97 protein-coding genes, 2 tRNA genes and 1 pseudogene (1 of these 100 running past the window's edge) are annotated in these 115,343 nt (G+C 54.8%); 45 read left to right on the forward strand and 55 right to left on the reverse strand.

Features of this window, described 5'->3' with window-relative positions; translation table 11 throughout:
• Window positions 1-216: 216 nt before the first annotated feature.
• Complete coding sequence (locus K334_RS0104335; RefSeq protein ID WP_025881475.1) at window positions 217-780, forward strand: hypothetical protein; 564 nt, start codon at window positions 217-219, stop codon at window positions 778-780.
• Window positions 781-908: 128 nt separating this feature from the next.
• Here the strand turns inward: K334_RS0104335 and K334_RS14390 are convergent, their stop codons facing one another.
• Window positions 909-1,076, reverse strand: a complete 168-nt coding sequence (locus K334_RS14390; protein WP_081658026.1) for a 4Fe-4S ferredoxin — start codon at window positions 1,074-1,076, stop codon at window positions 909-911.
• Window positions 1,077-1,282: 206 nt separating this feature from the next.
• On the opposite strand from K334_RS14390, the gene porT reads away from it, so the two are divergent.
• Entirely contained in the window at window positions 1,283-2,023 is a 741-nt protein-coding gene (gene porT, locus K334_RS0104340; RefSeq protein ID WP_025881476.1) for a type IX secretion/gliding motility protein PorT/SprT, read from the forward strand.
• A gap of 29 nt (window positions 2,024-2,052) precedes the next feature.
• On the opposite strand, the gene K334_RS0104345 is transcribed toward porT, so the two are convergent.
• The 3 genes from K334_RS0104345 to K334_RS0104360 form a co-directional block, all read right to left on the reverse strand.
• Complete coding sequence (locus K334_RS0104345; protein ID WP_021589245.1) at window positions 2,053-2,889, reverse strand: bifunctional metallophosphatase/5'-nucleotidase; 837 nt, start codon at window positions 2,887-2,889, stop codon at window positions 2,053-2,055.
• An 18-nt stretch (window positions 2,890-2,907) separates the two neighbouring features.
• Window positions 2,908-3,678 (reverse strand): 5'-nucleotidase C-terminal domain-containing protein, encoded by a 771-nt coding sequence (locus K334_RS0104350; protein ID WP_036889961.1) that lies wholly within the window; start codon window positions 3,676-3,678, stop codon window positions 2,908-2,910.
• Between the two features lie 1,200 nt (window positions 3,679-4,878).
• Window positions 4,879-5,682, reverse strand: a complete 804-nt coding sequence (locus K334_RS0104360; protein ID WP_027444572.1) for a carboxylesterase family protein — start codon at window positions 5,680-5,682, stop codon at window positions 4,879-4,881.
• A gap of 141 nt (window positions 5,683-5,823) precedes the next feature.
• On the opposite strand from K334_RS0104360, the gene K334_RS0104365 reads away from it, so the two are divergent.
• A complete protein-coding gene (locus tag K334_RS0104365) occupies window positions 5,824-6,603 on the forward strand; it encodes an ABC transporter ATP-binding protein (protein ID WP_027444573.1) in 780 nt (259 codons plus the stop codon).
• A gap of 15 nt (window positions 6,604-6,618) precedes the next feature.
• Here K334_RS0104365 and folK read toward each other — a convergent pair whose 3' ends face one another.
• Genes folK through K334_RS0104395 form a run of 6 tightly spaced genes read right to left on the reverse strand, consistent with a single transcriptional unit; the run spans window position 6,619 to window position 11,022 of the window.
• Window positions 6,619-7,029 (reverse strand): 2-amino-4-hydroxy-6-hydroxymethyldihydropteridine diphosphokinase, encoded by a 411-nt coding sequence (gene folK / locus K334_RS0104370; protein WP_025881480.1) that lies wholly within the window; start codon window positions 7,027-7,029, stop codon window positions 6,619-6,621.
• A gap of 4 nt (window positions 7,030-7,033) precedes the next feature.
• The gene (queA, locus tag K334_RS0104375) at window positions 7,034-8,218 is read right to left on the reverse strand and encodes a tRNA preQ1(34) S-adenosylmethionine ribosyltransferase-isomerase QueA (RefSeq protein ID WP_021588873.1); all 1,185 of its coding nucleotides are present in this window, start codon (window positions 8,216-8,218) and stop codon (window positions 7,034-7,036) included.
• Window position 8,219: 1 nt separating this feature from the next.
• Window positions 8,220-8,930, reverse strand: a complete 711-nt coding sequence (gene truB / locus K334_RS0104380) for a tRNA pseudouridine(55) synthase TruB (RefSeq protein WP_025881481.1) — start codon at window positions 8,928-8,930, stop codon at window positions 8,220-8,222.
• A complete protein-coding gene (locus K334_RS0104385; RefSeq protein ID WP_021589169.1) occupies window positions 8,931-9,851 on the reverse strand; it encodes an undecaprenyl-diphosphate phosphatase in 921 nt (306 codons plus the stop codon).
• On the reverse strand, window positions 9,851-10,087 hold the full coding sequence (locus tag K334_RS0104390) for a DUF3098 domain-containing protein (protein WP_021589090.1): 237 nt from the start codon (window positions 10,085-10,087) through the stop codon (window positions 9,851-9,853). The genes K334_RS0104385 and K334_RS0104390 overlap by 1 nt, the downstream gene beginning before the upstream one ends.
• 56 nt (window positions 10,088-10,143) lie before the next feature.
• The gene (locus K334_RS0104395) at window positions 10,144-11,022 is read right to left on the reverse strand and encodes a cell division protein FtsX (protein WP_021589053.1); all 879 of its coding nucleotides are present in this window, start codon (window positions 11,020-11,022) and stop codon (window positions 10,144-10,146) included.
• Window positions 11,023-11,222: 200 nt separating this feature from the next.
• Between K334_RS0104395 and K334_RS0104400 the strand changes: the two genes are divergently transcribed.
• Complete coding sequence (locus K334_RS0104400) at window positions 11,223-12,014, forward strand: radical SAM protein (RefSeq protein ID WP_027444574.1); 792 nt, start codon at window positions 11,223-11,225, stop codon at window positions 12,012-12,014.
• An 82-nt stretch (window positions 12,015-12,096) separates the two neighbouring features.
• Here the strand turns inward: K334_RS0104400 and K334_RS0104405 are convergent, their stop codons facing one another.
• The 7 genes from K334_RS0104405 to K334_RS0104435 all read right to left on the reverse strand — a co-directional run bounded on the left by K334_RS0104405 (window position 12,097) and on the right by K334_RS0104435 (window position 22,500).
• Window positions 12,097-13,065 (reverse strand): FecR family protein, encoded by a 969-nt coding sequence (locus tag K334_RS0104405; RefSeq protein ID WP_027444575.1) that lies wholly within the window; start codon window positions 13,063-13,065, stop codon window positions 12,097-12,099.
• A gap of 101 nt (window positions 13,066-13,166) precedes the next feature.
• Entirely contained in the window at window positions 13,167-13,697 is a 531-nt protein-coding gene (locus tag K334_RS0104410) for an RNA polymerase sigma-70 factor (RefSeq protein ID WP_025881483.1), read from the reverse strand.
• Between the two features lie 364 nt (window positions 13,698-14,061).
• Window positions 14,062-15,105, reverse strand: coding sequence for a BT_3987 domain-containing protein (locus K334_RS0104415; protein ID WP_025881484.1), 1,044 nt, complete (start codon window positions 15,103-15,105; stop codon window positions 14,062-14,064).
• Between the two features lie 22 nt (window positions 15,106-15,127).
• Window positions 15,128-16,312: a DUF1735 and LamG domain-containing protein gene (locus K334_RS0104420; RefSeq protein ID WP_021589051.1), complete on the reverse strand. Its 1,185-nt coding sequence runs from the start codon at window positions 16,310-16,312 to the stop codon at window positions 15,128-15,130.
• A gap of 20 nt (window positions 16,313-16,332) precedes the next feature.
• The gene (locus K334_RS0104425; RefSeq protein ID WP_021589150.1) at window positions 16,333-17,568 is read right to left on the reverse strand and encodes a glycoside hydrolase family 18; all 1,236 of its coding nucleotides are present in this window, start codon (window positions 17,566-17,568) and stop codon (window positions 16,333-16,335) included.
• Between the two features lie 23 nt (window positions 17,569-17,591).
• A complete protein-coding gene (locus tag K334_RS0104430) occupies window positions 17,592-19,169 on the reverse strand; it encodes a SusD/RagB family nutrient-binding outer membrane lipoprotein (RefSeq protein WP_021589222.1) in 1,578 nt (525 codons plus the stop codon).
• 31 nt (window positions 19,170-19,200) lie between these two features.
• A complete protein-coding gene (locus K334_RS0104435) occupies window positions 19,201-22,500 on the reverse strand; it encodes a SusC/RagA family TonB-linked outer membrane protein (RefSeq protein WP_248623502.1) in 3,300 nt (1,099 codons plus the stop codon).
• A 507-nt stretch (window positions 22,501-23,007) separates the two neighbouring features.
• Between K334_RS0104435 and ftcD the strand changes: the two genes are divergently transcribed.
• The 4 genes from ftcD (at window position 23,008) to hutI (ending at window position 29,598) form a co-directional block, all read left to right on the forward strand.
• Entirely contained in the window at window positions 23,008-24,711 is a 1,704-nt protein-coding gene (ftcD, locus tag K334_RS0104440; protein WP_027444577.1) for a glutamate formimidoyltransferase, read from the forward strand.
• 51 nt (window positions 24,712-24,762) lie between these two features.
• Entirely contained in the window at window positions 24,763-26,775 is a 2,013-nt protein-coding gene (locus K334_RS0104445) for a urocanate hydratase (RefSeq protein ID WP_025881485.1), read from the forward strand.
• Between the two features lie 37 nt (window positions 26,776-26,812).
• Window positions 26,813-28,294 carry a histidine ammonia-lyase gene (gene hutH / locus K334_RS0104450; RefSeq protein ID WP_025881486.1) on the forward strand — a complete coding sequence of 494 codons (1,482 nt, stop codon included), beginning with the start codon at window positions 26,813-26,815 and terminating at the stop codon, window positions 28,292-28,294.
• A 65-nt stretch (window positions 28,295-28,359) separates the two neighbouring features.
• Window positions 28,360-29,598, forward strand: coding sequence for an imidazolonepropionase (gene hutI, locus K334_RS0104455; RefSeq protein ID WP_027444578.1), 1,239 nt, complete (start codon window positions 28,360-28,362; stop codon window positions 29,596-29,598).
• A gap of 38 nt (window positions 29,599-29,636) precedes the next feature.
• Here hutI and K334_RS0104460 read toward each other — a convergent pair whose 3' ends face one another.
• Complete coding sequence (locus K334_RS0104460) at window positions 29,637-30,692, reverse strand: DUF4831 family protein (protein ID WP_027444579.1); 1,056 nt, start codon at window positions 30,690-30,692, stop codon at window positions 29,637-29,639.
• Between the two features lie 64 nt (window positions 30,693-30,756).
• On the reverse strand, window positions 30,757-32,274 hold the full coding sequence (locus tag K334_RS0104465; RefSeq protein ID WP_027444580.1) for a bifunctional ADP-dependent NAD(P)H-hydrate dehydratase/NAD(P)H-hydrate epimerase: 1,518 nt from the start codon (window positions 32,272-32,274) through the stop codon (window positions 30,757-30,759).
• 88 nt (window positions 32,275-32,362) lie between these two features.
• Here K334_RS0104465 and hpt point away from each other — a divergent pair, with 88 nt between their 5' ends.
• The 7 genes from hpt to K334_RS0104500 all read left to right on the forward strand — a co-directional run bounded on the left by hpt (window position 32,363) and on the right by K334_RS0104500 (window position 38,104).
• Complete coding sequence (gene hpt / locus K334_RS0104470; protein WP_021589208.1) at window positions 32,363-32,899, forward strand: hypoxanthine phosphoribosyltransferase; 537 nt, start codon at window positions 32,363-32,365, stop codon at window positions 32,897-32,899.
• A gap of 21 nt (window positions 32,900-32,920) precedes the next feature.
• Window positions 32,921-33,493: an adenylate kinase gene (locus K334_RS0104475; protein WP_025881487.1), complete on the forward strand. Its 573-nt coding sequence runs from the start codon at window positions 32,921-32,923 to the stop codon at window positions 33,491-33,493.
• A gap of 107 nt (window positions 33,494-33,600) precedes the next feature.
• Window positions 33,601-34,761, forward strand: coding sequence for a GTPase ObgE (gene obgE / locus K334_RS0104480; RefSeq protein ID WP_025881488.1), 1,161 nt, complete (start codon window positions 33,601-33,603; stop codon window positions 34,759-34,761).
• Window positions 34,754-35,533: a peptidoglycan editing factor PgeF gene (gene pgeF / locus K334_RS0104485; RefSeq protein ID WP_025881489.1), complete on the forward strand. Its 780-nt coding sequence runs from the start codon at window positions 34,754-34,756 to the stop codon at window positions 35,531-35,533. The genes obgE and pgeF overlap by 8 nt, the downstream gene beginning before the upstream one ends.
• A 30-nt stretch (window positions 35,534-35,563) precedes the next feature.
• Window positions 35,564-36,670 (forward strand): M23 family metallopeptidase, encoded by a 1,107-nt coding sequence (locus K334_RS0104490; protein WP_025881490.1) that lies wholly within the window; start codon window positions 35,564-35,566, stop codon window positions 36,668-36,670.
• Window positions 36,671-36,693: 23 nt separating this feature from the next.
• Window positions 36,694-37,875: a phosphoribosylaminoimidazolecarboxamide formyltransferase gene (locus K334_RS0104495; protein WP_025881491.1), complete on the forward strand. Its 1,182-nt coding sequence runs from the start codon at window positions 36,694-36,696 to the stop codon at window positions 37,873-37,875.
• Between the two features lie 40 nt (window positions 37,876-37,915).
• Complete coding sequence (locus K334_RS0104500) at window positions 37,916-38,104, forward strand: hypothetical protein (RefSeq protein WP_021589012.1); 189 nt, start codon at window positions 37,916-37,918, stop codon at window positions 38,102-38,104.
• A 90-nt stretch (window positions 38,105-38,194) separates the two neighbouring features.
• Here the strand turns inward: K334_RS0104500 and rplS are convergent, their stop codons facing one another.
• The 6 genes from rplS to K334_RS0104535 all read right to left on the reverse strand — a co-directional run bounded on the left by rplS (window position 38,195) and on the right by K334_RS0104535 (window position 47,209).
• Window positions 38,195-38,557 (reverse strand): 50S ribosomal protein L19, encoded by a 363-nt coding sequence (gene rplS, locus K334_RS0104505; RefSeq protein WP_021589098.1) that lies wholly within the window; start codon window positions 38,555-38,557, stop codon window positions 38,195-38,197.
• Between the two features lie 1,484 nt (window positions 38,558-40,041).
• The gene (gene lpxA / locus K334_RS0104515; protein WP_027444582.1) at window positions 40,042-40,824 is read right to left on the reverse strand and encodes an acyl-ACP--UDP-N-acetylglucosamine O-acyltransferase; all 783 of its coding nucleotides are present in this window, start codon (window positions 40,822-40,824) and stop codon (window positions 40,042-40,044) included.
• A gap of 57 nt (window positions 40,825-40,881) precedes the next feature.
• Window positions 40,882-42,282, reverse strand: coding sequence for an efflux transporter outer membrane subunit (locus tag K334_RS0104520; RefSeq protein ID WP_025881493.1), 1,401 nt, complete (start codon window positions 42,280-42,282; stop codon window positions 40,882-40,884).
• Complete coding sequence (locus K334_RS0104525; RefSeq protein ID WP_027444583.1) at window positions 42,269-45,556, reverse strand: efflux RND transporter permease subunit; 3,288 nt, start codon at window positions 45,554-45,556, stop codon at window positions 42,269-42,271. Before K334_RS0104525 ends, K334_RS0104520 begins: the two co-directional genes overlap by 14 nt.
• A 9-nt stretch (window positions 45,557-45,565) precedes the next feature.
• Window positions 45,566-46,759 carry an efflux RND transporter periplasmic adaptor subunit gene (locus K334_RS0104530; RefSeq protein ID WP_025881495.1) on the reverse strand — a complete coding sequence of 398 codons (1,194 nt, stop codon included), beginning with the start codon at window positions 46,757-46,759 and terminating at the stop codon, window positions 45,566-45,568.
• Window positions 46,760-47,136: 377 nt separating this feature from the next.
• Window positions 47,137-47,209: transfer RNA gene (locus K334_RS0104535), tRNA-Pro, on the reverse strand.
• A 216-nt stretch (window positions 47,210-47,425) separates the two neighbouring features.
• Between K334_RS0104535 and K334_RS0104540 the strand changes: the two genes are divergently transcribed.
• From K334_RS0104540 to tsaE, 7 genes are read left to right on the forward strand one after another with little or no spacing between them, the layout of a single operon-like run.
• Window positions 47,426-48,556 carry a zinc-dependent metalloproteinase lipoprotein gene (locus tag K334_RS0104540; protein WP_025881498.1) on the forward strand — a complete coding sequence of 377 codons (1,131 nt, stop codon included), beginning with the start codon at window positions 47,426-47,428 and terminating at the stop codon, window positions 48,554-48,556.
• Window positions 48,557-48,585: 29 nt separating this feature from the next.
• Window positions 48,586-49,833 (forward strand): 3-phosphoshikimate 1-carboxyvinyltransferase, encoded by a 1,248-nt coding sequence (locus tag K334_RS0104545; RefSeq protein ID WP_025881500.1) that lies wholly within the window; start codon window positions 48,586-48,588, stop codon window positions 49,831-49,833.
• A gap of 18 nt (window positions 49,834-49,851) precedes the next feature.
• Window positions 49,852-50,241: a hypothetical protein gene (locus tag K334_RS0104550; RefSeq protein WP_025881501.1), complete on the forward strand. Its 390-nt coding sequence runs from the start codon at window positions 49,852-49,854 to the stop codon at window positions 50,239-50,241.
• A gap of 38 nt (window positions 50,242-50,279) precedes the next feature.
• A complete protein-coding gene (locus K334_RS0104555; protein WP_025881503.1) occupies window positions 50,280-51,098 on the forward strand; it encodes a metal ABC transporter permease in 819 nt (272 codons plus the stop codon).
• Window positions 51,091-54,015 (forward strand): type IX secretion system periplasmic lipoprotein PorW/SprE, encoded by a 2,925-nt coding sequence (gene porW, locus K334_RS13470; RefSeq protein ID WP_036889963.1) that lies wholly within the window; start codon window positions 51,091-51,093, stop codon window positions 54,013-54,015. Before K334_RS0104555 ends, porW begins: the two co-directional genes overlap by 8 nt.
• Before the next feature lie 12 nt (window positions 54,016-54,027).
• Window positions 54,028-55,593, forward strand: a complete 1,566-nt coding sequence (gene porX / locus K334_RS0104565; RefSeq protein ID WP_025880397.1) for a T9SS response regulator signal transducer PorX — start codon at window positions 54,028-54,030, stop codon at window positions 55,591-55,593.
• Window positions 55,594-55,635: 42 nt separating this feature from the next.
• On the forward strand, window positions 55,636-56,046 hold the full coding sequence (gene tsaE, locus K334_RS0104570) for a tRNA (adenosine(37)-N6)-threonylcarbamoyltransferase complex ATPase subunit type 1 TsaE (protein ID WP_025880396.1): 411 nt from the start codon (window positions 55,636-55,638) through the stop codon (window positions 56,044-56,046).
• A gap of 1,943 nt (window positions 56,047-57,989) precedes the next feature.
• On the opposite strand, the gene K334_RS0104590 is transcribed toward tsaE, so the two are convergent.
• From K334_RS0104590 to K334_RS0104605, 4 genes are read right to left on the reverse strand one after another with little or no spacing between them, the layout of a single operon-like run.
• Window positions 57,990-58,433 carry a nucleoside deaminase gene (locus tag K334_RS0104590; protein ID WP_025880391.1) on the reverse strand — a complete coding sequence of 148 codons (444 nt, stop codon included), beginning with the start codon at window positions 58,431-58,433 and terminating at the stop codon, window positions 57,990-57,992.
• A gap of 4 nt (window positions 58,434-58,437) precedes the next feature.
• The gene (locus tag K334_RS0104595; RefSeq protein WP_025880390.1) at window positions 58,438-59,280 is read right to left on the reverse strand and encodes a hypothetical protein; all 843 of its coding nucleotides are present in this window, start codon (window positions 59,278-59,280) and stop codon (window positions 58,438-58,440) included.
• A 17-nt stretch (window positions 59,281-59,297) separates the two neighbouring features.
• Window positions 59,298-60,068 carry a hypothetical protein gene (locus K334_RS0104600; protein WP_025880388.1) on the reverse strand — a complete coding sequence of 257 codons (771 nt, stop codon included), beginning with the start codon at window positions 60,066-60,068 and terminating at the stop codon, window positions 59,298-59,300.
• Window positions 60,061-60,762 (reverse strand): ABC transporter ATP-binding protein, encoded by a 702-nt coding sequence (locus K334_RS0104605; protein ID WP_027444585.1) that lies wholly within the window; start codon window positions 60,760-60,762, stop codon window positions 60,061-60,063. Before K334_RS0104605 ends, K334_RS0104600 begins: the two co-directional genes overlap by 8 nt.
• A gap of 147 nt (window positions 60,763-60,909) precedes the next feature.
• On the opposite strand from K334_RS0104605, the gene K334_RS0104610 reads away from it, so the two are divergent.
• The 5 genes from K334_RS0104610 to K334_RS0104630 all read left to right on the forward strand — a co-directional run bounded on the left by K334_RS0104610 (window position 60,910) and on the right by K334_RS0104630 (window position 67,695).
• Window positions 60,910-61,284: a YraN family protein gene (locus K334_RS0104610; protein WP_025880387.1), complete on the forward strand. Its 375-nt coding sequence runs from the start codon at window positions 60,910-60,912 to the stop codon at window positions 61,282-61,284.
• Window positions 61,285-61,347: 63 nt separating this feature from the next.
• Window positions 61,348-62,121, forward strand: a complete 774-nt coding sequence (locus tag K334_RS0104615; RefSeq protein WP_081658029.1) for a biotin--[acetyl-CoA-carboxylase] ligase — start codon at window positions 61,348-61,350, stop codon at window positions 62,119-62,121.
• An 18-nt stretch (window positions 62,122-62,139) separates the two neighbouring features.
• Complete coding sequence (gene pyrH / locus K334_RS0104620; RefSeq protein WP_025880385.1) at window positions 62,140-62,850, forward strand: UMP kinase; 711 nt, start codon at window positions 62,140-62,142, stop codon at window positions 62,848-62,850.
• Window positions 62,851-63,184: 334 nt separating this feature from the next.
• Window positions 63,185-66,205, forward strand: coding sequence for a SusC/RagA family TonB-linked outer membrane protein (locus K334_RS0104625; protein WP_025880384.1), 3,021 nt, complete (start codon window positions 63,185-63,187; stop codon window positions 66,203-66,205).
• Window positions 66,206-66,216: 11 nt separating this feature from the next.
• Complete coding sequence (locus tag K334_RS0104630) at window positions 66,217-67,695, forward strand: RagB/SusD family nutrient uptake outer membrane protein (protein WP_021589121.1); 1,479 nt, start codon at window positions 66,217-66,219, stop codon at window positions 67,693-67,695.
• 209 nt (window positions 67,696-67,904) lie between these two features.
• On the opposite strand, the gene K334_RS0104635 is transcribed toward K334_RS0104630, so the two are convergent.
• The 4 genes from K334_RS0104635 to K334_RS0104650 form a co-directional block, all read right to left on the reverse strand.
• Entirely contained in the window at window positions 67,905-69,008 is a 1,104-nt protein-coding gene (locus K334_RS0104635; RefSeq protein WP_025880383.1) for an acyltransferase, read from the reverse strand.
• Window positions 69,009-69,130: 122 nt separating this feature from the next.
• Complete coding sequence (locus K334_RS0104640) at window positions 69,131-69,406, reverse strand: DUF4834 family protein (RefSeq protein ID WP_025880382.1); 276 nt, start codon at window positions 69,404-69,406, stop codon at window positions 69,131-69,133.
• Between the two features lie 64 nt (window positions 69,407-69,470).
• A complete protein-coding gene (locus K334_RS0104645; RefSeq protein WP_025880380.1) occupies window positions 69,471-70,181 on the reverse strand; it encodes a CDP-alcohol phosphatidyltransferase family protein in 711 nt (236 codons plus the stop codon).
• A gap of 2 nt (window positions 70,182-70,183) precedes the next feature.
• Window positions 70,184-70,879: a phosphatidylserine decarboxylase family protein gene (locus tag K334_RS0104650; protein WP_021589193.1), complete on the reverse strand. Its 696-nt coding sequence runs from the start codon at window positions 70,877-70,879 to the stop codon at window positions 70,184-70,186.
• 131 nt (window positions 70,880-71,010) lie between these two features.
• Here K334_RS0104650 and dnaE point away from each other — a divergent pair, with 131 nt between their 5' ends.
• Window positions 71,011-74,718, forward strand: a complete 3,708-nt coding sequence (gene dnaE / locus K334_RS0104655) for a DNA polymerase III subunit alpha (RefSeq protein ID WP_027444587.1) — start codon at window positions 71,011-71,013, stop codon at window positions 74,716-74,718.
• Window positions 74,719-74,846: 128 nt separating this feature from the next.
• Entirely contained in the window at window positions 74,847-75,164 is a 318-nt protein-coding gene (gene trxA / locus K334_RS0104660; protein ID WP_021589156.1) for a thioredoxin, read from the forward strand.
• A 198-nt stretch (window positions 75,165-75,362) separates the two neighbouring features.
• On the opposite strand, the gene K334_RS0104665 is transcribed toward trxA, so the two are convergent.
• The 3 genes from K334_RS0104665 to K334_RS0104680 all read right to left on the reverse strand — a co-directional run bounded on the left by K334_RS0104665 (window position 75,363) and on the right by K334_RS0104680 (window position 79,873).
• Entirely contained in the window at window positions 75,363-77,405 is a 2,043-nt protein-coding gene (locus tag K334_RS0104665; protein ID WP_025880379.1) for a TonB-dependent receptor, read from the reverse strand.
• Between the two features lie 122 nt (window positions 77,406-77,527).
• Window positions 77,528-78,274 carry a helix-turn-helix domain-containing protein gene (locus tag K334_RS0104670; protein ID WP_248623503.1) on the reverse strand — a complete coding sequence of 249 codons (747 nt, stop codon included), beginning with the start codon at window positions 78,272-78,274 and terminating at the stop codon, window positions 77,528-77,530.
• Window positions 78,275-79,261: 987 nt separating this feature from the next.
• Window positions 79,262-79,873, reverse strand: a complete 612-nt coding sequence (locus tag K334_RS0104680) for a RagB/SusD family nutrient uptake outer membrane protein (protein WP_025880376.1) — start codon at window positions 79,871-79,873, stop codon at window positions 79,262-79,264.
• Window positions 79,874-80,158: 285 nt separating this feature from the next.
• On the opposite strand from K334_RS0104680, the gene K334_RS0104685 reads away from it, so the two are divergent.
• The 6 genes from K334_RS0104685 to K334_RS0104710 all read left to right on the forward strand — a co-directional run bounded on the left by K334_RS0104685 (window position 80,159) and on the right by K334_RS0104710 (window position 88,952).
• Window positions 80,159-83,167, forward strand: a complete 3,009-nt coding sequence (locus K334_RS0104685; protein ID WP_027444588.1) for a PEP/pyruvate-binding domain-containing protein — start codon at window positions 80,159-80,161, stop codon at window positions 83,165-83,167.
• Between the two features lie 287 nt (window positions 83,168-83,454).
• Window positions 83,455-83,910: a copper resistance protein NlpE N-terminal domain-containing protein gene (locus K334_RS0104690; RefSeq protein ID WP_036889968.1), complete on the forward strand. Its 456-nt coding sequence runs from the start codon at window positions 83,455-83,457 to the stop codon at window positions 83,908-83,910.
• 544 nt (window positions 83,911-84,454) lie between these two features.
• Window positions 84,455-85,414 carry a transporter gene (locus K334_RS0104695; RefSeq protein WP_025880374.1) on the forward strand — a complete coding sequence of 320 codons (960 nt, stop codon included), beginning with the start codon at window positions 84,455-84,457 and terminating at the stop codon, window positions 85,412-85,414.
• 29 nt (window positions 85,415-85,443) lie between these two features.
• The gene (locus K334_RS0104700; protein WP_021589081.1) at window positions 85,444-85,869 is read left to right on the forward strand and encodes a Fur family transcriptional regulator; all 426 of its coding nucleotides are present in this window, start codon (window positions 85,444-85,446) and stop codon (window positions 85,867-85,869) included.
• Between the two features lie 635 nt (window positions 85,870-86,504).
• Complete coding sequence (locus K334_RS0104705) at window positions 86,505-87,740, forward strand: sugar MFS transporter (RefSeq protein ID WP_036889969.1); 1,236 nt, start codon at window positions 86,505-86,507, stop codon at window positions 87,738-87,740.
• Window positions 87,741-87,938: 198 nt separating this feature from the next.
• A complete protein-coding gene (locus K334_RS0104710) occupies window positions 87,939-88,952 on the forward strand; it encodes a class II fructose-bisphosphate aldolase (RefSeq protein ID WP_021589070.1) in 1,014 nt (337 codons plus the stop codon).
• A gap of 370 nt (window positions 88,953-89,322) precedes the next feature.
• Here K334_RS0104710 and K334_RS0104715 read toward each other — a convergent pair whose 3' ends face one another.
• Window positions 89,323-90,183: a Cbp1 family collagen-binding glycoprotein adhesin gene (locus tag K334_RS0104715; RefSeq protein ID WP_025880373.1), complete on the reverse strand. Its 861-nt coding sequence runs from the start codon at window positions 90,181-90,183 to the stop codon at window positions 89,323-89,325.
• Window positions 90,125-90,886: a 16S rRNA (cytidine(1402)-2'-O)-methyltransferase gene (rsmI, locus tag K334_RS13475; RefSeq protein ID WP_044122301.1), complete on the reverse strand. Its 762-nt coding sequence runs from the start codon at window positions 90,884-90,886 to the stop codon at window positions 90,125-90,127. The genes K334_RS0104715 and rsmI overlap by 59 nt, the downstream gene beginning before the upstream one ends.
• A gap of 125 nt (window positions 90,887-91,011) precedes the next feature.
• Between rsmI and K334_RS0104725 the strand changes: the two genes are divergently transcribed.
• The 3 genes from K334_RS0104725 (at window position 91,012) to K334_RS0104735 (ending at window position 92,926) form a co-directional block, all read left to right on the forward strand.
• A complete protein-coding gene (locus K334_RS0104725) occupies window positions 91,012-91,617 on the forward strand; it encodes a thymidine kinase (protein WP_021588959.1) in 606 nt (201 codons plus the stop codon).
• Window positions 91,595-92,710, forward strand: a complete 1,116-nt coding sequence (locus tag K334_RS13480) for an AI-2E family transporter (protein WP_025880372.1) — start codon at window positions 91,595-91,597, stop codon at window positions 92,708-92,710. Before K334_RS0104725 ends, K334_RS13480 begins: the two co-directional genes overlap by 23 nt.
• 143 nt (window positions 92,711-92,853) lie before the next feature.
• Window positions 92,854-92,926 (forward strand) — tRNA-Lys (locus K334_RS0104735).
• 112 nt (window positions 92,927-93,038) lie between these two features.
• On the opposite strand, the gene K334_RS0104740 is transcribed toward K334_RS0104735, so the two are convergent.
• The 5 genes from K334_RS0104740 to K334_RS0104760 all read right to left on the reverse strand — a co-directional run bounded on the left by K334_RS0104740 (window position 93,039) and on the right by K334_RS0104760 (window position 96,317).
• Entirely contained in the window at window positions 93,039-93,308 is a 270-nt protein-coding gene (locus K334_RS0104740; protein ID WP_021589133.1) for a PqqD family protein, read from the reverse strand.
• Complete coding sequence (locus K334_RS0104745; protein ID WP_025880371.1) at window positions 93,305-93,730, reverse strand: S24/S26 family peptidase; 426 nt, start codon at window positions 93,728-93,730, stop codon at window positions 93,305-93,307. The genes K334_RS0104740 and K334_RS0104745 overlap by 4 nt, the downstream gene beginning before the upstream one ends.
• Window positions 93,727-94,581: a hypothetical protein gene (locus tag K334_RS0104750; protein ID WP_025880370.1), complete on the reverse strand. Its 855-nt coding sequence runs from the start codon at window positions 94,579-94,581 to the stop codon at window positions 93,727-93,729. Before K334_RS0104750 ends, K334_RS0104745 begins: the two co-directional genes overlap by 4 nt.
• Window positions 94,582-95,180: 599 nt before the next feature.
• Window positions 95,181-95,885 carry a DNA alkylation repair protein gene (locus tag K334_RS0104755; RefSeq protein ID WP_025880369.1) on the reverse strand — a complete coding sequence of 235 codons (705 nt, stop codon included), beginning with the start codon at window positions 95,883-95,885 and terminating at the stop codon, window positions 95,181-95,183.
• 48 nt (window positions 95,886-95,933) lie between these two features.
• Window positions 95,934-96,317, reverse strand: a complete 384-nt coding sequence (locus K334_RS0104760) for a helix-turn-helix domain-containing protein (RefSeq protein ID WP_025880368.1) — start codon at window positions 96,315-96,317, stop codon at window positions 95,934-95,936.
• Between the two features lie 351 nt (window positions 96,318-96,668).
• On the opposite strand from K334_RS0104760, the gene K334_RS0104765 reads away from it, so the two are divergent.
• The 3 genes from K334_RS0104765 to K334_RS0104775 all read left to right on the forward strand — a co-directional run bounded on the left by K334_RS0104765 (window position 96,669) and on the right by K334_RS0104775 (window position 99,698).
• On the forward strand, window positions 96,669-97,463 hold the full coding sequence (locus K334_RS0104765) for a Cof-type HAD-IIB family hydrolase (RefSeq protein ID WP_036889972.1): 795 nt from the start codon (window positions 96,669-96,671) through the stop codon (window positions 97,461-97,463).
• Window positions 97,464-97,495: 32 nt separating this feature from the next.
• Window positions 97,496-98,836 (forward strand): alpha-L-fucosidase, encoded by a 1,341-nt coding sequence (locus K334_RS0104770; protein ID WP_025880367.1) that lies wholly within the window; start codon window positions 97,496-97,498, stop codon window positions 98,834-98,836.
• Between the two features lie 349 nt (window positions 98,837-99,185).
• A complete protein-coding gene (locus K334_RS0104775) occupies window positions 99,186-99,698 on the forward strand; it encodes a toxin-antitoxin system YwqK family antitoxin (protein ID WP_021589016.1) in 513 nt (170 codons plus the stop codon).
• A gap of 125 nt (window positions 99,699-99,823) precedes the next feature.
• On the opposite strand, the gene K334_RS0104780 is transcribed toward K334_RS0104775, so the two are convergent.
• The 7 genes and pseudogenes from K334_RS0104780 to K334_RS0104815 all read right to left on the reverse strand — a co-directional run bounded on the left by K334_RS0104780 (window position 99,824) and on the right by K334_RS0104815 (window position 105,865).
• Entirely contained in the window at window positions 99,824-100,579 is a 756-nt protein-coding gene (locus K334_RS0104780; protein ID WP_025880366.1) for an exodeoxyribonuclease III, read from the reverse strand.
• A gap of 16 nt (window positions 100,580-100,595) precedes the next feature.
• The gene (locus K334_RS0104785; RefSeq protein ID WP_161625374.1) at window positions 100,596-101,255 is read right to left on the reverse strand and encodes a DUF4840 domain-containing protein; all 660 of its coding nucleotides are present in this window, start codon (window positions 101,253-101,255) and stop codon (window positions 100,596-100,598) included.
• Window positions 101,256-101,307: 52 nt separating this feature from the next.
• The gene (folE, locus tag K334_RS0104790) at window positions 101,308-101,901 is read right to left on the reverse strand and encodes a GTP cyclohydrolase I FolE (RefSeq protein ID WP_021589087.1); all 594 of its coding nucleotides are present in this window, start codon (window positions 101,899-101,901) and stop codon (window positions 101,308-101,310) included.
• Window positions 101,902-101,955: 54 nt separating this feature from the next.
• The gene (locus K334_RS0104795) at window positions 101,956-102,702 is read right to left on the reverse strand and encodes an SPOR domain-containing protein (protein ID WP_025880361.1); all 747 of its coding nucleotides are present in this window, start codon (window positions 102,700-102,702) and stop codon (window positions 101,956-101,958) included.
• An 88-nt stretch (window positions 102,703-102,790) separates the two neighbouring features.
• A pseudogene (locus K334_RS14400) lies at window positions 102,791-104,862 on the reverse strand (BT_3928 family protein).
• The gene (locus K334_RS0104810; protein ID WP_025880359.1) at window positions 104,849-105,397 is read right to left on the reverse strand and encodes a DUF1599 domain-containing protein; all 549 of its coding nucleotides are present in this window, start codon (window positions 105,395-105,397) and stop codon (window positions 104,849-104,851) included. Before K334_RS0104810 ends, K334_RS14400 begins: the two are co-directional and overlap by 14 nt.
• Window positions 105,398-105,451: 54 nt before the next feature.
• Window positions 105,452-105,865: a Clp protease/crotonase-like domain-containing protein gene (locus tag K334_RS0104815; protein WP_025880357.1), complete on the reverse strand. Its 414-nt coding sequence runs from the start codon at window positions 105,863-105,865 to the stop codon at window positions 105,452-105,454.
• 125 nt (window positions 105,866-105,990) lie between these two features.
• On the opposite strand from K334_RS0104815, the gene K334_RS0104820 reads away from it, so the two are divergent.
• Both K334_RS0104820 and K334_RS0104825 read left to right on the forward strand, forming a co-directional pair.
• Window positions 105,991-107,457, forward strand: coding sequence for a CCA tRNA nucleotidyltransferase (locus K334_RS0104820; RefSeq protein ID WP_025880355.1), 1,467 nt, complete (start codon window positions 105,991-105,993; stop codon window positions 107,455-107,457).
• 254 nt (window positions 107,458-107,711) lie between these two features.
• Window positions 107,712-108,053, forward strand: a complete 342-nt coding sequence (locus tag K334_RS0104825; RefSeq protein ID WP_025880353.1) for an alkaline phosphatase family protein — start codon at window positions 107,712-107,714, stop codon at window positions 108,051-108,053.
• On the opposite strand, the gene K334_RS0104830 is transcribed toward K334_RS0104825, so the two are convergent.
• The 5 genes from K334_RS0104830 to ettA form a co-directional block, all read right to left on the reverse strand.
• Window positions 107,976-108,611: a septal ring lytic transglycosylase RlpA family protein gene (locus tag K334_RS0104830; RefSeq protein ID WP_051218653.1), complete on the reverse strand. Its 636-nt coding sequence runs from the start codon at window positions 108,609-108,611 to the stop codon at window positions 107,976-107,978. The genes K334_RS0104825 and K334_RS0104830 overlap by 78 nt on opposite strands.
• Window positions 108,612-108,673: 62 nt before the next feature.
• A complete protein-coding gene (gdhA, locus tag K334_RS0104835; protein ID WP_027444594.1) occupies window positions 108,674-110,011 on the reverse strand; it encodes an NADP-specific glutamate dehydrogenase in 1,338 nt (445 codons plus the stop codon).
• 199 nt (window positions 110,012-110,210) lie between these two features.
• On the reverse strand, window positions 110,211-110,975 hold the full coding sequence (locus K334_RS0104840) for a UDP-2,3-diacylglucosamine diphosphatase (protein ID WP_025880352.1): 765 nt from the start codon (window positions 110,973-110,975) through the stop codon (window positions 110,211-110,213).
• An 8-nt stretch (window positions 110,976-110,983) separates the two neighbouring features.
• Window positions 110,984-111,304 (reverse strand): metal-sulfur cluster assembly factor, encoded by a 321-nt coding sequence (locus tag K334_RS0104845; protein WP_021589241.1) that lies wholly within the window; start codon window positions 111,302-111,304, stop codon window positions 110,984-110,986.
• A gap of 13 nt (window positions 111,305-111,317) precedes the next feature.
• Window positions 111,318-113,015, reverse strand: coding sequence for an energy-dependent translational throttle protein EttA (gene ettA, locus K334_RS0104850; RefSeq protein WP_027444595.1), 1,698 nt, complete (start codon window positions 113,013-113,015; stop codon window positions 111,318-111,320).
• A 473-nt stretch (window positions 113,016-113,488) separates the two neighbouring features.
• On the opposite strand from ettA, the gene K334_RS0104860 reads away from it, so the two are divergent.
• Window positions 113,489-114,103, forward strand: coding sequence for a TetR/AcrR family transcriptional regulator (locus K334_RS0104860; RefSeq protein WP_025880350.1), 615 nt, complete (start codon window positions 113,489-113,491; stop codon window positions 114,101-114,103).
• Window positions 114,104-114,137: 34 nt separating this feature from the next.
• Window positions 114,138-115,343 carry the 5' portion of an ABC transporter ATP-binding protein gene (locus tag K334_RS0104865; RefSeq protein WP_027444596.1) on the forward strand. It continues 546 nt past the right edge of the window, so the window shows 1,206 of its 1,752 coding nt (coding positions 1-1,206); it begins with the start codon at window positions 114,138-114,140; its stop codon lies beyond the right edge, outside the window.

Raw genomic sequence — 115,343 nt, forward strand, 5'->3', positions numbered from 1 at the left:
TGTTTTGTAAGTTATTGATTCTCAATTATAAAATTACAAAAAACAGCGAGATTACCAACTTTTTAGGGTACTTTCTTATCCCGAACTGGCGTAGAATATGTCTTTTCCGAGACGTTCAAAAGCCTGAAAAAACATTTTCCCATCCAGCTGGAGAAGTATGCCAAGGCAGAGGTAGCAAGCTACTGGTTCACAGGTGAACCCAATCTTCTCGATGGAATGAATGGTGCGGAAGCCGCCGCAAAACTACAGGAAATAGAGCCGCTTATCACAAAATGGCTGAACGACAACCTTGCTTCCTGCGTTTTCGACTTCATCGCGCGGAACTATGACGCCATCCCCAACCCTCCCCTGCCCAGAGAAGAGTTCATCGCGCAGAAGGATTCGCTCATCAAATTCTGCATCGGCAAAGGCGAAGACGCGCTCTTGGGCACGGACAAACTCTTTGCGTCGTTCTTCCATTCCGAGGCATACGCCCCTTTCTTTGACGAAGACACTCCGCTCGGCGCGGCTTTGAGCAAGCTCGTCATGAAGCAAATAGAGCCTTTCACCCTCAAAATCCCTTACACCCTCAAAATGCCCGGAACCATTTATGGCGCCACCGGCGGTGCATACATCACCGACAACGTCATCACTTTCCATCTTACGGGTGAGCGACTCATCCCACAAGACTACACGCTTACGGCCACCTCACGTGTCACGAACGTCTGGGCCTACGTCATCACAGGGGTCATCGTGCTTCTGGCCGCCGGCAGTTATTGGTGGAAACGGAAACGTTCTTGACCCCGCATGGCTGCCATCGGCCTCTTTCGACGAACCGCGAGAGCCGCGACAACCTGATTCCCAGTCGGGAACGGCACGAAAAAAGCGGAGCAAACGCCCCGCTTGTTCTGTTGTCTGCAACTCAATCCTTAAGGAAGAGAAATTGCTTCGTTAGGACAAACATCCGCACATGTGCCACATTCCGTACACATGTCGGGGTTGATTGAATAGATGTCGCCTTCTGAAATAGCGCCGGCGGGGCACTCGTCAATACATGTACCGCAAGCAATGCAGTCTTCACCAATAACGTAAGCCATAATATAAAAGTTAAATTAATTAGTTTATAGAACAAGAACAGAGGGTGAAATACCCATTAATTATGAGCACAAAGATACACAAATAAATCAGAATACCTACTAATGGGTATTAATTTTATACATTTTTTATATAAAAACGTTGCCCCAACTGCCCGCAAGACGCCTTCGGCTACATAATAAAAGGGCCAAGCGCACGTTAGATAAGTATGAAAAGAATCATTTGCGTCATCGCCTGTTCGCTGCTCTTGGCGGGCAGAATGGCCGGACAAAGACAGACCGTACAGAATCGTCCATACGCCGACTTGCGCCAGTTCCACTTCGGAATCCAGCTGGGAACGCACGTCCAAGACCTTGAACTCACCAACGTGGGGATGCAGACAATCGTCTCCGACGACGGAGAACAGGCGCAAAGACTGATCACCACCGACCAAAACCGATGGGACCCGGGCTTCCACGTGGGGGTGTTGGGCGAATACCGGCTGACCGAGAACCTACAGTTCAGGATTGCGCCGACGCTCTTTTTCGGCAGCAGGCACATCAGGTTTCAAGACATCGGCACAGCGGAAAAGGTCGTGGAGGAGCACCGGCAAAACCTGAAAACGGTCTATATCGCGACGGCGGCAGAGCTGATCTTCGCCGGTCCGCGGTTCAACAACACGCGACCATACGTCGTCGGCGGAGTCAGTCCCATGCTGAATCTGAACGGCAAGAGCCACGACTACATCAAACTGAAACCCTACGACATCTTCGCCGAACTGGGACTTGGCGTCGACCTATATCTCCCCTATTTCAAGCTGCGGCCCGAACTCAAGTTCATGTTCGGCCTACTGGACTGCTTGGACAAAGGACACGCAGGCAAACTGAAAGACAAGAGCATGCTTCCATACGCCAACAGCATGAAGGAAGCACGCTCCCGCATCGTCGCCCTCTGCTTCTACTTCGAGTAGACAGGCGCGGACGAATCACAATTGGGCCATCAACGTTTCTCCATGTCGAGCACCATCTTGCCGACAAAGATGGCATGCTTGCCGTTCTGGTCCACCGGCACCTCCTTGCCCGACAGGTCTTTCTCGTATTCCAACTTGGTGAAAAAGGTGTGCGAGTGGCCGCCGAGCACCAAATCGATGCCCCGCGTGCCGCGAATCACTTCGTTGTCGCCGACACCCCTCACCTTCCAGCCCAGGTGGGACAGGCAGATGACGAGGTCGCAGTTCTGCTTTCTGAGCAAGTCCACCATCTTCTGCCCCACCTCGACGGGGTCCATGAACTTCACGCCATGGCACTTCGCGGTGTCCACCAGCCCTTCCATCTTTGGCGAAAGGCCGAAAACGCCGATCTTCAACCCATTGCGACGCAAGACCACATAGGGCTTCACCAGTCCTTCGACGGGCGTTCCCGTGAAGTCATAGTTGGCACACAGGATGGGAAACTTGGCCATCCGGAAGATTCGGGCCATGTTGTCGAGCCCGAAATCAAACTCGTGGTTGCCGATGACCGCCGCGTCGTAGCGCATCATGTTCATCAAACCAATCTCCACTTCGCCCTTGAACATTGTGTAATAAGGCGACCCCTGCGAGAAGTCGCCGCTATCGAAGAGCAGCAGGTCGGGCTCGGCCTTGCGCTCCCGTTCGAGCAATGCGACCCTGCGCATGTAGCCGCCGCGCCCCGCTTTCATCGTGTCGGCGAGGTTGGCATGGAGCGGGAAGATGGTACTGTGCGTGTCGTTGGTGTGCAATATCACCAGCCGTTTCTGTGCGAAGGCGTTCGCCATGAATGCGAACAGCACGAGAATAAAGAGATATTTCGCTTTCATCATCTTGATATTTGTCTGTTAGCGTTTACGGATAATCCTTCCTTCCACCTTCGCGTCGACCTGTCGGCCGGCCTTCATCTGCTCACGGAAGTAGTCCATGATGAGAAAGCGGACGTTGTTCTTGTCTTCCTTGGGCGAAACCAAGTCGGTTCCGGCCTTGAATGCGGTCATTCCGTCGTTGCCCTGGGCCAGGTAGTCCAGCGTCGCCAGCCGATAGGATGCGGCCGGGTCGACAGGTTTGCCATGCAGCTTGAGGCTCTCCAACTTCCCGTCCGGGCCGATGACCATCTCCACCCCGTGGCTGACTCCCTCACCGCCAAGGGCCGCCACCTGCCTGAACAGCTCCAGCACCTTCTCTCCGGAGAGCGTCATGAAGCATATCTTGTTTTCAAACGGCGCCACCTCAAGCACGTCGCCATAAGTCACTTTGCCCTTCGACAGCGCGGCCCTGATACCTCCCATGTTGTAGACGGAGAAGTCGGGAGTCTCATGAAAGGGGCGTCCGGCCCACACCAGGATGTCCGCCAGCAGGTTCGACAGGTTGCTTTCGGGCTGCCGCACGGCCATGTCCGTCGCGGCATAGCCCACCACCGGGCTCATCAGCGAGTCGACTTGGGGCTGATACTTCGCAATGAACTGCATGGCATCACGGTCGGGATGCGCATCATAACGGCTGTCCACGAGCAGTCGGGTGCGCTCGATGGACGACAACCTGTAATGCGATTTACAAGAACTGAATAGCGCGAGCGACAGGCTCGCACACAAAACAACGTGTTTGAAGTTCAACATGAAATCTATATTATTTACAATTAATGTTACATTCGCTCCATCATGCCGGTCAATGACTGTTTCATACGACAATAAAAAGAAACGTTCCGGCCGCGGAACCTTTCCCAATGATGCAAAATTATATAAAAATCACGACATAAGGAGTAGATGGCCGGATTTTTTTGCAGCCCGACCACTTTGCAAAAGCCCTGATTTTTGGAATGGGAAGTGAGGAATGGGAAGTGGGAAATGGGCAGTGTGGGGAATGAGTTCGGCCAGTTTATAGGAGCATAGCCATGGTGCACTGCGCACTACCGCCTTGGCGGTTGATCCTTTTAGAGGGCATGGTTGCGAGCGAAGCGAGCTACCCTGCCTGGCCAGTGACAGAGAAAGCTAGGCCGAAGGTCTTGGCCTTTTTATGTTTATGGTGGATATTGCTGGGTATAAAGGATGAGCCGTCGGAATTGTCAATTGATTTTGAAGCATGCGGAGGCACGAGCTGCAAGGGTGATAGGATGGTCATGGGAGCGGGCGGCTGCCCCTTGATGGCGGGAGCGCAGGCTCGCATGCCGGCCCCCGAGGCTTTCATGCGGGTGTTGAAGCCAGAGGCTTCACCTCTCCGTAACCCCCGGTCATGCCGCAGGATGACCGGGGGTGGTGTGCCCGCCACCCATCCGTCGACCCTGGAGGGGTCGCCCACCATCATCACGGCTGTCTTTGGGCGACCCTTACAGGGTCGATTTCCGTTTGGTCTTCTATCCCCTGGTCACTCCGCTTCGCAGAGCTGACCAGGGGTTATCGAGCGATGAAGCCGCTGGCTTCACCTCCTGCGCGGGCTGTGACAGGCATTTCTTGATATCCAATGGCTCATGGGGACATAATCATGGTGTACTGCGCACCACCGCCTTAGCGGTTGCATGCACAATGCACCATGATTATGTTACAATAAACCAAACGGGACTTATCAAACGGCCTGCTTTTGCGACGTGAAAGCTGCCCTTTGGCGTTGTAAACGGGCTGCTTTTGCAACGTAAAAGGACTGCTTTTGCGACGTGGAAAGGCTGCTGCTACAATATGGACAGGCAGCTCCTGCTTTTCTTCCACCAGCCTTTCCGCTTTCCACGTTGCACATTTCAAACTTCACACTTCACATTTCACACTTCTCACTTCACATTCCCCACTTCACATTTCACACTTCACATTCCCCATTTCTCATTCCCTTCAGTCCTTCTCGTAATCCTCCGGGAGGACTCTCATTTCCCGATACGACTGTCGGATGTCGCTTTCGTCAATGGTAAAGCTGCGGTCGGCGTCGCGCGGGTTGTCTTTTGTGGAGTGTCCCACGAGCCAGTCGTAGGTCTTCTGCATGTAGAAGAGGCGGGCCAAGGTGCCGTGCGAGGCGCCTTTCACCCAGAAATAGCGCAACAGTTTGTCGTTGCCACTCTGCTCCAGCTGGCTCACCACACGCTTCGACTGCTGTACCGAGACCGCACGATCGGCCGTTCCGTGCATGATCCACAGCGGCACCTGGCCCAAACCGCTCACGTCCTTGAGCGAGCAACCGCCGCAGAGCGCCATGGCCGCGGCCACTTTCTCGGGATAGGTACCGACAAAATCCATCGTGCCATAGCCGCCGAGACTCATCCCGAGCACGTAGACACGCGTCGTATCGACCCTGTAGTTGGCCTCAACCCACTGCAACATGTCGTTGAGTTTGGCAGGGTTCCACGCGCCGCCGGGGTTCTGTGGCGCCACCACCAGCATGGGAATGCGCTTGCCCCGCTCGATGGCGTCGAGCACGCCGTAACGCCGCACGCGGTCGAGATTGTTGCCGCAGAGGCTGGCGCCGTGCAGGAATATCATCAAGGGCAGCGGATGCGTGTCGCTCTCGTAGTCCGATGGCGTGTAGATCCAGAAGTTGTAGCCCCCATCCAGCACGTTGCGCTTCGCCTCAAAGTTGCCTTCGAAAGCGCCCACGGTCAATGCGCCGCAACACAACAGCAGCAGTATCAGCAGTTTTTTCATTGTTCAATAGATTTATACTTGCTGCAAACTTACGGAAAATAAGATGAAGATGCAACCCGGCTTTCCGCCTACTAACATCATTTAAAATAAATTGTGGGAATCCATTTTGCGGTTCATGGCTTTTAACCTATCTTTGCCCGCATGCAAGAAACCATCCGCCTTGAGCGTTTGTCCATAGGTTATGCGCACGGAAAGACACGCCATGTCGTGGCCACCGGCCTCGACGCGTCGATTCACAGCGGCCGACTCACCTGTCTCTTGGGGCGCAACGGCGTGGGCAAGTCAACCCTGCTGCGCACCTTGGCTGGCTTTCTGACGCCGCTTGACGGCCGCATCTTGCTGCTGGGGCACTCCCTTTCTTCCTACACCAGGACTGATTTCGCACGCCTGGTCAGCGTCGTTCTCACGGGCAAACCGCAGGTACAGAACATGCGGGTGGACGAACTCATCGCGCTGGGACGCTCTCCTTACACCGACTTCTGGGGGCGGTTGCGTGCCGAAGACCGACAGGCCGTGGACGAAGCGATGCGCTTGGTGGGCCTTGAAGCCTTCGCCCACCGCATGACAAGCACGCTGAGCGACGGCGAACGACAAAAGGTGATGATTGCCAAGGCCCTGGCCCAGCAGACGCCAATCATCATCCTGGACGAACCCACGGCCTTTCTCGACTTCCCGAGCAAAGTGGAGACGATGCAATTGCTTCGTCGTCTGGCTCATGAAAACGAGAAGACCATCTTCCTTTCGTCGCACGACCTGGAGCTTTCGATGCAGCTGTCCGACGAGCTTTGGCTGATGTCCGACCGCCAACTCGTCATGGGCACGCCCCGCCAACTGGCCTCCGACGGCACCCTCGCCCGCTACGTGGCCCGCCATGACGTGAGATTCAATGCCGAAGAAATGACGCTGGTGATAAAAGAATAAGGCCTTGCCCTCCTTCTACCCCTCAAGCACTTCACGGAGAGGCACCATCACGAAGTCGCGCTCGTGCATTTGGGGGTGTGGAATGGTCAAATTGGGAGCATCGACATGGACATCGTCGAAAAGGAGGATGTCTATGTCGATGATTCGGTCTTCATAAATGCCGTGCCGGCTCTTCTCCGTCCTGCCCAACAAACGCTCCACACGCTGCGTGGCCGCCAAGAGTTGGTCGGGTGACAGGGGCGTACTCACCCGCACACACATGTTGATGAACTTGTTCGGGGAATCAAAGCCCCAGGGTTCCGACTCGTAATAAGACGACGACGACACGACTTCGCCCACGTATTCATTGAGCAATGTCACGGCGTCCAGCATGTTGCGCTTCCGGTTTCCCAGGTTGGAGCCTAAGCCCAAATAAGCCGTATGCACAGTTTCAATCGTCTAAAATCAACAAAGCGTCGCCGAAACATCCGAACATGTAGCCATGTTCCACGGCCAGATGATAGGCTTCCATCACGATGTCATATCCACCGAAAGCGGCAGTTTCCATGACCAATGTCGACAAAGGATGATAGAAATTGGCGACCATATTGTTGGCCAATCCGAAGTCGTAAGGCGGAAAAATGAACTTGTTCGTCCAGCCATCATACTCCTTCAGCAGGCCGTCCGTGCCCACGGCCGTCTCCGTCGCCTTCACAACGCTCGTTCCGATGGCGCACACACGGCGTCCGGCGGCCTTGGCGGCATTGACCACGTCGCACGCTTCCTTGTCGATGACCATCTGTTCCGAGTCCATCTTGTGCTTGGTCAAGTCTTCCACCTCTATCGCGTTGAAGTTTCCCAGGCCGCAATGCAAGGTGATGTAGGCCTCGTTGATACCCAAGATCTCCATGCGCTTCATCAGTTCACGCGTGAAGTGCAGCCCCGTGGCTGGAGCGGTGACCGCTCCTTCGGTCTTGGCGTATATCGTCTGGAAGTCTGCCATGTCCTCCGCGTCGGCATGAACGGTCTCCTCCGTGTCGCGCATCGGCCTGCTGTCCAATATATAACGTGGCAGCGGCGACTCGCCCAAACTGAACAGTTCGCGCTTGAACTCATCGTGCGGGCAGTCATACAGGAAGCGAAGGGTGCGTCCACGGCTGGTCGTATTGTCGATGACTTCGGCCACCATCGTGCCCGACTCGTCGAAGAACAGCTTGTTGCCAATGCGGATTTTGCGGGCAGGCTCCACGAGAACGTCCCACAACCGCATCTCCTCGTTCAGCTCACGCAGCAGGAAGACTTCAATCTTGGCGTCCGTCTTCTCCTTCGTTCCGTACAGACGGGCCGGGAAAACCTTGGTGTCGTTGAAGATGAAGGTGTCGCCCTCTTCAAAATAATTGAGGATATCACGGAATTCGATATACTGTCCTTCCATCGGATTGCCCTTTTCGTCCTTCCGATACATGTCGATCGTCTGCGACTTGCGGTGCAGCACCATCATGCGTGCTTCGTCTCGGCGACTGATGCGGAACGTTTCCTTCTGGCCGTTCTCGTTTTCAAATTCGCGATAAATGCTATGAGGATACAGCGCAACCTGTTCTTTCGGCAGCTTAAAGTCAAATTGTGATAGCTTCATATTATATTGTTTTCTCCTTTGTTAATTGTTGTTCGTCCATCCACTGTTCGAAGTTGTCGAACGGGACGCACGTGTCTAATCCGTAATCGCCCACCCGTGTCCTGCAAAGTTCGGTCAGGTAGGCCCCGCTCCGCAAGGCTCTCCCCAGGTCTCTGGCCAACGCCCGGATATAAGTTCCTTTGCCACAGACCACCCGCAGGCGCAATCTCATCTGCCGGGCGTCGAAGTCCAACAGTTCAATTTCGTCGACATGGACCAGTTTCGGCTTCAGCTTCACCTCCTGGCCGTCACGCCGCAGCTGATAGGCACGGTCGCCCTTCACCTTCACGGCACTGTAGGTGGGCGGCACCTGTTCGATGTCGCCGATGAACCGGGGCAACGTTTCCATGACCACCTCTCGCTTAATCCCTTCCGTGGGATAAGTTTCGTTGACGGGATGCTCCATGTCGTAGCTTGGCGTTGTGGCCCCGAGCTGCATCACGGCTATATATTCCTTGGTGTGGGCCTGCAGCTTCTCAATCTGCTTGGTGGCCTTCCCGGTACACAATATCAGCACGCCGGTTGCCAAAGGGTCGAGTGTTCCGGCATGCCCTATCTTGATTTTATAGCCCAAACGATGCGAAAGAAGATAGCGCACATGGGCCAAGGCACCGAAGCTCGACATGCGGTAAGGCTTGTCGATGGCAAAGATTTCACCTGTCCTGAAGTCCATTTAGTCGACCATTACAAGTGAGTGGCCCGTGGCCAGCATGATGAGGATGACGAGTCCCACGACGATGCGGTACCAACCGAAAGCCTTGAACCCGTATTTCGTAAGGAAACCGACAAACCATTTCATGGCAAACAGGGCCACAATGAAAGCGATGAGGCAGCCCAAGAGCAGAAGTTCGATGTTCTCCGTGGTCGCCCAAGTCGCTTCTTCGCCGAACATCTCAAGCAAATCCAGCAGCGTCGCGCCGGCCATCGTGGGCACGGCCAGGAAGAACGAAAACTCCGCCGCCCGTTTGCGGGTGAGCTTTTGCTGCATACCGCCCACGATAGTGGCCATACTTCGGCTCATTCCGGGGATGACCGACAGGCATTGGAAGCAGCCAATCTTGAACGCACGCTTCCAATCCACCGTGTTCTCGTCCACGCCTTTGTTGAAGATGCGGTCGCAAAAGAGCATGAACACGCCACCCAACACCAATGTCACGGCCACCACTTCCACGCTGTCGAGCAGCCAGTCGAGCAGTCCGCTCTTCTTGGCGACCAGCCCCACGATGACGGCGGGCAGCACTCCCACCAGCAGCAGCCAATAGAACGACAGGCGGTGGCGCAGCCAATAAAAGCATTTCTTCAGTCTGTGCCACGCGTTTGCGGCAAGAGAATGCTCTGCCCGCTGCCAAAGTGCCATCTCGGCAAACTCCGGCACCGGCGTATGGTCTATGCTGAAGAAGCGTTTCCAGTAGAGACACACCACCGAAAGGATGGCGCCAAACTGGATGATGAACGTGAACGCGTGTACGAAAGGGTCACTCTGCGGCACTCCCAACAGGTTTTGGGTGATGATCATGTGGCCCGTCGAAGAAACAGGAAGAAACTCGGTCAGCCCTTCTATGATTGCGATGACGATCGTCTGTATGATGTCCATTATTCTGCTTTCGTGTCTTTGGGTTTGCGGATGACGGCATAAATCATGGAGACGAAGCCCAAGAACGTGACGACGGGCGCCACTTTGATCCGCATGGCGCTGAATATCGACGGGTCGTAAGCCTGGTCGGTCGATTCACCGCCACTCATCAATATAAAGCCGATGATGACTACGGCCATCCCGACAGCCAACAAAATGAAGTTGGTCTTGTCGAAAGCGAAGTTTCTCTTATCCATTGTTTTCTGTTTCTTTGATTTCTATGAAAGGGGCACCGAGCGTTTGCAGGCTGGAGTCATATTTTATAAAGCTCTCCGGCCTTCATTCTCAAGAACTTGTTGACCGAAATGCTGGAGCAGACGGCCGTAATGACAATTCCCGAGAGGAACACCGAGGCCGCCGTCACCGCCATCACCTCCCACGTGATGACCGTCATGGCGTCGGGTTCGTACTGCACCAGCGCGTAGACGCAGCCTGCCAAGACCACCACTGCTATCAGGGCGGCCACCAATCCCACGACGACCGCACGGCAGACGAAGGGCCGTCGTATGAACCTCCACGACGCGCCGACCAACTTCATCGTATGGATGGAGAAGCGGCGGGCGTAGATTCCAAGTCTGACGGTGTTGTTGATTAATGAGAATGACACGAAGGTGAGCAGTCCGGCGAGTATCAACAATACGATACTTATCTTCCGGAGGTTGTCATTCACGCTGTCCATCAAGTCCTGCTGATAGGTGATGTCGCCCACTTTCGGGTATTTCTTCAGTTCCTTTTCTATCCAACGTAGCGAGTCGCTGTTGGCATAATCGGCTTTTAGATTCACCTCAATGGAACCCAGAAAAGGGTTGGTGCCGATGAATTCCGTCGGGTCTGTCCCCATGGCGGCGGTCTGTTCCTTCAGTGCCTGCTGCTTGCTGACGTAATGGAGACTGCTGATGTAACGGCGCGCACGCAGGTTTCGGCACAGCTGAAGGGCTTCCGGATTGGTCATGTCGTCTTCCAACATCATGGTGACGGTCAGGTTTTCCTTCACGTAATCGGAGAGATTGCGGGCTGTCAGCACCGAGAACACGACCAATCCCAACAAAATCAGCACCATGGCGGTACTGATACAAAGAGTAACGACCTGCAATCCCTGACGGTTGCCGGTGTTCTTGCGCTTATTTCCCATTTTGCAAAAAGGCTATAATCATCCGAATCAAGTGCAAAAGTAAGCAAATTAGGCGGCATCAACAACTTGTTTAACGCATATTAACCAATTATCAAACAGCAAGTTCCATGCCCCCGAAAAAATTGATTACCTTTGCACAACACCATTCCTCACCCCGCATTGCACATTCCTCACTTCACATTTCACATTCCTCACTCCACATGAGCACCATCCTCTATCCCTCTCCCATCTTCGGCCCCGTCCACAGCCGTCGATTGGGCATTTCTCTGGGCATCAACCTCATGCCTGCCGACGGCAAGGTGTGCACGTTCGACTGCATATACTGCGAATGCGGTTTCAACAAAGACCATGTCCCCCACCTGAAGCGGCCCACCCGCGAGGCGGTGAAGCAGGCACTGGAAGCCACCCTGCTGCAGATGCGGCAGGACGGCCAACGCCCCGACGTGCTGACGTTCGCGGGCAACGGCGAGCCCACGGGCCATCCCGATTTCGACCATATCATCGCCGACACCATCGCGCTGCGCGACCGTCACTGTCCCGACGCCAAGGTCAGCGTGCTCAGCAACGCCACGTTCATCTTCAACGAGCGGGTTCGTGACGCGCTCATGAAGGTGGACAACAACATTCAGAAGCTTGATACGGTGGATATGGAGTATATCCGTAGGGTCGACCGCCCCGTGCAATCATCCTTTCAGGTGGAGCGGATCGTTGAAGGACTGAAGGCTTTCAACGGGCATGTCATCATTCAGTCGATGTTCATGAAGGGCACGACGGAAATAGACGGCAGCCCCGTCAGTGTCGACAACACCGGCGAAAGCCATGTGGCGCCGTGGCTTGAGGCCGTGAAAGCCATCCGGCCGGCTGAAGTCATGGTCTACACCATCGACCGGGAGACGCCCGACCGACTGCTGCAAAAGGCTTCGCGCGAAGAACTCGACGCCATCCGCGACCGCGTAAGGGCCGCGGGCATACGCTGCACGGCGTCCTATTGAAGTTGAGGGGTGGCGCGCTGACGGGTCGCCCGTCTTCCTAACGCCCGACTATATGCCTGCAACGGCGGATGCAGGGCCGTCATCATTTTCTTGTAAGCCATATCTTGTCACCCGTTTTGTGGTAACGGAACGGGATGGAATACATCAATGCGTTCAACACCGATTCGATGGAATCCGTCCGGCGGATGTATCCCGAGTAGGTCTGGCGGCGGTCCATGTTGCCTGCCAGGCTGATTTCCACCTGATAGAACCGCCCCAGCACATGGGCGATGTCGGCTATCGACATGTTGGCGAATGGAATCATGCCATCGTGCCACACGGCTTCCAGCGGGGCATAGACGTTTTTCACTTCCATGGTGTGGCTGCGCTTGTCGACCACGGCTTTCTGATTGGGCTGTATGATGACCTTCCCCTCGCCGTGACTGCCGGTTATTTCGAGCTTTCCTTCCAACAGACTCACTTCTTCCTGATGGTTTCCGACATTCGTCTTGAAGTCGAAAACGGTGCCCAACACCTTGGTCTGAACCCCGTCGCTGCTGACGACGAACGGCTTCTGCGGGTCTTTCGTCACGCTGAACAGGGCCTCACCATCGAGTTCCACATGGCGTTTGTCGTCGCCGAACTCCTCCGGATAGCGGAGCGTCGCCCCGCGGTTGAGCCACACCTTCGTGCTGTCGGGCAGCGTCAGGGCCAACACGCCGTGCGAAGCGGTCACGTCGACCATGCGCGGACTGCCGTAACGCAACCACAAAGCCGCCGCGCCACCCACCAACACGATGAGGGCCACAGCGGCATAGCGCATGAATTTCAAACGGCGCACCTTCCCACGGCGTTCTTCCAACCTATTGATTTCGGCGAAGAGCGAGGCCTCGACCTTGGCCGCATCGGCCATTCCGCGGTCGTAATCGCCACGCCCCTCATGATAGAGCAGCTCGGCACCGAAGAGCAAACGTTCGTTTTCCTTCGATCGGCCAAGCCAGTCGTCAAGCCGTCGCTCGTCTTCAGGCGCGCCTTTCCCTAAAACATAATCCTTTATAACCTTGAAATTCATGACTTCTTTCTTCTTTTCGTCTCCTGTCGTCAATCTTATACCTTTTTATATATATAACAACCGGAGTGATAAAACAACTTACTCGAAAACTAAAAAAAATGTTATTCGCGTTTCAAGAACGCCAACCTGTCGCGCAAATAGAGCAGCGCCTTGTAGATGTGGACGTCGACCGTGCGGACTGAAACATCCATGACTTCGGATATTTCCTTGTTTTTCATGCCGTGCAGGTAGCTCATCACAAAGGCCTGGCGCCGCTTGTCGGGCAGTTCGGAGATGGCGGCTTCGATTTGTCCGCGCAGTTCCTTGCTTTCAACATGGCGCATCACGTCGTTGAGTTCTGGCCTGTAGAAGTCCATCCTGCGGGCTTCCAAGTCCTTATGCGCCTCGCTGTACCCCTTCACGACAGCCCTGTGCTTCATCAGGTTGAGTGCTCTTGTATAGACGGTCTTGTAGAGAAACGCCTTCATGTGGTCGGTGTCGGACATGCTTTCGCGCCGCTTCCACAGTTCGACAAAGGCCTCCTGCACAATGTCTTTCACGTCGTCATCGTCTACCAAATGTGCTGCATAATAAGCCATGCCGGGATAAAACTCCCTGAAGACCAGCCTAAATTCATCTTCTGTCATTTCCATTGATCATGCACACGATTAGAGATTTTGATGAGTAAAGTTACTCATTTCGGACGAAAACGCCATCCAAGTCCTTCTAATTTAGTATTTTTAACGATAAAACAAATGGGGAATGTGGAATGAGGAATGTGAAATGTGAAGTTTGAAATGTGCAATGGGGAAAGTGTAAAGGCAGGTGGAAAGAAAAGCAGGAGCTGCCTGTCCATATTGTAGCAGCAGCCTTTCCACGTCGCAGAAGCAGGCCTTTTACGTCGCAAAAGCAGGCCGGTTACAAGCTAAAAGCAGCCCTTTTAGCTTGCAAAAGGACTGCTTTCAGAAAACGTGGGGCGTGCCCCTGTCAATCATTCCTCGAAAACGAGGTTTCAACTTACTTGTAAAGCTTCATCTCAGAGACGAAGACCGGATTGTTTTCCTGGGTAGACGAGAATGTAGAAATTGTACGAATGCCCAGAAACTTGACCGTTTGCGCGGAATAGAACACGATGTTCCACGGCTCCTGAGCTGCCGTCGGACGGAAAGGACAGGTGGCGAAACCCAGACGGAAATAGTTTTCTCCATCATTGGAACCAAGAATTTCCACTTCTTTCATGAAGAAATTGAAAAGGCGTTCGCCCCAAACCATTCCGGCAGGTGTAAGCTGAATGGCTGCGATAGGTGCCTCCGCATGCAGGTTGACACGCAACCAGTCTTGCTTGTCTGTACCAATGAGAGACCTTCCAAATGTTATCTTGTCATTATCACTCAAATCGTTGGATGGTCCGTACGGTGTCTGTACGTCATAGTCCTTGACATCGATCTGCTTCAGGTCGTCAACCTTGCCGCTCGGGTTCACCCAACGCACTTCTTTGTTCAATTCCCATTTGAAGGTATTGTATTTCTCGCTGGTCTTGACACCATCGGCACTGTCGAAAGAGAAGGCTGTCAGGCCGTGCGTGCCCTCTTTCAAGTTAAGCAACGCCTTCGACTTGTCGTTCAAAACCACCACGAAAGGCTCGTCAGACTGCAACTTTCCTTGCTTCACTGTCACCGTCGTGCACTCCAACTTGTAGGCCTCATCGCCCACCACCTGGGCATTTTCAGTCTCAGACTGGGTAAGCCTGGCGTTGTCCACCTTGAGATTGAAGGTCAAGTCCTTGTCAGCAACCGCCGTCAAACGCACATGTACCCGCATTGTATCGCCCGGAATCTCAAGGTTTGTCGAAGTTCCGGCCTGGGCATAGAGGGTCTTCATCGCATTCTTCGGATTGTAAAGATTGTTGTCGATATAAGCCACCGTCTTGTTGTCGTTGTCCTCCGAAGGATAGAGCGTCGAACCGACTTCCGGCTCACTCTGGCAGGCGGTCAGGGCCAAGGGCAGCAATAGTGCTGCCGACAAGGCCTTGAGTGTATTCTGTATGTTGTTTGTTTTCATTTTGATTATTGCTTACAAGATTTTATTTACCATCGATTCTCACGTTTTGTTCCCATTGAATACCACCATTGCCGTCAGCTTTGGCCGTGTTACCGTTCTTTGTCGCGTCTTTGAAAGTATCGCCGCTGCCCTCATTGAACTTGAAATAAGCAAAGAGACCGGGGGAAGCCGGGTCGACTGCATACATGTTGTTGACAATCTGCGACACGGGAAGCGCACGCTTCCAGAGGCGGCATTCGCTTACTTTCACGTTGGCTTTGAGCCATTGCGGACGTTCGTTGCTGTTGCCGAACCACACGTTGTTCTTTCTGATCTTGGTCACCTTGCCCGGCAGAGGCACGCTGTTGTCAAGTACGCCGTTGACATAGAGCTTCAACGAAGAGCCTGAACAAACGATGGCGATGTGGTACCAGGTATTCGTAGAGAACTTCATGTTGCTGTTGAGCTGCTGTCCCTGGGTCTTGATATTCATGCGGTTGCCCTCGATAGGGGCGTCGCCGAAGCGCGAGAAGATTTCTCCGTCGTCCGCGCCCCAGCCGCAGAAGAGCTGCTGGTTGTTCTTTTCACCAAGATGGGTGCCCAGATCACTGATGTTGACGCAGTACTCCACGCTCCACTCGGTGAGCTCCAAGTCTTCTTTCAGTTCAAATTTAATCACGTTGTCCTTGTTGTATGTCGGCACAGGCTGGCGCACAACATTGTCAAAAAGATAGACGATGGAGCCGCCCGAAGCCAACACTTCCTTCTTTCCGTCTTTGCTGACGAGCTTCAACGGCAGAGCCAGCTTGACCGCGGCTTTCTTCTGTTCTTCCGTGAAAGGCTTCACCTTGATGTCTACCAAGGCCGACTGGCTCTCGCCTTTAGCTATCTTGATGTCCTTTGCAGACAAGGTATAACCGGTCTGGTCCATCACTTTGTAACTGGTGAAATTGTCCTTGTTGTAACGGTCGAGGGCCTCCTGGTCGATGACCAGACCGAAAGAGCAGTCCTCACCGGTGGGTGCCGAGAGCTGCACCTTGAAGCTGGCGGTCGTCTCTCCCTTGTCTTCCACCACCACCTTGCGGCTGGTATTGCCGTTGGTCTTGGTCTGGTCGATGAACGCCTGGTCTTCGAGTGCGGTGTATTTGGCGTCCTCACACGATGTGGCTGTCATGATTCCCAATGCGCAAAGGGCCAGAATTGTCTTATGATAGAAAAATTGACGCATGTTTCTTTCTTGTTAATCGATTATTTATTGTTAGGATTTTGCAGTTGGATGGCTGCGCGCAGACAGGGATAGGTATTGATAGTTCCCTCCTTGTCGTATTCATATTCCATGTGGAAAGTGCCGAGACCGCCCTTCCGATAGGTCACGCCGTTGATGGTGGGATTCCACAAAGCGTAGGCTATCACGCTGCGGGCGCCCCAGTATTGCTCGTTTTCGGGCAGTTGATAAACCTGTCCGGTGTTGATGTTCGTGCTGGTTGTCACCCACCGCAACATGTTGGCGGCAGCCAGTCCGTCATAGTCGTGCCGGTGTTGCTGTCCTACGGCCAACTTGATGCGCAGGCTTTCGATGTTAGCACCGTCCTCGAAGTTCTCAGTCATAATAATCTTCTTGCAGAGCTGCTCGGGTGTCATGACATTCTTGTAGTGCTGATACTGCGTATCAAAACGTCCTTGGAAAGACGACGCGTCCTTATAGCCAGAGTTGCTGTTGTGGTAAACCTGTAGGATAAAGTAGTCGAAACAGTCGTGCATCTTGGCCTCGATAGCCTCCGGCATACCGTCGACAACGAGCAGCTTGCCTGTGCCCGAGCGCGGCCCCAGTTCCTTGGAGAGCAATTCGATGAAGTAACTCATCATGCCTTGTGCTTTCCACAGTTCTTCCTGGGGCTGGAATCCAATCTGAGGAATATACGGTTCAGCGTCGAAATCAAAGCCGTCGTAGTTGTACTTGGCAATAGTATCAAGGATGGCGCGGGCATATTTCTCCACAGCTTTCTTCTGTTGCTCGGGTTCATAGCCCCATCCCCAGAACTCGTGGCGGAAGTTTTTGCCGGGATTCTTTTCTTTCCAACCGGCCGGCTCCTCGGGTGTGAGCTGGTCGCCAATGTCATGTATCTGCCAGCAGATGAGCACTTTGGTGCCTTTTTTCTCCTGAACGAACTTCAAATCTTCCTTCTGCGACTCGGTGGGATTCTTCCAGTTGCCCCACAGCGACACGAAGTCGACGCTGTCGGGGAGACCCGCGAGCGAACTTTTCAACGACGCGCTGCGCCCCGTCCAGCCACCAAACCAGCCCATCGCTACGGGATGGTCGCTCTTCTTGTAGTCGCGGAGCCGCGCATAGTAGGCTTCGCTGCGGTTGGTCACGGTCAGATTGGCCGGATCCTTGATTTCCGTGTCGAGGGCGTCGCTACACGCGGTCATGCTCAGAATGACGCCGGCGGTCAACAGAACTTTCTTATATAGCTTCTTCATTTCTATTTTCGTTATGATATAAGTTACTTGGAATGTTTCGCTCTCTGCCACCACATCATGGTAGCGTAGTCGTCTTTGCCGCCCAAAAGCAGCTTGGCCTTCTCCAGATTCTCGGGATTCTCCGTAATTTCGGTACTGGAGAACGGAATGCGATTGGGCACATTCATGTTGTAGGAGCCTGTTCCCTGCTCCACGGGGAACACCTTCGGATAGCCCGTTCGGCGTATTTCGTTCCATGCCTCCTGCCCGTCGGGGAAGAGCGCAATCCACTTCTGCACAATCAGACGCTCCAGTTTCCGTTCTTCCGAGTCGTTGTCCTGCCACATGACGGTGATGTTGCTCACCGCAGGGGCATTGCTTCCGAAGCCACCTTCGGCGTCGTTGTAGGAACCAGGTTGGCGCCAACCGTTCCAGATATACTCACTGGCGTCACCGGCTCCCCACTGCTTGAACGAAAGGCGTATGCCTTCTTCGTACCATTCACGTGCGGAACGGCCCATGTTGGCCCAGCCCGCCATGGCCCCTTCGGCCCGACAGAAAGCCATTTCAGCGGCGGTGAGCCAGACACCGCGGGTGTTGGTCTCCACATTGGCGGCCGAATAGATGGGCGTAGCCACCGACTTGTTGCCAATCTTAGCACCGGCCCGACAGCCGACGATGGCTCTTCCACCTGCCGGACGCTTCTCCACGTCCTTGAAATACTTCGTCAAGCGCGGGTCATTATAGCCGTTCATATAGCTCTCGATGTCGGCGCAGGCACGGCTGTCGCCCCACTCCACGGAAGTCTTGTGCAGTCCCAGCGGTACGTAAGCGATGGTACAGTTCTGGTCGTTCTGCTCAATGACACCCGCGGCAACGGCTTCCTCGCCATACTTCTCGGCCTTCTCGGGGTCGGCGAAGCGCATGCGGATGGCCATACGGAGCTTCAGCGAATGGGCAAAGCGGCGCCAGTTGGCCATCTTTCCGCCATAAACCTTGTCATACATGGCGCTAACAACCAGGCCTTCGTTGCCTGCCATCGCCGTCTTCAGTATCTCCGAAGCCTCGTCGAGGTCGGCAATCAGCTTGTTGTAGATGGCTTCCTGCGACGAATAGGCATTGGCGTCCTTCTCCAAACCGATGGGGAACGGGCCGTACTTGTCGGTCAGCCGCAGATAGCCCTGTGCCCTGAGGATGAGCGCCCACGCATAGTTGATGTCCTTGCGGCCCTCGCCGAGACGCTCAATCTCCTTGAACGCCGACACGAACTTGGGCGTGATGTTCTTGAAAGGCCAGTTCACCCAGCCCGCCGGAGCGTTCATGGTGGCGAAGTTGGCGCTGTTGAACCCGTGGTTCACATAGGTGAAATAGCGTCCGAGATAGTTTCCGATGAGGTCTTCGTCCATCTGATAGGCGTTCTCCTGCTCCGGGAACACGGCATTCTGCATCTGTACAAGGAAAGAACCTACGGTATAGTTGTCCCGTCCCAGCTCTTCAGCCGAGGTGGCGTTGCCCGGACGGTTGGCTTCTTCAAAGCCAGCCGTGCACGACGAGAGGCTTCCCAGGCCCATCAAGGCAATCAAACTGATGGCGGCTGCGCCACGAATATGTTTTTTCATCATTGTCATGATTTCTAAATTACTGTTTTACATGTTAGAATTTCACGTTCACGTTGAAGCCCAAGGAGCGGAGACTGGGCTGCATGAAGTAGTCGAATCCCTGGTAATAGGTGCCTGTGGAGGCTGTCGACTCTGGGTCGAACGGCGCCTTCTTGTAGAGCATGAAGAGGTTGTGGGCCGTCAGTCCGAGGGTCACGCGCACGGTCTTGAGCAGGCTCTTGGGCAGCGTGTAGCTGAGATGGGCCTCTTGCAAGCGGGCGTTGGTGGCGCTGTAGATGTATTCCGACCATATCGGATTGCCGCCACCGACCACGGCGTAATAGCCTTCGGCGTCGACCTTGCCGCTGTTCACGGCGATACCGCCGTTGTCGCGGGCCTTGGCGGAAGCCTTCGACACGCCAAACTGGTCGAGATAGGCCTGCGTCTGGCTCATCACAATGCCGCCCAGACGGGCCGTGAGGAGGAAGCCGAGGGTCACACCCTTGTAGGAGAACTCGTTGGAGAAACCGAGATTGCCCTTCGGAAGCACCGAACCGCGGTAGACGGGGTTGGTCAGTGTGCGCTGCATCACGTTGCCGGTCTTGTCGAGCGCGATGTTGCCGTCGGCGTCATACTTGAAGTCTGTCGTGGTATAGACGTCTCCCATCGTCCCTCCCTTTCGCAGAATGAGGTCGATTCCGTTGAGTCCGCCCATGTTGAGAGTCTCCTTCGGGTCGTCCAAAAGCTGGATGATCTTGTTCTGGTTGGCGCTGTAGGTGAACGTGGTGTTCCACTCGAACGCGCCCCAGGCCTTGTTGTAGCCGAGCGAAAGTTCGATACCACGGTTGCGCACGTTACCCGTCTGGATGTATTCGTGGTCATATCCCTGCGCCGTAGGGATGGAACGGAGGAACGTCTGCTTGCGGGTGTTGGAGTGATAGAGGGTTACGTCGAGCGTCAGCGCGTTGTCGAAGAAGCGTGCGGTCAGTCCGGCTTCCCAGGAATCGGTGCGCTCGGGATAGAACGTGTCGGGGAACTTGTAGGTCACGGTGCCGTAGGTGCCCGACGAGGGGTTGTACTTGTAACGCCACATGGAGGAGATGTTGGGCTTGATGGCCGAACCTACGGAGGCCCAGGAGCCGCGAACCTTCATGTAGTTGATGAACTTCGGCAGTTTGACCATCTGCGAAATGACGGCCGACATGCCCACCGATGGGTAGAAGAACGAGCTGTGGGCGGTGCCATGGAGGGCCGAATCCCAGTCGTTGCGGCCGGTGAGGGTCATGTAGAGCATGCTGCGCCAACCGAGTTCGACGTTGGCGAACAAGGAATTGATGTAGTGCTTGTTCAGGTCGAAGATAGGTCTGTTGTCGTTGGTGACCTGACTGTAGTCGATGGCGTTGGGCGAGAAGACGTTGGACGGAGCCTTCAAACCGCCCTGAAAACCAGTCACGTCATACTTGGTGCGTGAGAAAGAACCGCCGATGTTGGCCCCGATACTGAACGTTTCCCAGGTCTTGTTCACGTTCGCCATCAAGTCGCCGTAGAGGTTTTGGTCGTTGATCTTGTCGTAACCGTAGTACCCGTAGTCGGAATGGGCGAAGAGATTGATGGTCGAGGCGTAGCGTTTGTCCTCCTGCTTGGTGGCCGCATCGTCCCAGCGCAGACGGCCGGTGAGGTCGATCCAGTCGGCAAGCTGATACTTCAAGCTGCCGTTCACCATGTAGCGGCCTTTCTTGTTGGTGCGAACCATGCGCTTGGCCACCCAGTAAGGGTTCTGCATGCTGAGCGCGTCGCCGAAGTTCCAGTTCTGCTTGTAGAGCTTTCTGTTGGGGTCCCAAAGCTCGAACGTGCGCACCGCGTCGAAGCTTTCGCCCCGCGGGAAGAGGTAGACGGCCGTGAGCGGGTTGAAATATTCACCCTGCGCGGTCATGTTGCGGTCGTTCTCCAGAATGTAGTTGAAACCGAAATCGAGCGTCATCTTGTCGTTCAGGAAGCTCGTCGTGTTGCGGAAAGTGAAGTTGTAACGGTTGTAGGCGTTGTTGGGTATGAGCCCCTTGGCATTCGTTGTGCCCAACGAAATGTAGGTTTGGTTCTTGTCAGTGCCCGTCGTCAGCGACACATTGTTCTGTATATTGGTTCCCGTATTGAAGAAATCCTTGGGATTGTAGGTGCCGAACTGCGACGTCTTCTTGTCTCCCCATGACATCACTTCATTGGATCTGTTGACGTAAGAGGTCTGGAACTCGGGCATGATGAACGGCCGGGAGAACTGCGTGCTGTTGGAGATGGTCACGCTGACCTTGCCCTCCTTGCCCTTCTTCGTGGTGATCATGATGACACCCTGTGCGGCGGCGGAACCGTAGAGCGCGGCGGCGGCAGGACCACTGAGCACCGAAATACTCTCGATGTCCTCGGGGTTGACGTCGGCAATGCCCTCGGAGCCCGGCTGGGAGGAGTATCTTCCGCCCGTAATCTCGCCCTGGCTGCGGTCGGTCACGGGGATACCGTCGATGACAAACAGCGCCTGGTTGCTCTGGGTGATGGACTTTGGGCCACGCATCACGACGCGCGTGGCGCCACCCATGCCCGCCGACGAAGCGTTGATGTTGACACCGGCCACCTTGCCGCTGAGCGAGTTCATGAAGTTGGCGTTCTTCACGGTGTTCACGTTGTCGCCGCCGAGCTTCTGCACGTTGTAGCTCAAGGCCTTCTCCGAACGCTTGATACCCAGTGCCGTCACAACGACATCGTTGAGGGTGTGGCTCTCCTCCTTCATCATTACGTCGATCTTGCCGCGCTGTTTCTGCTCCACCTGCTGCGTGCTGTAGCCGATGTAGGAGAAGACGAGCGTGGGATTGGCCTCTTCGGTGGTGAAGGAATAGCGGCCGTCGAGGTCGGTCACCGTACCCTGCGAGGTGCCTTTCACCTGGACGCTCACGCCGATGAGCGGCTCGCCGCTGGCGTCTGTCACCGTGCCTTCCACCACATGCGGGGCCACGGTCTTCTTTTGCTGCGGCTTCTGTACGGCGTTCTTCCCGTCTTTAGACAGATAGACCACGTTGTCGACAATGCGATAGCTGATACCGGTGCCCGCGAAGAGCTTGTCGAGAATGCTCTTGAGCGATTCGTTCTTGGCCTGAACCGCGTTCACTTCGACCTTCGCCAAGGCGTCGTTGTAGAAGAAACGATACTTGGACTTGTCTTTCAATTGTTTAATCACTGTTTCGAGCTTGGCGCGTTGCGTGGAAAAGCTGACCTGGGCCCAGCTCCGCTGCATCGGAACGCAGAGGAGGAAGAGTACCAGAATAGCCTTGCACAACGTCAAGCCATGTTCATAGTGCTTCTTGTCCATGGTTGGATACGAAATTAAAATGTTTAAGTTATTAATGTGTAATTTGAATCTCACTACTATAACTCATAACAACACACCATCGAAAATTACGTATTCGATTGTAATAATAATTTAATTTTATTGCAAAAAAACATCTTGACCGCCTTCAATCCCCCGTTTTCCCCCACCGCTGCGCCGCTTCGACCACCCCGTTGCTGCAAGACCGTTTTGCAAAAGCAGCCCTTTCACGACCTCAAAGCTGCCCTTTCAGCGGCTGAAAGGGCAGCTTTGAGCTTGTAACCGGCCTGCTTTTACAGGCTGAAAGTGGCCTTTTGGCGTTTCGTGGCGGCGCGGCGTGTAGGCCGTCGTTGGGCGGCGAGCGATCACGGATGGCGGACGACGCGCTTGTCGAGGGCGAATAAGCGGCATGTTTGCATTGTTTTGGCTCAAATATTTTGTCTTTCGGCAAGTTGTTCGTATATTTATGCCCGAAATCTAAACCGCTAAAGTTTTATATCCACAATAAGTATGGTCCAGGAAAAACAAATCATTGAGTGCGTTCCCAACTTCAGTGAAGGACGCAACAAAGAAGTAATCAAGCAAATTACCGACGAAGTAGAGCGTGTAAAGGGTGTCAAGCTGCTCGACGTAGACCCGGGAGAGGCCACAAACCGCACCGTCGTGACCTTTGTCGGCGAGCCGCAGGTGGTTGTCGAGGCCGCTTTCCGCTGTGTGAAGAAGGCGGCGCAGCTCATCGACATGCGCCAGCACCACGGCGCGCATCCCCGCATGGGCGCAACGGACGTATGCCCGCTCATCCCAGTGGCCGGAATCACGCTGGAGGAGTGTGCGCGGCTGGCCCGTCAGCTGGCGGAGCGCATTGCCGCCGAACTGAAAGTGCCTTGCTATTGCTATGAGGCTGCCGCCGCAACGCCCGAGCGCAAGAACCTTGCCGTCTGTCGGAAAGGCGAATACGAGGGGCTTCCCGAGCGGATGACAAGCCCCGCCGACGCACCCGACTATGGTGCCCGTGCGTGGGACGAGCAGCTGGCCCGCACGGGTTGCACCGCCGTGGGCGCGCGTGACTTCCTCATCGCCACTAACTTCAACCTCAACACCACCTCCACGCGCCGTGCCAACGCCATCGCCTTCGACGTGCGCGAGAAAGGACGCCCGCAGCGGGAGGGCGGTTCGCCCGTGGGCAAGCCGATGAAGGATGCCGCCGGCAAGACCATCATGATACCGGGCACGCTGAAAAGCACCAAGGCCATCGGATGGTTCATCGACGAGTATGGCATTGCGCAGGTGTCGATGAACATCACCGACATCAATGTCACGCCGCTCCACGTGGCCTTCGACGAGGTATGCCGTTGCGCGCAGAATCGTGGAATCCGTGTGACGGGCACCGAAATCGTAGGGCTCATACCGAAGCGGACGCTCATCGAGGCGGGCAGATATTTCCTGAAGAAGCAGAACCGTTCGACGGGTATTCCGGAAGAAGACATCTTGAAGATTGCCATCAAGTCGATGGGACTCGACGACCTGAAGCCTTTCAACCCGCGCGAGAAGGTCATCGAGTATCTGTTGGAGGACGCCCACAAGAGCAAGAAGCTCATCGACCTCACCGTGAAGGGCTTTGCCGACGAGACGTCACGCGAGTCTCCGGCCCCCGGCGGCGGCACCATATCGGCCTATATGGGTGCGCTCGGCGCCGCGCTAGGCACGATGGTGGCCAATCTCTCCAGCCACAAGGCCGGATGGGACGACCGATGGGAGGAGTTCAGTACTTGGGCAGAGCGTGGCCAGGCCATCCAGGCCGAGCTGATGACGCTCGTCGACGAAGACACCGAGGCCTTCAACCGCATCATGGCGGCCTTCGGATTGCCCAAGGGCACGGACGAAGAGAAGGCGGCGCGCACGGTGGCCATCCAGGAAGCCACCCTCTTTGCCACGGAAGTGCCGCTCCATACGATGCAGGCGTCGATCAAGGTCTTTGAACTGTGCCGTGCCATGGCCGAAGAAGGCAACCCGAACAGCGTTTCCGACGCCGGTGTGGGTGTCTTGGCGGCCCGTGCGGCCGTGCTGGGAGCCGGACTGAACGTGAAAATCAACGCGGGTGGACTGAAGGATAGGGCCGCGGCTGACCGGCTGGTGGGCCAGGCGAACGCGTTGATAGCCCAAGCCAACACGGCGGAAGCCGAGATCATGAAGATTGTCGAGGCCAAGTTATAATATAGGTACATGACCATTTTCCACCTTCAACGAACGATAACCTAAACAAAGATGAACAAAGAAGCCTTTATAGCCGACATCCGTGCCGGCATTCCCGACACGTTGCCTGAACCGCAGGCCTACGACGTCACCATCAACCATGCGCCCAAGCGCAAGGATATACTCAAGCCCGAGGAAAAGAAGCTGGCCCTTCGCAACGCGTTGCGCTATTTTCCCAAGAAGTTTCACGCCACGCTGGCACCCGAGTTTGCCGAAGAACTGCGTCAATACGGCCGTATCTATATGTACCGTTTCCGTCCCACCTACGAGATGTATGCCCGTCCGATCGACGAATATCCGCACAAGTCGCGGCAGGCGGCGGCCATCATGATGATGATTCAGAACAATCTTGACAAGGCTGTGGCGCAACATCCGCACGAACTGATTACCTATGGCGGCAACGGCGCGGTGTTCCAAAACTGGGCACAATACCGTCTGACGATGAAATACCTCAGCGAGATGACCGACGAGCAGACTCTCGTCATGTATTCGGGCCATCCGCTCGGCCTGTTTCCCTCGCACAAGAATGCGCCGCGCGTGGTGGTGACCAACGGAATGGTCATTCCGAACTACTCGAAGCCCGACGATTGGGAGCGTGACAACGCCCTCGGGGTCAGCCAGTACGGCCAGATGACGGCCGGTTCCTACATGTATATCGGCCCGCAAGGTATCGTCCACGGAACGACCATCACCGTCCTGAACGCCGCCCGCAAGCGGTTGAAGGCCGGTGAGACCAGTATCAAGGGCATGCTGTTCGTCACTTCCGGACTGGGGGGCATGTCCGGCGCGCAACCCAAGGCCGGAAACATCGCCGGCGTGGTCAGCATTACGGCCGAAATCAATCCGCTGGCGGCGCAGAAACGCTACGACCAAGGATGGGTGGACGAACTCCACACCTCGCTCGACGAGCTTGTTCCCGCCGCGTTGAAGGCTGTCGAGGAGAAGCGCACGGTGTCCATGGCCTACGTGGGCAACGTGGTGGACCTCTGGGAACGGCTCGCGGAGGAGGACATGCACGTGGATTTGGGCAGCGACCAGACCTCTTTGCACAACCCGTGGGCCGGCGGTTATTATCCCGTAGGCCTGACGTTGGAAGAGTCAAAGCGCATGATGGCGGAGGAACCGACGCTGTTCAAGGAAAAGGTTCAGGCGTCGTTGCGTCGCCAGGTGGCCGCCATCAACCGGCTGACAGCCCGCGGCATGTACTTCTTCGACTATGGAAACGCCTTCCTCTTGGAGTCGAGTCGCGCGGGAGCGGCCATCGTCAACGACGACGGAACTTTTCGTTATCCTTCTTATGTGCAGGATATCATGGGCCCGATGTTCTTCGATTACGGCTTCGGACCGTTCCGTTGGGTTTGCTCTTCGGGCGACCCGAAGGACCTGGAGACCACCGACCGCCTCGCCACCGAAGTGCTGGAGGAGATTCGCAAGACGGCCACGCCCGACATCATCGGCCAGCTCGACGACAACATCCTTTGGATAAAGGAGGCCGGCAGGAACCATCTGGTGGTGGGCTCGCAGGCCCGCATTCTCTATGCCGACGCGGAAGGACGCACGAAGATAGCCCTGGCGTTCAACGAAGCGATACGCAAGGGAGAGATTTCGCGCCCCGTCGTGCTCGGTAGAGACCATCACGACGTGTCGGGAACGGACTCTCCGTTCCGTGAAACGTCCAACATCTACGACGGATCGCAGTTCTGTGCCGACATGGCCATCCAAAACGTAATCGGCGATTCGTTCCGTGGCGCGACGTGGGTGTCCATCCACAACGGCGGCGGCGTAGGCTGGGGAGAGGTCGTCAATGGCGGTTTTGGCATGGTCGTGGACGGCACTGACGAGGCCGAACGCCACATTCGGGAAATGCTTTTCTGGGATGTGAACAACGGAATAGCCCGTCGCAGCTGGGCCCGCAACGCGGGATCGATGGACGCCATCAGGCGGGAGATGGAGCGCACGCCCAGCCTTCGCGTCACGCTTCCCAATCTCGTGGACGACGAAATCATCAATACGACATTCCAATAACCTTGATTCGTTTTCCTAAAACATTGCTTACAAGACTATGAAAGAGATTCATCAAATCAGTGCCGGGCACCTGTCGATAGAGCAGATAGGTGAAATCATCGAGAAAGGCACCAAGCTCGAACTGTCGGAAGACGCACGACATCGCATCGTTCGGTGCAGGGAATATCTCGACAACAAGATAAAAGAGTCCGACAAACCCATCTATGGCGTGACGACCGGCTTCGGTTCGCTCTGCAAGATATCCATCGGCAAGGACAGTCTGTCCCAGTTGCAGAAAAACCTGATGATGTCCCATGCCTGTGGCGTGGGCGAACGAGTGCCCAACGAGATAGTGAAAATCATGCTGCTGCTGAAGATTCAGTCGCTCAGCTATGGCTATTCGGGTTGCCAATTGCAGACCGTGGAGCGGCTGATAGACTTCTTCAACAACGACATCTATCCCATCGTATATATGCAAGGGTCGTTGGGCGCATCGGGAGACCTTGTTCCTTTGGCACACTTGACCCTGCCCTTGATTGGCATGGGTGAGGTGGAATACGAGGGAGAAGTCGTCTCCGGCGCGGAGATGTTGGAGAGAATGGGCTGGCAGCCCATCCAACTCGTCTCAAAAGAGGGACTTGCCCTGCTCAACGGAACGCAGAACATGAATGCCTTTGCCGTGTGGGCGCTCCTGCAAAGTGAGCGTCTGAGCGATTGGGCGGACAAGATCGGCACCATGTCGCTGGAGGCCTACGACGGCAGAATCGAGCCGTTCACGCACGCCGTACACGCGGTTCGGCCGCACCAGGGGCAGATTAGGACGGCCGCGCGGATTACCGAACTGCTGGAAGGCAGCGAACTGATCAGGCAACCCAAGGTGAATGTGCAGGATCCTTACTCTTTCCGTTGCATGCCGCAGGTGCATGGCGCCTCGAAAGACACCATCGCCTACGTGAAATCAGTGATAGACATCGAGGTCAACGCCGCCACGGACAACCCGACGGTATGCCCCGACGAGGATCTCGTCATCTCGGCGGGCAACTTCCATGGCGAACCTATCGCGCAACCGATGGACTTTCTCGCCATCGCCCTGTGCGAACTCAGCAACATTTCCGAGCGACGCATCTACAAACTCGTGTCCGGTACGCGCGACCTCCCCAGCTTCCTGGTGGCCAAACCGGGGCTGAACAGCGGGTTCATGATACCGCAATACACGGCCGCCTCCATCGTCAGCCAGAGCAAAACCTTGTGTACGCCGTCGTCGGTGGACAGCATTCCGTCGTCGCAAGGCCAGGAAGACCACGTCAGTATGGGTGCCAACGCGGCCACAAAGCTCTACCAGGTGGTGCTGAACACGGAGCGGGTGCTGGCCATCGAACTGTTCAATGCCGCTCAGGCCTTGGAGTTCCGCCGCCCGTTGAAGTCGTCTCCGGCCATCGAGGCCATCCATGGGGCTTACCGAAAGGTGGTGCCGTTCATCGACGACGATGAGTTCATGGCGCCGCACATCGCCAAATCGGTGGAATTTTTAAGAAAATGAGTTTCTCATCCTGCTTCCCCTTTCCTAACGGAGAGGGGAAGCGTTGAAAAAGAAGCAATGCTATCATGAAACAAATCGTAACAAACATAGGACTCCTTGCCGGTGTCGGACACGAAGGGAAACGATGTCTGAAGGGCAAGGAGATTGCGCAGTTGAACACCATCGCCAACGCTTATCTGGCGATGGAGGGCGGCCGGATTGCAGATTACGGAGCCATGGCGGCTTGTCCAGGCCTCGCCGGCGTGGAAGTCTTCGACGCCAAGGGCGGTGCCGTGCTTCCGTCGTGGTGCGATTCCCACACGCACATTGTATATGCCGGCAGTCGTGAGCAGGAATTTGTCGACAAGATTCGCGGTCTCAGCTATGCCGAGATAGCACAGCGGGGCGGCGGCATTCTCAACTCTGCCGACCGGTTGCATGAAATGAGTGAAGAAGAACTCTATCGACAGGCCATGAGGCGCGTGGATGAGGTGATTCGGAAGGGTACGGGATGCGTGGAAATCAAGAGCGGTTACGGGCTCAACACCGAGGACGAGCTGAAAATGCTGCGCGTCATCCGGCGTATCAAGGAGACGACGCGCCTGAAAGTGGTTTCAACTTTCCTCGGCGCGCACGCCGTTTCGCGGGCTTATAAGGGCAGACAAGGCGACTATGTGGACTTGGTTGTCAACGAAATGATACCTGCCGTAGGCGCGGAGAAGTTGGCAGACTTCATCGACGTGTTCTGCGACACGGGCTTCTTCACCCCCGAGGAGACCGCCCGCATCCTCGAAGCGGGGGCCGCCTATGGCATGCGGCCCAAGATTCATGCCGACGAACTGGCTTCGTCGGGCGGCGTGGAGGTAGGCGTGCGACACGACGCATTGTCGGTAGACCATCTGGAGAGCATGACCGAAGAGGAGATTGAACTGTTGCTGGACAGCCAGACCATCCCGACAGCATTGCCGGGAACGTCTTTTTTCCTGAACATGCCTTTCGCCTTGGGGCGCAAAATGATAGACCGTGGACTGCCGCTCGCCCTTGCCAGCGACTACAATCCCGGCTCCACACCCTCCGGTGACATGAAGTTCATCGTGTCGCTTGCCTGCATCAAGATGCGGCTGTTGCCCGCCGAGGCCATCAATGCGGCCACCTTCAACGGTGCTTGCGCCATGGGCGTGAGCGACGACTACGGTTCCATCACGCGGGGAAAGGTGGCCAACTTCTTCATCACCGACCCACTTCCTTCCATTGAATTCATCCCCTATGCCTATACGACGCCCCTTGTGCGGCGCGTATTCCTGCAAGGGGTGGAATATAAGTGAGCATTCATCCTTACATCCCCCCCACAAACCCACAACTACTACTTGTCGAGCGGTTCCGTATCAAGCCGGTCCACGTTTCCCGTGACGGGATTGAGCAACAGATGGGTGGTGAATTTCTTGCCGAAGAGTTCACCGCTCAGAGGTTCTACACGGCCAAACTGGGCGGCATAAAGCTCGAATGAGGCGTATGGTTCCGTAAAATTGAGAAGCGTTATCTTGATTTTACCGGGCAGGTTGACGGCAATGCCGCAGTCGTCCTTCGACTTCTTGCCGTCGTTCTCTACCATCGGCTTGATGGTCTGCACGGTGTGGAGGTCTTCTACCTGTGCGTAGTAGGGCGTGCCGCTGAGGTCGTCGGCGTCGACAAGGCCGTCGTGTTGCGAAAAACGGAACACAAGCGTGCGCTCGCCGTCCTTCTCGGGTGTGAAAGTCACTTCCCGTTCAAGCGTGTCGAGCACCGTCGTTCCCAGGAAAACCTGCATGAGCGCCTTCTCCTGGCGGGCCAGCTGGGCCAGCATGAGCCTGAGCTGTTCGCCGTCTTTCGGCATGAAGTCGGCTTCGCCACGCGACAGTTGGTTGCGGCTGTCGCGTATGTCCGTAATCTCTTGGGCGATGAGTTCGGCCATGCGCGGCTTGTTGGCCGCTGCCAGAATGTCTTCAGTGAAGTAGTCGTGCGGATTGTCGGCCTTCGCCTTGGGCCCGGGACGGAAAGGGAGGGCTGCCGTCGGCTTCACTGACTTGGCGTTGACAGCCATGAGCACGCCGTTTTCGTCGCGGTCGAGACTGATGATGCTGTGCTTCTTGTCAATCAGGGCCGTGAACTGCTTCGTCGAGTCGGGCAGTCCCACAGGCCGCATCGTCACACCGACAATGCGGTAGCGTGTTTCGGGTTGCGTTCCCACGTTGTCAAGCTTCATGTATCGGCCGGCGTAGTTGGCTATTTCGCCGGGCGTGTATTGGCTTTTTTCAATCAAAATATTGAACTTCACGGCAGTCTTGGGCAGGAAATAAGTGGCACCGTTGACGGGAAGTTGTGCCTTCGTGGCCGTGCTCCAGGTGGCAAGAGCGAGAAGGGCGAGGAGGTATTTCTTCATAATCGAGGTTGTAATGCGGTTTTGTGAATATGTATGGATGAGAGAAATGAGGGGACGGCCGACATCAGTCGTTGATGCGAAGGAACGCCTTGGGCAGATATTGTACAAGGTCGCCTGCGACAAGACTCTCCTTTCCCAAGTCCTTGGCAGCCATGTCGCCGGCCAATCCATGCAGATACATGCCCAGGAGGCAGGCTTCGCGCTGGTGATAGCCCCGTGCCAGCAAACCGGTGATAATGCCGGTGAGCACGTCACCCGAGCCGGCCGTGGCCATACCGCTGTTTCCTGTGGGGTTGAAAGATATATGTCCGTCGGGCTGACAGAGGGCCGAGTAATGTCCTTTCAGCAGGATGTAGACGCCATAATGCTGCGCCATGTCGCTGGCTTTCATCAGCCGGTCGTAGCAACCGTTGCAGCCTGTGCCCGTCAGTCGGTCGAATTCGGCGGGATGGGGGGTGAGAACCACACCTTGCGGCAGCTGTTGCATCCAGGCACGGTGGTTCGCCAGAATGTTGATGGCGTCGGCGTCGAGCACCACCGGGCATTGGCAGCCGCGCACCTGGGCGATCATCGCTATGGCGGTATTCTCGTTCTTGCCCAGTCCCGGGCCTATTCCGAGCGCGTCGATGTCGTCCGTATTGACGGGTTGGGAGAAGTAAGTGTCCTCCTTGTCGATACTCATGACGGCCTCGGGAACGCTCATCTGCATGATGGCATGGTTGCATTTGGGTGTATGGATGTACACCTTGCCCGCCCCGGAGCGCAGGCAGGCCCGGGTGGAAAGGGTGGCGGCGCCGCTCATGCCGTAGTTTCCAGCGATGAGCATGGCTGTCCCCATGTCGCCTTTGTGGGCGAAGTCGGGGCGTGGCAGCAGCAACGAGCGGACTTCATTCTCCTCCACAATAGTGTAATGGGCCTTTACCCGGTTGATGTATTCGGGCGAGAGGCGGATGTCGAGCACCTTCAGCCGCCCGATATACTGCTGGTTGTCGGCCATGAGCATGGACAATTTCTTCTGTTGCAGCGTCAGCGTCAGGTCGGCTTGTATGATATTGGCGTGGATGTTGTAGGTGTTGTCCTCGGTCATGAGGCCCGAAGGGATGTCGATACTCACGACCTTGCAAGGCGAGGAGTTGATGTATTTGACGAGCGAAGCAAAGCCGCCGGCCAGCGGTTTGTTGAGTCCGGAGCCGAAAAGACCGTCGACGACAAGCGTGTCTTTGTCGAGTTGGGGAGGATCGAAGTTGAGGGTGATTTCGTTGAAGGCGTGCAGCTGGTGGCAGTCGATGGCCCGTTGGCGATTGGCCGCGCAGTCAGGAGACAGATGGTTGTGTATATTAAAGAGGTAGACGCTGACCTCATAGCCTTTGACAGCCAGCATTCTGGCAACGGCCAGGGCGTCGCCGCCATTGTTGCCGGGGCCGGCGAAGACCACTACAGGTACCATTGCAGGCCATTGTTCGCAAATGGTGAAGGTGAGAGCCTTGGCCGCACGTTCCATCAAGTCAATCGAAGTGATTGGCTCATGCTCTATCGTGTAGTTGTCAAGCTCGCGAATCTGAGCACTGTTAAGTATCTTCATACTTGCAAATTTACAAAAATAATGCAAAACGCTACGGCTGTTACATGCTTTTTTCGTATTTTTGCACCAAATTATATAATCCCCCGCAATGAGTAAAATCAAAATTTTGGATAAGACGTTCAGGACGTTTATCCCCAAGGAAGAAATCCAACAGCGTGTGAAAGCCGTAGCCGAAAAGCTGAACAAGGACATGGATGGTAAGAATCCCTTGCTGCTTGCCGTGCTCAACGGCTCTTTTATTTTCGCGGCAGACCTCATGCGCAACATCACGATACCTTGTGAAATATCCTTTGTCAAACTCGCTTCATATCAGGGAACGACGTCTACCGGGAAGATTAAGGAGGTGATAGGATTGAACGAAGACTTGACCGACAGAACGGTGGTCATCGTTGAGGATATCATCGATACGGGTTCCACGATGAAGCAGATGATAGAGTCGCTGGGCACAAGGAATCCTAAGTCGGTCCACATCTGCTCGTTGCTCGTGAAGCCTGGCAAGCTGCAAGTGCCTTTGAACATTGAATATGCCGCCATGGAAATCCCCAACGACTTCATCGTAGGCTATGGGTTGGACTATGACCAGCAAGGTCGGCAGCTGGAAGACATCTACGTTCTCGACGAATAAGATTTAAATATAAAACATACAATGAAGAATATTGTGATTTTCGGAGCTCCGGGTGCCGGCAAAGGCACGCAGAGTGACAAGATGATAGAGAAGTATGGCCTGGGCCATATCTCTACAGGTGACGTGTTGCGAAGCGAAATCAAGAATGGAACGGAACTGGGCAAGACCGCCAAAGGATATATCGACAATGGTCAGTTGATACCCGACGAGTTGATGGTGAGCATTCTGGCCAATGTCTATGACGGCTTCGGGGCAGACCACAAAGGCGTCATCTTCGATGGATTTCCACGCACGACGCCACAGGCCGAAGCCCTGAAGGAGATGTTGGCAGGGCGCGGTCACAAGATTGCCGCCATGATAGAGCTGTCCGTTCCCGAAGCGGAACTGATGGCCCGGCTGATCAACCGCGGCAAGGAAAGTGGCCGAAGCGACGACAATGAAGCGACGATTAAGAAACGCCTGAACGTATATCACACGCAGACAGCCCCACTGATCGACTGGTATGAGAACGAAGGCGTGCACCACCATGTGGAGGGTTTGGGCACTGTGGATGAGATTTTCGCTCGCATCTGCAATGTGATTGACAGCCTCTAAACCCAAACGGAAGAGCTGGGCTATGGACTTTCACCATAGCCCGGCTCTTGTTTGTCTTTTGTTTTTCTCCTTATATAACCTTCCTCCCACATCGTTTATCCTCATATATGGAAAGTAATTTCGTCGACTACGTTAAGATTTATTGCCGCTCGGGCAAGGGTGGCAGAGGCTCCATGCACCTGCGCCACGTGAAATATCAGCCCCACGGCGGTCCGGATGGCGGCGACGGCGGGCATGGAGGTAACATCATCCTTCGTGGCAACCATAATTTCTGGACGCTGTTGCACCTGAAATACCAGCGACACGTGTTTGCCGAGCATGGCGGAAACGGCGGACGCGACAAGTGTCACGGCACGGATGGCAAGAACCAATATATAGATGTGCCGTGCGGCACCGTGGTCTATGACGCAGAAACGGGCAAGTTCGTGTGTGACGTGACGCATGACGGGCAGGAGGTCGTACTGCTGAAGGGAGGACGTGGCGGCCTGGGCAATTTCCAGTTCCGCACCTCCACCAATCAAGCCCCACGCTATGCGCAGCCCGGCGAGCCGATGCAGGAGATGACCGTCATCATGGAATTGAAGCTGCTGGCCGACGTCGGACTGGTCGGTTTCCCCAATGCGGGCAAGTCGACGCTGCTGTCCGCGCTCTCAAGCGCACGGCCCCGCATCGCCAATTATCCGTTTACGACGCTGGAACCGTCGCTCGGCATCGTGGGCTATCACGACCGGCAGAGTTTCGTGATGGCCGACATTCCGGGCATTATCGAAGGGGCCAGCGAAGGAAAAGGGCTCGGACTGCGGTTTCTGCGGCACATCGAGCGCAACTCCCTCTTACTGTTCATGGTGCCGGGGGACACGGACGACATCAAGAAAGAATATGAAATACTTCTCAACGAGTTGAAGCGGTTCAACCCGGAAATGCTCGACAAGCATCGTGTCTTGGCCATTACCAAGTGCGACCTGCTGGATGAAGAGCTGATAGAGATGTTGAAAGACACCTTGCCCAATGACCTTCCGACCGTATTCATCTCGGCGGTGACGGGCCAAGGACTGCCCGAGCTGAAGGATTTGCTGTGGAAGGAATTGAACAGCGAGAGCAACAAATTGCAGGAAATCACGGCGGAAGACACCTTGGTGCACCGCGACAAGAATCTGTCGCAGTTCGCCGACGAGCTGCGCGACGAGGGAGCCGACGACGGCATCGAATATTTGGACGACGCGGAAGTGGAAGATGTAGAGGAACTGGATGATTTCGCGTATGAATAAGCCGGTCCTTCATTCCTATTCCATAGGAGAGAATGTCGTCGCGTTCTCGACAACGCGCAAGGGAGGCGTGAGCGACGGCAATCACGGAGAGCTGAACCTGAACGGTTTTTGTGGCGACGATGCACGGAAAGTCCTCATCAACAGACAGATGGTGGCGGCGGAACTGGGCATAGCCGCCGCACGCGTTTTGATACCACACCAAGTCCATGGAACCGATATCAGGCAGATAGACGAAGCATTCCTCGGGCTTTCGGAAGAAGCACAGAGGAGCTGTCTGGACGGAATCGACGGCATGATGACCAACCTGCGGAATGTCTGCATCGGCATATCGACGGCCGACTGCATTCCCGTTTTGCTGTATGACCCCGTCCATCATGCGTCGACAGCCGTCCATGCGGGCTGGCGTGGTACCGTGGCACGCATCGTCGAGCATGCGGTGGCTGAAATGCGGCGTGCTTTCCATACGTCTCCCGCCGACTTGAAGGCCGTTGTCGGCCCCGGTATCAGCCTGAAGAACTTCGAGGTCGGTCAAGAAGTCTACGACCGATTTAGCCAAGCCGGCTTCGACATGGGGCGGATAGCGGTGAAGAACCGCAAGTGGCACATCGACCTGCCGCAGTGCAATCGCCTGCAATTGATGCGATGTGGCGTCGGCGAAAGCAACATCCGTATGTCCCCGGTCTGCACCTACGACCATGTGGACGAATACTTCTCGGCCCGCAGGCTCGGCATTGATTCCGGGCGGATCTACACCGCCATCTTGTTGAAATAGCATTCATCCCATCACCTTAAACGCAACAACATGTTCCATTATCTAAGATATGCTCTGTCGACGCTGTCCTTCGTCGTGGCGATGTCCGCCTTTGCGCCGGCGAACAACCCCTTTACGGCGGCCGAGCAACAGCAGATCAGCATTGAGACCCCCGGCCTGTTTGCTCATTCCAATGCTTTTTCCATCGATTTCAGCATTCTCAACGACAAGGAATTTTCATTCCCCTTGCCCGTCGGCAAGGCCAAACTGGTGAACAACGCGCAGCTGGACATCACGACGAATCAAGGCGACGTGGTGAAGGCGATGTTCAGCGGCACGGTCAGACTGTCGCGCAAGCTGGACGGCTACGGCAATGTCGTCGTCGTCAGGCACGGCAATGGGTTGGAAACCGTTTATGGCAACAACGCGCAGAACCTTGTGAAGGTGGGGCAGTCGGTGAAGGCCGGGCAGACCATCGCCATCGTTGGTGCAGACGGGAAGCTGACTTTTGCCATCATGGTGAATGGCGGCAGAATCAATCCCGAAACCATTTTGGGAGTCAAAAGCCACAAGCTGAGACGGCAGACGCTGCTTTGCAAGAAAGGCAAGGGACGGTATGTGGACGTGTCGGTGGTGGACGGACAGGCCGAAGAGCCCGACATCGCGGATGACGCGTTTGCGGACAAGGCGCAGCTGAAGCTCGACCTGGCCGGTATCGACAAGGAGCGTTGGGCCTATCCGCTTCCGGGCAGCCACGTCATCAGCCCATATGGAGGCCGCCGTCGCCATTCGGGCGTGGACATCAAGACAAAGGCCAACGACGAAATCCTGGCCGCCTTCGACGGTATCGTCACGCTTTCGGGGCGGCATTTCGGCTATGGCAACTGCATCAGAATCAAGCATCGCTACGGCTTCGAGACCCTGTACAGCCATCAGTCGAAGAACTTCGTCAAGGTGGGACAGCGGGTGAAGGCGGGCGAAGTCATCGGACTGACGGGGCGAACGGGCAGGGCGACGACGGAACATCTCCACTTCGAGATCTCATTCAAGGGCCGACGCCTGAATCCGGCCGTCATCTTCGACCACGTGAACAAGAAACTGCAGCAGGCGACGCTGACCCTCGGCAAGAACGGAAGCCTGTCCTCAAAGAAGAATTAATATTTATTCAGACAGATATATTTATGAAAGAACTGGCATTAAAGTATGGATGTAATCCCAATCAGAAACCTTCGAGGATATTCATGGAGGAGGGCGAGCTGCCGATTGAAATCGTTTGTGGCCGTCCCGGATACATCAATTTCCTGGATGCGCTGAACGCTTGGCAGCTTGTCAGCGAGCTAAAGGAGGCCACCGGGCTTCCCGCAGCCGCGAGCTTCAAGCACGTAAGCCCGGCCGGCGCAGCCGTCGGACTGCCCTTGAGCGACACGTTGAAGAAGATATACTTCGTCGACGACGTTCCGTTCGAGCTGTCGCCGCTGGCTTGTGCATACGCCCGTGCCCGCGGCGCCGACCGCATGTGCTCTTATGGCGACTTCGTGGCGTTGAGCGACGTATGCGACGAGGCCACGGCACGGCTGATCAAGCGCGAAGTCAGTGATGGCGTCATCGCTCCGGGCTACACGCCCGAAGCCGTCGAAGTGCTGAAAGCCAAGCGCAAGGGCACGTACAATGTCATCAAGATAGACCCCGCCTACAGGCCGGCGCCCATCGAGCGCAAGCAGGTCTTCGGCATAACGTTCGAGCAGGGACGCAACGAAGTGAAGCTCGACGACCCTGCCTTGTTCGATGACATTCCCACGAAGAACAAGACTTTCACGGCCGAAGCGCGGCGCGACCTGGTGATTTCGCTCATCACCTTGAAGTACACGCAGAGCAATTCCGTATGTTACGTGAAGGACGGGCAGGCCATCGGCATCGGCGCAGGCCAGCAGAGCCGCATCCACTGCACGCGCCTGGCCGGCAACAAGGCCGACGAATGGTGGCTGCGCCAGTGTCCGAAGGTGATGAACCTGCCCTTCAGGGAAGACATCCGCCGGGCCGACCGCGACAACACCATCAACATCTATATCGGCGACGAATACGAAGACGTGCTGCAAGACGGGGTCTGGCAGCTCTTCTTCACGGAGAAACCGGAGCTGCTGACACCCGCGGAGCGGAAGGCGTGGATAGCTCGGAACACCGGGGTGGCACTGGGTTCGGACGCGTTCTTCCCCTTCGGCGACAACATCGAGCGTGCGCACAAGAGCGGAGTGGAGTACATTGCCCAGGCTGGAGGAAGCATTCGCGACGACCATGTCATAGCGACTTGCGACAAATATGGCATTGCCATGGCGTTCACCCATGTGCGCCTGTTCCATCATTGATTCGCAGAACAACGTCAAACACATCTGAAACAACAACGATATGTCCGATAATTTCGATGAAATCTTGGAAGGTGGCATTGTCTTCAGGGGCGCTCCGAAAGGCGGAGCGAAGACCGACAAAGTGAAGACCAAGGCCAAGAAGAAGAAGTATGTGACCGGGGCGCACGGCAGCGGCTCGGCCAGGCAGAAGGCGAAATACCGCGAGCAGCGGGCCAACCGTCACAAGTGAACGGCCTCCCGCGGGCTTGTGGGAAACAAAAAGAGAGACATCACCGATGCGATGTCTCTCTTTTTATGTCTTGGTCTGAAGGCAAACGCGTCATGCGTTTGGCGTTGCGGTACGCTTCTCCTTGATGCGGGCAGCCTTACCGGTGAGCTTGCGCAGGTAGTAGAGCTTGGCACGGCGCACCTTGCCACGCTTGTTGACCTCGATGGAGTCGATGTTGGGCGATTCCAGCGGGAAGATACGCTCGACACCTATCGTACCGGACATCTTGCGAACGGTGAAGCGCTTCTTGTCACCGTGGCCTGAAATCTTGATGACTACGCCACGATAGAGCTGGATGCGCTCCTTGGCACCCTCGACGATTTTGTAAGCGACAGTGATGGTGTCGCCGAATCTGAACTCCGGGAACTGCTTGCCGGTGGCAAATGCTTCTTCAGCAACTTTAATTAAATCCATTTTTTGATGATTAAATGTTGTTTGTCGTCCAACGCAACATGCCTTGCAACTCTTCTGCATGGCAGCGGTTACGCCGAAAAGCGGTGCAAAGGTACTGACTTTTCCGTCTTCTTCCAAATTTTCAGCGTGTTACTTGTCGCATTGCCCCTTATTTTTGTCGTTTTGGGGAATGTGAAGTGGGGAATGAGGAATGTGAAATTTGAAGTGTGAAATGTGTAATGTGAAGTTTGAAATGCGCAGTGTGGAATGAGGAATGTGAAGTGTGAAGTGTGGAATGAGGAATGTGAAGTGTGAAGTTTGAAATGTGCAGTGTGGAATGAGGAATGTGAAGTGTGAAGTTTAAAATGTGCAATGGGGAATGTGAAATGTGCGGTGTGAAGTTTGAAATGTGCAGTGTATGGAATGAGGATTGTGAAGTGTGAAGTTTAAAATGTGTAATGGGGAAAGTGTAAAGACAGGTGGAAAGAAAATCAGAAGCAGCCTTTCCATATTGCAGAAGCTGCCTTTCCACGTCGCAAAAGCAGTCCTTTTACAATGCAAGAGCGGCCCGTTTACAACGCCAAAGGGCAGCTTTCACGTTGCAAGAGCGACTTGTTGTAGTTGACATTAAAACGGACGCCGGTCTCAGAGCAGCGCGTTTACGTTGCAAGAGCGACCCGTTGACGTTGCAAGAGCAGCCTGTTTACAAGTTAAAAGCACCCCATTTGACAAACAAAAGTAGCCCGTTCACGCGCCCAAAGCTGCCTGTTTAATAAGCCCAAATTGGTTCATTGCAACATAACCACGGTGCATTGTGCATGCAACCGCTTAGCGGTTGGTCTGTTTGTAGGGAAGGGTTGCGAGCGCAGCGAGCTACCCTGCCTGGCCAGTGACAAAGAAAGCTAGGCCGAAGGCCTTGGTCTTTTTACGTTTGTAGTGGATGTTGCCGGGTATAAAGGGTGAGCCGTCGGAATAGCCAATTGATTTTTGAAGCATGTGGAGGCACGAGCTGCAAGGGCGATATGCTGGTCATGGTCGCCGCCGACAGCCTCTTGATGGCGGGAGCACAGGCTTGCGTGCCGGCACCCGAGGCTTTCCTGCGGGTGTTGAAGCCGCCGGCTTCACCTCTCCGTACCCCCCCGGTCATGCCGCAGGATGACCGGGGGAGGTGTGACCGCCATCCATCCGTCGACCCTGGAGGGGTCGCCCACGGTCATCACGGCTGTCTTTGGGCGACCCTTCCAGGGTCGATTTCCGCCTGGTCTTTTATCCCCTGGTCACTCCGCTTCGCAGAGATGACCAGGGGTTATCGAGCGATGAAGCCTCCGGCTTCAACTCCTGCGCAGCCTGCGACTGGCATTTACTTATATCCAATGAACCGATTTGGGGTAAAAAAAGATCAAGGCCTTCGGCCTACACATCCCGTCACAGACCCATCTTGAACACAGAAGGGTCGACCTCACGGCCAACCCTTCCTCATATAACGTAAAATGCAGAGGTATGAACTACATTTTACTGATGATTCCCAGTTTCGTAGAATTGATGAAATCCACGATCTTTCGTATCTCCGGACTGTCCGGCACCTGCTCGTTGATCTGCAACACGGCGTCGAACACGCTGTTCTGGCCGTGGAACACCAAGCGATAGGCGTTGGCCACATGCTTCTGAACCTTGTCTTCCACCCCGTTGGCGGTCATCATCGTGGTGTTGGGACCATTGTAACCGACGGGCTTCCCGCCGGCGATGATATAAGGCGGAACATCTTTTGAGAAAGTGGTGCCGGCCTGCACCATCGCGCAGTCGCCCACGCGTGTCTTGGCATTCTCGATGACCGACGACGAGAAGATGACGCCGTTGCCAATCAGGCAGTCGCCGGCAATCTTCGTGCCGTAGCCGAACACGCAATGGTCACCTATCTTGGTGTCGTGCGAGATATGGGCGCCCTCCATCAGGAAGTTGTGGTTGCCGATGACCGTCCGACCGCCACAATGGGTCGCCCGATTGATTACCACATTCTCGCGGATGATGTTGCCATCGCCTATCACCAGCTCCGTCTTGTCGCCACAGAAGTTGAAATCCTGGGGCAGCGCGCCCACGACGGCACCCTGATGCACCTTGTTGCCACGGCCCATGCGGGTTCCGTTGAGAATGCTTACAAAGGGGAAGATGACACAATCGTCACCTATCACGACGTCGTCTTCGATGTAGACGAAGGGGAATATCTTGCAGTTGTCTCCTATTTTCGCCTTGGGAGACACCTCGGCTTTCGCACTTATTTCACTTGCCATAATACTAATGTTAAATGTTGAATGTTGAATGTGGAACGAATCCCTTGGTGATGTGCACTACCTGGCGCCTCCACCCAAAGCGGAGTATAGGTTGACGATGGCCTGCATGCGGCTGAAATCGTCGGCAACCTTGGAGAGTTCGGTGTTGAGGAGGCTGCTTTGCGCCGTAATCACTTCGAGATAAGTGGTGCGGGAACTTGCCATGAGGTCCTTGGTGTCCTCCACATTCTTCTTCAAGACTTGGATTTGCTTCTCTTCTATCTTTGACTTCTCCAAGGCGGAGTTGTACTTCACGAGCGCGTTGCTCACCTCGCTGCCGGCCGTCAGTATGGTGTTCTGCCAAGTGTTGTAGGCTTGTTCATACTGCGCCTTGGCCACCTTCAGGCCTGCGATGAGCCGTCCGTTCTGGAAGATGGGCTGCGTGAGCGAACCCACGGCCCGCCACAACAGCTTGCCGGGATTGACAATGCCCATGCCTCCGCTGTTGGTGTAGGCTCCGCTGCCGCTGATGTTCAGGCTGGGATAGAAGCGACTGCGGGCGGTCTGCACGTTATAGAAGCACTGCGCCAGCTTCATTTCGGCCGCGTGGACGTCCGCACGGTTGTTGAGCAGCTGCAAGCCCACGCCCGTAGAGAAGCTGGTGGGCAGCAGCTGGTCGTCCATCTTGCCGCGGGCGATGGTCTGTGCCTGCTGGCCGATGAGCAACGAGAGCGAGTTCTCCGTCTCGCGAATCTGCCGACGAAGGTCGGTCTTCCGCGTCAGCACGGAATAGTAGTTGGCCTCCGCACTCTGGACGGCAACCGAACGAATGCCCACGACGGCGTCCTTGCGGATTTTCATGATGTCCCAAGTGTCCTTCGTCAGCTGTTCCATGTCGCCCACGAGCTGCATCTGCTTGTCGAGCATCAGCAAGCTGTAGTACATGTTGGCCACACCGGCAATGACTTTCGTCTTGACAGCCACCTGATAGTCTTTCGTCTGCAGCAGGGCGACCTGGGCGGCACGCTTCGATGACAGCAGTGTTCCAAAGAGGTCGACGTTCCAACTGGCATTGAGCGGGAGGCTGTAGGTCTGGCTTGCCTTGGCACCGTCCCATGAAGAGATGACTCCCTGCGGGCTGAAGTTGAACGAGGGGAGGAACGAGAGCTTGGCTGCCTTGAGCTGCACTTCGGCCATTTCCACGTTGAGCGCGGCATTCAAGAGGTCTGTATTATGGTCTAAAGCCTGATGGATAAGCCCTTGCAGGATAGGATCGGTAAAGACGCTGCGCCATGGAATATTGCCGAAACCGGCCGTATCGTTTACGACCAGCGTATCTTTGTCCGACATGACGTCGCGCACCAGTCCTGTCGTTTTTACGTCGGGGCGCTCGTATCGGCCGTACAGGCTCTTGCAACCGCTCAACATGAGCGTTGCAAGTGTTAGCACGAGTATTGTATTAATCTTATTTTTCATCATATTGGTTCTTATAGTTTTGGGGTGTGATGGAGCCATTTGCATGGGCATACTGTTCGAGTTCGGCCGCGGCCTCATGATTCTCCTCATCCTCGAAAATGATGGGGGTAAAGCGTTCCTGCAACCACTGGAAGACCGCAAAGAGCGCCGGCACGACGAAGATCTGGCAGAATGTACCGATCAACATACCACCGACGGCGGCGGCACCCAGTGTCTGGTTGCCGTTCTTACCTACGCCCGAAGCGAACATCAGCGGCAACAGACCAATAACCATTGCCAACGAAGTCATCAAGATAGGACGCAGACGGGCGCCCGCACCTAAGATGGCGGAATAGCGAATGGCCATACCGGTCTTGCGACGGTCGAGCGCGAACTGTACGATAAGGATGGCATTCTTCGCCAAAAGACCAATCAGCATAATCAATGAGATTTGCATATAAATGTCATTAGAGTGACCGAAGATCTGCGTAAAGATGAAAGCGCCGGCCAATCCGAACGGAATGGAGAGGATAACGGCCAACGGAAGGAGATAGCTCTCATACTGCGCGCTCAGAATCAGATAGACGAACACCAGACACAATACGAATACCAGCGCGGTAGTGTTGCTGCTTTCCGCCTCAGAACGAGTCAGACCGGAGTATTCATAGCCATAACCGGTCGGCAATGTGTTCTTCGCTACTTCGGCAATGGCCTGCATCGCCTGACCGGTAGAATAGCCGGTAGCCGGTGTTACGCTGACATTGATAGAGGTAAAGAGGTTGAAGCGGGCAATATTGGATGGGCCGTAGACACGCTTCAAGGTGCAAAATTCAGAAACAGGAGCCATCTGTCCATTGGCTGTACGTACATAAATATTGCTCAATTGGTCGGGACGGAGGCGATCATTGGGGCTTGCCTGAATCATAACACGGAACAACTTGCCGTAAGCGTTGAAGTTTGACGCGTAAAGACCACCCAGATAGCCTTGCAGTGTGGACATAACCGTGCTGGGCGAAATACCCGCCTGCTTGGCCTTGGCAACGTCAACGTCTACCATGTATTGCGGATAATTAGGGTTATACGTGGTCATGGCCTTCTGAATCTCTTCACGCGTGTTTAGTTCTTTCAAGAAACTCTGCGTCAAGTTGTAGAATTTATTCAGGTCACCGCCACTCTTATCCTGCATCGTCATGGTGATACCGCTTTGCACGGAGAAGCCCGGAACCATCGGCGGTCCGAAAGCGATAATCTGAGCGTCCTTAATAGACGCCGTCTGCTTGTAGATCATACCCAGCACGGAGTTAGCTTCGAGCGGGTTGACAAACAGCGCCATCGGGTCGGCGTTGGTTATCGCGTTCTTGATACGGGTGAAAATACCGGCCGAACGCTCTTCAAACGGTTTCAACTTGATGATGAACGTAGCCTGATCAGAACCCTGACCGGCGATGAAGTTGTAACCGATGACGGCTTCTCGACGCTGAATGGCAGGGTTGCCGGCCAACATTCCGTCCACCTGGTTTACGATTTGCTTCGTGCGTTCCTGACTGGTACCGGGCGCAGCCGATATCATGACAAACAGCGTACCCGTATCTTCATTGGGCACAAGGCCGGTCTTGGTGGTCGACATCAGTGCGACAAGAGCCACGATGCCCACTGCGATGGAGCCGCCTGCTACCAGTTTGTGATTGATAAAGAACGTAACACCTTTCTTATATTTCTCTGTCGTGCGGTCAAACACGCGATTAAAGTTACTATGGAAGCGGCTGACAAAGGTCGCGTTACTATGATCTTTCTCCTTGTCGTGGGGCTTCAAGAAAATAGCGCACAAGGCCGGAGATAGCGTCAGCGCGTTGACGGCTGAGATGATGATGGACACGGCCATTGTCACACCGAACTCACGATAGAACGTACCCGACGTTCCGCCGAGGAATGACACAGGAACGAACACGGCAGACATTACCAACGTGATAGAGATAATGGCACCTGAAATTTCGTTCATGGCGTCGATGGAAGCTGCGAGGGCACTCTTGTAGCCTTGATCGAGCTTCGCGTGTACGGCTTCAACCACCACAATAGCGTCGTCCACCACAATGGCGATGGCCAACAACAGGGCAGAAAGCACGAGCAAGTTGATAGAGAAGCCGAATACCCACAGGAAGAAGAACGTACCGATGAGGGCCACCGGAACGGCAATCATTGGAATCAGTGTCGAGCGCAAGTCTTGTAAGAAAATGTAAACCACGAGGAAAACGAGCGCCAACGTGATAAACAGCGTCATGATAACCTCTTCGACCGAGGCGAAAAGAAACTCGGTGATATCCTGTTCGATGGTATATTTCAGTCCGGGCGGGAAGGTCTTGCTGGCTTCTTCCAACGCTTTCTTCACGTCGGTAGCAATCTCTGTGGCGTTAGACCCCGCAATCTGATTGACCATACCCATCACGGCGGGGTGCCCATTGTTAATCAAACTCACATTATATTGTAGCGATCCCAGCTCAATATCAGCCACATCTTTCAACCGAAGAGTCTGTCCGGTGGTAGAACTTTTGATTAAAATATTCTCAAATTCATTGGCTTTCTTCAGGCGTCCCTTGTATCGCAGCGCGTACTCGAAGGCTACCGAACCATTCTCGCCCAGTGAACCCGGCGCGGCCTCGATGTTTTGTTCGGCCAAAATGCCCGAGATATCTGTGGGCACAAGTCCGTAAATCTTCATCTTTTCGGGCTTCAGCCAGATGCGCATGGAATAGCTGGCCATGGAAGGACTTTGTACGTCGCCCACGCCATTGATACGCTTCAAGAGCGGAATGATGTTGATGTTGTTATAATTGGTCAGGAATTGGCCGTCGTAACGGGAGTCATCGGTGGTCAACGAATACATGATAACGTTCGAGGGCTGGCGCTTGCTCACCGTCACACCCACGCGGGTAACCTCAGCCGGCAGCAAAGCCTGTGCCTGCTGCACGCGGTTTTGCACGTTGACGGCACACATGTTGGGGTCGACTCCTTGCTTGAAATATACCGTTATCATCGCCATACCGGAATTGGTTGCGGTCGATGACATATAAGTCATGTTCTCTACACCATTGATACTCTCCTCAAGCGGAGTTACAACGGAGTTCAGTACGGTCTGCGCATCGGCTCCCTGATAGGTCGTCACCACCATAATAGTCGGTGGAGCGATGTCAGGATACTGCTCAATAGGCAGCGAAGCTAGACCGATGATGCCCAGCAAGACGAAGAAGATGGAGACCACCGTCGACAGTACCGGGCGTTTTATGAAGTTTGTAAATGTCATATCGTTTGTTTATTTAGATTTCATTGCGTCGATAAAGCCCTTTGCTGTACTCTGTCCTTCGGCGAGTTTGGCTGCTTTTTCCAACTTCTTCTGATATGCTTCGATTGTAATGGGCTTGATATCCATGCCATCTGTCAGCTTCGTAATGCCTTTCACGACAATGCGGTCGCCTACGTTCAGGCCCGAAGTCACAATGTAGTTGTTGCCGTCGTTCTGCGGATCCACCTTGATTTCGCTATAAACAACCTTGTTGTCTTTACCGACTTTGTAAACGAAAATCTTATCCTGCACCTCGGAGCATGCCTCCTGTGGCACCTGAATGACGGCATTGTTATCATTGGGAATGATAATCTGACCGGCACCGCCGCTCTTCAATAGTCTCTCGGGATTGGCAAAATGGGCAATCAACGAAAGCGAACCTGTAGAGGGGTCGATGACACCACTGGCCTTGACAATCTTGCCCGGATGGTTGTAAAGCGTTCCGTCAGCCAGCTGTAACTTCACGGCCGGCAAGGCTTTGATAGCCGCGTTCACGTTGCCGGCGGTCTTAGTAAGACTGAGCATCTGACTTTCAGACATGGAGAAGAATACTTCTACGGTTCCGATTTCCGATACGGTGGTCAGCGCACTGGACGCGCTTACCAACGCGCCTACCTTGAATGGCAGACTGCCGATGACACCTGCCGACGGACTTTTCACCTGACACCAACTCAACTGCTCCTTGGCCGAAGCCAAAGCGGCCTGCGCCTGTGATACGGAAGCTTGTGCCGTGGCGAATGTATTCTGTGCTGTGGACAGTTCATACTGGCCGATGACATTCTTCTCAAACAACTTTTTATTGTTCTCGTAAGTCAGACGGGCTGTATTTAGCTGCGCGTTGGCTGTGTTCAATCCGGCCTGTGCCTGCTGAACGACAGCACGATAGGTCTCGCTGTCAATGCTGAAAAGCACTTGGCCGGCCGAAACTGCCTGCCCCTCGTGCACATACACTTTCGTGATAAATCCGGAAACCTTCGGCCGAACCTCCACATCCTGAATACCTTTTATCGTGGCCGGATAGGTGGTTTGCATGGAAGCACTGCTCGAACCGATAGTCTGAACAGGGTATTCATCATCACCAAACTTGGGCATTCCACCGCCACCGCCGCAAGAAACGAGCGCAACGGCAACAGCCACAACAAATAAAAGACTTTTAATTTTCATACCTTATTATATTATATATTATTCTATCAAACTTCAAAGGAGTCATAATCTCTACAGAGGAAGAACGCGCTCTCCGGATTGAACGGTGGAGAAAACTCCGCAAAACAGCTTAGTTTTGATTGCAAATGTACGAATAATATCCTTATAGCAACAAGCCACGATACTTTCTTTTAACTCTTTTTATAAAGAATACCTACTTGTTAGTAAGCCTTCATGGCCTATGCCACCCCCTGCACTTCATGCTCGCATATCGAAGAAACGTATCGCAGAAAAACAGAAGCACGACAAGATGGCCGAAAAAACATGACAACCATTTTACGAAAGCATAGAAAAAGGGCTTAAATCCATCGGATTTAAGCCCTCACTTGTGTTTTTTGTCGGGATGACCAGACTCGAACTGGCGACCTCGCGCCCCCCAGACGTGTGCGCTACCAACTGCGCTACATCCCGAACAAAGCTCTTTTTGTAAGCGGTTGCAAAGGTAACGATAAATCATAGACGAAACGAAGAAAATCAATTAAAATATTTTAAAAACATGCTCAATGGGCTATATTCATCCCTTTTTACGTAACTTTGTCGAAAAGAAAAGTATTACAATCGACCATGGGAGCGGTCGTCATGCTCCATTCCCGTGGCACTTTTCGGTTATACGTCATGTTTCTTGAAATGAAAAAAACGTTTTTACCCCTCATCGCCTTGCTGATTTTGTGCTTATCGCAAAGTTGTAAGAGCAACGACGACCTCACGCCAACAGACACCGTCGACCTGGATGACGACAAAACGACAGCAGTCATCAACGACACGTACACCTATCAGCTGCCCGTCATCTTCCACGTATTTTATAAGAACGCGCGCGATACCGCCCAATACATCCGCGATGGCCGCCTGCGCATGCTGCTCAACCGGGTCAACGAAATCTATCAAGGCGGCATTTACGGCGAAAGCGAGAACCTCAACGTCCGCTTTCTGCCGGCCACACACGACGAACACGGCCGCAAACTGAGCACGCCGGGCGTGGAATACATCCTCTACGACGGTACATTCCCCGTAGACCAAGAGAAGTTCATCTCCTCGTCCGACAACAGAAAATACCTTTGGGACCTCAACGAGTACATCAATGTCATGGTGTTTCCCTTTACGGGCAGTTCCAACAGCGAGCTAAGCAACGTGTTGGGGATTACCAGTCTGCCGATCATGAAGGATGACGAGCACGCTCAGGAAGGCCTTCAGAAGGTGGACACCAAGGGCTACTCCCTCACGAAAGCCAATCTGAAGTACACCCATTGCACCTGTCTGAACAGCAGTTATGTCTATCAGGAATCCACCCGTTATGGTACCGACAAAGGCCGATACGGCTATACCTACAGGACGACGGACGCCAATGTGACGCTCGCCCACGAGCTGGGACACTATCTGGGACTGACCCACGTGTTCGCGGAAGACAAGAACGGCTACTCCGACAATTGCATGGACACGGACCATTGCGAAGACACGCCCAGCTACAACCGCATAGAATACGAGAACAACCTGCAACAAATACTCAACACCGCCACCGGAACGCTGAGCGTGGAAGACCTGGCCCGCCGCTCGCCATGCAGCGGCGAGCCGTATATCTCGGCCAACATCATGGACTATGCCGTCACGTTGGCCTACAAGATTTCAAGAAATCAGAAGGAACGCATGCGCCAAGTGCTCTACTACGGTCTGCTCATGCCCGGCCCGAGAAAGGACAAGACGACACGGGCGGCCCGCACGGCAAGCGACATCGTTGTGGAACACGGCACTTTCGCCTACTAAAACAACTTCTTTTCAGCCACGGTTTCATCATGACCACTTACACCATAACACCGCCCAGCAGCCTTCGGGCCAACATCCAGCTGCCCGCTTCCAAGAGTATCAGCAACCGCGCCCTGATCATCCACGCGCTTTCGGGGGGCGGCATACTGCCCAGGAATCTTTCGGATTGCGACGACACCGAAGTGATGATACGCGCCTTGCACGACATGCCGGCCGAAATCGACATCAAGGCGGCCGGCACGGCCATGCGTTTCATGGCCGCCTACCTCTCCTGCACACCCGGAACGCACGTCCTTACGGGAACGAATCGGATGAAACAGCGGCCCATCCGCACACTCGTCAATGCGTTGCGCTATCTCGGGGCAGACATCCGATACTTGGAAGAAGAGGGCTTTCCACCGCTGCAAATCAATGGGAAGACGCTCGAAGGGGGCCGATTGGAGATTCCTGGCAATGTCAGTTCACAATACATCTCGGCCTTGCTGATGATCGGCCCGACCCTGCAAAAGGGATTGGAACTGCGCATGACGGGTGAAATCGTGTCGCGACCATACATCGACCTGACGCTCTGCACCATGCGGGACTTCGGCGCCGTGGCCGACTGGAGCGACATCGACACCATCACCGTGAAGCCTTCGGCCTACAAGAGCCGCCCCTATCTGATTGAAAACGACTGGAGCGCGTCGAGCTATTGGTACGAAATGATGGCGCTCACGCCCGACAACAATGCCGAAATAGCCCTGGAGGGGCTCATGGACGGCTCACGGCAAGGCGACTCCGTGGTGAAATACATCTTCTCCCTGCTGGGCGTGAAGACGCAGTTTGCCAGCACCGACTGCTGCAAGCCCACCACCGTCAGGCTCAAACGTCATCGGTGCATGCTGCCGAAGCTCGAATACGACTTCGTCAACTCGCCCGACTTGGCCCAGACATTGGTCACGACCTGCTGCGGAATGGGCATTCCGTTCCACTTCACGGGGCTTGCGAGTCTCAAGATCAAGGAGACCGACCGCATCGTGGCACTGAAAACGGAGTTGCGGAAATTAGGTTTCGTGCTGACGGACGTGAACGGCGACACACTCACTTGGGACGGACGACGCTGCGAACCCACGGGCGAAGCCGTCGAAACCTACGAAGACCACCGCATGGCCATGGCCCTGGCGCCGATGGCCATGAAGCTGGGAAGCATTCGCATCAACCATCCCGAGGTGGTCAGCAAGTCCTATCCACGCTTCTGGGACGACCTGAAGCGGGCAGGTTTCGGCATAACCGATTAACGACAGAACAGGAACCACATGCTATATTTGGTCATTTCATTGGTAGTTCTGGGGCTTGCGATGGCATTGCTCACACGCTTCGACCGTCATGCCGACGACCCGGAGCCCCCCATCCGGGTGCAGGACTCGTGCAACACGTGCAACGGCGAGAACGACAAATGCGAACAGGAGTGCATGATGGAGGCTGCCGTCAAGGAGATAGAATACTACGACGACGAGGAACTCGATGCGTTCCGGGGACGCGACTCCGACGCCTACACGGAGCAAGAGATAGAACAATTCTCGGAAGTGCTCTACACCATGCGCCCCGAAGAGGTGAAGGGATGGACCCGAAGCCTCACGTTGCGGGGCGTGAACCTGCCCAATCCACTCAAGGACGAAGTGTTCGCGCTGAGCGACAACCTGTAGTTCGCCCTCCCTTTTCATTTTTTTTCAATATCGCAACAGTGGAGATACTTCAATACACCTTCTTTCAGAACGCCCTGTTAGGCTCCCTTCTGGCCAGCATTGTGTGCGGATTCATCGGCACCTACATCGTCACGCGGCGGCTGGTGTTCATCAGCGGCGGCATCACCCACGCCTCTTTCGGCGGCATAGGGCTGGGCGTGTATCTCGGAATCAACCCCATCCTCTCAGCCATGGCCTTTGCCATGCTCTGCGGCTTCGGCGTACAGTGGATGTCTCGCAGGACGGATGTGCGCGAAGACTCCGCCATCGCGCTCTTCTGGACGCTCGGCATGAGCGTCGGAATCATCTTCAGCTTTCTCACGCCGGGCTTCATGACCGACCTGCCGTCGTTCCTTTTCGGCAACATCCTGACCATCGGAACGGCCGACTTGTGGCTGCTGGGCCTGCTGGCGGTGGTCGTCGTGGCCGTATTCGCCTTGTTCTTCCGTCTCATCATCAGCGTGGCCTTCGACCGCACCTTCGCCCTGTCGCAGCAGTTGCCCGTCAAGACGACCGAATACGTCATGATGGCGCTCATCGCCATCACTATCGTCTCCACCCTGCGGATGGTCGGTATCGTGCTCGCCATCAGCCTGCTGACGATTCCCCAGATGACGGCCAACCAACTGACGTTCAACTACAAGAGGATGATAGCCTACAGCATTGTCATCGGTTGGGCCGACTGCCTGCTCGGACTGGCCATCAGCTACAGCCTCAACGTACCCTCCGGCGCGTCCATCATCTTCATCAGCATTCTCGTCTACGCACTGACCAGATTGGCGAAACGCCTCTTCCACCACCACACAACCCATGTATAAGCGCTTCAAGAACATGCTTCCGCCGGTCGTCTCGGGACTCCTTGTCCTGCTGACAGCCTGCTCGACTCAGCACAACACGGCCCAGTCGCGCTGGTGGCATGCCTTCAACACACGCTACAACGTCTACTACAACGCCTCACAGGCCTACATCGACGGCTGCCTGGAGAAGGAAAACGGCAACCAGGACAACTACACCGACCTGCTGCCGTTGTACTATATCGGCAACAAAGGCAGCCTTCAGCTCGGCAGCGGCCAGTTCGACAAGGCCATCGAGAAGTGCCGCAAGGCCATCCAACTGCACAGTATCAAGCGTCACCCCGTGTGGAACAAGCAGCGACGCAAGACCGCCCGCGACACGGAATGGCTCAACCGCAGGGAATACAACCCATTCTTGTGGAAAGCCTGGCTGCTGATGGGCCGCTCGCAGTTCCAGAAGGGCGACCTCGAAGAAGCCGTTTCGACGTTCAGCCACATGAGCCGGCTCTACGCCACGCAGCCCGCCATCCATCAAAAGGCCCAGGCCTGGCTGGCCAAGTGCCATGTCGAGCTGGGCGAACGCTACGACGCGGAGGACGTCATCCGCAACATGCAGCGCGATTCCATCCTTTGGCAGGCGCAAAAGGAATGGGACTACACCCTCACCGACTACTATCTCCACATCGAAGACTATGCCCGGGCCGCGGCCCATCTGCGCCGCGTCAGCGCCAGAGAGCAGCGCCACCGCCAGAAAGCGCGCGAATGGTTTCTCATGGGACAGCTCCAAAGCAGGTTGAACCGGCCGCAAGAGGCCTACAAGGCCTACGCAAAGGTCATCGCCCTCAACCCTCCCTACGAACTGGAGTTCAACGCCCGCATCGCCATGACCGAGGTGATGGCCGACGGACAGCAACGCCAGACCATCGCCAAGCTCCACCGCATGGCCGCGTCGGACAAGAACCGGGACTATCTCGAACAGGTTTTCTATGCGATAGGCAACATCCACCTGGGCCAAAAAGATACGCTCCGGGCCATCCAGGCATACGAAGAAGGAGGACGCAAGGCCCAGAAGAACAGCTGGAGCAAGGGCGTCTTGCTGCAAAGGCTGGGCGACCTCTACTGGTCGAGGCAGCGTTTCGGCGACGCCCGACGGTGCTACACGGAGGCCATCGGCATGCTCGACAAGTCCCGACAGGGCTACCAGCAGATGACGGAAAGGTCTGTCATCCTGGACGAACTCGTTCCTTTCACCGACCAGATAGCCCTGCAAGACTCGCTCCTGCTGCTGGCCACGCTGCCCGAAGACCAGCGCAACGAGGCCATCGACCGTACCATCGCGGCATTGAAGCGCAAGGAGAAGGCCGAAAGGGCGGCTGCCGAGGGGACTGAAACCGTATCGGCGGCAGGCGGCAATGCCGCCGCCAACCGGCGCACGGGCGACCGGCGCACGAGCCAGCCGGCCTTCCCGCAAGCGCAGGACAAGCAGAACACCTGGTATTTCTACAACCCCATGGCCGTGAACGCGGGCAAGGAGACTTTCAGAAGGATATGGGGCAACCGGCAGAACACGGACGACTGGCAGCGCAAGAACAAGACGGTGGTCGGTTCCACCGACCTGACCGACGCCTCGACGCCCGCCGCCAACGACACGCTGGCCGCGCCGACGGCCCCCGAAAAGCCGAAAGCGGAGGACACAAGAGCCGAAAGCGACCCGCACAAGCGCGAATATTACCTGGCTCAAATTCCGCTGACGGAGGCGCAACAAGCCGAAAGCCACAGACTGCTGGCCGATGCGCTGTTCCACTCGGGCGTCATCTTCAAGGACAAACTCGACGAGTTCACGCTCAGCCGACAGGCTCTGGAACGCCTCGAACGGGAGTTCCCGCAGTTCGAACAGATGGACGAAGCCTGCTATCACCTGTACTTGCTCCACGCCCGCATGGGCCAAATGGCCCTGGCCGACAGCTATATCGAACGGCTGAAGCAGCACTTCAAGGACAGCAAATGGACCGCCGTGCTGACCGACCCCTACTTCAAGGAGAACGCGGTGATGGGCCAACAGCTGGAAGACTCGCTCTACGGCGCGACCTACGACGCCTTCAAGGCGGGGCAATACGCCACGGTCAACGCCAACCGGGCCGTTTCCGACAAGCGGTTCCCCATGGGGGCCAACCGCGACAAGTTCCTTTTCATCGGCGGACTGAGCCGCTTGAACGACGGCGACACCCACGCCTGCCTCGCCGACATGCAGCAATTGGTGGCCGACTATCCCACGAGCAGGCTCAGCGAACTGGCGGGCATGATCGTCAATGGCGTCAAGGCCGGGCGGACACCCCACGGCGGACCGCTCCACATGGACCAGCTGTGGCAGCGGCGCGCGGCCGTCATGAGCGACAGCGACAGCATTGCCTCCGTACAGCTCAGCGCCGACACGCAAGGAGAGTATCTGTACATCCTGGTCTACAGCCCTGACTCCCTGAACGAGAACCAGCTGCTCTTCGAGATGGCCCGCTACAACTTCACCAACTACCTGGTTCGCAACTTTGAGTTGGGCATTGTTCCGCTCGAAGGCGGCCACCGCATGGAGGTCGGCGGCTTCCTGAACTATGAGGAGGCGTTGCTCTACGCCCGCCAGCTGGCACAACAGCAGCCGCTCAAGGGGCTTGTCGCCAAGGCGCACAGCCTCATCATCAGCCGCGCGAACCTGGAACTGATAGGCCGACAGTTCAGCTATGCCGACTATCAAGCATTCTACGACGAGCACTTCGCGCCCATCAAACTGACGCGGAACGACCTACTCAACCAGCCCGCGGAGCTGATTTACAAGGACGGGAAGCCCCTGCCAGAGGCGCCCCAGACGGACACCAAGGCGGTGAAAGCCAAGTCCAAGCAGAAGACGGTGGACTTGAATGACGAATATTACGACCTGGAAGGTTTCTAAAAAACGCATAAGATGAGCAACGGACGACTACTTTGGGCCGACGACGAGATAGAACTCTTGAAAGGCCACACCCTTTTTCTGAAGATGAAAGGCTACGAAGTCATGACGGTCAGCAATGGTGTCGACGCCATCGAGGCCTGCCGCCGCCAAACATTCGACCTGGTTTTGCTCGACGAGATGATGCCCGGACTGACAGGACTACAGACCCTTCGGCAGATCAAAGACATACAGCCCGCCACGCCCGTCGTCATGGTGACGAAGAGCGAGGAAGAGAACATCATGGACGAGGCCATCGGCTCGCAGATAGCCGACTACCTCATCAAGCCTGTCAACCCCAACCAGATACTGCTTTCGCTCAAGAAGTGCATCCACAAACAGGACCTCGTGTCGAGCGTCGTGCAGAGTGGCTACCGCCAAAGCTTCATCGACATCGCCGCCCAGATCGACAACTGCCGCACGACGGATGACTGGATGGATCTGTACAAGCGGCTGACCAAATGGGAACTGGAGCTGAGTGCGGGCGAAAACAGCATGGCCGACATGCTGGCCACGCAGCGGATGGAGGCCGACAACGCCTTCGGCAAGTTCGTAAAGAAGCACTATCTCGACTGGATGGGCAACCTGGAACAGGGTCGGAAGTCCGACCGTCCGCTCATGAGCCATGAGGTTTTCAAGAGCCGCGTCTTCCCTCTGCTCGACCAAAAGCGGAAGGTGTTCCTCATCGTCATCGACAACTTCCGTTACGACCAATGGCGCATGCTGGCACAGGAAATCGGCAACCTGTTCGACATCGACGACAATCTCTACATGAGCATGCTGCCCACCACCACGCAATATGCCCGCAACGCCATCTTCAGCGGCCTCATGCCCACGCAAATCAAGCAGATGTTTCCGGAGTTGTGGGTGGACGAAGGCGAGGAAGAAGGCAAGAACCTGAACGAGGCCGCCCTCATCCGCACGCAGATGGAACGCTACCGCCGCCGGTTCACGTTCGACTATCATAAAATCAACGATTCGCAGGCGGCCGACAAGATGATGGAGCGGCGCGGCGAATGGGCCAACTACGACCTGAATGTGGTGGTCGTCAACTTCATCGACATGCTGTCGCACGCACGCACCGAATCGAAGATGGTGCGCGAACTGGCCGCCAACGAGCGGGCTTACCGCGACCTCACGCTCAGCTGGTTCCGCCATTCCGGCATCTACGAAATGTTCCGCGAGCTGGCGGCGGCCGACTTCCACGTGGTGCTGACGACCGACCACGGCAGCATTCGCGTGGGCAAGCCCGTCAAAATCATCGGCGACCGCAACACAAACACCAACCTGCGCTACAAGCTGGGCCGAAACCTGAACTACGACGCCAGGCAGGTGTTCGAACTGAAAGAGCCCAAACGGGCCTTCCTGCCGGCTCCCAACCTCAGCACGACATACGTGTTTGCGCTGGGCGACAGCTTTTTCGCCTACCCAAACAACTACAACTACTACGTGTCCTACTACAAAGACACGTTCCAACACGGCGGTATCTCGATGGAGGAAATGCTCATTCCGCTCATCGACCTCACGCCCCGCCGACACTGAAGGCCCGAAACGACAAGACGAAACATCAAGCACCAAGACTATATGGAAATCAAAATCACATCACTCGACAGCATTCAAGACGCCGCCCGCACGTTTATCAGCCAGATGGGCGACCGCAAGGTCTTCGCGTTCTACGGCCACATGGGGGCCGGCAAGACCACTTTCATCAAGGCCCTATGCGTGGCCATGGGCGTGGAAGACGTCATCACGTCGCCCACTTTCTCGCTCGTCAACGACTATACCGACCGCAACGGCAACTCCATCTACCACTTCGACTTCTACCGCATCAAGAAGTTGGAGGAGGTCTACGACATGGGCTACGAGGATTACTTCTACAGTGGCAGCCTATGCCTCATGGAATGGCCCGAACTCATCGAGGAGTTGCTGCCCGAAGACGCCGTGAAAGTGACCATCACAGAGCAGGCCGACGGGTCACGACAGGTCGCTTTTTAGGTGAAAGGCGAAGAACGAAGGACAAAGCGCGCATGAAGTGAAGGGTCGGCGACGAAGCGTGGAGAATGGGAGGGCAATGCCAAGCATTCTCCACGCTTTCTCTTGCCGCCCGACGAGGCCGTGCCGGCGGCCACCGATAGCTTGCCTGGCCGACAGCCAAGTTGCCAAGTTGGCCGGCCGACACGCGCCTGCTCAAAACTCGCCTATTCGCCAGCTCAAGATTTGTCAATTTTTGCTCATAAAAAACGGGCTTGTCGCTTTCTTCAATCAGCACCGCAACAGGCCCCCCTTTTGCCCGTTGTGCCGCCCGCCGGCCGTCTTCAAGCCGCCCATCCCCGCACTTCTCGGCCCCGAAAGCAGCCTTTCCAGCCGCTGGAAGCAGAACTTTCACCTCGCCAAAAGGCCATGACGGTCTTGCGAAAGCCATCCTTTCGGCGCGTAAAAGTACAGCGATGGCAAACAGTACAAGCCGCTTTAGAACACTAAAAGCCATCAACTTCCTGACAATCAACGAACTACACAAAACCAGAAATCCTGCCGTTTCCCATTGAAACTCCTTTCCCCTTCTGAAAAACCTCACTTTTCAGGTCTCATTTGTCAAGAAAATTCATTATTTTCAGTCCAAATCAATCATCAAAAAAAACGGTCAGCACGCTACCCACGACAATTGATTTGAGAGCTAAAAGCCACGATGAGTCGAAAAAAGACCAAGACCTTCGGCCTAGCTTTCTTTGTCACTGGCCAGACAGGGTAGCTCGCTGCGCTCGCAAGCCTACCCTCTAAAAGGATCAACCGCCAAGGCGGTAGTGCGCACTGCACCATGACTATGTCCCCATGAGCCATTGGGTACCAAGAAATGCCTGTCGCAGGCGGCGCAGGAAGTGAAGCCGGAGGCTTCATCGCTTGATAACCCCTGGTTATCTCTGCGAAGCGGAGTGACCAGGGGATAGAAGACCAAGAGGAAATCGACCCTGGAAGGGTCGCCCAAAGACAGCCGTGATGACTCTGGACGACCCCTCCTGGGTCGACGGATGGATGGTGGGCACCCCTCCCCCGGTCATCCTGCGGCATGACCGGGGGTTACGGAGAGGTGAAGCCGCCGGCTTCAACACCCGCAAGAAAGCCTCGGATTCCGTCATGCGAGCCTGCCCGCCCGCCATCAAGGGGCAGCCGGCGGCAGCCATGACCATCCTATTGCCCTTGTAGCCCATACCTCCGCATGCTTCAAAAACCAATTGGCAATTCCTACAACCACCCTTCAAGCCCGACAACATCCACCACAAATACAAAAAGGACCAAGACCTTCGGCCTAGATGTCTCCGTCACAGGCCAGGCAGGGTAGCTCGCTTCGCTCGCAACCCCGCCCTCTAAAAGGACCAACCGCCAAGGCGGTAGTGCGCAATGCACCATGACTATGTGCCAATGAACCGGTTTAGGCTTATCAAACAGGCAGCTTTGGGCGCGTGAACGGGCTGCTTTTGTTTATCAAGTGGCTTACTTTTGCGATGTGAACACGCTGCTCTTGGCGTGTGAACGGCCTGCTTTTGTTTGTCAAAGAGGTATTTTACTCCAAATCGGTCGGTTCATAGCAGCATGGTCATGGTACACTGCGCACTACCGCCTTGGCGGTTGGTCCTTTTAGAGGGCGGGGTTGCGAGCGCAGCGAGCTACCCTATCTAACCTGTGACAGAGGAAGCTAGGCCGAAGATCTTGGTCTTTTTTACGCCTGTGGTGATTATGTGCGGACCCGATAGGTGAAGTTGGCCAAACGACCCCAAATGGTATGCCCACACCAAAGCCATATAAAAGAAAAGGAGGCTAAATATGACATTGAAAGGGATATAGACACATTGTCGGCAGCCCCCCCGCACCAAAGAAATCACGCAGGAAAACCTATAGACCGGGAAGGCGAATCGATAAAAAAGGGCGACGATGACTCTTTTTTATCGTCTCCTTTGAAAAAAATCCTGCATCAATTCGCGACACTCGGCTTCAAGCACGCCGCCCGTTACTTCCGTCTTGGGATGAAAGGCCTGGGGAGCAAAGCGGGAGAAGCCCCGCTTCTCGTCTGTCGCGCCATAGACCACACGACTGATTTGCGACCATCCCAAGGCTCCGGCACACATCACGCACGGCTCCACCGTCACATAGAGCGTGCAGTCCTTGAGGTATTTGCCGCCCAACATGTCGGCCGCCGAGGTGATGGCTTGCATCTCGGCATGCGCCGTCACGTCGCGGAGCGTCTCCGTCAGATTGTGCGTCCGGCTGATGACGCGGTCGCGACACACGACAACGGCGCCCACGGGAATCTCGCCTTTGTCGAAAGCCCGTTGCGCCTCGTCGAGCGCACGGCGCATATAAAGTTCGTCTTTGTTTTCCGTTTCCATCGTTTTACTTCAAGATTACTTTCTTTTTGATATTGTAAAGTTCGACATCCAATCCATAGCCCTTTGTCGGTTCGACCGTGATATGGCCGAAACACTCGTAGTCGATGCCAAAAGTATAGTCCATTCGTCCCTTCAGGAGCAGGTCATCCACCCACGCGCTGTCTGTCTCAAGGCGTGAAGAATATCCTCCATCGCCGCTCGGAACAGTATGAAACGTAAGTTTGCCTATTTTTGTGCGCGACAACCGCAACATCTTGCCCGGCACTGTGACCTCAGCCACATCGAACGCGCAATCGGCCAAAGCCAGATTCAGGTCGCGCCGAAAGGAGAGCGAGTCGCCCCGAACGCCATTCACAAGCAGCGAAACGCAGCGCAAGGAAGCATGATTGACCCTGGACAGGAAGTCGCGAAGCATGGCCGAAGGCATTTGAATGCGCACGACAGCCTCCAACCGCTCGCCGGCAACAACGCTGTCCGACGCCTGTTCGTTCGGCATGAGTTCCATGCTTAGCGGCGTCATGTCCTCGCCCCGCAGCGTCGGAAGGAGTGCCAAATGCAGCGTCCGGCCCTGCATGCGGACCTCGACAAACTGATACGGATAGCTGACGACGACGTCTTTCAAGCTGTCATTGGCTTCCAAGCTGACGATGTAGTTATCCTCCGAGACCAGATTTTCCAAGGCGGAATCAACCGAAACGATGTCCGCTATCTCCCGGACATGGATGGTTTTCATTTTGTCAAGATAGACAACGGGCTTGTCAGGCACCACGTCAAAGACGGGAGAAACAAGTGTCAGCACGACCGTGGCGGCCAAAAGGCTTATGATGATATGAGTGGTGGTTTTCATTGCAATAGCCTCCTTTCTTACATTCGGTCGATTATTTCCAATTCACAAAGCCGCTTATAGGACAGCCAGAAATTACAGACAGCCAGGATGGCACCCCAAACAGCAATCATGTCGAAGAAGAAGGGCGCCCTGGCGGCAAAGAAAATGACGAGAAAAAGCCACACCAGGCCGATGCAAAACAGGCTGACGGTGGTGCTCAGAAACGGTCGACGGGGGAAGACAAAACACCCCAGCACATAGCAGGAGACGCAGAAAGCATAAGCGATTACAGGATAGGCGCTTGCGGGAAGCAACACTTCAGAACTATCCTCCCAGTCAAACCACCATTGCATCGCAATGCTAGCTTTTGGCAAAGCGGATGAGAAAACAACCACGCGCAGACCGTCGAACACGAAGAAAACGACATGGAACACGAGCAGATAGCCCACAACGAAGATGAGCACACGGGCCAGCCAACTCTCCAACATGGTCACGGGTGTGGTGAGTACATGGATGCGCCCTGCCTTTTGCTGGCCGTCGATGAACATGCGGCTGGCCGCCACGCAGCCTCCACCATACAACAAGAGGGAACCGATGGCCAAGATTCCCAGCTTGGCAGGGTCATGGGACATCATGCCATCAGACGGATAGTGGACAGACCGATAGGACATGAGTGAGACAAAGACCTCGGCGGCCGCAACAAGTCCTGCCAGAATGGGCGTGAATGTCATGGCAAACGATTTCTGTTCGGCCCACAACTTGCGCAGACAAGCCGCAAAACGATGGTTGTCAAACAGCTGATCAGTCATGATGCACCTCCCTTCCTTGCATGGCTTGTTCGAAAAATTCTTCCAGATTTGCAGCGCAATCCAACGGCTCGTTACGGATGATTTCGCTGCGGTCGATGAGCAACACGTGGTTGATGACGGCCTCGATGTCCTTCACCTGGTGCGTAGAGACGACGAAGATGCGGTCATCGGACAGGCCCTGCGTGATGAACTCACGAAACTGCCGCTTGCCCGGGATGTCGAGTCCGTTAGTGGGTTCGTCCATCAGCAGCACCCGGGTGTGGGTCGCCATGGCGAAACTCATGAAGATTTTCTTGCGCTGTCCGAGCGAGAGAGCGTCGAGCCGCACGTCAGCTGTCATGCCGAAGGTGCTGAGATAGGCCTGCATGTCGACCATCGAAAAGCGGGGATAGAACACGCTGTTGGTAGCGATGTAGGCTTCAAGCGTGACGTGAGGCAGTTCGAACTCATCGGGAACGAGAAAGATTTCACGCATGGTGGCGGGTCGGCGCAGGCGAACGTTGGTAGTGTCGAACTCCACCCTGCCTGTATCGGGTGTCAACAGACCTGTCATCAAGTACAAGAGCGTGGATTTGCCGGCGCCATTGGGCCCCAAAAGCCCATAGACACGGCCCGGATGGAGCGACAGGGAGAAATCGCGAAACACGAAATCGCTGTGGCCGGGATAGCGAAACGAAAGTTGCCGAATGTCCATACGATTGATCATAAACCATAAACGCGGCCTATGAAACACGATCGCGGTTCCATAAGCCCGGTATATATCGGCAAAAATAGGTGATTTTTTGAATAATATAAAATAATAATCGTATTTTTGTAAAAGAATAACAATACGGATAGCCTGATGGCTTCACACAACGACCTTGGCAAGTGGGGCGAGGAATTGGCCGCCCAACATCTGCGGGAACAGGGCTACACCATTCTCGACCGCGACTGGCGACTGGGCCATCGCGACCTCGACATCGTGGCCCGCACGCCCGACGGCACCACCGTGGTGTTTGTCGAGGTGAAGACGCGCACGTCTGACGTGGTCAGCAGACCGCAGGACGCCGTCGACGCACGCAAGGTCAGAAGTCTGGGAGCGGCTGCCAATGCCTACGTCAAGGAGTTTCAGCTATGGGACGAACTGCGTTTCGACCTCATCTCCATCATTGGCGACCGTGCCGAAACGGCGTTGCTGGAACATGTGGAGGACGCTTTCAACCCCCTCCTTATATAATAAGGTGGAGAAAGCGGAAAGCCTTCGGCTTGCGACAGCCGCCAAAATAGGAAGGGAAAAATAATGATCAAATGGCCTTTTAGGAAGAAGACGACCGTGGAAACGCCGTCGGCAACCATCATCAGGTTGGACGAAATCGACTCCACCAACAACTATCTGCGCCTGCACGCGCCACAGACGGAAGCGTGGATGACGGTGGTGACGGCCGAATTTCAGACTGCCGGACGCGGGCAAGGCACCCACACATGGGAGAGCAAGCCCGCAGAGAACCTGCTGTTCAGCGTGCTGACACATCCCGTGATGGTGCCCGTGCGCAGCCAATTCCTGCTGTCAGAGGCGGGCGCGCTGGCCCTGAAGGAAGTGTTGGACGGCTACACGGACGGTATCACGCTGAAATGGCCCAACGATGTCTACTGGAACGACCGCAAACTGAGCGGCACGCTCATCGAAACGTCCATCGGCGGCGGGCACATCAAGAACTGCATATTCGGCATTGGACTGAACGTGAACCAACGGACGTTTGAGAGCGACGCGCCCAATCCGGTGTCGCTGGCACAGATTCTGGGGCACGACGTCGACCGGGAGCTGCTGCTCAAACAGATTGTCGCAGCCTTTGAAAAGTATTACCGCATGCTGGAGAACGGGCAATACAATGCCATTTCGGCCCTCTACCACGAGGCCTTGTATCGCCGAAAAGGTGCTTACACGTATGAAGACGGCGACGGCAGGTTCGAAGCCACGATCGTGGAGGTGGGCGACGATGGGCTGCTGGTGCTGCGAGATGGCGACGGCAGGTTCCGGGAATATGAGTTCAGGGAAGTGAAATTTGTATTATAAATCAATTATCAATACCTCATGGCAAGATTTAAAAGAATATTATTGAAGCTCAGTGGTGAGAGTCTGATGGGGCAACAGCATTTCGGTATCGACCCGGAACGCCTTGCCGACTACGCCAGACAGATTAAGGAAGTGCACGAAATGGGCGTGCAGATTGGTATCGTGATAGGCGGTGGCAACATCTTCCGTGGCCTGAGTGGCAGCCAGAAAGGCTTCGACCGCGTGAAAGGCGACCAGATGGGCATGTGCGCGACGGTCATCAACTCGCTGGCGTTGAGCAGTGCACTGGGCGCCATCGGCGTGAAGACAAAAGTGTTGACGGCCATCCGCATGGAACCTATCGGCGAATTTTACAACAAATGGAAAGCCATCGAAGCGATGGAAGCCGGCTATGTGTGCATCTTCTCGGCTGGAACGGGCAGCCCCTACTTCACCACCGACACCGGAAGTTCGCTCCGAGGCATTGAAATCGAGGCCGACGTCATGCTGAAAGGCACGCGCGTGGACGGTGTCTACACGGCCGACCCGGAGAAGGATCCGACCGCCACGAAGTTCAAGGACATCGCCTACGACGAAATCTACACCCGTGGATTGAAGGTGATGGACCTCACGGCCACCACCATGTGCAAAGAGAACGACCTGCCCATCTACGTTTTCAACATGGACATCGCAGGAAATCTGAAGAAAGTGATGGACGGCGAGGACATCGGAACGCTGGTACACAACTGAGCGAAGCCCCTTGTGACGCACCCTTTCACAACCGACGCACCTTGGCGAGCCTGCGACAGAGGCGCCCAAGGTGCGTTCATGTTTGGCAACGCTGTATTAAAAAGCGTTAAACACATAAGAATTGTATAAACTTTCATCTGCTTTTTCCTATCTTTGTGTCATCTCTTGGCGTAGAGCTTACGTTGACCGAAACCTAAGTAATCGATTCTATACCTTCGTTCTTTTTTTAAATACACTAACCATTTTAACCTTATTAATTATGATTCTGTGTTGTAAGAAAAAATGGCTGTTGGCTTTATGCCTGGCATTGGGAATGCCTCTGACAGCCGTATCCATGCAAGCCCAGACTGTGACACAGGCTGAGCAGGTTGTCAACGGCGTCGTGACAGACAGCAACGGGGAGCCGATTATCGGCGCGAGTGTCCGCGTAGGCAAATCCGACAATGGTGCCGTGACCGACTTGAGCGGCAAGTTCAGGATTGCCAACGTACCGCCTTCGGCCACTTTGACGATCTCGTACATCGGATACGTCACACAGAGCGTTGCCGTCACCGGCAAACAGCCCTTGCGGATTGTGCTTTTGGAAGACCAGCGCAGCCTGAATGAAGTTGTCGTCGTAGGCTATGGAACCATGAAGAAAAGCGACATCACCGGTGCCATCGCGTCCGTCGGTCAGGGACAGCTGAACAAACAGCCCGTAGCCAACGTGGCTTCGGCCCTGCAAGGCTTGGCTTCGGGCGTATCCGTCACGTCAAACTCCGGTTCTCCCGGCTCTTCCTCCACCATCCGCATTCGTGGTGTAGGCACCGTGAACGACGCCGAACCGCTGTACGTGGTCGATGGAATGCCCGTGACCGACATCAGCTATCTGAGTACATCGGACATCCAGTCGATGGAAATACTGAAAGACGCTTCGGCTTCGGCCATCTACGGGTCCAGAGGAGCCAACGGCGTCATCCTCATTACGACGCAAAAGGGAGCCGTTGGCAAACCGACCGTCACCTTCAACGCCTATTGGGGCACGAGCAAACTCCTGAACAACCTCGATTTGCTGACCGGTCCCGAATGGTATGACCTACAGTCGGCCATCAACAAGGTGAGAGCTGCCGAAGGTGTAAACGAGCTGAATCTCAAGTTGGTGGACAGAAACACGTCGACCGACTGGATGAAGGCCATCTCGCGAAGTGCGTTCATGCAGGACTACAGCATAGGCATCAGCGCCGGCAAAGCGGATGACTACAAATACAACCTCGGCGCGAACTACCTGAAACAGGAAGGAACCATCAAGAAGACCAACTACGAACGCATCAACCTGCGCCTCAACTCGGAAAAGACGGTCATCAAGAACCACTTTGTGGTTGGAACAAACCTGTCCATAGCCAAATCGAATTCGGCAGGTATCAATGAGTACAACAATTCCGGACTGTATGACGCCGACTACGGCGTGATAAGCAACGCCATCCGCGTAGAACCCGTCGTTCCCGCCCAAAAAGCAGACGGCACTTACGGCTCCTCGCCCTACATCGACTATTACAATCCGCTGGCAGACATCGTTTATAATGACCAACACGCCAAAGACCTGGCCGTCATTGGCAACATCTATGGCGAAATCGAGTTTTGGAAAGGCTTGAAGTTCAAGAGTAGTTTCGGCGCGGAAATCAGACGAAACGAAGCTTCCAGCTTCACCCCAGTCTATTACGTATCGAACAGTCAGAAGAATACGGAGAACAGTCTGTACAAAGGACAGGTGAACGGCAATTACTACACGTTCGAGAATACGCTGACCTTCATCAGGACATTTGCCCAAAAACACCATCTGAACCTGATGGCCGGCTACACCAACGAGTGGGGAAAGCGCGAGAGCTTTGGCCTGACCGGCCTGCATCTCATCGGTGAGGCACCCAATCTGCGCTATATCGACGCCACCCTAGAACGAAACAAGACCACAGGCACGAACAACGGTTCGGAGTATGCCATGATTTCGTATCTGGGTCGCATGCACTACGACTTCGACAACCGCTATCTGCTGACCGTTTCCTTCCGACGGGACGGCTCGTCGAAGTTCGCCAAGAAGAACCGCTGGGGCAACTTCCCCTCATTTGCCTTGGGATGGAGAATCGACAATGAGAACTTCTTCAAGAAACTGAACGCCAACTGGATATCGTCATTGAAGCTGAGACTCGGCTGGGGGCAGATCGGCAACCAGAACATCGACAGCTACCTGGACCGCAGTCTGCTGTCGTTGTGGGCACAATACGGAGCACTCTTCGGCACCAAGGAGACGCTCTACCAGGGAATAGCCGTAACAAGACTGGGGAATCCCAACATCAAGTGGGAAACCACGGAGTCAACGAACGTGGGACTCGACGCGACATTCTTCAACAACCGGCTCATGCTCAGCTTCGAGTATTACTACAAGACCACCAAAGACATGCTCCTGGCAGCTCCCATGCCGAAATACATGGGCTACAACTACAACACCTACACCAACATCGGCGCGGCCAACAACCGGGGTATCGAGATGAACATGGAATGGCGCGACAAGGTGAAAGACTTTGAATACAACATAGGCCTCAACCTTTCTACCATCCGCAACAGAATGACCAAGCTCAACGGCGGCACACCCATCGCGTCGGGCGTTCTCCGGCAGCAATATGCCACCTACACCAACGAGGGCATGCCCATCGGAGCCTTCTGGGGATATGTCACCGACGGACTGATTCAAACGGAAGAACAGTTGAAGAAAGTCAAGAAGGCCGGCTTCCAGCCCAATGCGCAGTTAGGCGACGTGCTGTTTGTCGACACCAACAATGACGGCATGCTGAATGAAAAGGACAAACGCATGATCGGCAATCCGATTCCTGCCGTCATCTATGGCTTCAATGTCGGCATGAGTTGGAAGAACTTCGACCTGAGTCTCCAGTTCGGAGGAACAATCGGCAACAAGATTTTCAATGCCTTGCGGCTTTATACCTACAGCCTGACGGACATCACCAACAAGGACAAGGCCTTGCTGAACTATTGGACACCGACCAACAAAAACACGAACATACCCCGTCTGGCCGCTGCCGACTACAATAACAACAACAGACTCTCCGACCGCTACATTGAAAACGGTACCTATCTGCGCCTGCGCAACGTACAACTGGGCTACAAACTGCCTGCGACGCTGACAAGAAAGCTCATGCTTCAAAGTGCCCGAATCTATGTCAGTGGACAGAATCTGCTCACTTTCACCAGCTACAGTGGCCTGGATCCGGAAGTTGGACAGTCCACTTCATTGACAAGGGGCATTGACTATGGTATCTATCCGCAGTCGAGAGTGATAACCGGAGGTGTAAACATTACTTTTTAACTGAAATTATTATGAAAACAAATAAACTCATTGCCGGGATTGCGCTTGCAGTCTTGACATCATTCAGCAGTTGTGTCGACTTGGACTTGGAGCCTTTGGGAAGGGCTACAGCCGGCAAAATGGAAAACGAGGAACAGGCTTTCCTGCGTCTGGCAGCCGTATATTCCGACATGAAGGACTTCCGATATACGTGGTCTACCATCGCGTTTGGCGACGTTCTGTCCGACGACGCGACATACAGCGGCTCCGACAACGACGCCGCCACGTTCACCTTGATGGAGAACTATCAGTATCCGGCTGACCATAACGAAATCTTGAACAAATATTCGCAGACCTATCAGTGCATCAACAAGGCCAACCTCGTGATACGCGACTTTGGAGCGGCGGACAAATCCTTGTTCAAGACCTACAACAGAGACCAAATGATAGGTGAGGCGAAGTTCATTCGCGCCTACTCTTACTTTGAACTGGTGAAGACTTTCGGTGCCGTACCGCTCTATACGGACGTTCTGGAGCTTGACCACAAGCGGCTCGGACGGTCCAAGGTCGAAGACGTGTATGCCGCCATCGAGAAAGACCTGAATGAAGCGGCAGCCATACTGCCCTCAAAGAAGGATATAGACATGGCAACCTATGCCGGAAGAATCACCAAGGGAGCCGCTTATGCCATGCTGACACGCGTGTGTCTGTATGAAAAGAAATACGACCAGGTGAAAGATGCGGCCAAGAAACTGTTTGCCCTCAACGAATATTCACTGGTGGACGACTACAAGTTCCAGTTCCTGCTTGCCGGCGAACACTGTTCCGAGTCGATTCTGGAGGTGAACATGTACGACTCTCGTACTTTAGGAGCATGGAACGTGAACAACGGAAACCGCCATGTACTGATGTCCATGCCCAGGAATCTGACCATCGGATTTGGTGTGGCACAGCCAACGAAGTCGCTCGCCGAAGCCTATGACAAGGCCGGAGATAAGATTCGCAAGCAAGCTACGCTGCTGTCGAGCCAAGAAGCTGTCGAGATAGAGAAGGCCGCGTATGGAGAAGTGGACCCGTTAACCGGCGACCGAACCGGATTCTACAACCGCAAACTCTACCTGAAGCCGGGAGAAAGGGAAGAGAACCGTGGCAACAACCAGCCTTTGAACCATAAACTGATTCGTCTGGCCGAAGTCTATCTCAACTATGCAGAGGCATGTGCCTTGACTGGCGACGAGAAAGAAGCCAGGACATACATCAACAAGGTGCGAAACCGTGCGAAACTGGCGGACATCGCGTCGACGGGCGAACAGCTTTTTGAAGACTTGATGAACGAGCGCCACCTGGAATTTGGCATGGAAGGATTCCGCTTTTTCGATGTGGTGAGAGTCGGCTGGGGCCCCAAGGTCTTCAAGAACTTCAAGCAAGGGGCGGAAGTATTGCCCATCCCGCAAATCGAAATCGACATCAGCAAAGGGGAAATCGTCCAAAACCCTGCTCCCAAATCATAACGGAACAAGTGCCCATGGCCGGGCGCAATTGACGCCCGGCCTACCATCAAGAAAGCAGACCCACCAACAACCTGAACGAAACACATTGCAAACAGGTGGGAATGCGTGCCACCTCAAGATAAACGCACCATGTCAACACCCTGTCAAAATAAAGACAGAGGATGGACATGGTGCGTTTTTCGTTTGCAAGAAAGGATTCAGCGAAAGCCTCACCCAATAATCCACTTGCTTCCCGGCAGATATGAAACGAGCTTTGTCGTGAGATAGCAGCAGACAAAGGTGCTGACGGCCATGCAGGGAATGGCGGCTACGGTGGGAAGCGAGAGCGTTTCCTTGTAAATCATAACCCAGAAACCAAGCCAGAAGATGTGCATGAGATACATGCCGAAGCTGAGTTTCGACAAATCGAGGATGAAACGAGGAGCCGATCGCCCTTGGATGCAAGTAAAGAGCAGGAACGCTCCCGCAGTAAGCATCACGCAATTGATGGTGCAGAATGACCAACCTATCTCCAATTCGGGCGTAACCAACAACACGCCCGGTACAGCCTGCACGTAGAACGACAGAATGGTGAGCACCGCTCCGACCAGGGTCAACGCCGTTCCAACGAACAAACGACGGGTTACCGTCCAATCAAGATGTACCCGAATGTAATGGGCCAGCACCAAATAGCCCAGATAACCGGAGAAATACCACAACATGTGATACTTATTCCAGAAGCATTGCCCCCACACTTCACCAAACCAACGGTTCAGATAAGGCATGCACGATGACGCCAAAAACAGCAAGATGAAGAACCGCTCCTCCTTGGCTGTGGCATTGCGAAGCCAAGGCGACACGATTGGGATGAAGAGATAAAGGCTGATGAGTGGATAGAGGAACCACAAATGGCCTGCCAACGTCGGGAAATTGAGCGGAATACGGGCAAGATCGGTCAATGAGGTAGACAGGTCTATCTGTCCCCACAACAGGGGCAACGTACTGTAAAGGACCATGAAAACAAGAAACGGCGGCAACACCCTTGTGAAACGACGGCGATAAAATGCCTTCATGGTCTGTCCATCCTTCATCGGCGCAAGCAAGAATGCCGATACAATCATGAACAAAGGCACCGACATGCGCGAAAAACCGTCATAGACCGACACCCACAGACGGTCGGCCTCATTGGCAAGCATAGCCTGTGGCCCGGCCATATCCGTGGAACCGGGGCCTGGATAGTAATTCTCGCTGGCATGTACCAGCATAACCAGAAAGCACGCAAACACACGCACATAATCCAAAAAGACAATTCGGTTGGAAGTTTTTTCTTTCATAGGTAATTGATTCTTGCCCGGTGAGAACTCGGGACTTCATTGACAATATCTAATGGTTGGGCCACTTCTGCCTAAAAACAGAGAATGGGTCCGTCGCCAGAGCCATATATACAAGGAAAAGGCTACTCTTCTGTATAATCTACATACTCCCCTTCGTCTTTGGAAAATATCTTTTGGTTGGCTTCTTCGGGACTGCGCCGGTCGATGACCGACTCGTGGTCGGACTGACGCCTGCGGTTTTGCCCGCGATAGGTGTTCCGCGCAGCCTCTTCACCGCCCAAGCCACGCTTCACCTGCCTGAAGAGGTGGAAGAAAGTCTTGATGATGTTCCAGAAAAACACCACCGCCATGAGCAACATGACAAGGAGAACCAGAGCGAAGAACTTGAGTAATATCATGATTCAATTGTTTTCTTGACATTCAGGGAACGCGAATCACACTCACCAAACTACAGAGAAGCAACTATGCCTTGCACACCTTGTTGGCAAATACCGACACGACGACATAGCAGGCGATGACAATCCACCAGGCTTCCAACAGACCGAAAATCGCCAAAAGGACCACGGAGAGGCCGACGAAACCGTATTTCAGTTCATTGCCTTTCCATCCCCAATGCTTGAACTTCAAGGCAAACATGGGAATTTCGGCCACCAGCAGATAGCAGCTCAGCACAATCAGCAACAACAATATGATGACGCCGCCATGCTGATTTTCGAACCAACCATGGCCATAGACCAGCAACGACCCCCAGAAAAGGGCGTTCGCCGGTGTCGGAAGACCGATGAACCCGGTTGATTGACGCTCGTCAAGATTGAACTTGGCCAGCCGTAAGGCCGAGAAGGCAGCCATCACGAAAGCGAAGAAAGGCAGGATGTCGCGCAAAGGCTCCAGAAACGAAGGATAATCCAGCGAATACAACTCGAAGAAAACCATCGTAGACGGTGCCAAACCAAATGTAATGTCGTCTGCCAGGGAGTCCAACTCCTTGCCAATGGGCGATGAAACATGGAGCAGACGGGCCACCATGCCGTCGAAAAAGTCGAAGACGGCGCCCAGGATGACAAAAGCCAAAGCCAGCGTAGTGTCGCCGGTAAAAGCAAAGGACGTGGCGATGCAACCCGAAATCAGGTTGCAGCACGTTATACTGTTAGGAATATGTTTTTTGAAGTTCATCGTCATCCTTTCAACTTGGCGATGACGGTCTGGTCACCGGTCGTAGCCTGCCCCATCTTGACACAGACTTCCGTCCCAATCGGCAGATAGACATCGACGCGACTTCCCAACTTGATGAAGCCCAAGTGCTCGTCGATATAGCAATCCTCGCCCTCTTTGGCATAGGTGACGATACGCCGTGCCATGGCACCGGCTATCTGTCGGCAAAGCACGTCCACTCCGTCCGGCGTCGTTATCATGATGTCGGCATGCTCGTTCTCCTCGCTGGCCTTCGGAAGCCATGCCTTATGGTAGTTGCCGTCCTTGTGCACCACCGACTTCACCTTGCCATCCACGGGAAACCAGTTGGCATGCACGTTGAAAAGACTCATGAATATGCTGATCATCAGGCGACGGTCGTGAAAATATTCGTTCTCCTCCACTTCTTCTATCACGACGATGCGTCCGTCGGCAGGGGCTACGACGAGATGGTCAGTATCATCCGTTTCAGAGAAACAGCGAATGGGACAACGATAGAAGTTGACGACAACGCCGTAGAGCGCCGTACATAAAACGAGAAAGGACCAGAAGGGAATCTTATTGTCAAGGCGGTATAATAATAGAGCTATCGCTGCGATAGCAATAAAGCTATAGACGAGCTGATCAGTACCTTCACGATGGATACGTATCTTCTTGAGCTTCTTCTTAATCTTAATCATAAATGAGGCTTTCGATTCGAATCAGTTGCAAAGGTAGTGGTTTTTTGTTGCTTCCACAAATTTTTACAATTATTCTTTTGTCAGGTCGGAATTTCGGCGTAACTTAGTGCGCTCAATAGCTTTTTCACATGATGGAAGATTTTGTTCACCTCCACGTTCACACCCAATACTCTATTCTCGACGGGCAGTCCAAGATACCTTATCTCGTAGACAAAGCCATCAACGACGGCATGAAAGGCATGGCCATCACCGACCATGGTGCCATGTTCGGTATCAAGGAGTTCGTCGATTACTGCGGCAGTGTCAACAAGCAGCGCAAGAAAGACGGGCTCGAACCTTTCAAACCCATCATCGGTTGCGAGATGTATGTGGCCCGCCACCGCAAGGAAGACATGGTGAAGGAGAATGGAGACAACAGCGGCTACCACCTCATCGTGCTGGCCAAGAACTACAACGGCTACAAGAATCTGATCAAACTGGTCAGCCGCTCGTGGCTGGACGGCTACTACTATCGCCCCCGAACCGACCGGGCCGACTTGGAGAAATACCACGAAGACCTCATCATCTGCACGGCATGTCTGGCCGGCGAGGTGCCCAGAAAGATATTGAAAGAAGACATTGCCGGCGCGCGCGAGGCCTGCGAATGGTACAAACGCGTGTTCGGCGACGACTATTACCTTGAGCTGCAACGCCACGAGGTGAAGGATCCATCCATCTTGGCCAACCGCGAGGCCTATCCGCTGCAGCAGAAGGTGAACAAAGTGCTCATGGAGTTTTCCAAGGAGTACGGAATCAAGCTGGTCTGCACCAACGACTGCCACTTCGAGGACAAGGAAACGGCCGAGGCCCACGACCATCTGCTCTGCCTGGCCACGGGAAAAGACCTGGACGACCCCAACCGCATGCGCTACAGCAAGCAGGAATGGTTCAAGACGCGCGAAGAGATGAACGAGGTGTTTGCCGACATTCCCGAAGCATTGTCCAACACTTTGGAGATATTGGACAAGGTGGAGACCTACAGCATAGACCACGGTCCCATCATGCCCTTCTTCCCCATACCCGAAGATTTCGGCACCGAAGCCCAGTGGGAGGCGAAGTTCTCAGAGCAAGACCTGTACAACGAGTTCACAACCGACGAAAACGGAGAAAACCAAATGTCACCGGAAGATGGACAGAAGGTCATTGAACGTCTCGGCGGTTATGAGAAAATATATCGCATCAAGTTCGAGGCCGACTACCTGGCCAAGCTCGCTTACGATGGCGCCAAGGAGCTGTATGGCGACCCGCTGCCCGAGAATGTGAAGGAACACATCAACTTCGAGCTGCACGTGATGAAGACGATGGGCTTCCCGGGCTACTTCCTCATCGTGTCGGACTTCATCAAAGCGGCACGGGAAGAGCTTGGCGTGATGGTCGGACCGGGCCGCGGCTCGGCAGCCGGCTCTGTGGTGGCCTACTGTCTGGGCATTACGAAGATCGATCCGCTGAAATACGACCTGCTGTTCGAGCGTTTCCTCAACCCCGACCGCGTGAATCTGCCCGATATAGACACCGACTTCGACGACGACGGACGTGGCAAAGTGCTGCGCTGGGTCATGGACAAGTACGGCCATGAGAACTGCGCGCACATCATCACCTATGGCAGCATGGCCACCAAGAACTCCATCAAGGACGTCGCCCGCGTGGAGAAGCTGCCGCTGGACAAGTCGAACGCGCTGTGCAAAGCCATTCCCGACCGCCTGCCCGACGGCCTGAAGATGAATCTGAAGAATGCCATCAAGTGCACGCCGGAGCTTCGCGAGGCGGAAGCGTCGGTCGACCTGCGCGAAAGAAACACCATCAAGTATGCCAAAATGCTGGAAGGCACCGTCAGGGGGACGGGCATTCACGCCTGCGGCTTCATCATCTGCCGCAACCCCATCGACGACTGGGTGCCCGTTTCGACCGCGGCCGACCCCGACTATCCGGGATTGAAGACGGCGGTGACGCAATATGACGGCCATGTCATCGAGTCGACAGGACTCATCAAGATGGACTTCCTCGGCTTGAAGACCTTGTCGGAGCTGAAGGAGGCCTGCAAGAACGTCAGGCAGACGACCGGCGACATCGTCGACCTGGAGAAAATACCCATTGACGACGAGCTTACCTATCAGCTGTACCAGCAAGGTCGCACCATCGGAACATTCCAGTTCGAATCTCCCGGCATGCAAAAGTATCTGCGGGAGCTTCACCCCACCGTCTTTGAAGACCTCATCGCCATGAACGCCCTCTATCGCCCGGGGCCCATGGACTACATCCCCGACTTCATCAAGCGCAAGAACGACCCGTCATTGGTGAAATATGACATCCCTTGCATGGAGAAATACCTGAAAGACACGTATGGCATTACGGTCTATCAGGAGCAGGTGATGTTGCTCTCGCGCCAGTTGGCCAACTTCACCCGTGGCGAAAGCGACGCATTGCGCAAGGCGATGGGCAAGAAGAAGAAGGCCATCGTCGACGCCATGAAACCGAAATTCATCGCGCAGGGCAAGGCGAACGGCCACAACCCGGCCGTCCTGGAGAAGATATGGGGCGACTGGGAGAAGTTCGCTTCCTACGCTTTCAACAAGTCACACGCCACCTGCTACTCGTGGGTGGCCTATCAGACGGCCTACCTGAAGGCCCACTATCCCGCCGAATACATGGCCGCCCTCCTGACAAGACGCAAGAGCGACATCAAGGAAATCACCAAGTTGATGGACGAATGCAAGGCTTTGGGCATTCCAACGCTCGGCCCGGACGTGAACGAAAGCTTCAGCAATTTCGGCGTAAACAAGAACGGTGAGATTCGATTCGGCATGGCAGCCATCAAAGGAATGGGCGAAGCGGCGGCCCTGTCGATTATCAAGGAGCGCGACGAAAACGGCCCGTTCAAGGACATTTTCAATTTTGCGGAACGCGTAGACTTCACCAATGTCAACCGGAAAGCATTCGAGTCGCTGGCATTGAGCGGAGGTTTCGACTGCTTCGGGCTTCGCCGCGAGCAATATCTCGGCGTCAACAGCAAGGGCGAAGTGTTCCTCGACACGCTCGTCCACTATGGCCAGCTCTTCCAACAGGAGCAGAACGAAGCCCGAACTTCCTTGTTCGGAGGCGTGGAGGAGGTGGCCATCGCCCATCCCCCCGTCCCACAGGCAGAGGAATGGAGCACGATAGAACGGCTGAACAAGGAGCGCGAACTCGTCGGTATCTACCTCTCGGCCCACCCACTCGACGACTATTCCATCATCGTCAAGCACATGAGCAACACGCATTGCGCGGAGCTTGGGGACAAGCCGGCCTTGGCTTTGAAGAATGAAATAACGGTCAGCGGCATTATCACCGGCGTGAAATCGAAGTTCACCAAGACGGGAAAACCGTTCGGAATCGTCACCATCGAGGACTACGAAAGCGCGGGAGAGCTGGCGCTTTTCGGCGAAGACTGGGGACGATGGAGCGGCATGCTGACGATAGGGTGCTCGGTCTACATCACCGCCAAGTGCATGCAACCCTACCAGAACGGCAACTACTACGACTTCAAAGTGCAGAACATACAGTTCCTTCAGGACGTGAAGGAAAACCGATTGGAGAAGATTACCATCACCATCAACCGCAACGCCATCGACGACACGCTGGTAAACGACCTGAACACCATCATCAGCGAGAACCCGGGCAAGACCCAACTATACGTCCAAATCATCGATGACGAACACAAATCGCGGCTCGTCCTCCGATCGAAGAGCAAGGAGGTTGACATCAAAAACAACCTCATCGCCTACATCGAGGCCAATCCCGCCATGGAATACTGCATCAATTGAAGATTTTGGCATGGTCTTTACCCAATCCTCTCCATCGGTTCCGCACTTCGGAATACGGCTTTTGCAATGACATATAGATTCAACTATATCAATTCAAACATCATTTCATCATAAAAAAAACAAACAAAATGGAAGTAAAAATCACAACAGAGAACTTCGAGAGTTACAAGAATGGCGAATTGCCATTGGTCGTTGACTTGTGGGCTACATGGTGCGGACCCTGCCGTATGCTCGCCCCCATCATTTCCGAACTTGCGAACGACTACGACGGCAAGATTGTCGTGGGCAAATGCGACGTCGAGGAGAACGACGACATCGCCATGGAGTTCGGTGTTCGCAACATTCCCACCATCCTGTTCTTCAAGGGTGGCCAGCTCGTCGACAAGTTCGTAGGCGCTGCCAGCAGAGACAAGATTGAAGAGAAGTTCAAGGCTTTGCTCGGCTAAGCCGCCCTCTCGACAAGTCACGGCATATCGATGGATTTCCAACAGGCCCGCTTTCACGGCCTGACCGCTGTGCTTTCAGCAGCCAACCGCTGTGCTTTCAGCTTCTGAAAGCTGTGCTTTGGGAAGCCCGTCGCCATGCTTTTGGAAAGCCATATCAGCCCTTTCACAGGCATGATATGGCTTCTTTGTTTTCCAACGTCAGAGAATGCCGGTCTGCCTGTCCTTGTTTTGCAGCCTCCGCTCTATGTCGCGATACCGCCTTCCCTTGCCGAATTTCCACGTAAAGCCCAGATGCAGCATGTTGCCCAGGTCGTGGCTGCGCGTCGTCATCCGCTTGTGAATGAGCGAATTGACCAACTCCGCGTGGCTCTCCTTCGGATTCTTCTCGAACGGGTGCTGCCAATAGAGCGACACGCGGCAGTTGCCCACACGCCAACTGCACGTCAGATAGACGGCATGTCCTTGTCGGTTCCACGTCTCCCCCTCCATGAACTTCCAGCCGTTGTCGGCATTGGCCGTCAATGTCCAGCGTCCCAGATAGGCTTGAAGACTGCCGCCGTAGTTGCAGGCGGTCAGGTAATGCCGGTAGTTGTCGCCACGATTGATGAAACGATACACACCTCCGTTGACGCTCAACGACAGCCGTTCGGGAATCAAATCCACCATTGTATAATTGGATACATAGAACATCGCAATGCCGGGCTGCATCTTCTGCGTGTAATAGAACTGATTGTCAGCGCCCCGTTCATAGCTGGCCATGTTGCAAGAAGAATGGCGCCAGTACTCCATGTCCACGCTTGAATGGAACCGTGGTGTGTTGTAGGCCAGCCGAATGGCATGCGTCTGCACGGCATTGGGCTTGATACGCGGGTTGCCCACCGTCCATTCCATCGAATTGGTGCGTATCCGTGTGTCGCTAACCATGGCTATTTGGGAAGTGTGTTGACTGATTTCAAACGTGTAGCCGGCCGTCAGTCCGTCGGTCAAAGCATAGCTCAGAGAGGCTTTCGGACGAAACAGCCAGAAGGAATAGTGGGTGTCGTCCTGCCGATAGCGCACGTTGCTCACGCCCAGACCGGCCACGTAGCTCCACTTCCGCCACCTTCCTTTCAGTTCGCCGAAGCCATACAGCAGGCTGCGGTGCATGCCGTTGGCCGACGCCACGGAGCCAGAATAGACGTTGCGGGTGTATTTCAACTGGTGGTTCACGCCGAATGACAGTTTGGCAGCTGTCAACTGACGCTCGTAGATGGCCTCCGACGTGAGCGACCACGTATTGCCGTCGACATCGTAGGCATACGCCCCACCCTCATTGTGGGCACGAGCGGCGTCCGTGGAGATGGCCGTTGCCACCACATTGGCCGTGACCGACCGCTTGGAACCAAGCCGACGAAAGAGATAAAGGTCGAGAACGGGCGTAAAGCTCCTGTCCTTATTCATCATTCGCACCATCTTGTCAGCCTGTCCACTCTCCGCAAACAGCCGGTCGACAGTATTGCGCGGCGCATACGAAAAGGCACCGGAGAGCTTGGCTTGCAACACGTAGGTGGCCGAATCGGCCAGATTGTAGACCAAATCCAGGCTGTTGTCGAAGTTTCGGGTTCGACTGCCGACGTCCTTGCGCGCAATGAGATGGTGGGTGCCGTCGGCCAACAGATAGTCGGCTGCCTCACGATAACGGCCTCCACGCAGGTCGACATAGCTGGAACTATAGGCCAATCCCAACTCCGAATGGCCTTTGTTCCACTTGAAATATAGGCTATTATCACCATGCGGGGCCGTAACGCAGTTGTTCAAGTCGGCCCCCAAGAGCACGCCCTCGCCGCCGCGCTGGGTCCGAATGTCGATGACACAGGCGATGTCAGCCCCATAGCGCACGCCCGGATTGTCCACAAAATGAACCGACTTCACCTCTTTGGGGTTGAGGGCGAGCAGGTCTGACTTGTCGGCAACCACGCCGTTGATTCTCACTTGCACGGCTCCACGATTGTCAAGTGCCACAATCGTGTGCATCACTTCGTCGATTCGGACGACAGGCAACGCCACTTTGGCAAGCAGACTGTAGCCATTCGTCGAGGCTTCCTTCTGCCTGGCGGAAGGCAAATAGAGCCGCCCGTCGGCGCGTTCCACCACCCGGGCCGCCTCGACCTTCACTTCCTTCAACTCCACGGTGCGCTCTTGCTGCGCCCACAGCGGCGCGGCCGGCATGCTCATCAGTAATAATAAAACAGCGTTTCTCATTCTTTGCGTCCTTGTTTTGGGGCAAAGGTAGAGACGACAGTGTGTTTTTCACGAAAAAAGAGACTGACATTTGCCTGACATTTCATTGCCGACAAATGTCAGACAGCTATATAGAGGTCGGCTCAAAGCGCTTTGTCCGTCGGCAGCAAGCGGTAGTTTCCTCCTCGCCCCGACACGATTTTCAGTCCGCCTTGCCTCTCGATGACAGGCTTCAGCCGCCTGACGAGCGTGTAGAGCGTGTCGCTGGCGTCGGGCTTTTTGGGCCACAGGGCGTCGCAGATTTCCTGTTTTCCGAGTTGATGACGGGCCTTTTCAAAGAACAGCCGCATGAGTTGGTGCTGCATCGGCGTCAGTCCTACAGGCTCATCGTTGAGATTGTAGAAACTGTTTTCATCCTGCCGAAACGCCAACCGCCCCAAAACTATCAGGTTGCGGCCCCGCCGACGGAAATAGGCCAGCGAGAACACGGCCCACAAAAGAGCCGTCACCGACAGCGAGAAAGGCAGCCGCTGGTCGGACAAGGCCAGCACCGAGGCCATCGAACAGTTGGCATAACTCTGAAAAACCACCTTTCCGTCCTGCCCCTTCCATCCCATCCGCCGGCTGCAAAGGCCGCCGGGCTGCTCCATGGCGTAATACACGATGGAATGGCGGCGCAAGACTTCGGTCTTCAGATGGCTGCGATAGTCGGCTATCGTGTCGGGGGTCAGCCAGCGGTCCTGCTTCGTGGCCAGTGTCCGGGCCAAGGCCTGGTCCATGTCGGCCACCATCAGTCGTTGCGTCTGCCGATAACTGCGCATGCCCGCCCAGGCCGCGCCGCCCAGAAGCAGCACGAACAGCAGTATGGCGTGGTAAGGTTTCATGTTCATGACGTCTTCTTTCAATTCAAGTCGGTATCGTTTTCGCACATCACAGCAGTTTGATTCACGTTTGAAATCAGTCCTTTCACAAAGTTAGAGAATAAAACACAAGATTGACTTGACGTACAATCGACTCTAACTTTTCTTATTCGTCATTTCGATTCGTTAACGCTGGAACAGCAGAAAGAATGTTGAAATGCTGACAAGGCAGGCTGTTGAAGAATCATCCGGCAAACAAAAAAACAATAAAAAGCCTCATTTTCCACCTCTTTTTATATTATTTAATATCAACAAGCAGCAACCTGTCTGATAATTCCATACCTTTGCGACATCGAACTATCCACATTTTAATATATAAAAGATATGAAAACGAGACTTCTATTCCTTTTCGGAGCACTCATGAGCTTGATGTTTAGCCTCTCGGCCTGCTCTTCCGACAACGACGGTGATGAACGGAATCAGGACAATCTCTACCATCGGATGCAGTTGGCAGGCTACTGGACGGCGCAGGAATTTACCAATGCGCCGGGTAACATCGTGCAAATTCATTTCACGTCGTCGTTGCACGCTTATCTATACTACGTAACACCCGACGACAGTATAAAGCCTTCGTTCGCTTCATTCAAGGAAGACGGTCCTGACAAAATGCGCATTTCACCCTACAAAAACCAAGAGATAGAACTTCAATGCGACACGATCAACAAAGAAATTCATTTCACCTGCAATAATAAAAGATACACACTGACCAAGCAGACGCACGCCCCACTGGGCATAATTTGTGGCAAATGGGTGTCGGCCTATTATCAGTCGCACGGCTTGAAGGCCGATGACAAAGATTTCAACACCGTAGAGTTTGGGGTAGAGAAAAAGTACACGCCGCAAGAGCACCTCACGATGAAATTCGAAGGACGCAGCCATGTCGGCGATCCGTCGGCAACAACCGCGGAATATAAAGCGGAAACGATGACTTGGAGCTATGGTGACAAGCACGCTATTCTACTTTATACAGAGCAAGGGGAAAAGAGAATTGCCTATCAATTCACCTACCGCCCCGATTTGAAGACAATCGTTCTGAAACTGAACTGGGTCCCTCGCATTCCTGACAATTATATCACATATACTAAAAATGGTAGATAAAACGATTGATTCCACGGCCGCCTTCGTCCTGAATCTTGTCGACAAGAGCCGGAATCTTGGCCACTGCGCTTTGTCGTGCTGTGCCCAGAAGGCGTAGGTCTTGACCATATAGCCCAATGCGGCGTCTTTCGTGGCACGTCCATAGTTGTCCGTGGAATAATCCTTGAACCAATCGAGGTTGTCGGCAGCCTTCTGCAAGTCTTCAACAATCAGTTTGTAGTTGTCCATGACGGTGGCTTGCTGGGTCGGAATGCCGTTGATTTGCTTGGCATAGTCGGTGAAATCCTCATATTTGACAAAGGGAACGCCGTTGTCGGGGCGACCGTAGCGATAGGCGATCATGTAGTGGGTGAACGCCCGCATGAAGTAGGCTTCGCCCAAGGAACGCTTCTGCACTGCGGAACGTTCCGTCTCTGGAATCCGAAGCGCGTGATAAATGATGTTGTTGGCGGCCGACATGGTTTCATACATCTGGTTGTAGACCCACTTGATGGGGCCTTGGGTTGCAGGCGTTCGCCCTTGTCATTGACGTAGGCGGCAGCCTCGGCGTCGGTTTGGAAGACCCCGTCGGTGCGGATGAGATAGTAGGAGTAGGATGGCATAGCCGTGCATTGTTGGCATCGGATTGTCATCATCCGCCATTTTATGCCTTCGAATCGTGTGTATTTTGCCAAAGTCAAAGACAATTACAAATATATTGCTTATTTTTGCAGCCACATACATGCGCAAAGAGCTTTTGAATTTTAGAGTTGCAATATGGAGAACAAGCTGCCACAGGAGTTCAACAAATTTTATTTGAAAGACGTCACGTTTGTCAATTTGATGATGCGACGTATATATAATGTACTGATTGTAGCCAATCCCTACGACGCCTTCATGTTGGAGGACGACGGCCGCGTGGAGGAGAAGATTTACAATGAGTACATGGAGCTGGGATTGCGTTATCCCCCCACGTTCACACAGGTCAGCACCATCGAGGAAGCGTCGGTCATTCTCAACACGACGCAGGTCGACCTGGTCATCTGCATGCCGGGGAACGCCGACAACGACGCCTTCGACGTGGCCCGCGCCATCAAGGAGAAGTTCCCCAAGATCCACTGTGTGGTGCTGACGCCCTTCTCACATGGTATCACCCGTCGCATGCAAGATGAGGATTTGAGCATTTTCGACTACGTGTTCTGCTGGTTGGGCAATACCAATCTTATTCTATCCATCATCAAGTTGATTGAGGACAAGATGAATATCGAGCACGACATACTGAAAGGTGGCGTGCAAATGATACTGCTGGTGGAAGACAGCATTCGCTTCTACAGTTCCATCCTCCCCAATCTCTACAATTACATATTGCTCCAGAGCAAGCGGTTTGCCACGGAAGCACTCAACCGTCATCAGGCCACCTTGCGCATGCGGGGGCGGCCCAAGGTGGTGTTGGCCCGCAACTACCAGGAAGCGATGAGGCTGTTCAATCGTTTCAAGGACAACTGTCTCGGCGTCATCTCCGACGCCCGCTTCCCCATGGACGACCGACTGTCGCAACTGCCCACCGCCAATGGACGCGGCGAGGCCGTGAAAGACCCGGAAGCCGGACTGAAACTGCTGCGCGCCATTCGACAGCTGGACGAATACGTGCCGTTGATCATGGAGAGTTCGGAGTCCGACAACCGGCAGCGGGCCGAGGCCGAGGGCTTCCGTTTTGTAGACAAGAACTCCAAGAAGATGAGCGTCGACCTGCGCAACATGCTCGAAGAGCACATGGGCTTCGGCGATTTCATCTTCCGCGACCCCGCGACGCACGCCGAAATCCTGCGCGTCCACAACCTCAAAGAGTTGCAGGACAACATCTTCAAGGTTCCCGACGACTCCATGCTCTATCACATCAGCCGCAACCACATGAGCCGCTGGCTGAGCGCACGGGCCATTTTCCCGGTGTCGGCCTTCCTGCGCACCGTCACCTGGCACAAGTTGCAGGACGTCGGCGCCCACCGACAGATCATCTTCGACGCCATCGTACAGTATCGGCGCATGAAGAATATCGGCGTCGTGGCCATCTTCGACCGCACGAAGTTCGACCGCTACGCCCACTTCGCCCGCATCGGCGAGGGGTCGCTGGGCGGCAAGGGGCGTGGCCTGGCCTTTCTGGACAACATCGTCAAGGTGCATCCCGAGTTCAACAAGTTCGAGGGTGTCTCGGTGCGCATCCCCAAGACGCTGGTGCTCTGCACCGACCTCTTCGACCAGTTCATGGAACAGAACAACCTTTACCAGATTGCGCTCAGCGACGCCGACAATGACGAGATTCTCAAGCACTTCCTGCGGGCGCAGTTGCCCGATTCACTCATCGAAGACTTCTTCACTTTCTTCGAAGCCGTGAAGTGTCCAATCGCCGTCCGCTCCAGTTCGCTGCTCGAAGACAGCCACTATCAGCCCTTCGCCGGTATCTACAGCACCTACATGATACCCTATCTTGCCGACCGATATGCCATGCTCCGCATGCTGGCCAGTGCCATCAAGGGGGTCTATGCCTCAGTGTATTACAAGGATTCGAAGGCCTATATGGCCGCCACCCGCAACGTCATAGACCAAGAGAAGATGGCCGTCATCCTTCAGGAGGTGGTGGGGCGGCAGTATGGCGACCGCTTCTATCCCAACATCAGTGGCGTCTTGCGGTCGCTCAACTACTATCCCATCGGCGACGAGACGGCCGAAGAGGGTATCGCCTCACTGGCATTGGGCCTGGGCAAGTACATCGTAGACGGCGGACAGACGTTGCGCGTCAGCCCCTATCACCCCGACCAGGTGTTGCAGACCAGCGAGATGGAGACGGCCCTGCGCGAAACGCAGACGCAGTTCTACGCGCTTGACATGGGAAACAGCGACAACGAGTTCAAGGTGGACGACGGTTTCAATATCCGGACGCTCAAGGTGAAGGAAGCGGTGGACGACCAGTCGCTCAATTACATCGCCTCCACCTACGACCCCTACGACCAAATCATCCGCGACGGAATCTACGACGGCGGCCGAAAGGTCATCTCCTTCTGCGGGGTCTTGCAGCAGGGCGTCTTCCCTTTGCCCGAACTCATGCGTATGGCGATGACTTTCGGCTCGGCCGCCATGCGCCGTCCCGTCGAGATAGAGTTCGCCTGCAACGTCAACGCCGACCGCACAGGCGACTTCAACCTGCTGCAAATCCGGCCCATCGTCGACTCCAAGCAGATGATAGAAGAAGACGTGAGGGCCATCCCCGACGAGAAATGCCTGCTCCGCAGCCATAACTCGCTGGGCCACGGCGTGATGGAAGACGTGCAGGACGTGGTCTATGTCAAGTTCGACGACCAGTATTCGGCCATGCACAACTATGACGTGGCGGGCGACATCGAGCGTCTGAACAAGAAGTTCCTGGCCCAAGGCGGCAACTACGTGCTGGTCGGGCCGGGCCGCTGGGGCTCCAGCGACCACTATCTGGGCATTCCCGTGAAGTGGCCGCACATCAGTGCGGCACGCGTCATCGTGGAAGTGGCGTTGAAAAACTATCGGGTCGACCCCAGCCAGGGCACGCATTTCTTCCAGAACCTGACGAGTTTCGGCGTCGGCTACTTCACCATCGACATGAATGCGTCGGACAACGGAGGCATGCTCCGCAAGGATCTGCTCGACGCCATGCCCGCCATAGAAGAGACGACCTACGTCCGACACGTCCGTTTCGACAAGCCGTTGCGCATTCTGATGGACGGAAAGAAACAAGAAGGGGTCGCCTGCTTGACATAAATCAATAATTCACAACTTGATGAGAATATAATGGAATAATATTTGCAAACAGGCGAAATACATCCTATCTTTGCATCGTGTTTTTCATGGTATTAGATTTAAGGTTAACAAGATTGGGACTCAGCGGAGCCCCTTTTTTTATGTCTGTACGTTTCCCGACGGCCTTGCATGCAGGCAAGGGCCAATCGTTGCGCCGCGGTTTTAACTTTAATTACAGCTTGATGTGCGTGCAGTGTCAAACAGTTTGCCTATTTTTGCCACGAAATACAAAATTCATACGAGAAATTATGGTAAAGATTAAAAACGCAATTCTGCTTTTTGCCGCCGGCACCGTGCTGATGGCATGTCATCAAGGCACCAAGACCGCAGCCAACACCGAGGGTGTCGATTCCTTGGCGGCCGACTCCGTACAGGCCGACTCGCTCCGTTTCGCAGGCGAAATCCCAGGCGCCGACCACACGGCGCTGTACGACTTGGCTCTCGCCAACGACTCCACCAACGGCTACCGCCTCACCGTCACCTACGAAGGTAAGGAAACCAAGACCGAAACCTACGCCGGAACGAAGGAAGTGGTGAAGAAAGACGTAAATGGACAGCCCGAAACATTCTACAAGATAGCCTACGGCAAGGGTGAAGACGCTGTCCTTTTCAAGGTGCTCAACGACTCCGTCCTCCGCATGGTGAACGACAAGTTCGAGGAAGCCGATTCCCAATTGAACTACGATTTGAAGCTGAAGAAGTAATTCGACAACGTCGATCAAGACAATGGATGGTCGCTGACAGACAGCCGCACGGCGGTGTTTGTCGGCGACTTTGCTTTTATTTCCTCCCGACCGCTCGTCTCATTCACGGTTTTTAGTACAACAGTCCGAACATCCACAAAGGAATCCTGTTGCCAACACCCGTTTCCATGTTGTCCAAAGCAAGAAAACCATTGGGCGCATCTTTGATTTAATCAAAGGATTTACCCAATCCGCCGACCTCAAAAAGGTATTCCCCATTGACAAGAAAATCACCTTTTTGCGGCATAAATCACTTTTAGAAAAACGAATTTTGCAAGATAAATAGCTTTTAGAGAAGTGATTTTCCCGGATATTTTCATTGAAAATGAAAGACGAAAAGGCAGGCAAGGTTCTGCCAAAATGGATTATATCCTCCCGACTGCTCGTTGCATTCACGGTTTTTTACTACTTTTGCAGTCGTCAACGTCGATTGGTCGCGTCGACCTGTCACCCCGACACCCCGGCAATCTCTCAACGACCTTCGACGGTCAAATAGGTTTTGATGATGAATTTCGTGAAGTTTCTCAAGACTTGGTCGCTGCTCGTGGGCCTTGCGGTAGGCTCCATCGTCTACCTGCTGTTCACCGAAATTGCGCCATTGGCACCCATCGGCGAGTTCGTCGGCCCACTTTTGGTGACCGTCCTGCCCGTCAATGTCTTCCTCATGCTCTACATCACGTTCTGCAAGATGCGGATGGACGACATGCGCCCGCGCCGCTGGCACTTCATCCTCCAGGGCATTCGCGTGCTGCTCTCCTTGACGGCCGTGCTGCTCGTCAACCTCACTTCCGACCCCACCATGAAGCTGTTGCTCGAAGGTGTCTTCATCTGCGTCATCTGCCCGACGGCCGCCGCGGCCCCCGTCATCGTCGAAAAGCTGGGCGGAAGCATATCTTCGCTGACGGTCTACCTGTTTCTTGCCAACGCCGTCACGTCCGTCATCATCCCCCTTTTCTTCCCCATGGTGGAGAAAGACGCCGACATCTCCTTCCTCATGGCCTTCCTGATGGTGCTCAGAAAGGTGCTCATGGTGCTCGTCATTCCGCTCTGCTGCGCCCTGCTCACCCGCCGGTTCTGGCCCGCCATGGTGCGTCTGCTCAAGACGAAGCCCAACCTCAGCATTTATATATGGAGTATCAACCTCTCCATCATCATGGGCATAACGATGAAGAGCCTGCTCCACGCGCCCGTTTCGGGCTGGGTGCTGACCATGCTGTGCGTCATTCCGCTGGTGCTTTCCGTCTTCCAGTTCTCCCTGGGCAAAGCCGTAGGCCGCCACTACGGCGACAGCATTGGCGCAGGACAGGCCCTGGGACAGAAGAACACCGTCGTTGGAATATGGCTCACCATCTCTTTTCTCAACCCATACGCCGCCATCGCGCCCTGCGTCTACGTCATCTGGCAGAACATCATCAACGCTCTGCAGCTGTGGTACAAGCAGAAATACGGCTATCTGAAATGGTAACGGAAACTCGAACCTATCCTGTGAAACTCATGGAACTTCAAGAATGCGAGCAACTGCTCATCCGTCACGGCGTGAAGCCCACCGCCAACCGCGTCGTCATCCTGCGGACGCTGGCCGCCGGCAGCCGCCCCATGTCGATGCGGGAGCTGGAAATGGAGATATTCTCCATCGACAAGTCGAACATTTTTCGTGCGCTGGCCCTGTTCCGGGCCCGCCATCTGGTGCACGTCATCGAAGACGGCGACGGCGGAACACGCTACGAACTGTGCTACAGCCATGACGAGGACAACGACGAGGACGAGCACATGCACTTCTTCTGCGAGCGTTGCCACCGCACCTACTGCCTTCCCGACCTGCACGCGCCCGAGGTCTCGCTGCCCGAAGGCTACCGGCTGCACAGCGTCAACTGTCTGGTCAAAGGCGTTTGCCCCACCTGTGGCCGAAAAGGGAGGTAGATTCAGCGCAAATGGCGGGGCCGACGGCTTGCCTCCTGTGGCTGGAGACTGCCGAAGGCGCAGCCCCGGTCGGCCGTGGAGCGTGCGGCAGGCCGGTCGAAAAAGCCCGCTGACCGCCTTGCCGTCGTGCGTCGTTTGCGGCTCGCTGCCCGACGGCGTTTCAAAAGGCCCGCTCCGAGCTTGCCAAAGCACAGCGTCTGCCTTGTAAAAAGCCCGCTTTCGCGACGCGAAAGCACTGCTTTGGGCTTGCAAAAGCACAGCGTTTGGAGCGCAGGAAGACAGCTCCCCATTTCCCATCCCACATTTCCCATCCCCCCATTTCATACTTCCTCATTTCACATTTAACATTTAATATATGTTTTTTCTCGAAATAGTTGCAAGCCAACAATAATTGCGGTAAATTTGCCGTCGCTTAGACAGCGCGCCAAAGCATGGAAAGCGGCGGCGCACGAACCACCGCAACCGGGCGGGGCGACACGTCTTTCACGACCATCCCCCATCCCCCGCGGCGCCATCATCAGAACAATACATGACCATACAACCCTTCTCCCCCACTCGTCTTCGCCCCCAGACAACACCCTTCTCGGACGGCGGTGTCGACGGCGGGCGTTGGCCATCGACGAAAACTCACTGAAATGAAAAAACAACAGCCTCAATCCCCCCGCAAGACGGCACTGACCACCAAGGAATATCTGGTGCCCTTCATCCTCATCACGAGCCTCTTCTTCCTGTGGGGCTTTGCCAGGGCCATCCTGGACGTGCTGAACAAGCATTTCCAGAACGAGCTGGACATCACGATCACGCAGTCGTCGCTCATCCAGGTGACCACCTATCTGGGCTATTTCCTGATGGCCATCCCCGCGGGGTGGTTCATCAACCGCGCCGGCTATCGGCGGGGCGTGGTGATGGGGCTCATGCTGTTCGGCATCGGCGCCCTGCTGTTCATCCCTTGTTCGGCCATGGGCACGTTCTACGCCTTTCTGGGCGCGCTGTTCGTCATCGGTTGCGGACTGGTTTTCCTGGAGACGTCGGCCAACCCCTACGTGACGGAACTCGGAAACAAAGCCACGGCCACCAGCCGGCTGAACTTCTCGCAGTCGTTCAACGGCCTGGGCAGCCTCTTCGCCACCTTCGTGGTGGGACAGTTCTTCTTCAGCGGCACCCGCAGTTCGTGCGACGTGGTGATTCCATATACCATCTTGGGCGTGCTGGTGCTGTCGATTGCGATGGTTTTCTCACGGGTGAACCTGCCCGAAATCAAGCACGAGGAGACCGCCGAAGACCAAGTGGCCGACACCCGCATCATGAAGCTGTTCAAAAACCACCCCATGTTCGTCTTCGGACTGTTCGCGTTGCTGGCCTACGAGGTGGCCGAAATCTCCATCAACAGCTACTTCATCAACTTCGTGACAGGCCAGGGATGGATGGACGACAACAGCGCGAGCATCGTACTGACCGTGGCGCTGGCCTTCTTCATGGTCGGCCGCTTCGTCGGAAGCTGGATCATGCGGCGCGTTCCGGCCGAAGTCATGCTGCTCTTCTGCGCGGCCGGCAGCGTGCTCTGCATGATTGTCGTGCTGTTCGACCTAGGACGGCTGTCGATGGTGGCCATCATCTGCAACTATCTGTTCGAGGCCATCATGTTTCCGACCATCTTCTCGCTGGCCCTCCAGGGCCTTGGCAGCCTGACGAAGAGTGCTTCTTCGCTGCTGATGATGACGCCGATAGGCGGCTGCGGCTTCCTGCTGATGGGCCTCATCGCCGACAACACCGACCTCACGATTCCCTTCCTGATTCCTTTCTTCGGCTATTTCGTCGTGCTGCTCTTCGCTTCCGAGTTGACACGAAAGAACAACTTGTTCCGCAGGTAGCCCCCTCGGCCCCACGTTTGCCACATCCGTGTGGCAAATGGGGCAAGCCATGGCTCGTCATGCCGCCATCTTAACGTTTTTAACTTGCGCGTGCTGCTAAATCACGTGCAATTTCTTTGCATTGCAAAAAGAAAACACTAATTTTGCAATTGTTACAAGATAACAAGGTATTCATTTTTTAATAAACATCATATTATTATGGCAGTTAGTTTCAAAGAATTAGGTCTCGTGAACACACGCGAGATGTTCAAGAGAGCCGTAGACGGTGGTTATGCCATCCCAGCATTCAACTTCAACAACCTGGAGCAGCTTCAGGCCATCATCAAGGCTTCTTCTGAATTGAAGTCGCCGGTTATCCTGCAGGTTTCGAAAGGCGCCCGCAAATATGCCAACCAGACATTGCTCCGCTACATGGCCGAAGGTGCCGTGGAGTATGCAAAGGAATTGGGATGCAACCATCCTGAAATCGCATTGCACCTGGACCATGGCGACAGCTTCGAGCTGTGCAAGAACTGTGTGGACATGGGCTTCTCTTCCGTAATGATCGATGGTTCCGCACTCCCTTACGAGGAGAACATCGCGCTGACCAAGAAGGTTGTGGAATACGCCCATCAGTTCGACGTGACCGTCGAGGCAGAGCTTGGCGTTCTCGCAGGTGTCGAGGATGAAGTCGTTGCCGAGGTTTCACACTACACGAAGCCCGAGGAAGTTGTAGACTTCGCCACGCGCACTGGCTGCGACTCGCTGGCCATCTCCATCGGAACCTCTCACGGTGCTTACAAGTTCACCCCGGAGCAGTGCACACGCGACCCGAAGACCGGCCGCCTGGTTCCTCCTCCATTGGCATTCGACGTTCTCGCAGCCATCGAGAAGCAGCTCCCCGGCTTCCCCATCGTTCTCCACGGCTCTTCTTCCGTACCGCAGGAGTACGTTGACATCATCAACAAGTACGGCGGCAAAATGCCAAACGCCGTAGGTATTCCCGAAGAACAGCTTCGCAAGGCCTCCAAGAGCGCCGTTTGCAAGATCAACATCGACTCCGACTCTCGTCTGGCCTTCACCGCCGGCGTGCGCGAGACCTTCGCACTGCACCCGGATTACTTCGATCCCCGCCAGTACTGTGGCAAGGCTCGCGAGTACATGGAGCAGCTCTACGCCCACAAGATCAAGGAAGTTCTCGGCTCTGACAACAAGTTGGCACAACTTGATTAGTCCATTCTTCGAGCTGATGCAACCTTGTTTGCAGCAAGAGCTTGAAAATATAGAATCCGGTCTCACGCGAGATCGGATTCTTTTTCACCCCGGGCGAAAGCCGGTGAAACGGCCGGAGGGCTTCCGATGAAAGCGTTCCGACAGGCATTTGCTTTGAAACTATCATGAGATATTTTTTATGACTCTCTATTTTTGAGGGGTGCTTGCAGTCCGTGAGGATGGTGCAAGCACCCATTTTCGTTTCATGTCCTTGGACAAACAGGCGCGCCCGACACGCCCTGCCCCGCTGTCGGACAGGCAAAGGAAAACCCTCGCTTTGCCGGATGAGCCGGACAAGGCGAGGGTTGTCTGCAAGAAAGCGGGATGAATCCTACTTGACGACCACGACAAGATACTTGCTGGTGCTCCAGAAAAGCTCGGGATTGGTGATTCGAAGCGTGTATTGCTTGTTGGCGTCGCGCGTCAGCGTGTAGCTGCTCGACGGATGGGTGGTCAGGATCTTGGCCGACTTGGAATAGAGGTTGACTACTTTGTCCACGCGGATGTCGATCTTGGTGAAGTAGCTCTTGTTGAAGTTGGCCTGCAGAACCTTTCCGCCTTCAACGATGCGCTGGTCTTTCAACTCTTTCTTCGTGCCGAATACGTACCATGCCGTGTTCAACTGCTTGTCCTGCGAGCTGATGGTCTGGCTCTTGGCGTTGCTTTCGGCCGAAAGCGCCGACACGTTCGTGTTCAGGTTGTTGATGGTTTCATCCAGTTCGGAGATGTGGATGTCCTTGGCGTCGAGCTCGGCGTGCAACTGTTTCAGCTGCGTGTCTTTGTCGTTGAGTTGCTTCACCAGATTGTCGATGGTGGTCTTGAACTGCTCTCCGTGCACACTGCTCTCACGGAGCTGGCTCTGCAATCGGGCGATCAGCTCGCGGTTGCGCTTCATGGCGTTGGAGATGAACTTGATGTTCTCCCGAATTTGCTGCGACTTGTTGCTGCCTTCGCCATCCTTCACGATACTGACACGGTGCTCGGCCTCGTTGATTTCACGAAATCCTTCCTGGATTTCATTCAATGTACCCATCATGTCGTTTATCTCGTTGTCCTTTTGGTCGATGATCTTCTGCAATGAATCCGACTGCGCGAGATTGTCAACGGCAGATGCTGTCTTCTCTTGCTTGCAACTATTCAATGAGAGCAGTGCTGCACCGCCCATCATCACGTAAACCAATAATTTCTTCATCATGATTCGATTTGTTGTTCTTACTCTTCTTGTTATCTTTTCCGGCTACAACGATGACGATTTCGCCCCGCGGCTCGGTTTCTGTAAAATGACCAATCACCTCTTCCAGGCTGCCCCGCACGTGCTCTTCGTGTATTTTCGATATTTCCCGAGCCACGCTCACCTGCCTGTCAGGGCCGAAATGCTCCGCAAATTGCTGCAAGGTCTTGAGCAGCCGGTAGGGCGATTCGTAGAATATCATGGTGCGTTGCTCTTCCGCCAACTGCAGAAGAAGGGTCTGGCGGCCTTTCTTTTGGGGAAGAAAACCCTCGAAACAGAAGCGGTCGCAGGGCAGTCCGGAAGAGACGACGGCAGGAATGCAGGCGGTGGCGCCGGGCAAAGTGACGACAGGAATGCCTGCTCTCGAAGCCTCCCGGCTCAGATAGAAGCCGGGATCGCTGATACCTGGGGTTCCCGCATCGCTGATGAGTGCCACCGTCTGGCCGCCTTTCAGACGCTCGATGACGCCCGCCGCTGTACCATGTTCATTGAACTTGTGATGCGACATGAGACGGTTCTTGATGTCGAAATGCTTCAGCAGAATGCCCGAAGTGCGTGTGTCTTCTGCCAATACCAAGTCCGCTTCCCTAAGAATGCGGATGGCGCGCATCGTCATATCTTCCATATTTCCGACCGGAGTCGGTATAATATATAAGGTACCCATATGCGAACAAAGATAGCTAAATAAAAACCATCTCCAAAAAAAGCAGTGCTTTCTTTGCAATTTTTAAAACCTATTCGTAATTTTGTAAACGTATTGCTTGATACTTACCCATCTTTTGTTACGTTATGAATAAGAATATAGTGGGCGAAGCGCACCGCCCCGGAAGAATAGAAGTCGTTTGCGGTTCCATGTTTTCCGGAAAGACAGAAGAACTCATCCGAAGAATGAAACGTGCAAAGTTCGCCCGCCAGCAGGTGGTGATATTCAAACCGGCCATGGACACACGCTATTCGGAGGAAGACGTGGTGAGTCATGACCGGAATTCCATCCCTTCCACACCGATAGACTCATCGGGCAGCATTCTGTTGCTGTCCTCCGGAATCGACGTTGTGGGAATCGACGAGGCGCAATTCCTCGACGACGGCTTGGTCGACGTGTGCAACGAGTTGGCCGACCGGGGCGTTCGGGTGATTGTCGCAGGCCTCGACATGGATTACAAAGGCGTTCCCTTCGGACCCATTCCGGCCTTGTGCGCCGTCGCGGATGAGGTGACCAAGGTACATGCCATTTGCGTGAAGTGCGGCAATCTCGCCTATGTGAGCCACCGTTTGGTCGCCGGCGACAAGCGGGTCATGCTGGGAGAACAGACCGAGTATGAGCCGCTGTGCAGAGAGTGCTACCAGAAAGCATTGCAGGAGGACAAGAATCATGAAACAGGAAATCACCTTTGACAAGTTTGTCAGATGGACGGGGATGGGGCTCCTTGTCATTGCCATTTTGCTCTTGGTCAACTACCTGAGCAACGTTCTGCTACCTTTTTTCATCGCTTGGCTGCTGGCTTACCTGCTATATCCCGCCGTCAAGTTCATCCAATACAAGCTCAAGGTGAGGGTCAGAGCCATCGCCATCATTATCGCCATGCTCCTGGTGCTGGCCTTCGTGGCTCTGGTGACCTACCTGATCGTACCTCCCATGATCGAGCAGTTCGAGAAGTTGGAGAGGATATTGCGGCAATGGCTCTCCACGACAACGCATTCCAATGACATCACGGCTACGATTTCAGGATGGATTCAGCAGAACCAGGCGGAGTTTGAGCGGTTTTTCAAGAGTCGGGACTTTGCCGACGCGGTGAAGACGGCCATGCCCAAAGTGTTCTCTTTCGTGGGACAGACGGCCAGTATCATCCTGAGCATTGTAGCTTCGATGATCACTTTGCTCTACATGTTCTTCATTTTGCTCGACTATGAGCTGCTCACGACCAACTGGATTCGCATCTTTCCCAAGAAGAACCGCCCCTTCTGGAGCGAGTTGATGCAAAGTGTGGAACGCGAACTGAACAACTACATCCGTGGGCAAGGCCTGGTGGCGCTCTGCATGGGTATCATGTTCTGCATCGGCTTCACCATCATCGACTTCCCCGTGGCCATCGGCTTGGGCATTCTCATAGGCATTCTCGACTTGGTGCCCTACCTTCACACCTTTGCGCTCATCCCCACGGCGTTCCTTGCCATGCTCAAGGCGGCCGACACGGGGCAGAACTTCTGGTGGGTGTTCGGCGGTGCTCTGCTCGTGTTCTGCGTTGTTCAGGTAATAACGGACTTCATCGTCACACCGAAGATCATGGGCAAGGCAATGGGCCTCAACCCAGCCATTCTCCTCTTGAGTCTGTCCGTTTGGGGCGCCCTGCTGGGCTTCATCGGACTGATCATCGCCCTGCCACTCACCACACTCCTCATCGCCTATTGGCAACGTTATGTCACCAAAGAGGGCAAAACACCACCACATAGCACTCCGCAGGCCGATGAAAACCAGGCGTCGGAATAGCGTTCTTCACCCGACTGTCAGCATTTAGTTGGAGTTTGGCCAGCATTTAATCAGCCATCGGACAGAGAAAACAAAGGAATAATTTGGAGAACTCGAAAAAACTCCTTACCTTTGCACACGCTTTTGGAAACAAAGCATGCGTCGATCCGCTAGCTCAGTCGGTAGAGCACAACACTTTTAATGTTGGGGTCATGGGTTCGAGCCCCATGCGGATCACGGAAAACGTGAAAGAGGACTTCGGTGACGAAGTCCTCTTTCACGTTTATACATGGCCACTTGTCAGCCAGATGGCGCATTCAGAGGAGTCCATGGCTTTACAAGACGCATCTCATTCCATGACACCAGCCTCCTGCCACTCTGCCACAATGGCCTTTACATCGGCTTGGGCTTCCACGTCCGTCACTTCGTATTCCTCACAAAGCCTTTCCGACAGCGCCTCAACGGTGAAGTCACCCATCGCCACTGCCTGTTTCCACAACCATGCCGCCGTCTCATTCATAGCCAACAGCTTTCCGAAATTGATGGCGCCGAGGCCCTCGCCCACCACCACGTTCTCACCGCACACTTCGCGCAGCACAAATCCTTGCCTGATTCTCATAATCGTTTGTATATTGCCAATAAATATCTTCTTATGGGGCGTAGCCAGAACCACGTCCTTGCGGCCGACTTCCGCCACCTATTATATAAATAATGTATCTCTCCCTTGCCATCCATCACGTGCGTCGCTATGGCCTTGACGGTTTCGAGGGTGCAGTGTTCCGTACCCACGATGTTGCCGTCTCCCATCAGTGTCACGCGATTTCCGTCAATGCGTATGATGCGATGTACAACCCAACGCCCCGGTGAAGCCCATGCCAGCACGACATCGCCGACTTGCAGCTGTCCGGGCTTCTGCAAGACGACACTCTCCCTGCCCCCGATGATAAACGGCAGCATGCTGGTGCCGTTCACGGGCAGCGTCACGCTCACGCCCTCGTCCACCAACCTGACAGCTTCCTCTATGATCTTGTCGCCTGTCATTGCGTGATGGTTCCGTTACACAATCTCGCCGCCGCCTCGTCGGGCAGACACTCCAGCTTCCATATGGGCACGTTCGACGCCACCATGTTTTCCGTCCGATGCAGTCCGTCGGCGATACGTTTGTCCCAACGCTTGCCGCTGATACTCCCCATCAGAGCCGCATACGCATAGATGCCACGCAGACGTTGCGCCTTGTTGTATGCAGCCTGACTGAGTACGACGACAGCACCCAAGGGATGGCAGACGTTCCGATAGCATGGCGTCTTGCCACTCCACGGCGAACCATACACGAAAATGGAGCCATCCCCACCGATACGCACCACGGGGTTGTCATCATTCACCAGCGCCGACCCCTCGATGTGCTTCAGCCACAGACCAGCGTGGGTGCTTTTCCCCGTACCGCTCGGACCGAGGAACATATATCCCTTGCCCCTACAGCTCACCACTGCCGCATGGAAGAGTGCCGTCGCCTTGTCTGCCGTTGCCAAGGCATACATCACCATCAACGCATTATTGACGGCCAGCTCCATATAGCTGCCTGTCGTGACAAGCCGCCCCTCACGATAGTCAGCAGAACAGACGAGCCATCCTGCCGAAACGCCCTGCCAGACAAATTCAAACACGGCTTCCCCCGTAGCGGAATGTCCACATACGATTTCCTGACCATCATCTTCCTGGCGCCAGTCGACCGCATAATCGGCGATCGCTCCACGGGCGATGTTCAGGGAAAATACAACATTCCCTTCATCGCAGCCAAACGGCCTGTAATTGTCCATCAGCGCAAAGCACTCCGCCTCGCCGCTGACACAGAAGCGATGTCCCGCCACCTCGTAATGTCTTGTCTCTTTCATCCTGGTATGTCTATTCGTGATGATTTCCTTCCATCGTTGCGGCCCTCGGTTTGGCGGCGGTTGGCTTCAGCCGGCTGTCTGCCCGCCATTCCACCCTACTGCCACGGGTGTGCCGGGGCTGCAACATTGAAAGTCGAGACAAATTTACGAAAAAGCAAAGAAACAACGCTAAGATTGTCACAAAACAAGATTTATTTCATCCAAACACTGCCCTTAAAAGACATAAAGCCCCCTTAAAAGCCATAAAAAAGCAGCATTTGAGGCTTGAAGTACGCAAGAAACGCGCCGTACCGCCGCACCAAACCCCTCCGTAAGTTCATCACCGAACACGTAGTGGAAAAGCGGCAAGAGGGACTGGACACGTCATGCCGACCAAAGGGCATGACAAAATGATGCGACGGCAATTCCACTGCTCTCCAAAAGCTGCCCCTTGAGAAACCAAAAGCTGCCCTTTGAGAATCTAAACACAGCCCTTTGGCAATGCAAAAGCTGCCCTTTCAGCTCTTGAAAGGGCAGCTTTCGGTGCGCAATCGCACAGCGGTTGCAAGCGCGTCGGGCAGCGTTGCGCGCTGCCAGAGCGGCAGAACCGCATTGACGGCTCATTTGCGCATGAGCCACTGCCGTGTGGGCTGGTCGAACTTCTCGATGGCGTAGCGCAGCAAGGTGCGGGGCATTTCCCGGCGGTGGGCTTCCACGAAGTCGTAGAGCCGCTCGGCGTCTTTCTTTCCGGCCTCGCGCAGCATCCAACCGATGGCTTTGTGCATGAGGTCGTGGGGATGGCCCATCATCTTCACGGCCAGTTGGTAAGTGTCTTCCAGGTCACCGCGGCGGATGAAGGCGGCCGTTGCGACCATGGCGATGCGGTTGTCCCACAGCAGCGGACTTTCGGCCAGGCGATAAAGGATGTCGCGCGGCTTGTCCAAGAGATAGCCGCCCACGATCTGCGGAGCCGAGAGGTCGACGAGATCCCAGTTGTTGATGCGGGCGGTCATGGAGAGATAGAAGTCGAAAACCTCCCGACTCACCTCCTTGCGGCATTGCAGCGTGAGGATGAAGAGGCCGCATTCGCGCATCTCATGCCACGTGCTGGCCAGCAGTCCCTTGACGGTGGCGAGCGGGGCGTGCTTGAATTCCTTGGCCACGAGCCTGATGTTGGGCACCACGACGCCCATGAAGCGGTCGCCTTCGCCGTACTCCCCCTCGCCCGTCTTGAAGAAACGGGGCAGAAACAATCGTTTCTCCTCGGAATGCAAGGCCTGCAGCGCCTCGTAGATGTCATTGATTTGTTGCTTCGTTTTCGTCATATTTCAATATCCTTGGATGTGATTCGTCTGTCACTTCGCCGTCCGCCGTCATTCTTTCGGCTGCCTGTCGCGATATTCCATGGGCGTGCAACCCAGATGTTGCTTCACGTATCGGCTGAATAAGCTCGTGTTGGAGAAGCCTGTCTTGTTGGAAATCTCCTTCACGCTCAGCTCCGTGTTGCGCAGTTCGTGCGTGATGGCCGCCAGCGTGTACTCCCGAATCCATTCGTTGGCGGTCTTGCCCGAGTTTTTCTTGCATATCATGGTGAGGTCTTCATGCAGGCAGATGGCCAAAAGATTCATTTGGATGCGTTCTATGGCAGGTGTGTCAAGCTGTTTAACGTCGCCTATCACGACCAAGTCTTCATCCCGACAGGCCCAGTCGAGGTCTACATCAGCGGGATTCTGCACTATCCATTCTTCCTTTTCCATGTGTCGATGTCCTTATTTGCCATTTTTCCAACAGCTTTCGATGGCAAAAATACAGCTTATTTTCGATATACAATGTTTTATTTGCAAAACAATCGGTTCTTTTCAGGACTGTATTCCCATAACCAACACTCTTGTTCCGAAATGGAATGCTCCATGTTTTCCAAAACTCCCATAACTTTGCAGGCGAAACGGAACAAGTCATATAGAAGATATGTACAAAGCAAGAATGTGGATTGTCCTGGCTTCCGCCATGCTGACGGTTGCCGGATGCAGAGAGAGATGTGCAAGTTTACCGAACGGGGCTTGACGGATTGTCATAGATTTTGTATCTTTGCGACATATTTGATGGCTATGGACAAGAAAATCAAAGCTCTGTTTTTCGATATCGACGGCACCTTGGTCAGTTTTGCGACCCATCGTGTGCCCGATTCGGCTGTCTCTGCCCTGGAAGAAGCCAAGCGCAGAGGGCTGAAAATCTACATATCGACCGGCCGCGCCGTGCGCCTGATCGTGAATCTGCAGCAAATCGACAGGCTCGTCGACGGCTACGCCTCCACCAGCGGGGCCTATTGTTTCGTGGGAAAGGAGACCGTTTGCTGCGAATCCATGCTGCGGGAGGATGTCGACAGGGTGCTGGAGGCCTGCCGGGCGTGGCGCGTCCCCGTCGTCATCGTGGGCACGTCGAAGGTGGCCGAGTATCTGGACGACGGGGTGATAGACCGTTCTTTCAGAGTGGGGCTGGGGCTTCATGACTTCCGTTTCGACCCTTTGGACGAGGTGATGCGGGAACCCATCCTGCAACTCACGCCCTTCTTCTCGCCCAGCCAGGAAGCCGAAATCATGCCGAAGCTCAGGAATTGTACGAGTGGAAGGTGGACAGACGCCTTCATCGACATCACTTCGATGAAGGCAGACAAGGGCATTGGCTTGCGGGCCATGGCCGAACATGAAGGATTCGACGCGGCCGAGACCATGGCGTTCGGCGACGGCGGCAACGACATCCCCCTTTTGCGGGCGGCCGGTATCGGCGTGGCCATGGGCAACGGACGTGACGACGTGAAGGCCATCGCCGACTATGTGACGACACACATCGACGCGGATGGCGTCGCCCATGCCCTCCGTCACTTCAATGTCATCCAACAGTAGATTCTCATTTAACATTTCTCATCTTATCATTTATGAAAAAAATTATCGTTGCGGCACTGTTGGCAGGCATGTCCTTGCCGCTCATGGCCCAGAAGGCAGCCGAGGATTCCACGGCTTGGAAGTCGCGAATGCAATGGTTCAAGGACGCGAAGCTCGGCATATTCATCCACTGGGGTATCTATGCCGTGGACGGCGTGTCGGAAAGTTGGTCGTTCCATAACGAGCGGGTGCCCTACGCCGACTACATGGCGCAGGCCAAACGCTTCACGGGCAGCAAGTGGAACGCCCAGAATTGGGTGGATTTGATCAAGGAGAGTGGCGCCAGATACGCCGTGATGACCACGAAACACCACGACGGCGTGGCACTGTGGAACACCAAGGCAGGCAAACTCAGCACCGTGAAGACCACAAAGGCGAAGCGCGACTTCATCACGCCGTTTGTCAACGAGCTGCGGCGGCAGAACTTGAAGGTAGGTCTCTACTACTCGTTGCTCGACTGGAGTCACAACGATTACCCGAATTTCACGAAGAGCAAGAGCCGCTACAAGATTGCCGAAGACCCCAAACGGTGGAATCGTTTCGTGGACTTCAACTTCGCACAACTTGGCGAATTACGCAACCAATTCAACCCCGACCTGTGGTGGTTTGACGGCGACTGGGAGCAGAGCGCGGAGGATTGGCGGGCCCCGCAGCTGGTGGCTTTCCTGCGGGAGGGCAACCCCAACGTGGTCATCAACAGCCGCGTGCAGGGCTACGGCGACTACGCGACGCCCGAAGTGGGCGGCCCCGTGCAGCAGCCGACCGCCCCCTATTGGGAACTCTGCATGACGATGAACGATTCCTGGGGCTACCAGCACAAGGACACGCTGTTCAAGTCGCCCTACGAACTGCTGCGCTCGTTCTGCGACTGCCTGAGCATGGGCGGCAATCTGCTGCTCGACTTCGGCCCACGCGAGGACGGAACGATTCCCGAACCCGAAGTGGCCATCCTGAAAGAGTTCGGCCGCTGGACGGCGAAACACCACGAAGCCATCTACGGAACCGACGCCGGTGTCTACAAAGACGCCTTCCAGGGCTACACCACCTTGAGCAAAGACCACCGCACGCTCTACCTCTTCATCCCCTACCAGCCGCATGGCGAGGTGGAGGTGAAGGGCCTGTTGACGAAGCTGAAGGGCGCGCGCGTCGTGGGAAGCAACACGCCGCTGCGCTGGAAGATCTACAATGAGGCCGACTGGCGGGCCGAACCGGGCAACCTCTACATCGAGATTCCCGAGCAGGAACTCGACAGCGAGATTACGGTCGTGGCCCTCGACCTGGAAAAACCCGTCGAGATGTACGTGAAGAAAGACGTGCGCCAGTTCCAGCAATGAAGCCTTTGGCCGGCAGCCGGCCGACAACGGACGAAGGTCGCAAACCTAATCGTAAGCAACACGCTTGCGGTTAGGTTTTCTTTTTGGCGTTTTCACGCCCCATTTCCGGCAAAGTATCACCAACAGAAGATTCCTTCCGGCGATTCAAGACGGACCGCTTTACAAACTGTAAGCAAACCATGTTAAAACGTTCACTTTTAAATTGAAAGCCAACTGCTAAATTTCAATCGTTTTCCGGTCGAAAAATAGTTATGAAATAACGTTAAAAGACTTGCCAAATTACAAATAAATTGCATACATTTGCACCCGGATTCAAACAACAACCTATAACTATTTATTGACAACTGATATGAAAAAAGTCCTTTTGATGGCAGTTTGTGTAATGGTATCCATGACGAGTTTCGGACGCAAGAGCGTCGTCTTGGACAATGCGAAGGTCGTGACCGACACGATTTTCTATGCCGACAACATGCAGAATGTCGCCAAGCGCGCGGAAGCTTCCTACTACCGTCTGCTCAAAACGCAGAACGTAGGCGCAAAGAAGCAGGAGGTTTTCCAGGATTTCTACATGAACGGAACGCTGAAAGCCGAAGGAGGCTACAGCTTCATCGACCTGGGCAACGACGCCAACACCCTGCTGAACGGCAAGGTCACCACCTATTACAGGAATGGCAAGGAACGCTGGCATGGCAACTACATCAATGGCAAGCGCCATGGGTACTTCACTTTGCAGCTGCGTGATGGCGGAATCGCCGTCATCCAGTTTGAAAACGGTAAGTCGAAGTTCGACTACTTCACCGTGACGCAGAAGGACGGGACGATGCAGAAGCGTCCTATCGACGAATTGAAATCTCTCTTATAAGATAATTTTACAAAAGTCTCTATTTAAAAATGTATTGAAAAAGGCCTGCTTCGTGAGAAGCGGGCCTTTTATCGTTGGTGGCTGTCGTGAAGACGGACCGGCGTGCGCATGGAGTAGCACGGCGGTCATGCCTCGTCGAGCACCAGTTCCACAGGGCAGTGGTCGCTGCCGTAGATTTCCGTGTGTATGCTGGCTTCGTGCAGTCGGTCGCGCAGCCGGTCGGAGATGAGGAAATAGTCGATGCGCCAGCCTGTATTCTTCTCGCGGGCACGGAAACGGTAGCTCCACCAGCTGTAGGTCACCTCCTCGGGGTGCAGCGTCCGGAACGTATCCGTAAAGCCGTTGCCGAGCAGCGTGGTCATCTTGGCGCGCTCTTCGTCCGTGAATCCCGCGTTGCGGCGGTTCGTCTTCGGGTTCTTGAGGTCGATTTCCTCGTGCGCTACGTTCATGTCGCCGCATACGATGACAGGCTTCGCCTTGTCGAGCGTGTGCAGATAGGCCTGGAAATCGTCTTCCCATTTCATCCGATAGTCGAGCCGGCGCAGCTCATCCTGCGAGTTCGGCGTGTAGACCGTGACGAGATGGAAGTCTGGGTATTCGAGCGTGATGACACGTCCTTCATGGTCGTGCTCGTCGATACCGATTCCGTAGCTGACATTCATCGGATGATGCTTCGCATAGATGGCCGTTCCGCTGTAGCCTTTCTTGTCGGCATAGTTCCAATAGCTCTCATATCCATCGAACTGCAGGTCGAGTTGTCCGGCCTGCATCTTCGTTTCCTGAAGGCAGAAGAAGTCTGCGTCCAGCTCACGGAAAGTCTTTTCAAACTCTTTTCCGACAGCGGCACGCAGACCGTTCACGTTCCATGAAATGAACTTCATAGGCAGATGATGGGGATTAAATCTTTGTCCGGATGACAACGGCGGTGTTGATGGCATAGGTCGCGCCGTCGACTTTCAGCTCCCTCACCAGCAGATAGAACAGATTCTTCCCCTTGTAGTATTGCATGACGGGGTAGTAGGTGGTCTGGTTTGTCTGCAAATACTGGTCGATGAAGCTCAATTCGCATGTCTTCCCTTTGTATGTGAAGGACAGTTTCTTGTCTTTGGGAACCACGATATACTGATAGAACTGGGCTTCCCAGTCGGTCTTTCTCATGACATAGGGCATGTGGATGTCCAAAACGAGCTGCTGGCTGCCCGCGTTGTTGAGCACATCCTTCGCCATATTGTCGGAAGTGTAGTTAGCAAACTGCTTCACGGGGAACGCCTCCATGGCCAGCGTGGAGTCGTTGCCGGCAATCTGCCATGCAACCGCGGTCGAGTCGCTCTTTCTGGTCTCCTCGTTGTAGAAGAAAATCCAGCCGTTGTATTGGCCTGTCGCGGCGTTCAATCCCTGCATGCGCTGCGCGCGCGTGAGGTTGAAGACCTGAGTGTCAGGGCTGTCGCCGTTGTCTCCGAGACAGGAAGTCAATGAAGTGGTCGTCAACAGGAGTGCGGCCACCATCCATAAATAATGCAATTGTTTCATGATTTCTGTGATTTTAATTGTTATCATACTGTTTTTATAGTCTTGCTTTGGCATTTGAAGGAAATCAAAGGCCTTCCGTTTAGATTCTCTTCGACTCTCCGCGCAACAGGTTCATGAACTCCTCACGCGTCTTGGCCTGGTTGAAGGCCCCGCTGAAGTCGCTCGTCGTGGTGATGGAGTTCTGCTTTTCCACGCCTCGCATCTGCATGCACATGTGCTTGGCCTCGACGACCACCATCACGCCCATGGGCTTCAGCGTGTCCTGGATGCAGTCCTTGATTTGCTGCGTCAGCCTTTCCTGCACCTGCAGGCGGTGGCTGAAGATGTCGACGACCCGCGCGATCTTGCTCAGGCCGGTGATATAGCCATTCGGGATGTAGGCCACGTGCACCTTTCCGTAGAACGGCAGCATGTGGTGTTCGCACATCGAGAAGAAGTCGATGTCCTTGACGATGACCATTTGGTTGTATTTCTCTTCAAAGAGCGCGTCGGTGAGCACCTTGTGCGGGTTCTGCGCGTAGCCGCGGGTGAGCACCTGCATGGCCTTGGCCACCCGCATGGGCGTCTTCTGCAACCCGTCGCGCCCGGGGTCTTCGCCCAACAGCCGGAGGACGGCGTGATAGTGGGCGGCCAGCTGGTCGAGTCCCTCTCTGTATTCTGTTTCCGGATTCATTGTCGTTTCGTTGCGATTCGTCGTCACCCCGTGCGTTGCGGCGGCTCAATCGTCCTAATATTGTACGGTTATCTTGCCCCTGACGATGCAAGCCTGCTTATATCCCATCTCCTTGAGGTGCTGCAGCATGCGGTCGGCCTCCTCGAATGTGCGGTAGTTGCCCACCCTGCATATCCAGCGAGGTGAATAGAAGTGGACATAAACCGGCTCGTCGGGGAACTTCATCTTTATGTTTGAACCAATCTTCTCGGCTTTTATTCTGTCTTCTCTTGAGTTGCCGCCGGCATAGGCCTGCACCCGATAGCCGGTCACCTTGTAGCTTCTGCGCATCACTTTCTTGCGCATGTCGACGGTGGGAATGTCCATTCCCGTGTCTTCAAGCCCCGTCTTTTCGGTCGTCTCCGCCTTCCGGGCCGTTTCGCGGCGTTCCGTCTCCTTTCTGTCGGCCTCACGCTGCTCCGTCCGCGTCGAGTCGTGTTTGGCTTCGCGCGGCCTTTCCTTCCTGACACTGTCGGGCTGCGCTTCTTTCCGACCTGGCTTCTGGCCGTTTCTTATGCTGTCGCTTTTGGTCAAAGGTGCTGTCGCCACCTTCACATCCTTGGGCCCGTCGGTCGCCCCTCCGCCCGTGACTTTCGTCGCAGACCTTTTCCCGTTGACGAGTTTTTCTATTTCCTTGCTTTGGTGAATCGTCACGTTTCCCCGCCCGGTCTGTTGCGTCTGAACGTGCTCGGTATAGGTCTGCGCTTCGGCCGTCGTCAAACCGCAGAACAGCAAGAGTATGATTGTGACGAGTTGGTGCATAGTTGCGTTTGCGTTAGAAAGTACGGGGCGGGCGACCATCCCACCGGGAGAGCGCCTCCCGCCCTGTACAGATTCCGTTTGTTCGCGATTACTTTTTCCAAGCGTCGATGATACCCTTGAAGTCGGCGCACTTCAGCGAAGCACCACCGATCAAGCCACCGTCGATATTGGGCTTGGAGAAGAGTTCGGGAGCGTTGGAAGCCTTGCAGCTGCCGCCGTAGAGGATGGAGGTCTCATCGGCAACAGCCTGTCCATACTTCTCCGCAACGATGGAACGGATGTAGGCCAACATCTCCTCGGCCTGGTCGGAAGTGGCGGTCTTGCCCGTTCCGATGGCCCAAATGGGCTCGTAGGCCAACACGATGTTCTTCCATTCCTCGGCTGTGAGGTTGAAAACGCTGCCGTCCAGCTCAGCCTTCACCACCTCGTTCTGGCGGTTGGCTTCGCGCTCTTCAAGCGTTTCGCCGCAGCAGAAGATGATCTTCAGACCGTTGGCGAGTGCCAGCTGCACCTTCTCCTTCAGGATTTCGGCGGTCTCGCCATAGTACTCGCGACGCTCCGAGTGGCCGAGGATGACGTACTGGGCACCCGTGCTCTTCACCATTTCGGCGGAAACCTCACCCGTATAGGCACCCTTGGCCTTGTCGGCGCAGTTCTCGGCACCGAGAGCGACGACGTTCCTGTCCAACACATCGGCAACTTTTGCCAAGTGGATGAACGGCGTGCAGACGACAACTTCGCAGTTGGGCCTGTCGGCCTTCATGGCTTCATTGATCTCATTGGCGAGCGCGATGCCGTCTTGCAGGTTCATGTTCATTTTCCAGTTGCCTGCTACAATTTTCTTTCTCATTGTCTTTTGCTTGTTAAATAAATAATAATGTATAGCGATTATTTTCTTTTCTTGAACTTCAGATACCGTGTCCAGGCCCACAGGCGGTCGGCTATGGCCAGCAGGAACAGCGGCAGCAGGAATATCAGGACGACTTCCAGAATCTTCTTCGGCACGGAGTTGGCGGGCAGGCGGCCGATTTCCAGCCGGCTCAGAGGCCCGCTGCCGGCCCTCAGCTGCGGCAGTTGGTTGTGGCTCCACTTGCCGATGACCGTGCCGTCCTTCAACAACAGCAGGCCGGGATTGCTCCTGACGATGGTCTTCAGCGTCGTCTCGTCGGTCGTGGCGAAAGGATATTGCGCCCCTGTGTTGTCGACCCACTGCCAAATCCTGTCTTCCGTGCTTGCCGTCAGGCAGTAGAAGGGAACCTTCTGCGCCACGGCATATTCGAAGAGCTGGTTGATGTCGCCGAAATTGCTGTCGTCGGCAGATTCGAGGTGGGGCGATATGAGCAGGAACGTGTAGCCCTTGTGGCTCAACACCGAGTCGGTGATGTCCTCGCCGTCGCGCTCGATGGAGAAATCATGGATGGGAGGAACGTAGCCCGGCTCCGTCTGGACGGTCTTGCTGTCTACAAATTCCCAGGTGGAATCGGGATAATCGTTCAGTGTAAACTCCTTTTTGACGCCGTTCTTCTGCAAGACGAACGTGGTCTCGAACTTGGGTTGCGGCGCGCCCGCCGGTATTTTCATTCCTTCCGGGATGTTGGCGCCGATGTGATAGGGCCTGAAATCGAACCGCGGAAGGAAGTAGAGGCTGTAGACACTGCACCCCAGGATGAACAGGATGGTGTAGTTCGTCACGATCCACTGGTTGCTGCGGCTGATGAACCGCACCATGCGCAGCGGCCACGCGGCCGTGACGACGGCACAAGTCAGCAGGAGGATGTTCTTCAAGAGCGTCTGTCCGTTGGTCAGGATGACGGCGTCGCCGAAGCAACCGCAGTCCTTCACCGGGTTGGCGACGACCAGCCACACCGTTATGAGCGTCATGACGACCATGACGGCCGCAATCAATTTGCTCGTGGTTCGGCGGCGAATGGCGAACAACAGGAAGATACCCAGGCAGAACTCCAGGGCGGAGAGCGAGATGGAGGTGGCCAGCGTTATCCAGTCGGGCACCAGATCGACCGCTCCCAGCGCCTTCAGGTAGTCCTGAATCTTGTACTGGGTGCCCAGCGGGTCTATCGCCTTGACGAATCCTGAGAAAACGAACGCGAGCGCGACGACGAACCGGCAGATGTTGGTAAGAATGTTTTTAAGCTTGCTCATTCAGTTTGATGGCACCGAAAACGGCATAGTTGATGATGTCCATGTAGTTGGCGTCGACGCCTTCGCTGACGTAGGTGTCGCCATGGAGGTCCTCTATCTCCTTCACACGCTGCAACTTGGTCAGTATCAGGTCGGTATAGCTGCTCACGCGCATGCTTCTCCAGGCCTCGTCGTAGTCGTGGTTCTTCCTCAACATCAGTTCCAGGGCTGTCCGCACGTAGTGGTCATACAGGCGCAAGGCCTCGTCGGCCGTGATGTCGACCGTGTCGACAAAACCTTTCTCCAACTGGATGAGGCCGACAATGCCGTAATTGATGAGTGCGATGAACTCGGGGCGGATTCCTTCGCCCACCAGGGAAAGTTTCTTGATTTCGAGTGAGCGGATGCGCTTGGCCTTGATGTACAACTGATCGGTCAGGGAAGCCGGACGAAGAATGCGCCACGAGGCGCCATAGTCATGCAGTTTCTTGCTGAAAAGCTCACGACATTCGGTCATGACAGCCTTGAACTGTTCTTCCGTATTGGGATTGCTCATCATATCAGAATCTAATTGACCGCAAAAGTACGGATATTCCATGGAATAACCAAATTATTGCTTTCCTTTCATCTTGCTGCGGATGACCCTCACCGTGCCGCACAAAGCCTCGTATCGGGCCTGCAGCGAATCGCGTTTCACGCCCAGCAGGTTGCGCTTGTAGCGGTCCGGCTCCCGCGGTATGCGCGCGATGGTGGCTTGGAGCAGCGAGTCGGTCTTGCCCACGTCCTGCTGTGTCAGCCTGAGCGAAGCCTCCTGCCACAGCCGCAGCGCCTTTTTGCGGGCGTCGACAGCCTGCGGATGGTGGGCGCGAAGGCTCCGTATCGAGTCGAGCGCGGCCTGGTAGCGGCCCTCGGCATAGAGCTGTTCTATCCGTTGGAGCGCGGCTTGCGCCTGGTCGTCGGCCGTAGGCCGGCAGCCCGTGAGCAACAGGCCGACCAGCATGCAGAGAATGGTTCCTGACTTCATTCCTGCAAAATTATAAAAATAATGAGACACGCTTCGAAGGGCCTCGCCAATAAATGATAATCTGTGTTAATCAGTGTAATATACAGGGCTTTTTTCGTACCTTTGCGCCATCAATTTTCAATAGAATGAGAACTCTTTCCAATGCCGACCTGGCCCATTTGCTCAATCAAGATATATTCCATAAAATTTCAGAAGCGGCCGACGCGCTGCATGTCAACTGCTATGTGGTCGGCGGTTATGTGCGCGACTTGTTCCTCGAACGCCCTTCCAACGACATCGACGTGGTGGTGGTGGGCAGCGGCATACGCGTGGCCGACGAGCTGAAGAAGCTCCTGGGGCGGCGCGCCCACATCTCCGTGTTCCGCAATTTCGGCACGGCGCAGGTGAAATACAAGGGTTTGGAAGTGGAATTTGTGGGCGCGCGCAAGGAGAGCTACAGCCATGACTCGCGCAAGCCGATTGTCGAAGACGGCACGCTGGAGGACGACCAGAACCGCCGCGACTTCACGATCAACGCTATGGCCGTATGTCTCAACGCCGACCGCTTCGGCCAATTGGTCGACCCTTTCGATGGTATCGGCGACCTGGAAGACGGCATTGTCCGCACACCGCTCGACCCCGACATCACCTTCAGCGACGACCCGCTGCGCATGTTGCGCTGTGTCCGCTTCGCCACGCAGCTCGGCTTCTACATCGACGATGACACTTTAGAGGCGCTCAAGCGCAATGCCGACCGCCTGAAGATCGTCAGCGGCGAACGCGTTCAGGAGGAATTGAACAAGATCATCCTGTCTTCCCACCCCAGCAAGGGCTTCTATTACCTGCGGGAGAGCGGACTGCTCGACCTCGTGTTGCCCGAACTGGTGGCCCTGGATGTGGTGGAGACACGCAACGGACGTGCCCACAAGAACAACTACTACCACACGCTGGAGGTGCTGGAGAACCTTTGCCGGGCCCAAAGCATGGAGGAAGCCAAGGGAAAGGACCTCGGCGAACACAAGTTGTGGCTGCGCTGGGCCGCCTTGCTGCACGATGTGGGCAAGCCCAAGAGCAAGCGTTGGGAGACGGTGCAAGGCTGGACGTTCCACAACCACAACTTCATCGGGGCCAAGATGGTGCCCGTCATCTTCCGAAGGCTCAAGTTGCCGCTGGACGCGAAGATGAAATACGTGCAGAAACTCGTGGAAATGCACATGCGTCCCATCGCCATCGCCGACGAGGAGGTGACCGACAGTGCCGTGCGCAGGCTGGTGAACGACGCCGGCGACGACATCGGCGACCTCATGATGCTGTGCGAGGCCGACGTGACGAGCAAGAACAGCCAGCGCAAGCAGCAGTTTCTCAACAACTTCAAACTCGTGCGCGAGAAGATAGCCGACCTGGCCGAACGCGACTACAAGCGGCTGCTGCAGCCCGTAATCAACGGCAACGAAATCATGGAAATGTTCCATTTGGGGCCTTCGCGCGAGGTGGGCACGCTGAAGCAGACGCTCAAAGACGCCGTGCTCGACAACAAGGTGCCCAACGAACGAGAACCGCTCATGCAGCTGTTGATGCGGAAAGCCGAGCAAATGGGGCTGACTGTCGGATGACGGACGACGGCCGTTGGGTGAGGACGGATGGTCTTCCGGCGCGTAAAAGGGCAGCGGTTGTTTTGTAAAAGGGCAGCGATTGCTTTGCAAAAGGGCAGCTTTGACTTGCCAAAAGGACTGCGGTTGTTTTGTAAAAGGACTGCTTTCACAAAACGGAAACGACCTTTGACTTACCATAAAATGGAACGACCTCTGACTTACCATAAAATCGAAACGATGAAACAAAGACTTCTCAATCTATTATTCGCCACCTGGTGGACACGCTGTCGGTGGACGATGAGGCGGTGGCTTCCAACTATGAGAAAGACCACGGACAGCTGTGCCGCATGACGGAGGAGTATATCAAGACGCGGAAACCGAACCTGCTGGCCGTCATCTACGACCAGATCGACCACACGGGGCATGCCGCAGGCCACGACACGCCGGCCTACTACGAGACGCTCATCCGTGTGGACGGCTACATAGGACGCATCGTCCAGGCGCTGAAAGACGAGGGAATCTATGACATCACCCAGCACCTACTTCTCTTCCAGGTCTTTCCACCAGGACTTCATCTTCTCCAGAATGCGCTTGGTCAGCTTGTCTTCCTTCTGTGACAGGCCTTTCTGGCCACCGGGCGTGGCATTCTTGGCCGCCGCACCTTTGCTGCGGACAGCCGGTTCTACGGTTTTAGGCTGCTGGGGCGGCTTTTGGGGCTGTTTGTTATTGCTTCCGGGCATTGCGGCCGGCTCTTTCGGAAGGCCGCGCCACTTGTCCTCCAGGCCGTAATTCTGGCCTGTCACCTCAAATTCAAGCTCGGGCAATTCCTCCTTTTCCAACTTGAAAGGCACGCCACGGTCGGCCTTCACTTTCTCAACCGTCACCATGGCGACGCCACGATCCAGAATGCCGAGAGCCTTGGCGGCCCCCCATGACAAGTCGATGATGCGACCACGGCTGAACGGCCCTCGGTCGGTGACTTTCACGATGACCTCTTTACCGTTGGCAGGATTGGTCACCTTCAACATTGTACCAAAGGGATGGGTGCGGTGGGCGCACGTCATGCTGTCGTGGTGCATCCTTTCACCGCTGGCAGTGCGGGCTCCGGTGGCTCTCTTGGAATAAAAAGTGGCCTTACCTTTCTGCGTTTGGGCGCACAGAAAGGTAAAGGCCATCAAGAAAAGAACTTGTAAAAAAATCCTCTGTTTTCTACAATTCACAATATTTTGGGGTTGGTTTATACGACTCCCTGGGCCATCATGGCGTTGGCAACCTTCATGAATCCCGCCACGTTGGCGCCCTTCACGTAGTCGATGTAGCCGTCAGCCTCCCTGCCATACTTCACGCACTGTTCGTGAATGGAGTGCATGATCTTGTGCAGGTTCTCGTCGACCTCGGCGGCGCTCCAGTGCAAACGGATGGAGTTTTGCGTCATTTCGAGGCCTGATGTGGCCACGCCTCCAGCATTGACAGCCTTGCCCGGTGCGAATAGTTGCTTGGCGGCGATGAACTTGGTGACGGCTTCTGCGGTGCAACCCATGTTGCTCACCTCGGCCACACACAGCGGTTTGTTGGCCAATATCATGTCGGCGTCTTCGCCATTCAGCTCGTTCTGCGTCGCGCAAGTCAAGTAAATGTCGGCTTTCACCTCCCAAGGTTTCTTGCCGGCGACGAACTTGCTGCCCGCAAACTTCTCGGCATAAGGCGCGCAGATGTCGTTGCCGCTTGAGCGAAGCTCCAGCATGTAGTCGTTCTTCTCGCCTGCTATGCCGGCCGGATCATAGATATAGCCGTCGGGGCCGCTGATGGTGACGACCTTGGCGCCCAGTTCCGTAGCCTTCTGGACAGCGCCCCAAGCCACGTTGCCGAAGCCGCTGACGGCCACGGTCTTGCCTTTCAGGTCGAGATTGTGGGTCTGCATCATCTGATTGACGAAGTAGAGAGCGCCATAACCGGTGGCTTCCGGACGGATGTTGGAGCCGCCCCACTCCATGCCTTTGCCCGTCAACACGCCTTCCCAGTGGCGTGTCAGCTTCTTGTACATGCCGAAGAGGTAGCCGATTTCACGAGTGCCGACGCCGATGTCGCCCGCCGGAACGTCGATGTCCGGACCGATATGGCGATAGAGTTCGCTCATGAACGACTGGCAGAAGCGCATGATCTCGGCGCTGCTGCGGCCACGTGGCGCGAAATCGCTGCCTCCCTTGCCGCCACCCATGGGCAAAGTGGTCAACGCATTCTTGAAAGTCTGCTCGAAACCGAGGAACTTCATAATGCTCAGGTTGACCGACGGGTGGAAACGCAGACCGCCCTTGTACGGGCCGATGGCGCTGTTGAACTGCACGCGATAGCCTATATTGACATGAACTTCGCCCTTGTCGTCGGTCCAAGGCACACGGAACATGATGACACGCTCCGGTTCGACGATACGTTCGATGATCTTTGCTTTTTCAAATTCAGGATGTTGGTTGTACACATCCTTGATGGAATGAAGCACTTCTTCTACTGCCTGAAGGAATTCAGACTCTCTTGGATGCTTCTTAGCCAGGTCTTGCATGATTTTTTCTACTTCCATAGTGTCTTAAATTATACGAGGTATTAAAATAATAGATTGCGTTAGCGTGTCATTGTGTAACGATGGCACGACAAATGTAGGGATTAATCTTGAAAGCGACAAATAAAAAGGGGCCTATTTTAGGCCAACAGGCTTACATTTTGTTAAATATATGCTTTTTTTATGCCTGTTAAGGCACACAAGGGGACAAGAAAAGGCGTTACGGTTGGGTAACGCCTTCTTCGTATTGCTCCATGAACATGTGTTCGCCGTCGAACACGGCATAGGTGAACTGCCATATCCAGTCGCCCAGAATCATGACTCGGGCCTTGCGGTCGAGCGTGATGTCGAGCTCAATATGCCGATGCCCATAGATGAAATAGTCGATGTTCTGATGGGTTTTCATATATTCCTTGGTGAAAAGCACCAAGAACTCGCGGTCTTCTCCCATGTAGGGCGGCTCCTTGCCGTCGGCCCGTTTCAACCTACTATGCTTGGCCCAGTTGAGCCCCAAGGCCATTCCCCAGCGGGGATGGATGGCATTGAGCAGGCGTTGGCATGCACGATTGTGGAACAGTTTGCGCAAAACCTTGAAACGGTTGTCGGGGTCTCCCAGCCCGTCGCCGTGCGCCAGGAAGAAGACCTTGCCGTAAATCTCGGTCGTCTCGGGCTTCCGATGGACGATGACGCCGCATTCCTGCTCCAGATAGCCGTATGTCCACAGGTCGTGGTTGCCCGTGAAGAAGTGTACCTCCACCCCACGGTCGGTCAGCTCGGACAGTTTGCCCAAGAAACGCGTGTAGCCCTTGGGCACGACATACTTATATTCGTTCCAGAAATCAAACATGTCGCCCAGCAGATAGACTGCGGCGGCCTTCTCCTTGATACTGTCGAGAAAGCGAACCAGCCTGCGTTCCTGCGTGCGTCGGTGCTCAAGTGCCAGCGAACCCAGGTGGGCGTCGCTCAAAAAATACACGTTCTTCATCATTCCTCCTATTCAAATCCCAACTCCACCCTGGCTTCTTCACTCATCATGCTTTGATCCCAAGCCGGCTCGAAGACGAGGTTGACGTTGGCGGAAGTGACACCTTCGACGCTCTCCACCTTGGTTCGGACGTCTTCCAGGATGAAATCGGCCGCCGGACAGCTGGGCGCCGTGAACGTCATATCCAGGTCGACGCCTCCCTCTTCGTTCACTTCCACCTTGTAAATCATGCCCAGATTCCAGATGTCCACGGGAATCTCGGGGTCGTAAACGGTCTTCAACACGTCTACGATGCGCTCTTCTATTCTTGTTTTTTCTTCTTGTGTCATCTTGACATGTCGTTTAGTCTTCCATCAACTTGCGATAACGGGTTTTCTTGATGTCCTCGTTACCCAGTCGACGGGCCTTGTTGATTTCGTATTCGGAGTAGTCGCCTTCGAAGAAAACCACATCGCCATCACCCTCGAAGGCCAGGATGTGCGTGCAGATACGGTCGAGAAACCAGCGGTCGTGGCTGATGACGACGGCGCAACCGGCAAAGGCTTCCAAGCCTTCTTCCAACGCCCGCAACGTATTGACGTCGATGTCGTTGGTCGGTTCGTCGAGCAACAGCACGTTGCCTTCCTGCTTCAGAGCCAGCGCGAGCTGCAAACGGTTGCGCTCACCACCCGAAAGTACGCCGCAAAGCTTGTTCTGATCGGTGCCGGAGAAGTTGAACCGCGACAGGTAAGCACGCGAGTTGACGTCGCGGCCACCCATGCGGATGGTTTCATTGCCCTGTGCCACCACGTCGTAGACCGACTTGTCGGGGTCAATATCCTTGTGCTGCTGATCCACGTAGGCCAGTTTCACGGTCTCACCCACCTCAAACGTACCGCCATCGGCCTGCTCCAGTCCCATGATCAGACGGAAGAGGGTCGTCTTTCCGGCACCATTGGGACCGATGACACCCACGATACCGTTGGGTGGCAGCATGAAGTTGAGGTCCTTGAAGAGAACTTTCTCACCGAAAGCCTTCTGCACATGCTGCGCCTCAATCACCTTGTTGCCCAGACGCGGGCCGTTGGGAATATAGATTTCGAGCTTCTCCTCGCGCTCCTTCTGCTCCTCGTTGAGCATTTGTTCATACGAGTTCAGGCGGGCTTTGCCCTTTGCCTGCCGAGCCTTGGGAGCCATGCGCACCCACTCCAACTCCCTTTGCAGGGTCTTGCGACGCTTCGATGCGGTCTTCTCCTCCTGCTCCATGCGGGTGGTTTTCTGCTCCAGCCATGAAGAATAGTTGCCCTTCCATGGAATGCCTTCACCACGGTCAAGCTCCAATATCCACTCGCTCACGTCGTCGAGGAAGTAGCGGTCGTGGGTAACGGCGATGACAGTGCCCTCATATTGCTGCAAGTGTTGCTCCAGCCAGTCGATACTTTCGGCGTCAAGATGGTTGGTAGGCTCGTCGAGCAGCAGCACATCGGGCTTCGTCAAGAGCAGCTTGCACAGGGCCACGCGCCTGCGTTCGCCGCCCGAAAGGTTGGTCACGGGCCAGTCGCCCGGCGGGCAATGCAACGCCGCCATGGCACGGTCAAGCTTCGAGTCCATGTTCCAAGCGTCCGTGGCGTCGATGATGTCCTGCAATTCGGCCTGCCGTTGCATCAGCTTGTCCATCTTGTCGGGGTCTCCGTAATACTCTTCGAGCCCGAATTTCACGTTGATGTCGTCGTACTCCTTCAACGCGTCATACACATGGCGCACCCCTTCCTGCACGTTTTCCTTCACGGTCTTGGACTCGTCGAGTGGCGGATCCTGCGGCAGATAGCCCACCGTATAGCCCGGACTCCACACGACGTCGCCCTGTGTGGGCTGTTCCAGTCCGGCAATAATCTTCATCAGCGTCGACTTTCCGGCACCGTTCAGACCGATGATACCGATTTTCGCGCCATAGAAAAAGGAGAGATAGATGTTCTTCAGAATCTGTTTTTGGTTTTGCGGAATGATTTTCGACACTCCCACCATTGAGAAGATGACCTTCTTGTCGTCTACTGTTGCCATATATGATTGTTGTTTTATTTACCATTCGCGTCTCAATCCACCATCTTAGCCATGCTCCTCAGCCTGCTTTCGGAAGCAATCGTCTTCATACACCTTATTATATATATGGACAAAAATGACGATTGTCCACCTCGACACAACCTCACGGAACCACTTCAGGCTACCGATGGGCATTGATTCGTTTACAAATATACGGAAAATAGCCGTAATACGGCAAGTTATTATGAAGTTTTGCGAAATCTCACAAGATTGCGGACGGAATCCATCCAAAATACTCTTTTCTGGGTATTGCGGCCTATTTGTTTCCTTATTATTTTTGCAACATCAAACATTTCCTATGCCAAAAGAAAGATACCATATCCCAATCGGGCAAACATCCCCGTCCTATCAAGCGCACTGTTCTGGTCAAGAGCTGTGCGCTTTTTTTATGAACAAAACAAAACCGTGTTCATTATTGCTTCTCTAAACGGCCTATGCAGACATTGAAAGATGACATCCGGCAACGCATTCTGACGGCAGCCCGCCAGGAGTTTGTCACCCACGGCGTGCGAAACACGTCCATCCGCTCCGTGGCAAGGAAGTCCGGCATTGCCACCGGCAACCTATACAACTACTTCAGAAGCAAGGACGAATTGTTCCGCGCTGTGCTCAAGCCGCTCGTCGACGCCCTCGACCGCTATCTTCTGTCGCACAATGAAGAGCGACATCTAAGCATCGACATCTTCAATGTGAACGAGTTCCAAGACGAGCACATCCAAGCCATGAAGACACTGGTCAAGAACTTCCGTCCCGAACTGCGCCTGTTGCTCTTCAATGCCGAAGGAACTTCATTGGAAGGCTACACCGACCGCATCACGAATCACCAGGCCCACATCGGCAAAGAATACCTCCGGCTGATGAAAGAGCGCTATCCCCACATCAACATCGACATCTCGCCATTCTTCCTCCACATCGCCTGTTCCACCTGGACGACCCTCTTTTCCGAACTAGTGGAGCACGAAGAATACGACGACCGTGAAATAGCCCACGCGCTCAGGCAGTATGCCATCTACAGCACGGCCGGCTGGAAAGCGCTGATGAAGCCATAACTTTCAAACAATCAATTTCCAAACACTCAATGATATGATAAAGACACTCAAACGTTTGGGGGCTTACATGGGCGGACGCAAGCTGCTGCTCCCCTGCTCCGTCGTGCTGTCGGCAGTCAACGGACTGCTGTCGCTCGTCCCTTTCATCCTTCTGTGGCTCGTGATACGCACACTGTTCACGGCCGAAAGCCTCGTCGACGCTCCCGTATGGGGCTATGCCATCGCGGCACTCGTGGTTTCGGTGGTCAATGTGCTGCTCTACTTCACCGTGCTCATGCTCTCCCACCTTGCCGCTTTCCGTGTGGAGACCAACATGCGGCGCACGGCGATGGAGCGGCTCATGCGCGTTCCGCTGGGATTCTTCGACACCCAAAACACCGGACGCATGCGAAAGATCATAGACGAAGACTCCGGACAGACGCATACGTTCGTGGCGCACATACTGCCCGATGTAGCGGGAAGCATTGTCGCGCCGCTCGGTGTCATCATTCTCATGCTTGTAGTAGACTGGCAACTGGGGCTTGCCTCGATGATACCGATTGTCTGCGCCTTCGGTATCATGGGCTACATGATGAATCCGAAGAACAATCATTTCCAGCGATTGTATCTCGACGCGCAGGAAAAGATGAGTTCGGAGGCGGTGGAATACGTGCGCGGCATTCCCGTCGTGAAGGTCTTCCAGCAGACGGTGTTCTCGTTCAAGCGCTTCCACGACAGTATCATCAACTATCGCGACCTCGTCATCAGGTGCACGCTCCTGTGGCGCACGCCCATGTCGGCCTACACCGTGGCCATCAACGCCTCCGCCTTTTTCCTCGTCCCCACGGGAATCATCCTGATAGCCCACGGCGACCAGCCGGCGGTGGTCGTTTCCGACCTGTTCCTCTACGTCGTGATTGCGCCCATCATCGCCGCCAACGTAATGAAAATCATGTATCTCAGCCAAAATCTCTTCTTGGCCAACGAGGCCGTAGACCGCTTGGAGAGCCTCACCGCCGCGCCCCCGCTTCCCGACTGCATGGCGCCAGAACGGCCCAAGACGTTCGACATCCGCCTCCATGACGTGTCGTTCCGCTACGAAGGGGCGGAGCAAGACGCCGTGAGCCACATCGACCTCGTCATTCCCGAAGGCAAGACGGTGGCGCTCGTTGGCGCTTCGGGCAGCGGAAAGACTACCATCGCAAGGCTCATCCCCCGCTTCTGGGATGTGCGCGAAGGGGCTTTGAGCATCGGCGGCGTC

The organism is Segatella baroniae DSM 16972 = JCM 13447 (genome assembly GCF_000426585.1).
Classification (GTDB): Bacteria; Bacteroidota; Bacteroidia; order Bacteroidales; family Bacteroidaceae; genus Prevotella; species Prevotella baroniae.

What these genes read in the sequence shown, in the direction of transcription:
- K334_RS0104335 (WP_025881475.1), top strand. Translation starts at nt 217, where the DNA reads ATGAATGGTGCGGAAGCCGCCGCAAAACTACAGGAAATAGAGCCGCTT.
- K334_RS14390 (WP_081658026.1), bottom strand. Translation starts at nt 1,076, where the DNA reads ATGGCTTACGTTATTGGTGAAGACTGCATTGCTTGCGGTACATGTATT.
- porT (WP_025881476.1), top strand. Translation starts at nt 1,283, where the DNA reads ATGAAAAGAATCATTTGCGTCATCGCCTGTTCGCTGCTCTTGGCGGGC.
- K334_RS0104345 (WP_021589245.1), bottom strand. Translation starts at nt 2,889, where the DNA reads ATGAAAGCGAAATATCTCTTTATTCTCGTGCTGTTCGCATTCATGGCG.
- K334_RS0104350 (WP_036889961.1), bottom strand. Translation starts at nt 3,678, where the DNA reads ATGTTGAACTTCAAACACGTTGTTTTGTGTGCGAGCCTGTCGCTCGCG.
- K334_RS0104360 (WP_027444572.1), bottom strand. Translation starts at nt 5,682, where the DNA reads ATGAAAAAACTGCTGATACTGCTGCTGTTGTGTTGCGGCGCATTGACC.
- K334_RS0104365 (WP_027444573.1), top strand. Translation starts at nt 5,824, where the DNA reads ATGCAAGAAACCATCCGCCTTGAGCGTTTGTCCATAGGTTATGCGCAC.
- queA (WP_021588873.1), bottom strand. Translation starts at nt 8,218, where the DNA reads ATGAAGCTATCACAATTTGACTTTAAGCTGCCGAAAGAACAGGTTGCG.
- truB (WP_025881481.1), bottom strand. Translation starts at nt 8,930, where the DNA reads ATGGACTTCAGGACAGGTGAAATCTTTGCCATCGACAAGCCTTACCGC.
- K334_RS0104385 (WP_021589169.1), bottom strand. Translation starts at nt 9,851, where the DNA reads ATGGACATCATACAGACGATCGTCATCGCAATCATAGAAGGGCTGACC.
- K334_RS0104390 (WP_021589090.1), bottom strand. Translation starts at nt 10,087, where the DNA reads ATGGATAAGAGAAACTTCGCTTTCGACAAGACCAACTTCATTTTGTTG.
- K334_RS0104395 (WP_021589053.1), bottom strand. Translation starts at nt 11,022, where the DNA reads ATGGGAAATAAGCGCAAGAACACCGGCAACCGTCAGGGATTGCAGGTC.
- K334_RS0104400 (WP_027444574.1), top strand. Translation starts at nt 11,223, where the DNA reads ATGAGCACCATCCTCTATCCCTCTCCCATCTTCGGCCCCGTCCACAGC.
- K334_RS0104405 (WP_027444575.1), bottom strand. Translation starts at nt 13,065, where the DNA reads ATGAATTTCAAGGTTATAAAGGATTATGTTTTAGGGAAAGGCGCGCCT.
- K334_RS0104410 (WP_025881483.1), bottom strand. Translation starts at nt 13,697, where the DNA reads ATGGAAATGACAGAAGATGAATTTAGGCTGGTCTTCAGGGAGTTTTAT.
- K334_RS0104415 (WP_025881484.1), bottom strand. Translation starts at nt 15,105, where the DNA reads ATGAAAACAAACAACATACAGAATACACTCAAGGCCTTGTCGGCAGCA.
- K334_RS0104420 (WP_021589051.1), bottom strand. Translation starts at nt 16,312, where the DNA reads ATGCGTCAATTTTTCTATCATAAGACAATTCTGGCCCTTTGCGCATTG.
- K334_RS0104425 (WP_021589150.1), bottom strand. Translation starts at nt 17,568, where the DNA reads ATGAAGAAGCTATATAAGAAAGTTCTGTTGACCGCCGGCGTCATTCTG.
- K334_RS0104430 (WP_021589222.1), bottom strand. Translation starts at nt 19,169, where the DNA reads ATGATGAAAAAACATATTCGTGGCGCAGCCGCCATCAGTTTGATTGCC.
- K334_RS0104435 (WP_248623502.1), bottom strand. Translation starts at nt 22,500, where the DNA reads ATGGACAAGAAGCACTATGAACATGGCTTGACGTTGTGCAAGGCTATT.
- ftcD (WP_027444577.1), top strand. Translation starts at nt 23,008, where the DNA reads ATGGTCCAGGAAAAACAAATCATTGAGTGCGTTCCCAACTTCAGTGAA.
- K334_RS0104445 (WP_025881485.1), top strand. Translation starts at nt 24,763, where the DNA reads ATGAACAAAGAAGCCTTTATAGCCGACATCCGTGCCGGCATTCCCGAC.
- hutH (WP_025881486.1), top strand. Translation starts at nt 26,813, where the DNA reads ATGAAAGAGATTCATCAAATCAGTGCCGGGCACCTGTCGATAGAGCAG.
- hutI (WP_027444578.1), top strand. Translation starts at nt 28,360, where the DNA reads ATGAAACAAATCGTAACAAACATAGGACTCCTTGCCGGTGTCGGACAC.
- K334_RS0104460 (WP_027444579.1), bottom strand. Translation starts at nt 30,692, where the DNA reads ATGAAGAAATACCTCCTCGCCCTTCTCGCTCTTGCCACCTGGAGCACG.
- K334_RS0104465 (WP_027444580.1), bottom strand. Translation starts at nt 32,274, where the DNA reads ATGAAGATACTTAACAGTGCTCAGATTCGCGAGCTTGACAACTACACG.
- hpt (WP_021589208.1), top strand. Translation starts at nt 32,363, where the DNA reads ATGAGTAAAATCAAAATTTTGGATAAGACGTTCAGGACGTTTATCCCC.
- K334_RS0104475 (WP_025881487.1), top strand. Translation starts at nt 32,921, where the DNA reads ATGAAGAATATTGTGATTTTCGGAGCTCCGGGTGCCGGCAAAGGCACG.
- obgE (WP_025881488.1), top strand. Translation starts at nt 33,601, where the DNA reads ATGGAAAGTAATTTCGTCGACTACGTTAAGATTTATTGCCGCTCGGGC.
- pgeF (WP_025881489.1), top strand. Translation starts at nt 34,754, where the DNA reads ATGAATAAGCCGGTCCTTCATTCCTATTCCATAGGAGAGAATGTCGTC.
- K334_RS0104490 (WP_025881490.1), top strand. Translation starts at nt 35,564, where the DNA reads ATGTTCCATTATCTAAGATATGCTCTGTCGACGCTGTCCTTCGTCGTG.
- K334_RS0104495 (WP_025881491.1), top strand. Translation starts at nt 36,694, where the DNA reads ATGAAAGAACTGGCATTAAAGTATGGATGTAATCCCAATCAGAAACCT.
- K334_RS0104500 (WP_021589012.1), top strand. Translation starts at nt 37,916, where the DNA reads ATGTCCGATAATTTCGATGAAATCTTGGAAGGTGGCATTGTCTTCAGG.
- rplS (WP_021589098.1), bottom strand. Translation starts at nt 38,557, where the DNA reads ATGGATTTAATTAAAGTTGCTGAAGAAGCATTTGCCACCGGCAAGCAG.
- lpxA (WP_027444582.1), bottom strand. Translation starts at nt 40,824, where the DNA reads ATGGCAAGTGAAATAAGTGCGAAAGCCGAGGTGTCTCCCAAGGCGAAA.
- K334_RS0104520 (WP_025881493.1), bottom strand. Translation starts at nt 42,282, where the DNA reads ATGATGAAAAATAAGATTAATACAATACTCGTGCTAACACTTGCAACG.
- K334_RS0104525 (WP_027444583.1), bottom strand. Translation starts at nt 45,556, where the DNA reads ATGACATTTACAAACTTCATAAAACGCCCGGTACTGTCGACGGTGGTC.
- K334_RS0104530 (WP_025881495.1), bottom strand. Translation starts at nt 46,759, where the DNA reads ATGAAAATTAAAAGTCTTTTATTTGTTGTGGCTGTTGCCGTTGCGCTC.
- K334_RS0104540 (WP_025881498.1), top strand. Translation starts at nt 47,426, where the DNA reads ATGAAAAAAACGTTTTTACCCCTCATCGCCTTGCTGATTTTGTGCTTA.
- K334_RS0104545 (WP_025881500.1), top strand. Translation starts at nt 48,586, where the DNA reads ATGACCACTTACACCATAACACCGCCCAGCAGCCTTCGGGCCAACATC.
- K334_RS0104550 (WP_025881501.1), top strand. Translation starts at nt 49,852, where the DNA reads ATGCTATATTTGGTCATTTCATTGGTAGTTCTGGGGCTTGCGATGGCA.
- porW (WP_036889963.1), top strand. Translation starts at nt 51,091, where the DNA reads ATGTATAAGCGCTTCAAGAACATGCTTCCGCCGGTCGTCTCGGGACTC.
- porX (WP_025880397.1), top strand. Translation starts at nt 54,028, where the DNA reads ATGAGCAACGGACGACTACTTTGGGCCGACGACGAGATAGAACTCTTG.
- tsaE (WP_025880396.1), top strand. Translation starts at nt 55,636, where the DNA reads ATGGAAATCAAAATCACATCACTCGACAGCATTCAAGACGCCGCCCGC.
- K334_RS0104590 (WP_025880391.1), bottom strand. Translation starts at nt 58,433, where the DNA reads ATGGAAACGGAAAACAAAGACGAACTTTATATGCGCCGTGCGCTCGAC.
- K334_RS0104595 (WP_025880390.1), bottom strand. Translation starts at nt 59,280, where the DNA reads ATGAAAACCACCACTCATATCATCATAAGCCTTTTGGCCGCCACGGTC.
- K334_RS0104600 (WP_025880388.1), bottom strand. Translation starts at nt 60,068, where the DNA reads ATGACTGATCAGCTGTTTGACAACCATCGTTTTGCGGCTTGTCTGCGC.
- K334_RS0104605 (WP_027444585.1), bottom strand. Translation starts at nt 60,762, where the DNA reads ATGGACATTCGGCAACTTTCGTTTCGCTATCCCGGCCACAGCGATTTC.
- K334_RS0104610 (WP_025880387.1), top strand. Translation starts at nt 60,910, where the DNA reads ATGGCTTCACACAACGACCTTGGCAAGTGGGGCGAGGAATTGGCCGCC.
- K334_RS0104615 (WP_081658029.1), top strand. Translation starts at nt 61,348, where the DNA reads ATGATCAAATGGCCTTTTAGGAAGAAGACGACCGTGGAAACGCCGTCG.
- pyrH (WP_025880385.1), top strand. Translation starts at nt 62,140, where the DNA reads ATGGCAAGATTTAAAAGAATATTATTGAAGCTCAGTGGTGAGAGTCTG.
- K334_RS0104625 (WP_025880384.1), top strand. Translation starts at nt 63,185, where the DNA reads ATGCAAGCCCAGACTGTGACACAGGCTGAGCAGGTTGTCAACGGCGTC.
- K334_RS0104630 (WP_021589121.1), top strand. Translation starts at nt 66,217, where the DNA reads ATGAAAACAAATAAACTCATTGCCGGGATTGCGCTTGCAGTCTTGACA.
- K334_RS0104635 (WP_025880383.1), bottom strand. Translation starts at nt 69,008, where the DNA reads ATGAAAGAAAAAACTTCCAACCGAATTGTCTTTTTGGATTATGTGCGT.
- K334_RS0104640 (WP_025880382.1), bottom strand. Translation starts at nt 69,406, where the DNA reads ATGATATTACTCAAGTTCTTCGCTCTGGTTCTCCTTGTCATGTTGCTC.
- K334_RS0104645 (WP_025880380.1), bottom strand. Translation starts at nt 70,181, where the DNA reads ATGAACTTCAAAAAACATATTCCTAACAGTATAACGTGCTGCAACCTG.
- K334_RS0104650 (WP_021589193.1), bottom strand. Translation starts at nt 70,879, where the DNA reads ATGATTAAGATTAAGAAGAAGCTCAAGAAGATACGTATCCATCGTGAA.
- dnaE (WP_027444587.1), top strand. Translation starts at nt 71,011, where the DNA reads ATGGAAGATTTTGTTCACCTCCACGTTCACACCCAATACTCTATTCTC.
- trxA (WP_021589156.1), top strand. Translation starts at nt 74,847, where the DNA reads ATGGAAGTAAAAATCACAACAGAGAACTTCGAGAGTTACAAGAATGGC.
- K334_RS0104665 (WP_025880379.1), bottom strand. Translation starts at nt 77,405, where the DNA reads ATGAGAAACGCTGTTTTATTATTACTGATGAGCATGCCGGCCGCGCCG.
- K334_RS0104670 (WP_248623503.1), bottom strand. Translation starts at nt 78,274, where the DNA reads ATGAACATGAAACCTTACCACGCCATACTGCTGTTCGTGCTGCTTCTG.
- K334_RS0104680 (WP_025880376.1), bottom strand. Translation starts at nt 79,873, where the DNA reads ATGTATGAAACCATGTCGGCCGCCAACAACATCATTTATCACGCGCTT.
- K334_RS0104685 (WP_027444588.1), top strand. Translation starts at nt 80,159, where the DNA reads ATGGAGAACAAGCTGCCACAGGAGTTCAACAAATTTTATTTGAAAGAC.
- K334_RS0104690 (WP_036889968.1), top strand. Translation starts at nt 83,455, where the DNA reads ATGGTAAAGATTAAAAACGCAATTCTGCTTTTTGCCGCCGGCACCGTG.
- K334_RS0104695 (WP_025880374.1), top strand. Translation starts at nt 84,455, where the DNA reads ATGAATTTCGTGAAGTTTCTCAAGACTTGGTCGCTGCTCGTGGGCCTT.
- K334_RS0104700 (WP_021589081.1), top strand. Translation starts at nt 85,444, where the DNA reads ATGGAACTTCAAGAATGCGAGCAACTGCTCATCCGTCACGGCGTGAAG.
- K334_RS0104705 (WP_036889969.1), top strand. Translation starts at nt 86,505, where the DNA reads ATGAAAAAACAACAGCCTCAATCCCCCCGCAAGACGGCACTGACCACC.
- K334_RS0104710 (WP_021589070.1), top strand. Translation starts at nt 87,939, where the DNA reads ATGGCAGTTAGTTTCAAAGAATTAGGTCTCGTGAACACACGCGAGATG.
- K334_RS0104715 (WP_025880373.1), bottom strand. Translation starts at nt 90,183, where the DNA reads ATGAAGAAATTATTGGTTTACGTGATGATGGGCGGTGCAGCACTGCTC.
- rsmI (WP_044122301.1), bottom strand. Translation starts at nt 90,886, where the DNA reads ATGGGTACCTTATATATTATACCGACTCCGGTCGGAAATATGGAAGAT.
- K334_RS0104725 (WP_021588959.1), top strand. Translation starts at nt 91,012, where the DNA reads ATGAATAAGAATATAGTGGGCGAAGCGCACCGCCCCGGAAGAATAGAA.
- K334_RS13480 (WP_025880372.1), top strand. Translation starts at nt 91,595, where the DNA reads ATGAAACAGGAAATCACCTTTGACAAGTTTGTCAGATGGACGGGGATG.
- K334_RS0104740 (WP_021589133.1), bottom strand. Translation starts at nt 93,308, where the DNA reads ATGAGAATCAGGCAAGGATTTGTGCTGCGCGAAGTGTGCGGTGAGAAC.
- K334_RS0104745 (WP_025880371.1), bottom strand. Translation starts at nt 93,730, where the DNA reads ATGACAGGCGACAAGATCATAGAGGAAGCTGTCAGGTTGGTGGACGAG.
- K334_RS0104750 (WP_025880370.1), bottom strand. Translation starts at nt 94,581, where the DNA reads ATGAAAGAGACAAGACATTACGAGGTGGCGGGACATCGCTTCTGTGTC.
- K334_RS0104755 (WP_025880369.1), bottom strand. Translation starts at nt 95,885, where the DNA reads ATGACGAAAACGAAGCAACAAATCAATGACATCTACGAGGCGCTGCAG.
- K334_RS0104760 (WP_025880368.1), bottom strand. Translation starts at nt 96,317, where the DNA reads ATGGAAAAGGAAGAATGGATAGTGCAGAATCCCGCTGATGTAGACCTC.
- K334_RS0104765 (WP_036889972.1), top strand. Translation starts at nt 96,669, where the DNA reads ATGGACAAGAAAATCAAAGCTCTGTTTTTCGATATCGACGGCACCTTG.
- K334_RS0104770 (WP_025880367.1), top strand. Translation starts at nt 97,496, where the DNA reads ATGAAAAAAATTATCGTTGCGGCACTGTTGGCAGGCATGTCCTTGCCG.
- K334_RS0104775 (WP_021589016.1), top strand. Translation starts at nt 99,186, where the DNA reads ATGAAAAAAGTCCTTTTGATGGCAGTTTGTGTAATGGTATCCATGACG.
- K334_RS0104780 (WP_025880366.1), bottom strand. Translation starts at nt 100,579, where the DNA reads ATGAAGTTCATTTCATGGAACGTGAACGGTCTGCGTGCCGCTGTCGGA.
- K334_RS0104785 (WP_161625374.1), bottom strand. Translation starts at nt 101,255, where the DNA reads ATGATAACAATTAAAATCACAGAAATCATGAAACAATTGCATTATTTA.
- folE (WP_021589087.1), bottom strand. Translation starts at nt 101,901, where the DNA reads ATGAATCCGGAAACAGAATACAGAGAGGGACTCGACCAGCTGGCCGCC.
- K334_RS0104795 (WP_025880361.1), bottom strand. Translation starts at nt 102,702, where the DNA reads ATGCACCAACTCGTCACAATCATACTCTTGCTGTTCTGCGGTTTGACG.
- K334_RS0104810 (WP_025880359.1), bottom strand. Translation starts at nt 105,397, where the DNA reads ATGAGCAATCCCAATACGGAAGAACAGTTCAAGGCTGTCATGACCGAA.
- K334_RS0104815 (WP_025880357.1), bottom strand. Translation starts at nt 105,865, where the DNA reads ATGAAGTCAGGAACCATTCTCTGCATGCTGGTCGGCCTGTTGCTCACG.
- K334_RS0104820 (WP_025880355.1), top strand. Translation starts at nt 105,991, where the DNA reads ATGAGAACTCTTTCCAATGCCGACCTGGCCCATTTGCTCAATCAAGAT.
- K334_RS0104830 (WP_051218653.1), bottom strand. Translation starts at nt 108,611, where the DNA reads ATGGCCTTTACCTTTCTGTGCGCCCAAACGCAGAAAGGTAAGGCCACT.
- gdhA (WP_027444594.1), bottom strand. Translation starts at nt 110,011, where the DNA reads ATGGAAGTAGAAAAAATCATGCAAGACCTGGCTAAGAAGCATCCAAGA.
- K334_RS0104840 (WP_025880352.1), bottom strand. Translation starts at nt 110,975, where the DNA reads ATGAAGAACGTGTATTTTTTGAGCGACGCCCACCTGGGTTCGCTGGCA.
- K334_RS0104845 (WP_021589241.1), bottom strand. Translation starts at nt 111,304, where the DNA reads ATGACACAAGAAGAAAAAACAAGAATAGAAGAGCGCATCGTAGACGTG.
- ettA (WP_027444595.1), bottom strand. Translation starts at nt 113,015, where the DNA reads ATGGCAACAGTAGACGACAAGAAGGTCATCTTCTCAATGGTGGGAGTG.
- K334_RS0104860 (WP_025880350.1), top strand. Translation starts at nt 113,489, where the DNA reads ATGCAGACATTGAAAGATGACATCCGGCAACGCATTCTGACGGCAGCC.